Source organism: Streptomyces sp. SID13666, from assembly GCF_010548325.1.
Classification (GTDB): domain Bacteria; phylum Actinomycetota; class Actinomycetes; order Streptomycetales; family Streptomycetaceae; genus Actinacidiphila; species Actinacidiphila fildesensis.
This window is the reverse complement of the sequence record NZ_JAAGLX010000011.1, coordinates 57,672-171,860: the sequence shown is the minus strand read 5'-3', so window position 1 is coordinate 171,860 and position 114,189 is coordinate 57,672. Positions and strand designations below refer to the sequence as shown.

The window sequence follows — 114,189 nt, the reverse complement described above, 5'->3', positions numbered from 1 at the left end:
ACGCTGCTCCCGCCGTGCGCGTTCGCCGACGCCTTCGTCTGCCCGTTCCCGCCGCCCGGCAACACGCTGCCCTTCGCACTCGAAGCGGGCGAGAGCAAGGTGCTCACCAGCTGAGACCCGGCTCGAAACCCGGTTCGAAACCCGGTGGGACCGGCTTCGGTGGCTGGTTCCGGTTCCGGTTCGAGATGCTCCGGCCGAGGTCCGTTCGAGAGACGGCCGCGGCCGGTTGAGATGTCGTCAGCACGGGTGTGCCTCGGTGGTCCTTACGGTCGCCGGGGCGCCGTCGCGTCCGAACGGCGCGGCCGAAAGGCGCCCTTGTGTGTTCCGCGCGGGCTCTGAATACTCCCGTCCAGTGCTTGTCAGGGTCACGTCGAGTTCGTTAATCGGTGCGGCGCTGACAGGCCGAGCTGACCTCCACCCCCCACAGGAGGAATGAATGAAAATCACCCGACGCGCCGGCCTGCTCGCTGTGACGTCCGGCCTGGTGGCCGTCACCGCGCTCACGCTGCCCGCCGCCAACGCCGCCCCCACGGCGACGGCAACCCCGGAGGCCGCCGCAGCGGTCGCCACCTCGCTCGGCACCGCGGCCACCGCGGGCAGCTACTACGACGCGGCGTCGAAGACCACCGTCGTCAACGTCACCTCGGCCAGGGCCGCCGACGCCGTACGGGCGGCCGGAGCGACACCCAGGACCGTCCGGTTCAGCTCGGCAGTACTCGACAAGGCAGGCGAGGCCGCCAGGTCCGCCGACATCGCGGGCTCGGCGTGGTCCGTCGACCCGCTGACCAACAAGCTCGCCGTGAGCGTCGACAGCCGGGTCACCGCCGCCCAGCTGGCCAAGCTCACCAAGGCCACCGCGAGCTACGGCGACGCCGTGAGCATCAACCGCGTGGCCGGGAAGTTCAGCAAGCTGCTCTCCGGCGGGGACGCCATCTACACCAGCCAGTGGCGCTGCTCGGTCGGCTTCAACGTCCGCAGCGGCAACACGTACTACTTCCTCACCGCGGGCCACTGCACCGAGGGCTACCCGGCCTGGACCACGTCCTCCGGCACCTCCATCGGCCCGACCACCGGCAACAGCTTCCCGAACAACGACTACGGGATCGTCCGCTACGACAACTCCTCGATCGCGCACCCCGGCGCCGTCGGCAGCCAGGACATCGCCAGCGCGGGCAACGCCTACGTCGGTGAACCCGTCAAGCGCCGCGGCTCCACCACCGGCATCCACAGCGGCTCGGTGACCGGACTCAACGCCACAGTGAACTACGGCGGCGGCGACATCGTCTACGGCATGATCAAGACCAACGTCTGTGCCGAGCCCGGCGACAGCGGCGGTTCGCTCTACAACGGCTCCATCGCGGTCGGCCTCACCTCGGGCGGCAGCGGCAACTGCTCCTCCGGCGGGACGACGTTCTTCCAGCCGGTCACCGAAGCGCTCAGTGCCTACGGAGTCAGCGTCTACTGACGCACCACCACCGACACCGGCGACGGCCTGCAGCGAACAGGACGGAGCCCCCGCCGACCCTGCCGGCGGGGGCTCTGCCATGTGCCCGTACAGAGGTGCCGTACCCCCGTGGACCCCCGTGGATTTCGGGTGCCGTGCACCCGTGAACCTCCGCCCCATGCGGTCAGTGGCTGTCCGCGACGGCTGGCAGACTGACCGCATGTTGGAGACCTCGGCGCGGCTGCTGCGTCTGCTCTCGCTCCTCCAGTCCCGGCGGGACTGGTCCGGCCCCGACCTCGCGGCGCGCCTGGACGTCACCGCGCGCACGGTGCGCCGCGACGTCGACCGGTTGCGGACCCTCGGCTACCCGGTGCACGCCGCCCCCGGCACGGCCGGCGGCTACCGGCTCGGCGCGGGCGCCGCGCTTCCACCGCTGCTGCTGGACGACGAGGAGGCGGTCGCCGTCGCGCTGTGCCTGCGCACCGGCGTGGGCGGCACCGTCGCCGGGATCGAGGAGGTCTCCGTCCGGGCGCTGTCCAAGCTGGAGCAGGTGCTCCCGTCACGGCTGCGGCACCGGGTCCAGGCCATGCAGGCGATCACCGTCCACGCGCCCCCGCCCGGCCGGGCGACCGTCGGCCAGGACGTGCTGACCGCCATCGGCGCGGCCTGCCGCGACCGCGAACGGCTGCGCTTCGACTACAGCGACCACCGCGGCACCTCCAGCCGCCGCACGGTCGAGCCGTACCGCCTGGTCAACCACGGGCGCCGCTGGTACCTGCTCGCCTGGGACACCGGCCGGGAGGACTGGCGGACCTTCCGCGTCGACCGGATCGACCCCAAGTCACCCACCGGACCGCGCTTCGCACCGCGCGAACCCCCGGAGGACGCGGCGGCGTACGTCGCCAAGGGGGTCACCACCAGGGCCTACCGCTACCAGGCGCGGGTCACCCTGCACATGTCGGCGCAGGCGGTCGCCGACTTCGGCTGGACGGGCTTCGGCACGATCGAGGCGATCGACGACAAGACCTGCGAACTGCGGACGGGCGCCGAGTCACTCGACGGCCTCACCGTCTTCATCGCCCTCCTCGGAGCGGAGTTCGAGGTGCACGAACCGCCCGAGCTCGCCGAGCAGCTGAGAGTGGTGGCCGCCCGGCTGCTGCGCGCGGCGGACCGTACGCCGCCGGACTGACGGGCACGGCTCGGGCGGGCGGTGCGGTGCGGCGGACGGCGTGGTGCGGCGGTGCGGTGCGGCGGCGCGGAGAGGGTCCGTGCGGTGCGGCTGCCCCGTGGGACCCCGGCGCCCCTGCCGTGCGCCGCCCCGCCCGTACGACCGGCGCTCGTCGGGGGTTCCCGCAGTACGCTGGAGACACTGCACGTGTATACGGCAGGGGGCCGAAATGATCGTGGAGCTGGTGTCCGCCGTCCTTGCGGCCGGGGCCGTTTACGGGGTGGCCGCCGCCCGGGTGGTGCGGCAGTACGAGCGGGGTGTCGTGCTGCGGCTGGGCCGGCTCAGGTCGGAGCCCAAGGGTCCCGGATTCACCATGGTCATTCCAGGGGTGGACCGGCTGCGGAAGGTCAATCTGCAGATCGTGACGATGCCCATTCCCGGGCAGGACGGCATCACCCGCGACAACGTCTCGGTCAAGGTGGACGCGGTCGTGTACTTCAAGGTCATCAACGCCGTCGACGCCGTCATCCAGGTCGAGGACTACCGCTTCGCGGTGTCCCAGGTCGCCCAGACCTCGCTGCGTTCGATCATCGGCAAGAGCGATCTGGACGAGCTGCTGTCGAACCGGGAGAAGCTGAACGAAGGCCTGGAAGTGATGATCGACAGCCCGGCGCTGGGCTGGGGTGTGCAGATCGACCGGGTCGAGATCAAGGACGTGTCGCTGCCGGAGGCGATGAAGCGGTCGATGTCCCGGCAGGCCGAGGCGGAGCGTGAACGGCGCGCCCGGATCATCAACGCGGACGCCGAACTGCAGGCGTCGAAGGTGCTCGCCCAGGCCGCCAAGCAGATGGAGGACAACCCCTCCGCCCTCCAACTGCGCCTGCTCCAGACGGTGGTGGCCGTCGCGGCCGAGAAGAACTCGACGCTGGTGCTGCCGTTCCCGGTCGAGCTGCTGCGCTTCCTGGAGCGCGCCGCGCCCACGCCGCCGGCACCGGCCGCCGAGCCCGCCGCCGTACGGCCCGCCGCGGATCCCGAGCCCGCCGCCGCACCCGTACCACCTGCGAACGAGCCCGTACCCGACGTCGTACCCATCCCCCCGGTCCCCCCGATCCCTCCGCTCGCCGCCGTGCCGACCCCCGCTGATCCGACGCCCGCGCTGACGTCGGCGCCGCCAGCGCCGGTCGAGAGCAACTCCCAGGCCAAGAACGAGGAGTAACCACCGCGGTCGAGCGAGCGACCGACGCGACGGAACGGCGACCGATGGACCGAACGGTCCGCCGGCCGCCGCTGTTCGTCGCTCGCTGTCCGCCGACGGCGCCGCTCACCGCACCGGCGTCCCGGCCCCAGCCGTAGACCTTGGTGAGTGCCGCCCGGATGCCGCTTGTTCCGCCCTGTCGGGCCCGTTGCCGTCATGACTCCCAAGCATTAGATTGGGAGTCATGACGGCCTGGGGGGTCCTGCGCGACCGCGACGCGGGAAGGTATCTGGCCGGGGTGCTGGTCTCCGGCTTCGGCAGCTCGGCGATGATGCTGGCCGCCGGTATCTGGGTGAAGTCGCTGACCGGTTCCAGCAGCCTCGCCGCGCTGGTCGGCGTCTGTCTGTGGACCCCGACGCTGGCCGGTCCGCTGCTCGGCACCGTGGTCGACCGGGTGCGCCGCCGCCCGCTCCTGGTGCTGGTCAACGCCGCGATGGCCGCCCTGCTGCCGCTGCTGCTCGTGGTCCGTACGGCGGACCTGGTCTGGATCCTCTTCGCCGTGCTGGTTCTGTACGGGACCGCGTCGGTGCTCTGCGACGCGGCCGAGGCCGCCGTCGTCACCGCCACCGTCCCCGGCGAACTGCGCGGCGACTTCAACGGACTGCGGATGACCGCCAACGAGGCGATGAAACTGCTCGCCCCGCTCGCCGGCGCCGGCCTGTACGTCCGCTACGGCGGCGGTTCCGTCGCCGTGCTCGACGCCGTCACCTTCGGGCTCGCCGCGGCCGTCTTCGCGATGGTCCGGGTGCGGGAGGAACCGCCCGCCCCCGCTACGACGGGCTGGCGCGAACAGACCGCCGAGGGCATCAGGTACCTGCGCCGGCATCCGCTGCTGCGCCGTCTGGTGGCCGTCGGTTCGATCGCCATGCTGCTCTCCGCGCTCGGCAGCTCGGCGATCTACGCGGTGGTCGACGCGGGCCTGCACCGTTCGCCCGCCTTCGTGAGCGTGCTGTACGCGGTGCAAGGCGCGGGCTCGGTCGTCGGGGGAGTGGTCGCGGGGGCGTTGCTGCGGCGGATGCCGGAACGGGTCTTCGCGGCCACCGGCATGCTGCTGTTCGCCCTCGGGGTCGCCGTACGCGCCACTCCGTGGGTCTCCGCCGCCCTGGTCGGCGGCGCGGCGATCGGAGTCGGGCTGCCGTGGGTGCTGATCGCGGCGCTGACCGCCGTCCAGCGGGAGACGCCCGCCGCACTGATCGGCCGGGTCGCGGCCACCGCGAGCACGCTCGTCTTCGCGCCCACCGCGGTGGGCGGACTGGTGGGCGCCGGCCTCGTCGCGGTCGTCGACCACCGCCTGCTGCTCGCCGCCGTCGGTACGGCGGGAGTGCTCGCCGCGGCGTACTGCCTGTTCCAGGTCCCGGCGGCGGAAGCGGACGAGGTGACCTCCGCTGCGGACCGGGGTGGCCAATTCTTTACCGACGCGTAACTAGCCGCCCTTTGCTACTGGCGCGTAAGTTGACGTGAACGTAACAACCTTGTGATCCGGATCACAGCGTGGGTGGAGTCCCAAGACTTCCCTGACCTGCGAGGAGATCACATGAGGCTGCCCTGGAAGCGCATGCTCACCGCGCTGGCTCTGGCATGTGCGGTGACGGCCGCACCGACCGCCGCCACCGCCGCAACCGCACATTCGGCCCCGTCCAGCGGATGGAACAACTTCTCGTGCCGGCCGTCCGCCGAGCACCCCCGGCCGGTCGTGCTCGTGCACGGAACGTTCGGCAACGGGACCGACAACTGGCTCGGGTTCGCCCCCTATCTGGTGGCCCGGGGCTACTGCGTCTTCTCCTTCGACTACGGTCAGCTGCCCGGCATCCCGTTCTTCGACGGGCTCGGTCCGATCGCGGACTCCGCGCAGCAGCTGGCGGACTTCACCGACCAGGTGCTGGCGGCCACCGGGGCGCCGAAGGCGGACCTGGTCGGGCACTCCCAGGGCGGCATGATGCCGCGCTACTACCTGAAGTTCCTCGGTGGCGCGGCGAAGGTGAACGCCCTCGTCGGCCTGGCTCCCGACAACCACGGAACCACCCTCAACGGGCTGGCCAACCTGCTCCCGTACTTCCCCGGAGCGGCCGACGCGATCCACTCGATCGTCCCCGGACTCGCCGACCAGGTGGCCGGATCGGCCTTCATGCAGACCCTCAACGCGGGCGGCGACACCGTCCCCGGAGTGCGCTACACCGTCATCGCGACCCGTTACGACGAGGTCGTCACGCCGTATACGTCGCAGTTCCTGTCCGGGTCGAACGTACGCAATGTGCTGCTGCAGGATCTGTGCTCGGTGGACATCTCCGAGCACGTCGCGATCGGCCTGACCGACCGGATCGCCTTCCATGAGGCGGCGAACGCCCTCGACCCGGCGCACGCCACCCGGACGACCTGCCTTTCCGCGCTCAGCTGACCCATGGCGGTGAGATGCGGGAGCCATCGGCGAGGACGGCCTCCAGGCCCACGCTGGTGGTGACCCACATCGTGGCCGGTTCCTCCGTGGGATTGCTGACGCCCAGGGAGGAGCCGGCGGGCGCGACGGCGGCGTCGCCCGGCGCCAGGGTGGACACCTCGCCGTCGATGCTGAACCGCACCGTGCCGCTCAGGACGAGGAAGACCTCCTCGCGGGTGATGGTGTGGGCGAGCCCCGCGGTGCCGCCGGGTATCTCGCCGCGCCAGGCGCACAGCTCCTCGCTGCCGTGCGCGGGCAGGATGTACGAGACGAAACGGACGCCGTGCATCTCGTGGACGACGGCTTCGGTTGCGGTGACAACAGGCATGGCATACCTCCATATGGTCAACCTGCTTGAGCAAGTTGCTTGACAATATAGTCAAGCAGCTTGCGTAGTGTGTCAAGCTGTTCCCGTGAACAACGCTGACGCCATGAGCCTGACCGCGACCCTGCTCGCCGCGGCCGGCGGTCTCACCGCCGTGATCCACGAAGGTGTTGTCGCCCGCGGCTTCGACGACCTCAGGCCCGCCCACGGGTTCGCCTTCGCCCGGCTGGCACCGGGCGGCGCGACCGCCGCCGACCTGGCGGAACACCTCGGCGTCAGCCGCCAGGCGGCGAGCCAGATGGTCGAGGAACTCGTCGGCAAGGGCTACGTGGAGCGCCGCCCGCACCCGGACGACGCCCGCGCCCGTCTCGTCGTTCTCACCGACCGCGGCTGGGCCTGCACCCGCGCCGCGGAGGCAGCCGCCGCCGACGCCGTACGCCCCTGGGCCGCCCTCCTCGGCGAGCGCCGGCTGCAGGCCCTGCGGGACGACCTGGCCCGGCTGGCGCCGGGCGGCCCGATCCGTCCCAACTGGTAGCCGACCAACCGGTAGCCGACCGCTGCGGGTGCCCATGACACAGCAGTGCCGCTGCCCGTGGGGAGGCAGCGGCACCGGATCAGGGGGAGCGGTCGTCAGGAGCGGCGACGTCCCGCCGCGGTAGCCCTGCGACGGACGGTCGCGAGCAGCACCGTGGCCCCGGCCGCGATCACCGCGGCTCCGCCGATGGCGAGCGGCCCCGTACTGCTGGAGCCGCCGGTCTCGGCGAGATTCGTGCCGGCGGCAGGCGTGGTGGGCGCGGCGGAGCCGTCGGTCTGCGGCGCGTTGCCGCCCGCGGCGGGCGTGGTCGCCGCCGTGTGGTCGAGGTGGACGGTGGACTTCGAGGCGCCCGCGGCTATCTGCGCCTCGGACGGCGCGGACGCGGCCGCCGACGGCGCGATGGTGGCCGGCGCGCTGTGCGTGGCGCTGTGCGAGGGAGTGGCCGGCGCCGGCGCCGAGCCGCCGGAGTCCTTGCCGAAGACTACGTCCGAGCAGGTGTAGAAAGCCTCGGGGCTGTCCGAGCGCTGCCAGACGCTGTAGATCAGATGGCGGCCGGTGCGCTGCGGCACCTTGCCGGAGAACGTGTAACTGCCGTCCTTGAGCGTCGGATCGGTGACGGACGCGAACGGCTTCGCCTCCAGGTCGGACCACTTCAGCGGCTTCGACGGGTCGTAGCCGTCCTTGGTGATGTACAGGTCGAAGGAGCCCTTGTGCGGGGCGGTGGCCCGGTACTTGAAGGTGAAGGAACCACTCTTCATGGCCGTGGCGGGCCAGTCCGCCCGCGCCAGATCGAGCCCCTTGAACTCCGTGTTGCCGGCGCTGCACAGCTTTCCGTCCGGCACCTTGGACCGGCTCCGCCCGCCCGCCTCGCCGTCCCGGATCCCGTTCCAGTCGTAGAGCGCCTGCGTCCCGCCCGCCGCGACAGCGGCCTTGCACGCGGCGGACCGCGGACTCTCCGGACCCTCCGCGTAGCAGGCGGACACCCGGCTGACCGGGTTCGACATCGAGCCGTGCGCGCTCGCGGGAGCGGAGGCCAGGCCGGTCAGCACCAGCGGCCCGAAGCCCATGACAGCGACTGCGGCAGCCTTGCGACGTACGGTCATTCCGGGGGTCTCCTTCGACGGTGGCACGGGCCCAACGAGCAGCACGCTAGCCCCGAAGAACCGTCAGAACCCCGCCGCCAACTGCGAAAACCCGATCTTTATGGGCGCGTTAAGGGGCCCCTGAGAGCTGATTAAGAACGCGCCCCGGTGATCGGCCGTGGCAGGGTGGCGGCATGACTGAACCGAGCCGACGGCCTGCCGCGCTGGAACTGATCGAGGCCGTCGTCGACGCAGGCAGCTGGCGTCGCTGGGACGAGCCCGTCACCGTGCTGCCCGAGGCGGCGGAGTACCGGGCCGATGTGGAGAAGGCGCGGCTGCGGACCGGACTCGATGAATCCGTCGTCACGGGTGAGGGACGGATCCGGGGTCGGCGGGTGGCGCTGATCGCGGGGGAGTTCGGGTTTCTCGGCGGGTCGATCGGGGTGGCGGCCGGGACGCGGCTGGTGACCGCGGTGGAGCGGGCGACGCGGGAGCGGCTGCCGCTGCTCGCGTCCCCGGCCTCCGGCGGCACGCGGATGCAGGAGGGCACCATCGCCTTCCTGCAGATGGTCAAGGTCGCGGCCGCCATCACCGACCACAAGGCGGCCGGGCTGCCCTACCTCGTGTACCTGCGGCATCCGACCACGGGCGGGGTGCTCGCGTCGTGGGGATCGCTGGGCCATGTCACGGCCGCGGAACCGGGAGCACTGATCGGGTTTCTCGGTCCGCGGGTCCATGAGGCGCTGTACGGCGAGCCGTTCCCGGCCGGTGTCCAGGTCGCCGAGAACCTGCTGGCCAACGGCCTGGTCGACGCCGTGCTCCCGGCGGGACAGCTGGCCGGGGTCGCGGCGCGGGCGCTGGACGTGCTGTGCGGTGAGGCGGGTGATGACGTGGAGGCTGTTTCCGGTGCCGACCGGCGGGCGGGCACGGTTGCTGAGGTCTCCACCGCCGACTCGATCCGGCGCTCGCGCCGCCCGGACCGGCCGGGACTGCGGGCGCTGCTCGAAGGAGCCGGGCGGGAGGTCACCCCGCTGAGCGGCACCGGCGCGGGCGAACGTGACCCCGGACTGCTGCTCGCGCTGGCCAGGTTCGGGCCGACGCCGTGTGTCGTGCTCGGCCACGACCGGCGCCCGGACGAGGCGGGGCCCGCCCCGCTGGGTCCGGCCGGGCTGCGGGAGGCGCGGCGCGGTATGCGGATCGCGGCCGAACTCGACCTGCCGCTGCTCACCGTCATCGACACCGCGGGTGCGGCGCTCAGCCGGGAGGCGGAGGAGGGCGGCCTCGCGGGGGAGATCGCCCGCTGCCTCGCCGACCTCGTCACCCTCCGGGCACCGACCCTCTGTCTGCTGCTCGGCCAGGGCGCGGGCGGCGGCGCCCTGGCGCTGCTGCCCGCCGACCGCGTCATCGCCGCCCGGCACGCCTGGCTCTCGCCGCTTCCGCCGGAAGGCGCGTCGGCGATCCTCTACCGCACGACGGACCGGGCGTTCGAGGTCGCGGAGCGGCAGGGCGTGAGTTCCGCCGATCTGCTCGCCAACCGGATCGTCGACACCATCGTCGAGGAGACTCCCGACGCGGCGGACGACCCCGGCGAGTTCCTCACCCGCCTCGGCGCTCTGCTCGGTACCGAGCTGGCCGCTCTGCGGGCCCGTGACCGCGGCGAACGGCTGGCCGCCCGGCGGGCCAGGTACCGCAACCTCGGGCTGCCTTCGTGAGGCTCGCGCCCTAATGAGAGAGCCCTTCTCCCTCATTAGGGGCCGTAGGCTGGGATGAGGTCGTCGAACGGCCGGATCCGCGGTGGAGAGGGGAGATCCATGGCACGTCAGCTGGCGTTGGAGCTGGTGAGCACCGTCCGGCACGACGGGGACGGCGGCGTCGCCGACGACCTCACCACCGTCGAGGAGACGACCCGCTGGATCCAGGAGCGGGCCGGCCTGCTCTCCGTGCACAGCGCAGCCGGCGCGGAATTCGCCGCGGACGAGGAGCTCAGAGACCGTGTCGTCGCCCTCCGACAGGCGGTCCGGGCGCTCTTTGCCCTGGCCGTGAGCCCCGCCCCGCCGAGCCGCGCGGACGCCGACCGCCTCCTGCCCGCCGAGCAGGCACTCGACCGGCTCAACTCCGCGGCCGCGGGTGAACCGGTCGCCCCTCAGCTGGTCTGGCTTCAGGATGAGACTCCGGCCGTCCGGCTGCTGTCCACCGCAGACGACCCGGGGGTGCGGATCGTCGCCGCTCTGGCCCGTGCCGCCATCGAGTTCCTGGCGGGTCCGCAACGGGAACTGCTGCGGGCCTGCACGGCACCGCGCTGCGTGCGCTACTTCGTCAAGGGACACGGCCGGCAGGAATGGTGCAAGCCGGCGTGCGGCAACCGGGCCCGGGTCGCCCGCCACTATCAGCGCACGCGCAGCGGGGCGGACACGGAACCGGACCGGAGCTGACGCGCGCCGACCTGGTCGTGGGTGAACTCGTCGGCCGGGCCCGTTGTGCCAGGATCGCCGCCATGAGCCTGAGGATCACCGTCGCCGCCGACGCGGCCACCGCCCCCTTCGAGCAAGTGCGTGAGCAGATCGCCGATCAGGCGCGCACCGGCCGACTCCCCGTCGGCCACAAGCTCCCGACTGTCCGGGGCCTCGCCGAGGAGCTGGGCCTCGCGGCCAACACGGTCGCCAAGGCCTACCGCGCCCTCGAGGCCGACGGCGTCGTCGAGACCCGCGGCCGGAACGGCACCTTCGTCGCCGCCGCCGGCGACGCCGCCGAGCCCGCCGCCGCTGCCGCCGCCGCGGAGTTCGCGCAGCGCGCCCACCGCCTCGGGCTGGACCGCGCGGCCGCCCTCGCCGCCGTCCAGGAAGCGCTGCGCGCCGCCTACGACAGCTAGGCCCCCTCCGACGGGCACGCCCCCTCCGACGGCCAGGACCCCGCCGTTGGGCAGGTCCTCGCTCCGGGGCGCGCGCCGCACCTGCGACGTCCGCGACACCCGGCCGAAGCCCCACCCGAACCCGGTACCGATCAGAGGTACAGACCGTCCGACGTCGGGGCCGGAGCCGGGATGGTGGAGCCGGCTCCGCGCCGCAGCGCGTACAGTTCGGCGAGGGTGGCGCCCTCGCGCCCGATGCCCTCGGTGGTGCCGAGCCAGGCGGCGGACTCGTCGCGGGTCAGCGGGCCGACCTCGATCCGCGACAGACAGCGGCCCGGCCGGACGACGGCGGGGTGCAGCCGTTCCAGGTCCTCGTTGGTGGTGATGCCGACGAGCACGTTGCGGCCCTGGCCGAGCAGGCCGTCGGTCAGGTTGAGCAGCCGGGAGAGCGCCTGGCCGGTCTGGTGCTTGGCCTGACCGCGGATCAGTTCGTCGCAGTCCTCCAGGAGCAGCAGCCGCCAGCGGCCGCCGGCCGTGCCGTCGTCCTCGCCGATGGCGATGTCCATCAGATAGCCGACGTCGTTGAAGAGCCGCTCGGGGTCCAGGACGCAGTCCACCTGGCACCAGTCGCGCCAGGAGCGGGCCAGGGTGCGCAGCGCCGAGGTCTTGCCGGTGCCGGGCGGGCCGTGCAGGAGCAGCAGCCGGCCGGTGATGTCGTCCTTGGTGAGTTTCATGAGGCCGTCCATGGCCTCGGCCACCGGGGCCGTGTAGTTGCCGCGGAGCTCTTCCCAGGTGGCGGCGGAGATCTGCCGGGTGGTGCGGTGCGGGCCGCGGCGCGGTGAGACGTACCAGAAGCCCATGTTCACGGTCTCGGGCTGGGGTTCGGGCTCGTCCTCGGCGTCCTCGACGGCCCGCGCGAGCACCTGCTCGGCCAGTTCGTCGGTGACGGCGGCGACCGTGACGTCCGCGCCGCGGTTCCAGCGGGAGATCAGGATCGTCCAGCCGTCGCCCTCGGCGAGCGTGGCGCTGCGGTCCTTGTCGCGGGCCTGGCGCAGCACGGCGGCGTCCGACGGGATCAGCGTCAGGCCGGACTTGACGTTCTCCAGGGACGCGCCGCGGGAGTACGGCTGCTCGCCGGAGGTGAAGCGCCCGAGGAAGAGCGCGTCGACGACGTCGGACGGCGAATCGCTGTCGTCCAGGCGCAGATGGACGGGTACCGCGCGGTGCGGCGGGCGCGGGGCGTGCCGGGCGTGTGCGGGGTCGGGCAGGCTCTGCGGCACAGGCCTCCTCGGGTCATGGGGCTTTGCGGACATGCGGCCCATGATCCGGCACGGGGGCCGCATCCGCCCAGTGCTTTTCCGGGCCGGAAACCAACCCCTGAACCGGGCCGGGAACGAGCCGCGGAACGAGGCCGGAACGAGGCCTGGAAGAGGTTTGGACGCGGCCTGGTCGGCGTGGAGTTGAGGCGTTACGGACGTTTCATATGAATGCAATGCACACGACAAAGATTCATGGTCAGGACACTTCCCCCCGTGGGTTACCGGCGGGTACAACAGGTCTCGCAGAGATCCTGCCCAGGGAGGTTCCATGAGACTGTCCCGGTTGGCATCAGCCGTATCCGCGCTGATCCTCACCACTGGCCTCGCGCTCATCGGCGCGGCCCCCGCGCACGCCGCGGCGCCCTCGTACGCAGCCCTCGGAGACTCGTACTCCGCGGGCGTCGGCGCCGGCAGCTACGACAGCTCCAGCGGTGACTGCAAGCGCAGTACCAAGGCCTATCCCGCACTGTGGGCGGCGGCCCACGCCCCGTCCTCGTTCGCCTTCACCGCCTGCTCCGGTGCCCGTACCGGTGACGTCCTCAACAACCAGCTCGGTCCGCTCAACGCGTCCACCGGACTGGTGAGCATCAGCATCGGCGGCAATGACGCGGGCTTCTCCGACGTCATGACCACCTGTGTGCTCAACTCCGAGAGCACCTGTCTGGCCCGGATCGCGCAGGCTCGCACCTACGCGGACAACACCCTCCCCGGTCTCCTCGACAACGTATACGACGCGATCCACGCCAAGGCCCCCAACGCCCATGTGGTCGTGGTGGGCTACCCGCACTTCTACAAGATCAACGGAAATTGCTGGGGCGGGCTCAGTGACACCTCCCGTGCCGCGATCAACGGCGCGGCCGACGAGCTCGACACCGTGACGGCCAAGCGCGCCGCCAACCACGGCTTCAGCTTCGCCGATGTGCGCGGCACCTTCACCGGGCACGAACTCTGCTCGGGATCACCCTGGCTGAACAGCCTGACGTTCCCGATCGACGAGTCCTACCACCCCAAGGCGGCCGGCCAGTCCGGCGGCTACCTGCCCGCGTTCAGCTCCGCCGCCTGATGCGCTGACCGATGCGCTGACCGATCCGTACCGTTCACCCCGGCCGCCGGCGTCGTCGACGCCGGCGGATCCGGTCGGCAGTCCACCGTGAACGACACCGGGTCCGACCGGAACTGCTTCGGGGCCCCGACCTCCACCACGATCCGGTCGGTGCTCTGCTTGCCCGCCTCGAACGACAGCTCGGTGTGCTGGTACGTCCGGGACTTCGGGCCGTCCGCGGCGAACTCGGCGGTCTTCCACCCGGGGTCGGAGTTGCGGCCGCTGTCCGTCGTCCAGCGGAACACCACCGTCGCCGGGGTGCGGTCCACTGTGATCACCGCGGTGAACTCCGGTGCCTGGCCGGACGGCGCCGGGCACGGCCCCGTATAACTGTCCCGCTCGGCGGTCACCTTGATGGTGACCTTGACGACCGGAATGCCGGACGACGAAGGGGACGCCGTGGTCGTCGTGACCGTCGGACCCGCCGTGGTCGTCGGCGGAGTGGTCCGGGTCGTGGACGTTCCCGTGCCGGTGGACGGGGTACTGCTGCTCGAACTCGCTCCGGCCCCGCCGGTGGACGCCTTGTCGTCCTCCGTCCCGTGGTCCAGCAGCGTCCAGGCCACCACGCCCGCCGTCAGGGCGAGCACCAGCGCCCCCGCCGCCAGCACCGTCGCGACCCGCCGGCGCCGCGTCGGATCCGGCTCGGCGCCGTAGGACGAGGGCCCCGGCCCGTACGGGGATCCGTACCCCGGGACGGTCGGCGGTGTCGGGCCGCCGGTCCCGCCGGACGGCACCGGCTGCGGCACCGGTCGCGGCAGCGGTTGCGGTAGCGGCTTCGTCCGGGGCGAGGAGCCGGAAGCGGCCGGGGGATGCCCGGTGGACGGCGGCCCGGTGCGGCCGGCCGCAACAGCGTCCAGCATCTCCTGGGCCTCGCTCCCGCTGATGCGGTCCGCCGGGCGCTTGCGCAGCAGCCCCTCCAGCACCGGACCCAGCGTCCCCGCCCGGCGCGGCTCGGGCAGTTCGTCGTCGACGGCCGCGCGCAGCGTGCTCAACGCCGAATCGCGGCGGAACGGCGACGCCCCCTCCACCGACCGGTAGATCAGCACCCCCAGGGACCACAGGTCCGACTCCGGCCCCGGGGCGTTCCCCATGGCCCGCTCGGGTGCCAGGTATTCCGGCGATCCGATCAGCTCGCCGGTGCGGGTCAGCGCCGCGGTGCCCTCGATCATCGCGATGCCGAAGTCCGTGAGGACGACCCGGCCGTCATTGGCGATCAGGACGTTGCCGGGCTTCACGTCCCGGTGCAGCACCCCCGCGGCGTGCGCCGCGCGCAGACCTGCCAGGACGTGCGCGCCGATGTCCGCCGCCCGCCGCGGGGTCATCCGGCCGTCCGCGTCGAGGACGTCGGCGAGGGTCAGCCCCCGGACGAGCTCCATGACGATCCACGGCGCGCCGCCGGCCACCGCCACGTCGTACACCGTGATCACGTTCGGGTGGATGATCCGGGCCGCGGCCCGGCCCTCCTGCTCCAGGCGGGCGTACAGCTGCCGCACCTCGCGCTCGTCGAGGCCGGCGGGCGCCCGCACCTCCTTGACCGCGACCTCCCGGCCGAGCAGTTCGTCGCGGGCCCGCCACACGACGCCCATGCCGCCGCGGCCGAGTTCGCCGATCAGCCGGTAGCGGTCCGCGAGCACCCGCTCACCGCCCGTGCCTTCGCTCATGTGCGAACCCCCGCCCGTAACCGGAGTGATTCGGAGGAAATCTACCTCAAGCACGCGTGGTTGAAGCCGGTCCCGGCGATGATGGTGGGAGCGGCCGGGGGTAGGCTCCGGCTGTCGGGTGGCCGCCAACTGCCTTGCGTGCGGCGGCAATTCGCTGTTCAGTCGTCAACACCCAGGACCGGAAGGTGAATCCGGGACCTGGGATGCGCAGGTGACGCGTCGGGGCGATAGGGTTACCCTGCCCGGGCCGGGTGCCCTCGTACGGGTGGGGAGTGTCATGGAACAAATAGCTATGCGAAGCAGGCCGAGAGTGCCTGCCATCAACTGCGGAAGCAGCACGACCAGCACACGTCTGGACCGTCATCTCGCGATACTGGGCGGCCCTGCCGTACCGCACCGCGAGAGTGCGGAGGCGACGTTGCTGATGCGGGAGCTGACATCGCGGGATTCGGCGCGCACCAAGGCGAGCCGCAGTGCACGGGTGTCGCTGTTCGCGCCTCTGCGGCGCCTGCGGCGCTCGCTGTTCGGCAGCCGCGGCTGATCCCACCTTCCGGCGGTCACACCGTCCCGGCACAGCGCTGCGGCCAGCGGCGTTGCGGTGTGCTCGCCGTGAACGGCAGGAGCTCTACGCGCGTCCGCGTGCGTTCGGACACCTGTGGCGACCACCCGCGCCGTCCGAACGTGCCACCGTGCGAGCCGACCTGTGCGCCTCGGCCCACGGTTCACAGCAACGCGAACTGACCGTCCGGCCCTTCCTCGTGATGGTCCAGCACCGAGGCGGGGCGCCGTGCTCCCGCGGGAGCGGGCAGCACCCCCGCGAGGCGCAGCGCGTCGGCGGAGATCCCCGCCGCGCGCGCCCGCCGCGACCCCGGTTCCGCCGCCAGCCGCTCCGCCAGCTTCCGCCGCTCCGGACGGAGCGCGGCCAGCAGCGTGAGCACGGTGACGAGTTCGAGCAGCTCCGTGGTCGTCTCCCGGGTCCAGCGCGCGGGGCGGAGCGCCTCCAGCGTCCCCGGGGCCGCGACGGCCGTCCGCCGCTCGTACCAGGCCTCCAGCACCCGCACCCCGCCCGCGTGGAACTCCCAGGCGGCGGCCGGCACCGGTGAGACCAGCCCGTCCCCGATCCGCAGCGCCTCCTCCTCCGGGTCGTACTCCAGCTCCCCGGCCCGTGGCGGGGCGGGCAGCGGCGCGCGCACGTACGGCCGCCGGCCGCCGGGCAGCCGGGGATGGCCGGCGGGCCGGCCCACGGCGGGATCCGCGCAGCGCTCGCCCCGGGTGTGCAGCCAGATCGACGTACGGCCCAGCTCGACGGCCGCGAGCCAGAGTTCCGGGTCGCGGGTGAGCGGCACCACGACACCGTCCCGCTGGTCCCGGGCCGGCAGGCCCGCGACGGTGATCCAGGCGAGGAGGTCCTCGGCGCCCACCGGCAGACCCAGGAGCTCACCGAGCAGTTCGGTCAGGCCGGGCGCGAAGTTCGGGTCCTGCCCGCCGGGCCGCCGGTACAGCGGCCGGATCCGGCCCGGTTTCCCAGCGGGGGACCGGCCGTCGGGCAGCACGGCGCCGAACGCCAGTGCGGGACCGGGGACGTTCGGGAGCCTGGCCTGCTCCACGGCGAAGATCTGCCGCTCGTCGGCGACCCGCCACAGCTCCGGGCGGGCGGCGTCGATGAGCCGGTGGTCGGGGATCAGCCACTGCAGGTCGAAGGCGCCGTGCAGGACGCGGACCGGATCAGGGCACGGCCCGCTCTCGCGGGCGAGCCGGGTGGTGGCCGCAGGCGGCCCGTCCCGTCCCGGGACCGCGAGCTGGGGCGCCGGGGTGTGCAGTCCGCGGGCCCGGCTCGGACGCAGCAACCGCTCACGTTCCGCGTCGTCCGGCGCCGCCAGCAGCGCGTCCCAGCGGGCCCGGAGAGCCTTCGCGTCGGGCGCCACCGCCCAGGACCGCCCGTACAGCAGCGGCGGCACGGACCACGGCATCAGATCGGCGAGCACGGGAGCGCCATGGCCCGCCCCGGAGTCGGAGCCGGCAGCTCGTGGCGGTGTCACGTCACGGGCCTCCCCAGCGCCTGGATTCGCGGATGCGCTTCCCACCGTCGGCATCGTACTGAGCCGCGCTCGCGGCCGCACCGCCACCCGGGAAGCGCGACCTGTGCGGATTGCCACCGACAGCAAAGCGACGGGCGCCCGGTGTCAGCGCGCCTCCATCGTCACGGTGAACGAGAACCGGTCCCCCCGGTAGTGGATCCGCACCACGTCCACCGCGCGGCCCGAATCGTCGTACGTCACCCCGGTGTAGTGCAGGATCGGGCTGAGCAGCGGGACCTGGAGCAGCCGTGCCGTCTCCGGGTCCGCCAGCCGGGCCTCCACCGTGTCGGTGATCCGGCTGATCCGCACGCCGAGCGCGTCCCGCAGGACCTTCGTCATCGGCCACCGTTCGAGATCGGCCAGATCGATGCGCTCGGCGAGTTCCGGACGGACGAAGTTCTCCGCCCAGTTGGTCGGCTCGCCGCTCTCCTCGCAGCGCAGCCGCCGGAAGAAGGCCGCCTCCGCCAGATCGGGGAAGTGCTCGGCGGCCCAGGACGGCACCGGCGCGGTCCCGTGCCCGAGCACCGCGGTGTGCTCACCCGACTGCTGGGCCACGATCGCGTCGACCGAGCCCAGCAGCCGGACCGGCGCGCCGCGCAGCGCGGTCGGCTCGATGAAGGTGCCGCGCCGCCGGTGCCGGCTGATCAGCCCCTCCGTCTCCAGCTCCTTGAGGGCCTGCCGCATCGTCAGCACGCTCACGCCGTAGTGGCCGGCCAGGTCGTCCTCGGTCGGCAGCCGCAGCGGGGCGTCCGGCCGGCGGCCCAGTATCGAGGCGCGCAGCGACTGCGAGACCTGGTACCACAGCGGCAGTTTGCGGTTGAGGACGATCGAGTCCGGGGCGAAGGCGGTCATGAGGTGGGGAAGTGCCGCTCAAGGCCCTGCCACACCTCGTCGTAACCCTCCTGCCGGTGATCGGCGGCGAGCGCGCCGCTGGTCGGTACGACGGGCCAGCGGGTCTCGAACATGAACGCCAGCCCGTCGTCGACCTTCTGCGGCTTCAGCTCGGCGGCGCTGGCCTTGTCGAAGGTGGCGCGGTCCGGGCCGTGCGCCGACATCATGTTGTGCAGCGAGGCGCCGCCCGGGACGAATCCCTCGGCCTTCGCGTCGTACGCGCCCTCGATCAGGCCCATGAACTCGCTCATGACATTGCGGTGGAAGTACGGCGGGCGGAAGGTGTCCTCGCCGACCAGCCAGCGCGGCGCGAAGACCACGAAGTCGGCGTTGGCCAGCCCGGGGGTGTCGGAGGGGGCGGTCAGCACGGTGAAGATCGACGGGTCCGGGTGGTCGTAGCTCAGTGACCCCAGGACGTTGAAGCGCCGCAGGTCGTAGACGTACGGGACCAGGTTGCCGTGCCAGCCGACGACATCGAGCGGCGAGTGGTCATAGGTCGCGGCCCAGAGGTTGCCGCCGAACTTGTTGATCACCTCGACCGGTTCCTCACGGTCCTCGAAGGCGGCCACGGGCGCCAGGAAGTCCCGTGCGTTGGCCAGCCCGTTCGCCCCGATCGGGCCGAGGTCGGGGAGCCGGAACGCCTGCCCGTAGTTCTCACAGACATAGCCGCGGGCCGTCGGGTCCAGCAGTTCCACCCGGAAGCGCATCCCGCGCGGGATCAAGGCCACCTCGCCGGGGCCGGCCTGGAGCAGGCCCAGCTCGGTGCGGAGCAGCAGGGTGCCGTGCTCGGGCACGATCAGGAACTCGCCGTCGGAGGACGAGAAGACCCGGTCCGCCATCGACGTGTTGGCCGCGTACCAGTGGATGCCGATGCCCTCGCGGCGCAGCACGTCACCGTTGCCGCCGACGGAGACCAGGCCCTGGACGAAGTCCGTGGGGACGTCCGGCAGCGCGGGCGCGCTCCAGCGCAGCCGGTTGGGGTCCGGTTCCACGTCGAGGAAGGGCGCGCTGCGCAGCGCGCCGTTGTCGACCCGGCGGAACGGCGGATGCGCGGCCGAGGGGCGGATCCGGTACAGCCAGCTGCGGCGGTTCTGGTGCCGGGGCTCGGTGAACGCGGTGCCGCTGAGCTGCTCCGCGTACAGGCCGAGCGGGGCGCGCTGCGGAGAGTTCCGGCCGATCGGCAGTGCTCCGGGCACCGCCTCGCTGACGTGCTCGTTCCCAAAACCGGGGGAGTACGTGAGGTCCGTGTCGTGCGTGTTGCCCATCGTGCGCTCCCGGTGCCGTTGTCCCATTCCTATGGTCGACCATAGGAATGGGACCGGCGAACCGTCAATGACCTTGGACCCCGCCGCCGCTAGGGTGGCCGGAAAAGGAGGGTGTGCCGTGACCGGCCAAGGGCTCCGCCGAACCCCGGTGCAGCAGCGCAGCACCGAACGCCTCAGCCGCATCCTCGACGCCTGCGCCCAGCTGCTGGACGAGGCCGGGTACGAGAGCCTCAGCACCCGCGCGGTCGCCGTACGCGCCGGCGTCCCCATCGGCTCCGTCTACCGGTTCTTCTCCAACAAGCGCGCGATGGCCGACGCCCTGGCGCAGCGCAACCTCGACCGGTACCTGGACCGCGTCACGGCCCGCCTCGCGGAACCGGGAGGCGGGGCGGCGCCCGGGGCGGGCGCCGGTGCCGGACCGCTGTCGCTCGATGTCGCCGTCGGGGTGGTCGTCGACGAGTACATCGCGATGAAGGGCGTCACCCCCGGCTTCGAGCTCGTCGACTTCGGCATCCCCGGCGAATCCGAGCCCAATCGCCACGTCGCCGACCGGCTGCTGGAACTGCTCGCCGGGCGGCTGGGCCTCGACCCGGCGGACGCGTACGCCCGGCTCACCTTCGTGATCAGCGTGGAGGCCGCCGACGCCCTGCTCCAGCTGGCCTTCCGTACCGATCCGGCGGGGGATCCGGCCGTGATCGCCGAGACGAAACGCATGCTGCGCGCTTATCTCGCACGGTAGGCCGCCTCTCTTGGACGGCAGGCCGGTTCGTCGAGCCCTCGCCCCGATTGGGGCCGTCCTGGGGGTTCCCACATGCATACCGGTCGGTATGCTCGCCTGTACGTGCGCTGCCGTCGTCCCAGGAGAGCCCGATGACCCGTACCGCCCTGCGTATCTGCCCGCTGTGCGAGGCCACCTGCGGTCTGACACTCACCCTTGACGGTGACACGGTCACGAGCGCCCGCGGCGACCGCGACGACGTGTTCAGCGCTGGCTTCATCTGCCCCAAGGGGGCGACCTTCGGCGCACTCGACGCCGACCCCGACCGGCTGAGCCGCCCCCTCGTACGCCGGGACGGCCGGCTCGTCGAGACCGGCTGGGCCGAGGCGTTCGCCGCCGTCGCCGCCGGGCTCGGCGCGGTCACCGCCGCGCACGGGCCCGACGCCGTCGGCGTCGTCCTCGGCAATCCCAACGTCCACACCGTCGCGGGCGGCCTCTACCCCGCGCAGATCGTCGGCGCGCTGCGCAGCCGCAACATCTTCTCCGCCAGCACCCTGGACCAGATGCCCAAGCACGTCGCGTGCGGCTATCTCTTCGGCGACCCGAACGCGATCCCGGTTCCCGACCTGGACCGTACCGACCATCTGCTGATCATCGGTGCGAACCCGCTGGTCTCCAACGGCAGTCTGGCCACCGCCGCCGACTTCCCCGGCAAGCTGAAAGCGCTGTGTCGGCGCGGCGGACGGATCACCGTGATCGACCCCAAGCGCACCCGCACCGCGGAGGTCGCCGACCGGCACGTCTCGCTGCGGCCGGGCACCGACGCCGCGCTGCTCTTCGCCGTCGTGCAGGTGCTGTTCGCCGAGGGCCTCACCGATCTCGGCGCGCTCACGGACCAGGTGACCGGCGTGGAGGAGGTACGCGCGCTCGCCGCCGCCTTCACCCCGGAGGCCGTCGAGGGCGTGTGCGAGGTGCCGGCCGCCGAGATCCGCGCCCTCGCCCGCGAACTGGCCGCCGCGCCCAGCGCCGCCGTCTACGGGCGGCTCGGCAGCACCGCCGTCGAGTTCGGCACCCTGTGCAGTTGGCTCGTGGACGTGCTCAACGTGCTGACCGGCAACCTCGACCGGCCCGGCGGCGCCATGTTCCCGCTCTCCCCGACCGCACGGGCACCCCGGCCCGCCGCGCCCGGCAAGGGCTTCACCGTCGGCCGCTGGCACAGCCGGGTCTCCGGCCACCCCGAGGTGAAGAGCGAACTCCCCAGCACCGCCCTCGCCGAGGAGATCGACACCCCCGGCGAAGGCCGCGTCCGGGCCGTCATCGCCCTCGCCGCCAACCCGGTGCTCTCGGCGCCCGACGGCCACCGTCTCGACCGGGCGCTGGCGGGGCTGGACTTCATGGTCAGCGTCGACCCGTACCTCAACGAGACCTCCCGGCACGCCCACGTCGTCCTGCCGCCGCCGCGGCCGACGCAGAGCGCGCACTACGACTTCGCCTTCTCCACGCTCGCCGTCCGCAACACCGTGCGGTACAGCCGCCCGGTCGTGGAACTGGAGGACGGCCGCCCCGGCGAGCCCGAGATCTACGCCCGGCTGGTCCAGATCCTGTCCGGCGCCGGGCCGGACGCGGACCCCGCCGCCGTGGACGAACAGGCCATCGTCCGGCTGCTCGCCCGCGCGACCGCCGACCCGCTCTCGCCGCTGCACGGCGGCGACCCGGCCGAGCTGGCGGCCCGGCTCGGCGGCCGGACCGGATACGAGCGGCGGCTCGACCTCATGCTCCGCCTCGGCCCGTACGGCCTCACCCTCGACAAGGTCCTCGCCCAGCCGCACGGCATCGACCTCGGTCCGCTCGCCCCCCGCATCCCCGAGGTGCTCCGCACCCCGTCGGGCCGGATCGAACTCGCCCCGGCGCCGATCGCCGCCGACGTGCCGCGGCTGCTGCGCTCGCTGACCGAACGGGCGGCGGGGCCCGTCCTCATCGGCCGCCGCCACCTGCGCTCCAACAACAGCTGGATGCACAACCTGCCGGCGCTCTCCGGCGGCACCAACCTGTGCACCCTGCAGGTCCACCCCGAGGACGCGGCCCGGTTCGGGCTCGCGGACGGGGGGACCGCCCTGGTGAAGGGCGACGGCGGCGAGATCGAGGCACCGGTCGAGGTCACCGACGCCGTACGCCCGGGCGTCGTCAGCCTGCCGCACGGCTGGGGCCACGACCGCGGCGGCACCCGGCTCGCCACGGCAGGGCTGCACCCCGGGGTCAACGTCAACCAACTCCTGGACGGCAGCCGCCTCGACCCGCTCTCCGGCACGGCCGTCCTCAACGGCTTCCCGGTGCAGGTCTCGGCGCTGCCGGGTGTGCCGGGTCTCCCGGGTCTCCCGGGCGGTGACTGATCTCCGTCCGGCGGGCGTGGGCGGTCGCCCGATCCGTCCTGTCAGGGCGGCGCGCGGGCGTGGGTCCGCACGTGAGCCAGAGCACGGAAGGGCCTCTGGCGTGCGAAAACTAACGGCGCTAGTTTGGGTGGGTCAGGCAAACCCGCCCCCTACCGGGAGGACGACGACGTGAAGGCTCACGACGGCATGTACATCGACGGGGCCTGGCGCCCCGCCGCCGGGCACGAGTCGATCGAGGTGGTCAATCCGGCGGACGAGCAGGTCATCGGATCCGTGCCGGCCGGCACCTCGCAGGACGTCGACGCCGCCGTACGGGCCGCGCGCGCCGCGCTCCCCGCGTGGGCCGCGACCGCCCCCGCCGACCGCGCCGCCCTCATCGGCGCGCTGCGCGACCGGCTGGCCGCCCGCCGCGAGGAGATCGCCGGGACGATCAGCGCCGAACTCGGCGCCCCGCTCGGCTTCGCCGCCGCCGTCCACACGGACCTGCCGATCGCCGTCGCCGGCTCGTACGCGCAGCTCGCCGCGTCGTACGCCTTCGAGGAGAAGGTCGGCAACTCCACCGTCCTGCAGGAGCCGGTGGGCGTCGTCGGCGCCATCACGCCCTGGAACTACCCGCTGCACCAGATCGTCGCCAAGGTCGCCCCCGCGCTCGCCGCCGGCTGCACGATCGTCCTCAAGCCCGCCGAGGACACCCCGCTCACCGCGCAGCTCTTCGCCGAGGCCGTCGACGAGGCGGGCATCCCGGCCGGGGTGTTCAACCTGGTCACCGGCCTCGGCCCGGTCGCCGGACAGGCGCTGGCCGCCCACGACGGCGTGGACCTCGTCTCGTTCACCGGCTCCACCGCCGTCGGCAAGCAGATCGGCGCCACCGCGGGCGCCGCCGTCAAGCGCGTCGCCCTCGAACTCGGCGGCAAGTCCGCCAACGTCATCCTGCCGAGCGCCGACCTCGCCAAGGCGGTCAACGTGGGGCTCGGCAATGTCTTCGCCAACTCCGGCCAGACCTGCAGCGCCTGGACGCGCATGCTCGTCGACGCCGACCGCTACGACGAGGCCGTGGAGATCGCCACGGCCGCCGCCGCCAAGTACGTGCCGGGGGACCGGCTCGGGCCGGTCGTCAACGCCAAACAGCGCGACCGGGTCCGCGGCTACATCCGGCGCGGCATCGAGGAGGGCGCCAGGGTCGTCGCGGGCGGGCCCGACGCCCCCGAGGGCTTCGGCGACGGCTACTACATCCGGCCGACCGTCTTCGCCGACGTCACCCCGGACATGACCATCGCCCAGGAGGAGATCTTCGGCCCGGTCGTCGCGATCCTGAAGTACCAGGACGAGGACGACGCCCTGCGCATCGCCAACGGCACCGTCTACGGTCTCGCGGGCGCGGTCTGGGCGGCCGAGGAGTCCGAAGCCGTGGCCTTCGCCCGCCGGATGGACACCGGGCAGGTCGACATCAACGGCGGCCGGTTCAACCCGCTGGCGCCGTTCGGCGGGTACAAGCAGTCGGGTGTCGGCCGGGAGCTCGGTGCCCATGGGCTGGCGGAGTACCTGCAGACGAAGTCGCTGCAGTTCTGAGGTCCGGTTCTCCGGTCCGGTGCTCAGGTCCGGTTCCGAGGGCCGGTTCCGGGTCCGGCCCCCGTCCGGTGTTCCGCGGTGATTGAGTACCGTGCTTCCGGCTGCCCGAACACCGTCAGAGCCGGGTGACCCGAGCAGTCCCAGCAGAGAGTCCGAGAGGAACCCCGTGGTCCGCGCCGCCGTCCTTCCCGCCGTCAGCCAGCCCCTGATCGTCACCGAGATCGAGATCCCGGCACCGGGCCCGGGCCAGGTCCGGGTGCGTCTCGCCGCCGCGGGTGTCTGCCACTCCGACCTGTCGCTGTCCAACGGGACCCTGCGCCAGCCCGTCCCGGCCGTCCTCGGGCACGAGGGCGCTGGGACCGTCATCGAGGTGGGCGAGGGGGTCACGGCGGTCGCTCCTGGCGACCGCGTCGTCCTCAACTGGGCGCCCTCCTGCGGGGCCTGCCACTTCTGCGCCCTGGACGAGCCCTGGCTCTGCGCCAACGCCGGCGCCGCCGCCACCGTCCCGTACGCGAAGCTCTCCGCCGACGGCAGCGAGCTGTACCCGGGCCTGGGCACCGCCGTCTTCGCCGAGGAGACGGTCGTCCCTGAGAACGCGATCCTGCCGCTGCCGGACGGGATCCCGCTCACGGACGCCGCCCTGCTCGGCTGCGCGGTCCTCACCGGTTACGGGGCCGTCCACCACGCCGCGCGGGTCCGCGCCGGTGAGTCGGTCGCGGTCTTCGGGGTCGGGGGCGTCGGGCTGTCCGTGCTGCAGTCCGCCCGCATCGCGGGCGCCGGGCCGGTGATCGCCGTCGACGTCTCGCCGGCGAAGGAGGAACTGGCGAGGGCGGCGGGGGCCACCGAGTTCGTGCTCGCCTCCGACGACTCCTCCGGCACGTCGGACACCGCGAAGCGGATCCGCAAGCTGACGGGCGGGTACGGGACGGACGTCGCGATCGAGTGCGTCGGCCGCGCCGACACCATCCGGACCGCCTGGTCGGCGACCCGCCGCGGCGGGCGGACGACGGTCGTCGGCATCGGCGGCCAGGACCAGCAGGTCACGTTCTCCGCGCTGGAACTGTTCTACTTCGGCCGTACCTTGTCCGGCTGCGTGTACGGGAACAGCGACCCGGCCAGGGACCTGCCGGTGCTCGCGGAACACATTCGGGCGGGGCGTCTCGACCTGGGCGCGATGGTGACGGAACGCATTGGCCTGGACGGCATCCCGGCGGCGTTCGAGGCTATGACGGCTGGGCGGGGTGGCCGGGCCTTGGTGGTTTTCGACTGATGGTGCGTGGTGGGTGCGGTGCCCGGGTCCTGCGGGGCGGCGGTTCGAAATCGACTGCCGCGCCGTCTCTACTCGACCTGGGCGAGCCACCCGCGGTAGGCCGTGGTGAACGGCTCGGCTCCGTCGCCTACTTGCTGCATGAGCCATTGCGCCGCTCCGGCGGCCTGCTCGATGACGTCGGCCGGATATCCGTAGCGCACCTGATGCTCGGCGAACTCGTCCTCGTCCACCAGGAGCGGTGTCGGCTCGCCGCGCTTGCGGATGACGTCGAGATCCAGGTCGATCATGGTGACCTCGGTGGGGGAGAGCCACTGCGGCGGGGTGGTGACGTCGCAGTAGATCTCGGTGCGGCGGGGTGCCGCGTTGAAGGTGCCGGTCCACCACGCTTCGCGGGGGAACAGCAGCACGTACGCGTCGGCGAACACGATCTCCGGGCCGTGGCCCTTCCGCGAGACGCTTCCCTTGGGCGCCCCGAGCCAGACGCCGTGCTCGTCCTCGCCCAGTCGGCGCATGGCCATGTTCCAGTGCAACGATCCGTCGTACTTCCGGTACTCCACCCGCACGTCATCAGACATGCGGGGCATCGTAACCGCCGTCCTTGAACTGGATGGAGAGTCCGTCGACCAGGGCCTGCAAGCCCTGGTCGAAAGCCCCCTCGTCGACCTGCTGCTGATGTTCCGCCAGCAGATGCGCGCTGCCCAGGTGCGGGTAGTCGGCCGGGTCGTACGCTCCCGCGTCGTCGACGAAGCCGCGGGCGAAGGAGCCGAGCGCCGAGCCGGCCACGAAGTACCGCATCAGCGCGCCGATGCGGGTCGCGTGGGCGGGGGGCCAGCCGGCGTCGACCATGCCGCCGAAGACGGCGTCGGCCATGCGGAGGCCGGCCGGCCGGCGGCCGGGGCCCTGGGCGAGGAACGGCACGATGTTGGGGTGGGCGGTGAGGGCCGCGCGGTAGGAGCGGCCCCATTCCAGGAGCGCTGTCCGCCAGTCGGGGCCGCCCTGGAACATCGACAGATCGACCTGGGAGACGACCGTGTCGGCGACCGCGTCCAGGATGTCGTCCTTGACCTTGAAGTGGTTGTAGAGCGACGGCCCGCTGACCCCGAGTACGGCCGCGAGCCGCCGGGTCGAGAGCGCCTGCAGGCCTTCCGTGTCCACGAGCGTGAGCGCCGCGGCGACGATGAGTTCGCGGTTCAGGAGGGGCTTGCGAGGGCGGGCCATGCCACGCATAGTAGGGCCTGCGTACTGAAAACTAGCGGTGCTAATTTATGGGAGGTGCCCCCCGTGGACCTTGCGCTCTCGCAGGAGCAGACCGCCGTCCGGCAGCTCGCCAGGGACTTCACGGAGCGCGAGATCACGCCGCACGTGGTGGCGTGGGACCGCGCCGAGAGCGTGGACCGGGGGATCGTCAAGAAGCTCGGCGCGCTCGGGTTCCTCGGGCTCACCATCGACGAGGAGTACGGCGGCTCGGGCGGTGATCATCTCGCGTACTGCCTCGTCACCGAGGAGCTGGGGCGTGGCGACTCCGCCGTGCGCGGCATCGTCTCGGTGTCGTTGGGGCTGGTCGCCAAGTCGATCGCGTACTGGGGGAGCGAGGAGCAGAAGCGCGCGTGGCTGCCGCGGCTCACGTCCGGTGAGGCGGTCGGCTGCTTCGGGCTGACCGAGCCCGGTACCGGCTCGGACGCCGCGAACCTGACGACGCGGGCGGTGCGCGACGGGGACTCGTACGTCATCACCGGCTCGAAGATGTTCATCACCAACGGCACCTGGGCCGATGTCGTGCTGCTCTTCGCGCGCACCGGCGACCCCGCGACGGCGCCGGGTCACAAGGGCGTCAGTGCCTTCCTGGTGCCCACCGACACCCCTGGGCTGACCCGCACGGAGATCCACGGGAAGCTCGGGCTGCGCGGTCAGGCCACCGCCGAGCTGGTGCTCGACGGTGTCCGCGTACCGGCCTCCGCGATGATCGCGCCCGAGGGCAAGGGCTTCTCGGTCGCGATGTCCGCCCTGGCCAAGGGCCGGATGTCGGTCGCGGCGGGCTGTGTCGGGATCGCCCAGGCGTGCCTGGACGCGGCCGTGGCGTACGCGGGGGAGCGCGAGCAGTTCGGCAAGCCGATCGCTCACCACCAGCTGGTGCAGGAGCTGATATCCGACATCGCCGTGGACGTGGACGCCGCCCGGCTCCTCACCTGGCGGGTCGCCGACCACATCGACCGCGGGCTGCCCTTCGCCACCGAGTCCTCGGTGGCGAAGCTCTACGCGAGCGAGGCCGCGGTGCGCGCCGCCAACAACGCGCTGCAGGTGTTCGGCGGGTACGGGTACATCGACGAGTACCCGGCGGGGAAGCTGCTGCGGGACGCGCGCGTCATGACGTTGTACGAGGGCACCAGTCAGATCCACAAGTTGCTCATCGGGCGCGCCCTGACCGGGGTCTCCGCCTTCTAGCCCGGTCCGATTGACCGACCGGCCGGTATCTAAGCGCTTGCTCACCTTGGCTGTAGGGTGTCGGCCATGGATGTGGAGGCAGGAACGCCCGACGCGTGGAGCGACGTCACCCCCGATGCGGCCCGTCGGCTGGTGATCGCCGCGGTCGAGGCGTTCGCCGAGCGCGGGTATCACGCGACGACGACCCGCGACATCGCCGGGCGCGCCGGGATGAGCCCCGCCGCGCTCTACATCCACTACAAGACCAAAGAAGAGCTGCTCTACCAGATCAGCCGGGTCGGCCATCTGCGCTCGGTCGGGCTGCTCGAAGAGGCCGCCAACGGCGCCGGCGCGCCGGGCGAGCGGCTCGCCGTCGCCGTCCGGGCCTTCGTCAGCTGGCACGCGGAGCGGCACACCACCGCGCGCGTCGTGCAGTACGAGCTGGGCGCCCTCGCCGAGGACCACTACACCGAGATCGTCGCTCTGCGCCGTAAGTCCGAGCGCGCGGTCCGCTCGATCATCGAGGACGGCGTACGGACCGGCGAGTTCGACGTGCCGGACGTCGCCGGTACGGCGCTCGCCATCCTGTCGCTGTGCATCGACGTCGCCCGCTGGTTCAACCCCGACGGACGCCGTACGCCGGACGACGTCGGCGTGCTCTACGCCGATCTCGTCGGGCGCATGGTCGGCCCGCGGCAGCCGTAGGGCTCTCAGAGGTAGAAGCGGGCCACCGTCTCCGCGACGCACACCGGCTTGTCCCCGCCCTCGCGCTCGATCGTCACCTTGGTGACGAGCTGGACGCCCCCGCCGACCTCGGTGACCTCCGCGATCTGCGCGGTCGCCCGCAGCCGGGAACCGACCGGGACGGGCGCCGGGAAGCGGACCTTGTTGACGCCGTAGTTGACGCCCATCTTCACGCCCTCGACCCGGAAGAGGTCGGGCGTGAGCGACGGGATCAGCGACAGCGTCAGATAGCCGTGCGCGATGGTGGTGCCGAACGGTCCCTGCGCGGCCTTCTCCGGGTCGACATGGATCCACTGGTGGTCGCCGGTGGCCTCCGCGAACAGGTCGATCCGCTTCTGGTCGATCTCCAGCCAGCCGGTCGTACCGAGCTGCTCGCCGACCGCCGCCCGGAGATCGTCCAGCGAAGCGAAGATCCTGGCCTGCGACATCTGATGCCTCCTGTGCCCAACTGTCCGACGGGTTACTAAGCGCTTGCTCAGCATGGTTCCGCGCGTCGGCCATGTCAACGCCCGGACGGCGGACACAGGAGGGTTCAGCGTTGCCTGACGGGTCCGCTCACCACATCGAGGGACGCCGGTGCGCCCACGGCCGGGCCGCCTCCAGCTGCGCCGACAGCGCGATGAGGGTGGCCTCGTCCCCGTACCGGCCGCCGAACATCACGCCGATCGGCAGACCGGCCGGCGTCCAGTGCAGCGGCACGCTCACCGCCGGCTGGCCGGTGGCGTTGTAGAGCGGGGTGAACGGCGTGAAGGCCGCCAGGCCGGCGAACTCCGCCTCCGGGTCGGCGTCGTTGCGCAGCCCGCCCACCGGGGCGGGCGGCTGGGCCAGCGTCGGGGTCAGGATGACGTCGTACGAGGACAGCAGCGCGTCCGCGATCAGCTGTCCCAGCGCGCGGAACGCGTACAGCGCCGCCGCGAACTCCGCCCCCGTCACCCGGCCGCCCTGCTCACGCAGATGCCGGGTGAGCGGCATCAGCAGCTCCTCGTGCTCCGGGGCGACCGGGTAGACGGTCGACATCACCCCCCACGCCTTGCTGAACGCGTCGCGGATGCTGTCGTCCACCGGCAGTTCCATCTCGTCCACCTGGTGGCCGAGGCCCCGCAGCAGCTCCGCCGCCGCGTCGTACGCCGCCCGGCAGTCCGGGTGCAGCTCGACGCCCGGCACCGGCGGGGTCGGCAGCGCCACCACCCGCAGCCGCCCGGGCTCGGCCCCGGCGTACGAGGCGAAGCTCGCGCCCGGCGGCAGCGAGGGCGCGGCGTACGGGGCGCCCGGCATCGGGCCGGCCAGGATGTCGAGCAGCGTGGCGGCGTCCGCGACGCTCCGGGCGATCGGCCCCGACGTGCTCAGACCGCTCACGTCGTGCTGCACGGGACCGCCGCTGATCCGTCCCCGGCTCGGCTTGATGCCGAACAGCCCGCAGACCGACGACGGGATGCGGATCGAGCCACCGCCGTCACTGCCCTGCGCGATCGGCGCCAGCCCGGACGCGACCGCCGCCGCGGCGCCACCGCTGGAACCGCCGGCGGACAGCTCCAGGTCCCACGGGGTGCGGGCGGGCGGCGCGAGCTGGTTCTCGGTGTAACAGGGCAGCCCGAACTCGGGGGTGTTGGTCTTGCCGAGCAGGATCGTCCCCGCCTCGCGGAGCTTCGTCACCACGTGGTCGTCGATGTCGGGAACGTGGTCGGCGTACGCCCGCGAGCCGAGCGTGCAGCGCACCCCCGCCACGAAGTTGAGATCCTTCACCGGCACCGGAACCCCGTGCAGCGGCGGCAGCTCCCGCCCCTCGCGACGCGCGGCCACCGCCTCGCTCTCCGCGTCGGCCGCCTGCTTGCGGGCGATCTCGGGGGTCACGGTGATGTACGCACCGACGGTCTCGTTCAGCCGCTCGATGCGGTCGAGATAGTGCTCGGTCAGCTCGACCGGCGAAATGGATCCGCCTCGTACCTGTTCCGCCTGCTCCACCGCGGTCAGATCGTGCAGCTGCGCCATGGCTGTCCCGTCCTCTGCTTGTTCGACGTCACGTCACCGTGCGTCGCGATCCTCGCACTACCCGCCGGTAGCGACCAGACCCCGCCCGAAGCCGCCGCCCGGAACCGGCCGCGCACCGGCCGGTCAGCTCTCGGCGGAACGGCGGGGCGCGGGACGAGCCGGGCGTGAGGATGGCCGGATGAAGGGTGATGCGGCGGTGCGGCGGCTTGATCTCGGTTACTTCGTCCGGCCCGCGGAGGAGGCCGGGGAGGCGTATCCGCGGGTCGAGGCGGTGCTCGGGTATCTGGTGCGCAGGGATGAGGGGCTGATCCTGTTCGACACCGGGATCGGGGACGCCGGTCCGGAGACGGAGGCGCATTACCGGCCCAGGCGGCGTCCGCTGGAGGAGGCGCTCGCGGCGGCCGGGGTCGCGGTGGGGGACATCGCGCTGGTGGTCAACTGCCATCTGCACTTCGACCACATCGGGGGGAATCCGCTGCTGGCGGGCAGGCCGGTCCTGGTGCAGGCACAGGAGCTGGCGGCCGCCCGGCACGGCGGGTACACGGCCGGTCAGCTCGTGGACTTCCCGGGCGCGGTCTACGAGGAGTTGACGGGGGAGGCCGAGATCTGGCCCGGGGTCCTGGTCGTGCCGACGCCCGGGCACACCGACGGGCACCAGTCGTTGGTGGTGCGGCAGGGCGACGGCACGGTCGTGCTCGCGGGGCAGGCGCGCGATGCCGCGTCGCACTTCACGGCGGACCAACTGGCCCGGCGTGCCGCGCTCGACGGCGTGGCGCACCCGCTGCCGCCCTACCCGTCGTGGCTGGACCGGATCTGCGCGTTGGACCCGCGGCGGGTGCTCTTCGCGCACGACGGGTCGGTGTGGGAGCCGGCCGGCGGAGGCGACGTGATTGGGTGAACGGCATGACTGGTACCCCTGCCTTCCGTATCGAGTTCGACGGCCACCCCGCCACCGCCGAGACCCTGGCGCGCTTCGTTATGGTCAGCAGCTACGGCCACTTCACCGCCATGCAGGTCAGAGGGCGCGCGGTGCGCGGTCTCGACTTCCATCTCGACCGGCTGGACCGCGCCACCCAGGAGCTGTTCGGTACCGGCCTGGACGGAGGGCGGGTGCTGGACGCGGTCCGGCACGCGCTGGGTGACGACGTCGACGCGTCGGTGCGCGTCAATGTCTTCCGCCCCGACGAGGCCGGCGACGTCTCCCTCATGGTGACGGTCCGGGGTCCGGGACCCGCGCCGAGCGGTCCGCAGAGCCTGATGTCCGTCGACTACCAGCGGCCTGTGGCCCAGGTGAAGCACGTCGGAGGCTTCGCCCAGGGCTACTTCGGCAACGCCGCGCACGAGGCGGGGTTCGACGAGGCGCTGCTCGTCGGACCCGGCGGCGTGATCGCCGAGGGTTCGATCACCAACGTCGGCTTCGCGGACGGCGACACGGTCGTCTGGCCCGACGCGCCCGCCCTGCACGGCATCACGATGCGGATCATCCAGCGGGAGATGGACGCGGCGGGCCTGCCGTGGCGGCACCGGCGGGTCACGGTGGCGGACGTGGCATCGTTCGACGGCGCCTTCGCCTGCAACTCCCGGGGGATCGCTCCGGTCGGCCGGCTGGACGAGCTGATCCTGCCGACGGATGTGGATCTGGTGAAGCGGGTGATCGGGCTCTTCGACTCCGCCCCGTGGGACGCGCTCTGAGCGGTGGTCCGAAACGTCGGTCCCGACTGCGTACTCAACGGCGGTCCCAACCGCCCTCCCAGCGGCGGACGTCCTCTCCTACCTCCCGGTACGGCTGTTGCTTGTCGGTAAACCCGTTGGCGGCTGGAAAAGCCGAACAAAAAGGTGACGCATGTTCACCTTCCGGCGTGAGCGTACCGGCGGTAACCTCCGGCGCATCGGCCTCCGGGAGGAGCAGGAATGCCACAACGCAACGGCAGACTACGCACCGGCAAGGTAGGCACCCGCAAGGGCGAGGCAGTCACCCGCACGTTCAGAACGGTGACCGCCGCGGCGCTGCTCGCGCTCGGCGTCACCCTCGTCGTACCGCTGCCGCAGGCGGCCCAGGCGGCGGACCCCACCACCGACTACTGCCAGGGCCAGTGCGGCGACATCCTGCCGCCCGGTGAGAACGGCAACGCGACGCTCGCCGACATCCTCGCCCACAAGGTCTTCGGCACCCGGCCGGTGCACGCCGCCGACCAGCTCGGACCGTACGCCAACCTGGCCACGGGCTATCCGTCGCTCACCGATGCCACCATCACCAACTTCTTCAACGACGCCTCCTTCGGCGTCCCGTCCGGCCAGGTCGCGTCGGTGACGACACCGCGCGCCGACGTCACCATCACCCGCGACAAGAAGACCGGCGTCCCGCACATCCAGGGCACCACCCGCGACGGAACGGAGTACGGCGCGGGATACGCGGCAGCGCAGGACCGGCTGTGGCTGATGGACCTGTTCCGGCACGTCGGACGCGGTCAGCTGTCGTCCTTCGCGGGCGGCGCGGCCGCCAACCAGCAGCTGGAGCAGGAGTTCTGGCGGGCCGCCCCGTACACCGAGGCGGACCTCCAGGCGCAGGTCGACCAGATCACGGCGGGCAACGGCGCACGCGGGCAGCAGGCGCTGGCCGACGTGACGGCGTACGTCAACGGCATCAACGCCTACATCACCCAGTCCAAGAACGGCCGTTACTTCCCCGGCGAGTACGTGCTGACCGGCCAGATCGACGCGATCACCAATGCCGGCGAGATCCAGCCATTCAAACTCACCGACCTGATCGCTCTCGGCTCGGTCATCGGCGCGCTGTTCGGCTCCGGCGGTGGCGGTGAGGTGGAGAGCGCGATCTCGCTGCTCGCCGCGCAGCAGAAGTACGGAGTCACCCAGGGCACCACGGTCTGGGAGACGTTCCGCGAGCGCAACGACCCCGAGGCCATGCTCACCGTGCACGACGGATCCAGCTTCCCGTACGCGGGCAAGCCGGCGAACCCGCAGGGCGCGGCGATGCCCGTGCCCGGAACGGTCGTTGCGGAGCCGCTGGTCTACGACCGGACGGGCGGCGCGGCGACCGCCGCCAAGACCCCGGTCAAGGCAGGCCCGCTCAAGGACGCGCAGGGCATCTTCGACAACGGGGCGCTGCCGGCGAACCTGTTCTCCACCAAGAAGGGCATGTCCAACGCGCTGGTGGTCAGCGGCGCGCACACCGCCAGCGGTCATCCGCTCGCCGTGTTCGGCCCGCAGACCGGCTACTTCGCACCTCAGCTGCTGATGCTCCAGGAGCTCCAGGGCCCGGGGATCAGCGCGCGCGGCGCCTCGTTCGCCGGGCTCGGGATGTACGTGGAACTCGGCCGCGGCCAGGACTACGCCTGGAGCGCCACCTCGGCCGGCCAGGACATCACCGACACCTACGCCGTCGAGCTGTGCCAGGACGCCGTGCACTACGTCTACCACGGTGTCTGCACGGCCATGGAGAAGCTGGAGCGCGTCAACTCCTGGAAGCCCACCGTCGCCGACTCGACCGCCGCGGGCTCCTACCGGATGCAGGTCTACCGCACGGCGTACGGGCCGGTGGAGTACCGCGCGACGGTCGGCGGCAAGGCGGTCGCGTACACGACGCTGCGCAGCTCGTACCGGCACGAGGCCGACTCGATCATCGGCTTCCAGATGCTGAACGATCCCGGCTTCGTCCATGACGCGGCCACGTTCCAGCAGGCCACCCAGCACATCAACTACACCTTCAACTGGTTCTACGCGGACTCGCGGCAGACCGCCTACTACAACAGCGGGACGAATCCGGTGCGCGCCGCCGGCGTGGACCCCTCGTTCCCGGTGAAGGCGGAGGCCGCCTACGAGTGGCAGGGCTGGGACCCGGCGTCGAACACCGCCACCTACACCCCGCCCGCGCAGCACCCGCAGTCCGTCGACCAGGACTACTACGTCTCGTGGAACAACAAGCAGGCCAAGGACTTCACCTCGGCCGGCTTCGGCAACGGCCCCGTGCACCGCGGGGACCTGCTGAATGACCGGGTGAAGAAGCTCGTCGCCGCGGGCGGGGTGACCCGGTCCGCGCTCACCAAGGCGATGGCCGACGCCGCGCTGACCGACCTGCGCGGTGAGGACGTCCTGCCGGAGCTGCTGCGCGTGCTGCGCAGCGCACCGGTCACCGACCCGCAACTGGCCACCGCCGTCCAGCAGTTGTCCGACTGGGGCACGGCGGGCAGCAAGCGCAAGGAGACCTCCGCGGGCTCCCACGTGTACGCGAACGCGGACGCGGTCCGCACCATGGACGCGTGGTGGCCGCTGCTGATCGACGGCGCGTTCCGGCCCGGTCTCGGCGACGGCCTGTACACGGCGCTGACCGCGAACCTGTCGATCGACGAGTCACCGTCCGCCGGCCACGGGCCGACCGGAGCGCACGCGGGCAGCGCGTTCCAGTACGGCTGGTGGAGCTACGCGGACAAGGACCTGCGGACGGTCCTCGGCGACCCGGTGCAGGGCTGGACGCCGCAGGCCTTCTGCGGCGGCGGCACCCTCGGCGCCTGCCGTGACGTGCTGCTGGCCACGTTGAAGCAGGCGGTCGCGAAGCCCGCGACCACCGTCTACCCGGCCGACGCCAACTGCTCGGCGGGCGACCAGTGGTGCTCCGACACGATCATCCAGCGGCCGCTGGGCGGGATCACCCAGGACAAGATCAGCTGGCAGAACCGGCCGACGTTCCAGCAGGTCGTGGAGTTCCCCGCGCACCGGTAGCGGTTCCGGTCGCGGTTCAGGAAGCACGTGCACGCCGCGGGACGGGGACTCAGTGCGAGATCCGTCCCGCGGCGAGCACCACCCGCGCCAGTTCCTCATGGCATATGTCACTGTGCGCGCCCGCCGGCGGAGAGCCGCTGCACACCACGGCCGACACGTCCACGCTCACACACCCGGCCGCCGGGAACCGGCCGGCCCGGGCGTCCTCGATCGTCGCCCGCCGGGTGCCGTCGACGGCCTGGATGCCGTCGTGGCCCATCGCGCCCCAGCGGTCGCCGAGCCCGATGAGCGAGGAGTCGTCGCGCGACAGCCGTGACGCGAGCGGGTAGATCACCCCGAGCGCGGTGTCGTGGCTGGAGAAGCAGGACACCACGGGCCCGTCCACCCGGTTCTCCGCGTCGCGCAGCGCCCCCGAGTGCGACGCGTCGCCGGGCAGCCGGCGCGCGTACGCGTAGTGCGAGAACGCGCCCTGGAGCAGCGTCACGGACTTGACGTTGTGCGCCCCGGCGGGCAGTCCGAGCAGCGCGAACGACACCAGGCGGGCGCCGAAACTGTGCCCCACCAGGTGCACCCGTACCGGTCCCGCCGCCTGCGACAGCCGGCCCAGCGCCGGGCCGAGACCGTGCTGCCCGACCGTGCCGGCCCGCCGCTTCATCGCGAAGTACGTGGCCTGCCGCAGCAGTTCGTGAGCGCCGTTCCACAGCTTCTTCCCGAGCCCGCCGAACAGTTGCTGTTCGCCGGGTTCGTCGGGCCCCAGATCGACACCGGTCTCCTGGAGCGCCGCGGTGAGCTCCGCGCAGAGCCCGACCGGGTCGTCCGCGAGGATCGCCGGGTCGGGCTGCGGCCCGCCGTCGCCGGAGTCCGCGGCGAACGCGGCGGCGGGGCTGCCCGCCGGCAGTGCCACGAGGTCGCGGACCAGCCGCGCGAACTCCCCTAACGCCTCGGGGGAGTCGGGACACTCCACCAGTAGCTCCGCCAGTCGCCGCACCGTCGCGTCCTGGCCGGGGAACGTGCCGGTCAGGGCCCGGCAGGTCTCCTCGCTGAGCTCCGTCCGGCCGCCGGGGGCGGCCGGGACGGTCGCGGTGGCTGGGAGGGGGGCGATCAGCGAGGGCGTGAAGTCCGGGATGGGCTCGTCGCTGAACCGCATGGCGGGCCACAGCACGCCGACGTAACCGAGCCGTACCCGCGTGCCGGTGCCGAGCAGCCCGGGGAAGGGCGCGAAGAACCGGTCGTAGAGCCAGGTCGCCATGGACTGGTCGTTGTTCCAGCCGTGCGAGAACATCACCAGATCGGTGACCCCCTCGGCGGCCACTCCCGCCAGTAGTTGATCACGCTGCCGGGTGTCCACGTCCCCGTCCGCGTCGAAGGTCAGTTCCCAGTAGGGCTGCACACTCATCGCTGTCACGGCGGTCCCCCTCGGTCGTATCGCCGAAGTCCCTCTCCCAGCCACCGCTGGGAGGTGCCCCCAGCCGGCGCGGCCTGCCACGCCCGCTCGTGGCCTCGATCCGCGCCATGTGCGCGCATCATCCCGAACAGGGAGGAGACCGGCCATACCCCGCGCAGACGATTTTGCTCTTCCGTCGACCTGACCGACCGCTTAGTATGCGAGAGGAGCCGTAGCCAGTCGAGTCGAAGGAGACACGATCGTGGTCGTGGAAACACTGCGCGATGCCCGAGTGGTCGTCACCGGGGCAGGTGGCGGCATCGGTGCCGCGCTGGCCCGCAGATTCGCCGCCGAGGGCGCGCGGGTCGTGGTCAACGACCTGAACGCCGGAGCCGCGCAGGCCGTCGCCGACGAGATCGGCGGCATCGCCGTACCGGGCGACGCCTCGGGCATCGTCGGCAAGGCGCGCGACGCGCTCGGCGGCACGATCGACGTCTTCTGCGCCAACGCCGGTATCGGCACCGGCGGCCCCGACGCCACCGACGAGGAGTGGGAACGCTCCTGGGACGTCAACGTCATGAGCCACGTCCGGGCCGCCCGCGAGCTGCTGCCCGAATGGCTCGAACGCGGCAGCGGCCGCTTCGTCGCCACCGTCTCCGCCGCCGGGCTGCTCACCATGGTGGGCGCCGCGCCGTACTCGGTCACCAAGCACGGCGCCTACGCCTACGCCGAGTGGCTGTCGCTCACCTACCGGCACCGCGGCATCCGCGTGCACGCGGTCTGCCCGCAGGGCGTGCGGACCGACATGATGCGCGCCGCCGGCACCGCGGGCGAGCTGGTGCTCGCGCCCACCGCGATCGAGCCGGAGGAGCTCGCCGACGCCGTCATGGCGGGCATCGCCGCCGAGCAGTTCCTGATCCTGCCGCACCCCGAGGTCGCCGGGTACTACGCGGCCCGCGCCGCGGACCCGGAGCACTGGATCGACGGAATGAACCGCCTGCAGCAGAAACTGGAGCACATCACGGGCTCAGAGGGCGGGGACCGCACGTGATCTCGTACGCGGCCAAGCCGTGGCTCCAGCACTTCACCGAGGAGCAGCGTGCACTGCCCGACGCCCCGCCGAGCGTGCTGCACGCCTTCCGCGCCTCGGTCGCCCGGGTACCGGACCGCGCCGCCCTCGCCTACTTCGACGGACGGCTGTCCTACCGCGAGGTCGACGAGCTCTCCGACGGCCTGGCGAACCATCTGGCGGAACGCGGCTTCGCACCCGGCGACCGGCTCGCGGTCATGCTGCAGAACATCCCGCAGTTCGTGATCACGCTGCTCGGCGCGTGGAAGGCCGGCGGCACGGTCGTGCCGGTCAATCCGATGTACAAGACGCATGAGCTCGCCCACATCCTCGCCGACGCCGGGGTCCGGGCGATCGTCTGCTCCGACCGCGCCTGGGACGGCTACGTCCGGGAGACCGTGGCCGGCTCGCAGGTCTCGATCGCGCTCGTCACCAGCGAGCTGGACCTGCAGACGCGCGACGACCACCGCGTCCTGCCCGGCGACCGGTTCCCCGCCACGGATGCCGAGGACCTGCTCACCGCGGCCCGCGCCGCCGCGGGACCGCCGCCCACCGCGGCCCCCGAGCGCCACGGCACCGCGCTGATCAGCTACACCTCCGGAACCACCGGCGCCCCCAAGGGCGCGATGAACACCCACGGGAACATCTCCTACAACGCCGACCGGCAGCGCTGCATGCTCGCCCTGCCCGACGGCTCGGTGATCTTCGCGATGGCGCCGCTGTTCCACATCACCGGGATGGTCGCCCAGCTCTCCTCGGCCATCGCCAACGGCGCCACCCTGGCGCTCACCAACCGCTTCGAGGCGGGCGTCGTCCTGGAGGCGTTCCAGGAGTACCGCCCCGCCTACACCGTCGGCCCCGCCACCGCCTTCATGGCGCTGATGGCCCGCCCGGAGGCCACCCGGGACCACTTCGCGTCGTTCCACTACATCTACTCCGGCGGCGCCCCGCTGCCGCCCGCCGTCGTCGAGGGCTTCCGCGAGAAGTTCGGGCCCTACATACGCAACGGCTACGGGCTGACCGAGTGCACCGCGCCCTGCGCGAGCGTCCCGGCCGGCCAGGAGGCACCCGTCGACCCGGAGTCCGGCACGCTGTCCGTCGGCGTCCCGGGTCCCGACACGGTGGTGCGGATCTTCGACGAGCTCGGCGCGGACGTACCGTTCGGCACGCACGGCGAGATCGGCGTCCGCGGCCCGATGGTGGTCCCCGGCTACTGGAACCGCCCCGAGGAGTCGGCGGCGGCCCTGCCCGGCGGCGAACTGCGCACCGGCGACATCGGCTTCATGGACGAGGCCGGCTGGCTGTACGTCGTCGACCGCAAGAAGGACATGATCAACGCGTCCGGCTTCAAGGTCTGGCCGCGCGAGGTCGAGGACGTGCTCTACACCCACCCCGCCGTCCGCGAGGCCGCCGTCGTCGGCATCCCCGACGCCTACCGGGGCGAGAGCGTCAAGGCGTACGTCAGCCTGCGGCCGGACCGGACGGCCGAACCCGCGGATCTCATCGCGTACTGCAAGGAGCGGCTCGCCGCGTACAAGTACCCGCGCGAGGTGGAGATCCTCGAGGAGCTGCCCAAGACCACGAGCGGCAAGATCCTCCGGCGCGAACTGAAGGCCCGCGCCGGATAGGGTCCATACCGGTCGGAATGTTCGGCCGGCGCATCGGTACGGAGAAAGGGCAGGCCATGGCACGCAGCACGACCACCAAGGCAACCGCGGTCCCTGAGCGGCTGCTCGCCGAGGCCACCCGCCTCTTCGCCGAGCGCGGCTACGACCGCACCTCGGTGCAGGAGATCGTCGAGGCGGCCGGGGTGACGAAGGGCGCGCTCTACCACTACTTCGGCTCCAAGGACGATCTTCTGCACGAGATCTACGCCCGCGTGCTGCGGCTGCAGACCGAGCGTCTCGACTCCATCGCCGCCCAGGCCGCCCCCGTACCCACCCGGCTGGCCGAGGCCGCCGCCGACGTCGTCGTCACCAGCATCGAGAACCTGGACGACACCAAGATCTTCTTCCGGTCGATGCACCAGCTGAGCCCGGAGAAGCAGAAGGCGGTACGCGCCGAGCGCCGCCGCTACCACGAGAAGTTCCGGGCCCTGATCGAGGAGGGCCAGCGCGAGGGGATCTTCCGCGTCGAACTGCGGCCCGACCTCGTCGTCGACTACTTCTTCGGCTCGGTGCACCACCTCGGCACCTGGTACCGCGCGGACGGCCCGCTGTCCGCCACCACGGTCGCCGAGGACTTCGCAGACATGCTGCTGCACTCGGTGCGGCAGCCCCGATAACTGGAGGTACCTGGTGAAGGCATGGCGCGTGCACGAGAACGGGGAGCCGCGCGAGGCGATGCGCCTCGACGAGGTACCGGACCCGCAGCCCGGCCCCGGTGAAGTGCTGGTGCGGGTACGCGCCGCGAACATCAACTTCCCCGACGCCCTGCTCTGCCGCGGCCAGTACCAGATCCGCCCGCCGCTGCCGTTCACCCCGGGCGTCGAACTGTGCGGCGAGATCCTCGCCCTCGGCGAGGGCGTGACGGGCCTCGACATCGGCGCCCGCGTCATCTCCCCGGCATCCCTGCCGCACGGTGCCTTCGCGGAACTCGCCGTCATCAGCGCCGCGACCGTACTGCCCGCCCCCGACGCCCTCGACGACGCCGAGGCCGCGGCCCTGCACATCGGCTACCAGACCGGCCTGTTCGGACTCCACCGCCGCGCCGCCCTCCAGCCCGGCGAGACCCTCCTGGTGCACGCCGCCGCCGGCGGCGTCGGCAGTGCCGCCATCCAGCTCGGCAAGGCCGCCGGCGCCACCGTCATCGGCGTCACCGGCGGCCCCGACAAGGCGAAGGTCGCCCGCGACCTGGGGGCCGACCTCGTCGTCGACCGCTACAGCGAGGACTTCGTGGCCGTCGTCAAGGAAGCCACCAACGGCCGCGGCGCGAACGTCGTCTACGACCCGGTCGGCGGCGATGCCTACACCAGGTCGACCAAGTGCATCGCCTTCGAGGGCCGCATCGTCATCGTCGGCTTCACCAGCGGCACGGTCCCGACCCCGGGCCTCAACCACGCCCTCGTTAAGAACTACTCGATCCTCGGCCTGCACTGGGGCCTCTACAACACCAAGGACCCCCAAGCAGTCCTCCAGGCCCACGAAACCCTCACCCGCCTCGCCACCGAGGGCAGCGTCAAGCCCTACATCAGCGAGCGGGTCCCCCTGGCCGGGGCGGCGTCCGCCGTACAGCGAGTAGCAGACGGCAAGACCACCGGCCGCGTGGTCGTCGTCAACGACTGACCCGCCCACGGTCGCGCAGCGGTCCCGCCCACTGAGGGCGGGACCTTCCGCGCCCCCGGCTACCGGGCGCCGTGCCCCGTCGCTGCTGCTTCGATACGCCGGGCGAGCTCGATGTCGTGCTCCGCGACATACCCGCCGATGTCGCTCGAACTAATCGACACATGCACGGTCCTGTAGCCGAGCGTCGCGTCCGAGTGGTGGCCCAGGTCGTCCTGGATGGCGGCGATGTGCACGATGAAGGCGGCACCCTGGATGTGCGGGATCGAGTACGAGCGCTCCACCTTGCGGCCGTCCGTCGACCAGCCCGTCATGCCCTTGATGCGTTCCTCGATCTGCTCCGTCGACAGTGCCTCAGCCACGGTCAAACCCTCTCGCCGATGGGCGCCAGCACCTCCGCCAGGTCCTGGCCGATCGGTTCAGCCTGCCACGGCTGCATCGCCGTCTCTACGGCGGCGAGTACCCGCCGGGTCCGCGCGGAGCCGGTGAGGAGCGCGATGTCCACGGCCTGCCGGGTCAGCTCGACGGCCCGCTCCGGTTCCCCCACGGTCGCGGCGGCTACTGCCTGGCGGGCAGACCACACGCCGACGTCCCTACGCGACGCCGTGGGTGCCTCAGGGATGATCTGCTGCCACACCTGGTCTGCCTCGCGGGCCAGCCCGAGCCGGCCGTAACAGGTCGCGCGCTGCACCTCCACGTAGTGGGTGGTGCGTAGGCATGACGTTCCCCATTCCTCGGTATGCACTCGGTTGACGAGACGGCCGGCCTTGTCGAGGAGCATGTCGACCTGTGAGCGATCGCCCAGGAGGGAGGCGCCGTGGGCGTGCTGCTGCAGCGCGAACACCTTCAACTCGGCGGGGAGATGGCGGGCGTCCATCATGGCGCCCTCGCACAGGTCGATGACGGCCCGGCCGGCGCCCTGGTCGGTGCGTGCCATCGCACGGTCAACGAGAGCGCACGCAACGGCCTGCCGGTCATGGGAGCGGTGCGCGAGCTCCTGCGCGACGTCGTGGCACTGCAGCGATGCCGCGGGATTGCCCGCGTCGAGGTAGAGCCACGCGGCGAACGTGGCGTAGGAGACCCCGACCTTGGCCATCCTCCGGCGCGTGGGACCGTCAGCCCGGTCGATCAACTGCCCGATCAGGTCGCATTGCGCGGTCACCGTGCTGATGAGCGCGCCCGGACCGAGGAGCATGTCCGCCCGGTAATGACCCGCGAGCTGCTGCTCGAAGTACGTCACGAGCGCAGGGTCCACATGCTGCGGGGCGGCAAGACCTGCGAGTGCGCCCGCGGCTGTTCCCGCAACGAATGTGCGCCGGTCCACGGAGACCACCTCTCCCGTCAGCGCTTCGGTCTCCGGTGAGCCGCTACGGCCTTGCCGAGCGACGCTCACGGCCCGGTCCAGCATGCTCAGCGGCACACCGAACACAACGGCCAGGTGCCTGCGCGTGTGCAGCGTCGGAAGGCGTGTGCCGCGCTCCCAGCGGCCCACCTCGCGGGCGTCCTTGGTCATGGTGCCGGACGCATCGCAGTACGCGTCTGCCACCTGCTGTTGCGTCCAGCCACGCTCCCGGCGCAGCCGGACAAGTAGCCGACCGATGGATTCTGCTGCCATGGAACCTCCCCGTCCGGCCCCCATTCTGGCCCCCCGCATGGACGGTGCGCTGGCTCCTCCACACACGGGGACACGGCGCTTTGCTTGATCCATGGACACCGACGCATCGGCGGCGCCTACGACGCCGGCCATGGACCCCGAGCGGCTGACCACCGACCAGCTGCGCGGCCTGAACTGCGCGTACTGCAAGACCCGGCTGTACCGCGCCCGGTCGATCGGTACCGTCCGCGTCGGGCCCGTCGTCATCGCTGAGGACGTAAGGCTGTACGCCTGCGCGCCGGCTTGCAATCCCGCCATCGCCCTGGAGCCACACGGCTGGTGCTTCATCTGCCACGACCCCGTCGACAAGGAGACCGCCATCACCGTCGGGTTCGTCGAGTCCCTGCCCGCGCCCGGCCGGCCCACCTACGCGGATGACAAGTGCTTCGTCGCCTACCGGCTCTACCGGCTCGACGAGCACCCTGCGGGCACCGACGGCAGGCCCCGCTACCGCGACCGGGAGCCCTTCGCTCCGCGTTTCCGCTGATTCCGCGCCGTCCGGCGGCCGACTCCCCGCTGCGGTCCGGCAACCGGGTCGAGCCGGCGGGCCCGAACGCGAGGGGCCGGGATCGCAGCTGGGGGCACCCCCGGCCGGAGGTTGGGGGAGGGTTCGAAATGCTGCCGAGCTGTTTGTGAGCCGCTGGGGGCACCCCCGGCCGAAGGTCGGGGGATCGGAAATAGTCGATTTCGAACCCTCGCGCCGGAGAGCCCGGCCCCGCCCCACGACGGACCGCCAACTACGCGTACTTCCTCAGCTCACGACGCGCCAGCGACCGCTTGTGCACCTCGTCCGGCCCGTCCGCCAACCGCAACGTCCGCGCAGCCGCCCACAGCTCCGCCAGCGGGAAGTCCTGACCCACGCCCCCCGCGCCGTGCACCTGGATCGCCCGGTCGATGATCGCCTGCACCGCGGCCGGAGTAGCGATCTTGATCGACTGGATCTCGGTGTGCGCGCCCCGGTTGCCGACCGTGTCCATCAGCCAGGCCGTCTTCAGCACCAGCAGCCGCAGCAGTTCGATCTCGACCCGCGCCTCCGCGATCCACTCCTGGACCACACCCTGCTCGGCGATCGGCTTGCCGAACGCCACCCGGTCCGTCGCCCGCCGGCACATGAGCTCGAGGGCGCGCTCCGCCATGCCGATCAGGCGCATGCAGTGGTGGATCCGGCCCGGTCCGAGCCGTGCCTGGGCGATGGCGAAGCCGCCGCCCTCCTCGCCGATCAGGTTCTCGGCCGGCACCCGGACGTCGGTGAAGACCACCTCGGCGTGGCCGCCGTGGTCACCGTCGTCGTAGCCGAACACCCGCATGCCGCGGCGTACTTCGACGCCGGGGGTGTCACGCGGCACGAGGATCTGGCTCTGCTGGCGGTGGCGTTCCGCCGACGGGTCGCTCTTGCCCATCACGATCATGATGGCGCACTTGGGGTTCATCGCCCCGGAGATGTACCACTTGCGGCCGTTGATGACGTACGAGTCACCGTCGCGCTCGATCCGCGTCTCGATGTTCGTGGCGTCCGACGAGGCGACGTCCGGTTCCGTCATCGCGAACGCGGATCGGATCTCACCGGCGAGCAGCGGCTCCAGCCACTGCTTGCGCTGCTGCTCGGTGCCGAACTCGCTCAGCACCTCCATGTTCCCGGTGTCGGGCGCGGCGCAGTTCAGCGCGGGCGGCGCCAGGTGCGGGCTGCGGCCGGTGATCTCGGCCAGCGGCGCGTACTGCAGGTTCGTCAACCCCGCCCCGCGCTCGCCGGGCAGGAAGAGGTTCCACAACCCCTGCCGCTTGGCTTCCGCCTTCAGCTCCTCCACGACGGGCGGCGCGGACCAGCGGGCGTCGCCCTCGGCCTGCTCGCGCTGGAGGGCGAAGACCGGCTCCGCCGGGTGGACGTGCTCCTCCATGAACGCGGTCAGTCGCGTCCGCAGTTCCTCGGTACGGGCGTCATAGGCGAAATCCATCAGTCCTCAGTCCTCCTGGGGCTGGAGCCGGAGCTTGAGCAGCCCGCGGTCGATGAACGCGGGGACCAGGGAGCCGATCCGATCGAAACCGGCACCGACGGTCTGGCCCAGCGTGTAGCGGTAGTGGATGCCCTCGAGGATCACGGCGAGCTTGAAGTACGCGAAGGCCGTGTACCAGTCGATGGCGGAGGTGTCGCGGCCGGACCGCTCGGCGTACCGCTCGACCAGTTCCTGGGCACTGGGGTGGCCGGGCGCGTCGCCGGTGGTGGACACGGGCGCGTCCGGGACGGTCTCCTGCTCGCTGTACATCACCAGCAGGCCGAGGTCGGTGAGCGGGTCGCCCAGCGTCGACATCTCCCAGTCCAGGACGGCCCGGACCTGGTCGTCGTCGCCGACGAGCACGTTGTCGAGCCGGTAGTCGCCGTGCACGACGGTGGGCGCGGGCGAGACGGGCAGCGCCTTGCCGAGGGCGGCGTGCAGTTCCGCGATACCGGGCAGCTCCCGGCTGCCGGACGCCTCCAGCTGCTTGCCCCAGCGGCGCAACTGCCGTTCCAGGAAGCCCTCAGGACGTCCGAAGCCGTCGAGACCGGCTGCTGCCGGGTCCACCGCGTGCAGGTCCACCAGGGTGTCGACGAGCCCCAGCACGACGGCGCGGGTGCGCTCCGGGCCGATCCCGGCGAGCTGCGCGGAGGTGCGGTACGGGGTGCCGTCCACGAAGTCCATGACGTAGAACGGCGCGCCGATCACCTCGGGGTCCTCGCACAGCAGCACGGTGCCGGGCACCGGAACCGGGGTGTCGCTCAGCGCGCTGATCACCCGGTGCTCGCGCGTCATGTCGTGCGCGGTGGCCAGGACGTGCCCGAGCGGCGGCCGCCGCACCACCCACCGCGAGACGCCGTCGGTGACGGCGTACGTCAGGTTGGACCGGCCGCCCTCGATCAGCCGGGCGCGCAGGGCGCCGCGCACCAGTCCCGGCCGCTCCCGGTCCAGATGTTCGCGCAGCCGACCGAGGTCGAGCCCCGGTGGATCGGCCGGTGGATTGTCCGGCGAACCGGCCGGGGGATTGCCCGGTGGATTGTCCGTACCGCTCATCGTCTGCTCCTCACCACCCGGCACACCTTGGTCCTGGCGTTCCTGCCATCATGCCGACCAGTCGGTATGTCGTCCAGTAGGGATCCGGAATCCGGTGTTGTGGGCCGGTTCCGGCTGGGAGACTGGCGGCCCGTCCATGCCCTCCGAGGAGCCTAGATGTACATCCCCGCCGCCGCCCTGGACTCGCTCCACGGACTCGCCCACGGGGACGCCTTCGGCGACCGCTGGTTCTCGATGCTCCGGCTCGCGGGCCCCGAGGCGCTGGAGAAACGTGTCCTGCCGCCGCAGGACACCTGGTTGTGGAGCGACGACACCGCGCAGGCGCTCGCGCTCTTCCGGGAGCTGTCGGAGAGCGGCGGCGCGGTCGACCAGGACCGGCTGGCGCGCCGCCTCGCCGACGAGTACGCCGCCGACGACCACCGCGGCTACGGTCCCTCGATGCACGACGTGCTCCGCCGGATCGGTGCGGGGGAGCCGTGGCAGGCCGTGGTGGGCGAGCAGTTCGAGGGCCAGGGCTCCTGGGGGAACGGGGCCGCCATGCGGCTGGCCCCGCTCGGCGCCTGGCACAGCGGCGACCTGGACACGGTCGCCGAACTGGCCGCCCGCCAGGCCGCCGTCTCGCACCACCACCCCGAGGCCGTCGCCGGAGCCGTGGCGGTCGCGGTCGCCGCCGCGCTCACGGCCCGCGGCCGGGGTGGTCCCGCCCCCGCCCGTGCCGAGTTCCTGAGCTCCGTCGCGGACCGGCTCGACGTCTCCGACGTCCGCTCCGGCCTGCGCACCGCCTCCCGGATGTCCGAGTACGCCTCGGTCCGCCATGCCGCCGAAGTGCTCGGCTCCGGATACCGGGTGTCGGCCCCCGACACGGTCCCGTTCGCGCTGTGGTGCGCGGGAAACCACCCCGACGACCTCCAGGAGTGCCTGTGGGCCACCGTCTCCGGCCGCGGCGACATGGACACCACCTGCGCGATCGCGGGCGGTGTGGTCGCCGCCCGCACCGGGGTCGCGGCCCTGCCGGCGGCCTGGCACGCGGCCAGGGAGGCGCTCCCGGCGTGGGTTGACGCGGACTCGGCCCCCGCCTAGCCTCTGGACTTATGGGTGAACGGGATTCACATACGCAGACAGCAGCGGCGAACGCCAGGACACTGAGGGACTCCGGGGCACTGACGGTGACGGAGGTCAGGCTCACCCCGATCCTGATCGCCGATCCGCCGCTGCTCAACACCCAGGGCGTGCACCAGCCCTTCACCCCGCGCCTGATCATCGAGGTGGTCACCGCCGACGGCACGGTCGGCGTCGGCGAGACGTACGGCGACAGCCGGTACCTGGAGCTGGCCGCGCCCCTGGGCAAGGCACTGCCCGGCCATGCGGTCAGCGATCTGAACGGGCTGTTCACGCTCGCCGAGCAGGTCTGCGGCGACCCCGACGACGTCTCCGACTCCGTCGACGTCGGCGGGCTGCGCGGGGTGCAGACGGCCGACAAGCTGCGGCTCTCCGTCATCTCCGGGTTCGAGGTCGCCTGCCTCGACGCGCTCGGCAAGATCCTCGGGCTGCCCGTGCACACCCTGCTCGGCGGCAAGGTCCGCGACACCGTCGAGTACAGCGCGTACCTCTTCTACCGCTGGGCGCACCACCCCGGCGCGGACACACCCCGTGACGACTGGGGCGCCGCGCTCGACCCGGCCGGAGTCGTGGCCCAGGCCCGCCGCTTCGCCGACACGTACGGGTTCGCCTCCTTCAAGCTCAAGGGCGGCGTCTTCCCGCCCGACGAGGAGATCGCCGCCGTCAGGGCGCTGGCCGAGGAGTTCCCCGGTCAGCCGCTGCGGCTGGACCCCAACGGCGCCTGGTCCGTGGAGACGTCGCTGCGGGTCGCCGCCGAACTGGGCGACGTCCTCGAATACCTGGAGGACCCGGCCAGCACCACCGCCCGCATGGCGGAGGTCGCGGCCGGCACCGATGTGCCGCTGGCCACCAACATGTGCGTGACGACCTTCCCGGAGATCCGGGAGGCCTTCGCGACGGGCGCCGTCCAGGTCGTGCTGTCCGACCACCACTACTGGGGCGGGCTGCGCAACACCCGTGAACTGGCCGCGATCTGCCGCACCTTCGGCGTCGGCCTGTCCATGCACTCCAACACCCACCTGGGAATCAGCCTCGCCGCCATGACCCACGTGGCCGCGACCGTCCCCAATCTCGACTACGCCTGCGACTCGCACTACCCCTGGCAGACCGACGACGTCATCACGTCTCGGCATGTCTTCACCGACGGCCGGCTCACCGTCTCCGACGCCCCCGGCCTCGGCGTCGAACTCGACCGGGACGCCCTCAAGGTGCTCCACCAGCGCTGGCTGGACGACGACGGCACGATGCGGGACCGCGACGACGCGGCGGCCATGCGCGAGGCCGACCCGCGGTGGCGCACGCCGTCCGTTCCGCGCTGGTGACATTGCCGCCGGGCGGCACCTTGCGGCCCGATAGACACCGCTGAGGCCCGTCCGGCCGATCACGCGCGGCCCCACCCGGAACGGCGGCTCCCGGTGCCGCCGAGGACCGGTCACCGCCGCGTGAACGGGTGCCGGGGGAGCCGCCCGTTCTGCCGCGACGGGCCACCTGCCGGCCGGAGACCGGCTGGACCGGACAGCCATGATCCGCCGGAAGGGCACTACGCGTGGCAGGCCACCGGCACGCCGCCGTTCATCTCCGTCATGTCGGCGAACGCCGCCGCCACGTCCAGCGGGGCGCCCGGCGCGATGCCGTCGAGTTCGGCGTAGACCCGGTGCAGGTTGGCGACCAGCCGCTCGGACTCACGGAGTTGGGCGAAGGCCCCGAGGTCGGCGGCGCGGGCGGTCTGCAGCGGGGTGTGGCCGGCGGCGCGGCCGGTGTCCGCGAGACAGCCGAGGTTGCGCAGATACCGCTCCATGGTGTCGTAGACGCCGGGGTCGGTGACCGGGCCGTGCCCGGGGACGACGATCTCGGCGTCCAGCGACCGCAGCAGGTCCAGCGCGCGCAGCGACCCGGTCAGGGACCCCATCAGGATGAACGGCGTGCCGCCGTTGAAGACCAGGTCACCGGTGAAGACGATGCGCTGGCGCGGCAGCCACACGATGGTGTCGCCCGGCGTGTGGGCCACCCCGGGGTGGAACAGCCGTATTTCCGAGCCGGCCGTGTGCAGCCGCATCGATTCGGAGTACGTGACGGTGGGCGCGGTGATCTCGATGTCGCCGTAGTCGACGTCGGGCCAGACCCCGTGCAGCTGGCGGCCGGCCGCCAGCAGCTCCCGGCGGCACGCGGTGTGCCCGACGACGGTCGAGCCGCCCGCCGCGAACAGGCCGTTGCCGTAGGTGTGGTCGCCGTGGTGGTGGGTGTTGACCACGTACTCCGGATGCGGCACGCCCGCCGTCGTGATGGCGTCCCGCAGCAGCCGGGCACGGCGCTCGGTGGCGGCGGTGTCCACGAGCAGCGTGCTCGTGCCGTCGCTGACGAAGCCCGCGTTGCTCAGGCACCAGCCGCCGTCGGGCTGGCAGAACGCATGGACGTCCGGAGCCAGTTCCATGAGATACGGCTCCGTGCCCGTTGTATCGACAATCGCCGTCGTGCCCATGCATGCCCTCCCCAGGACTGTCCTCTGACGCCGCCTCGCACTACAGAACGAGCGAGAGCAGCAGGACGAAGCCTAGGGCCACCACCGAGATCACTGTCTCCATCGTCGACCACGACTTGAGGGTCTGCGGGACATCCATCCCGAAGTACTCCTTCACGAGCCAGAACCCGGCGTCGTTGACATGCGAGAAGAACAGCGAGCCGGCTCCGACGGCGAGTACCAGCAGCGCCGCATGAGTTGTCGACATGTCGGCCGCGAGCGGTGCCACGAGGCCGGCCGCGGAGATCGTGGCGACGGTCGCGGAGCCGGTGGCGACCCGGATGAGGACGGCGATCAGCCAGGCGAGCAGCAGCGGTGAGATGTTCCAGCTGTCGGACCAGTTGAGGATCATGTTGCCGACCCCGGCGTCGATCAGCGTCTGCTTGAACCCGCCACCCGCGCCGACGATGAGCAGGATGCCGGCGATCGGGGCGAGCGACTTCTCGACGGTCGAGGAGATCCGTTCCTTGGTGAACCCGGCCGCGCGGCCCATGGTGAACATGGCCAGGACGACGGCGGCGAGCAGCGCGATCAGCGGCGTGCCGAGCACGTCGAAGGTCCGGTAGACCAGGCTCTGCTGGTCGTCGACCATGACGTCCACCAGCGCCTTGGCGAGCATCAGCGCCACCGGCAGCAGCATTGTGCACACCGTCGCGGTGAAGCTGGGACGCCGCTCGAGGTCGTCCGAGGCGCGGGCCGGGGTGAGGTTCTCCGGCGGGTCGACCTTCACCCAGCGGTCGGCCACCCGGCCGAAGAGCGGCCCCGCGATGGCGAGAGTGGGCAGCGCGACGAGGACACCGAGCGCCAGGGTGGTGCCGAGGTCGGCGTGGATGGCGTCGATGGCGGCGAGCGGCCCGGGGTGCGGCGGCACCAGGCCGTGCATGACGGAGAGCCCGGCCAGCGCCGGGATGCCGACCCGCATCAGCGAGTAGTTGCCGCGCCGGGCGACCAGCAGGACTACGGGTATCAGCAGCACGATGCCGACCTCGAAGAAGAGCGGCAGCCCGATCAGGCCCGCGATCCCCGCCATGGCCCATGGCATCCGGCGTTCGCTGGTGCGGGCCAGGATGGTGTCGACGATCTGGTCGGCTCCGCCCGAGTCCGCCAGCAGTTTGCCGAGGACGGCACCGAGCGCGATGAGCACGCCGACCCCCGCGACCGTCGAGCCGAGACCCGTCGTGAAGCTCGTGACGGCCTTCGCCAGCGGTGCGCCCGCCACCGCGCCGAGCACGAGCGAGCCGATGGTGAGGGCGAGGAAGGCGTGCACCTTCCAGCGGGTGATCAGCACGATGATGACGGCGATGCCGACGAGTGCGGCGATGCCGAGCCGGGTGTCACCGGCGGAGGTGATGGGCGGCGCGGTCGTCGCGGCCAGCAGCTCGACGCTGAGTGCAGACACGTTCGTACTCCAGGGGGACGGCGGCGGATGTGGGGGTCAGCGGGGGAGCGCGGCGTACGCGCGCTCGGCGATCTGCTGCGGGCCGCCGTCGATCGTGACGACGGCACCCGCCTCGTCGGCGTCCAGCGGCTCGAGGGCTTCGAGCTGCGAGCGCAGCAGGCCGGGCGGCATGAAGTGCTGCATGCGGGCCGCGAGCCGCGCGGCGATCAGCTCGGGCGGGCCGTCCAGGTGCAGGAAGAACAACCGGGGGGCGGCGGCGCGGAGCCGGTCGCGGTAGCGGCGCCGCAGGGCGGAGCAGCTGACCACACCGCCCAGCCCGTCGCGTTCGGTGACCCAGGCGGCGATGGCGTCCAGCCACGGCTCGCGGTCGGTGTCGTCCAGCGGATGGCCGGCTGACATCTTGGCGATGTTCGCCGGCGGGTGGAAGTCGTCCGCCTCGGCGTAGGGGACGCCCAGCCGTTCGGCGAGCAGGCCGCCGACCGTGGACTTGCCCGATCCGGACACGCCCATGACGACGACGACCGGGGGGCTCGGCTGGTGCTGCGGCTGGTGCTGCGCGGGTTCGGCAGTCATGCGCTCGTACCTCCTTGTGCAAGCGGCTGGCACCAATAAACGCCATAGGTACTACTTATTCAAGAGCTCGATATGAAAACGTCATACCAAGGTGGTGGCACATAGGCTGTCACCCATGCCTCAGCAGGGAGAGAGCGGCGGCCTGCACGCCCGCGTACTGGCCGAACTCGGGCCCGCCATCGCCTCGGGCGGCTACCCGCCCGGCACGGTGCTGCGCATCGACGAACTCGAAGTGCGGTACGGGGTGTCACGCACCGTCGTCCGTGAGGCCGTCCGCGTCCTGGAGGCCATGCACCTGGTCGAGACCCGCCGCCGGGTCGGCGTCACGGTGCGGCGCACCGAGGAGTGGAACGTCTTCGACCCTGCGGTCATCCGCTGGCGGCTGGCCGGCGCCGACCGCCCCCGCCAGCTGCGTTCGCTGACGATGCTGCGCACAGCCGTCGAGCCGGTGGCCGCCGGGCTCGCCGCGCTGGCCGCCACCCCGGGCCAGTGCAGGGAACTGACGGTGCTCGCGTCCGACATGGCCGCGGCCGGCCGGGCCGCGGATCTGGGCGAGTACCTGGTGCACGATGTCGCGTTCCACCGCGTCATGCTCCAGGCCTCGGGCAACGAGATGTTCGCCCGGCTCGGCGATGTCGTGGCCGAGGTGCTGACCGGCCGTACCGAACACCACGTGATGTTCACCGCTCCCGACCCCGAGGCGGTCACGCTGCACGTACGGGTCGCCGAGGCGGTCCGGGCGCGGGACGCGGCCGGCGCGGAGAGCCTGATGCGGGAGATCTGCCTGGGCGCGCTGCGTGAACTGGACATCCTCGCGCCGTAGCCGGCCCTCGCCGGCCGTGGCCGGAAAACCGGATGACCCGGTCGGCCGGTGGTGATCCACTGGGGCGTATGCCCGCTCGACCGACCGCGTCCCCCGCCGCCCCGCCGCAGCCGTTCCGCTGGAACCTCGCCACGTCCGCGGGTGCCGGCCCGGACCGGCTCGGCACGCTCACCGAGGGCGCGCCGCCGGTCCGGCTCCGCTATCTGCCGTCGCTCACCGAATGCGCCGCGAAGGTGCTGGCCCGCTCCGACGGCGCCGACCTGTGCTTCGTCGGACGGTCGCTGGACAGCATGTACGACCTGCTGACCGGCGCGTTCGAGGGCTCGTCGTGGGAGGGCCGGCTGCTGCGGCTGCCGGTGTCGTGCACCAGTGACCAGGGCTGGACGCCACCGATGCGGGCACGTTTCCGCGAGCACCTCGCCGCGGCGGGGCTCGACCCGTACGCGCTGGCCCGCCGGAAGCGGCCGGTCGCCCTCGTGGACGTCGTGTTCCGGGGCAACACCTTCGACACCCTGCACCGCGCGCTCGCCGGCTGGATCGAGGAGAGCCGCGAGCCGTGGCCGGTGATCCGCCGCAAGCTGCGCTACGTCGGTGTCACCCAGCGGGGCAGGACCAGCCCGGGCCACTGGCGCTGGCAGCAGGACGCGTCACGCCCGTGGGTGCGTACGCTGCCCGCCGGCCATGTGGTCAATGTGTCGCTCGACCCCGGGACCTGGTCGTGGTTCGGCGACCACCAGCCCAAGGTGCACAGCTCGTTCCCGGCCGTCCGCTGGTTCGACGAGGACGCCGCGGACCCCTGGTACCACCCGTCGCTCCCGGCCGCGCTCACCGAATCGCTGGCGCTGGTCGCGGCGGGACGCACCCGCGTGGTGCGAGACGACCTGGTCCGCGCGCTGGGGCGGGAGCCCGGTTTCGCGGGTCGTGAGGTGCGCGCGCTCGCGGCGGCGCTGCGCCGCCGCTGACCCGGACGGGTCTCAGGCGCTTTACCCGAACGGGTCAGGCGTTGTTCTCCATCGCCGGGCGGAGCCGTCCCAGCAGGGCGTAGAGCGTCGCGCTCTCGTCCTCGTCCAGGGCATCGAGCGCGCCGTGCGTCGCCTGCATCTCCTCGCGCACGCGCCGGATGGTGTCGCGGCCCTCGTCGGTCGCCACGACGTTCTTGACCCGGCGGTCGGCGGGGTCCGCCTCGCGGCGGACGAGCGACCGCGCCTCCAGTCGGTCCACGATCCCGGTGACGTTCGACGCGTCGCACACCAGCAGCGCCGCGAGACCGCGCATCGGCAGCGGGCCGTCGAGCTGGGCGAGGACCTTGGCCTGGGTGGAGGTGAGGCCGTGGTGGGCGGCGGCGGCCGCGAAATCCCGCCACTGGGCGGTGCCGATGGCGGCCAGCAGCTCCAGGAGCTCGAGCTTGGTCGGGACGTTCGGGGTGGTGGCGCTCATGGGTCGAGTGTACTCAAAATGCTTGACGACATCAATCATTAACTTGACGTCCTTAACTATTGAGGTCTACCGTCTGTCGAGTTGCTTGACGACATCAAGCATCCAAGTTGTGAAGCAATGGTGTGAAGCAATGAGAAGGACCCGCCAGCCATGAGCCAAGCCACCACCGCACCCGCCGAAGCCGGGCACCGGAACGAGACGGTCATCGTCTTCGCCCTGAGCCTCGCCGCCATGGTCGTGTCGATGATGCAGACCCTGCCCGTCCCGATCCTGGGCCTGATCCGCAACGACCTCGGCACCTCGACCGCCAACGTCAGCTGGGTGACCACCGCGACCCTGCTGTCCGCCGCGGTCTTCACCCCGCTGCTGGGCCGCTTCGGCGACCAGCACGGCAAGAAGCCGACCCTGGTGGCCGTACTCGGCGTCATGGTCGCGGGTTCCGTCATCGCCGCCCTCGCGACCTCCCTGCCGCTGCTGATCCTCGGCCGGGTGCTCCAGGGCGCCGCCACCGCGATCTTCCCGCTGGCGCTGTCGGTGCTGCGCGAAGAGGTCCGCCCGCAGAAGCTTCCCGGTGCGATGGCACTGGTCAGCGGCACCCTCGCCTTCGGCAGCGGTCTCGCGCTGGTCGCCACGGGCCTGCTCACCTCCGGCCCCGACGCCGACTACCGCAACGCGTTCTGGATGGCGACCGGCTTCGCCGTCCTCGCCCTGGTCGCGGTCGTCACCATGGTCCCCGCGACCCGGCACAAGACCGGCGGCCGCACCGACATCCTCGGCGCGCTCACCCTCGGCATCGCCCTCCTGCTGCTCCTGCTGCCGATCTCGCAGGGCCACGAATGGGGCTGGGCCTCCGGCCGCACGCTGGGCAGCTTCGCCGGCGCCGTCGTCATGGGCGCCGTCTGGGTGCTGACCGAGCTCAAGGTCCGCGAGCCGCTGGTCGACATGCGGATGTTCGTCCACCGCCCGGTGCTGATGGCCAACCTCGCCGGGATCCTCGTCGGCTTCGGCATGTTCGCGAACTTCCTGGGCGTCTCCTACCTCGTCCAGATGCCCAAGGCGCTCACGGGCTACGGTTTCGACGCGTCCATCCTCCGGGCCTCCGTCGAGTTCCTGCTCCCCGGCGCGATCGTCTCGCTGCTCGCCTCGCCCATCGGCGGCCGTCTCGTCCGGCACCGCGGCCCGCGGGTCGTGCTCGGCCTGGCCGCAGTGCTCGGCGCCGCCGGCTTCGGCTGGCTGGCCCTCGACCACAGCCACACCGCCTCGGTGATCGGCGCCGGCCTCATCGTCGGTGCGGCCGTCAGCTTCGGCTACGCGGCCATGCCCGCCGTCATCATGGCGAGCGTCCCGCACCACCAGAGCGGTATCGCCAACGGCATCAACTCGATCTCCCGCTCCACCGGCAGCGCGATCGGCAGCGCCGTGGTCACCACCATCCTGGCGTCGAAGACGATCGAGCACCTGCCCGCCGGAGCACCGCCGCTGCCCGCCGAATCCGGCTTCAGCCTCACCTTCGGTATCGCGGCCGTCTCCTTCGCACTGGTCGGGCTGGTCAGCTGGCTCGGCTTGCGGACCAACCACGGACCCCGGACCGTCGAGGTGACGGCTTCCGCCGCCGGTACCGTCCCGTCCCCCCTCAAGGCGGCCGAGCAGTCCGACGCGACCGACAAGGCCGGCGTCGTCTGATCCCCGCCCGATCCCCCCACGGCGTACAGGAGCCATCACCATGAAGGCCGTCAGTTACCGCAGCTACGGAGGGCCCGAGGCCCTGGAGTACGGCGAGCGCCCCGACCCCAAGGTCGGACCGGACACCGTCCTGGTGAAGGTCAGGGCCGCGGCGGTCAACCCCGTCGACTGGAAGGCGCAGGCCGGCTACCTGGACTCGATGCTCGACGCGGTCTACCCCGTCATTCCCGGCTGGGACGTCTCCGGCGTCGTCGTCAGGACCGGTCCCGACGTCCCGGAGTTCGAGGAGGGCGACGAGGTCATCGGCTATGTGCGCGAGGACTTCCTGTCCCGCGGCACGTTCGCCGAGTACGTCGGCGCCCCGGTCCGCACGCTGGCCCGCAAGCCGTCCAACCTCAGCTTCGAGCAGGCCGCCGGCCTTCCGCTGGCGGGCCTGACCGCCTACCAGGCGCTCCTCGGCGAGCTGAACGTCGGCAAGGGCGACACGGTCCTCATCCACGCCGCGGCGGGCGGCGTGGGCTCCATGGCCGTCCAGATCGCCAAGCACCTCGGCGCCCGGGTGATCGGCACCGCGGGCGAGCGCAACCATGAGTACCTGCGCGGGCTGGGCGCGGAACCGGTGACCTACGGGGACGGCCTCGCCGACCGCGTACGGGCGCTGGCCCCCGACGGCGTGCACGCCGTACTGGACCTGGTCGGCGGCGACGCCCTGACCGTCTCCCCGGGCCTGCTCGTCGACAGCGGCCGGCTGGTCTCCATCGCCGACCCGGCGGTGCTGGGCATGGGCGGCCGGTTCCAGTGGGTGCGCCCGGACGCCACGGACCTCTCGGCCCTCAGCGACCTCGCCGAAGCCGGTGTGATCACCGTGGAGGTCGCCGCCACCTTCCCGCTGGAGCGGGCGGCGGACGCGCAGCGGCTCAGCGCCGAGGGCCACACCCGCGGCAAGATCGTCGTCACCATGTGACCCGTCCGGTCCCCGGTCCGGGCGTCACCACAGCACGGCCGCCCCGAAGACGGCCAGCGCCACCGTGCACCCCACCACCGCCGCGGCCGCCCGTGATGTCATCACGGGCGGCCGCGGCGCGTCCAAGAGGCGGATCCTGCGCTGGGCGACGAGCAGGAAGGCGAGCCAGACCAGGGCGCCGAGCGCCACTCCCACGATCCCCACGCCCGACAGCCCCCGGTGGACCGCCTGCCGGCCCGCGAGCACCGCGGCGACCGCGCACGACAGGGTCGTCCGCCGCCAGGCCAGCCGGGTCCGCTCCGGCTGCAGACCGGGATCGCGGTCCCGCACTCCCGCGGGCCCTTCCGGCACGGCCTAGCCCGCCCGGCCGAGCAGCACGATCGCCACCATCACCACCGCGATGCCCGCCACGAGCACGGCCAGCAGCGTCGGGAAGCGGGAGAGCGGCAGGTCCTCGTTCCGGCGCATGGCCCGCTCGCAGCGCACCCAGTAGTTGACGGCCCGCACCGCGCACATCGCGCCGCCCACCAGCAGCGCCAGCGCCAGGACGACCCGGACGGTCCGCGGCAGGTCCGGCAGGAACTGGTCCACCGCGAAGCCGCCGCCGATCAGCGCCAGCGCGGTCCGGATCCAGGCCAGGAACGTGCGCTCGTTGGCCAGCGAGAACCGGTAGTCGGGCGTCTCGCCCTCCGCCTGCACCCGGGCCGGCGAGAACCACAGCCCGACCGCCGACACCCCGGCCCGCAGCCTGCCGGGCAGCGCCCGTACGAAGACGATCACCCGGTCACTGTACGTCCGGACCCGGTGCCGGACCCGGACGCCGGGTGTCCGGCCGGTGTCCGGCGGGTGAGCGCCCACCGTTACGGGGCCGGAGCGGCCCCGGCCCCGTCGGTCGATGGGTCAGCGGGCGAGCGGCGCGATCACCCAGCGGCGGGTCACGAAGCCGCCCTCCGGGCCGGTCCGTGCGCACCGGGCTCCGGTTGTGGGCTTTCACCAGCACGTTCTTCAGCCAGGACGGCTACGCCACAGGAGGCCGCCCCCGCCACTCACGCAGCCTGTGGAACGCGTCGAGGCCGTCCGGGACCCACTCCCATTCGGACAGCCGCCGCTCCAGTTCGCCATCGGTCAGGAAGGTGTGCCAGGCGACCTCCTCGACCTGCGGGGAGACCGGGAGTTCGCACCGCACCTCGTACACCTGGGACCACCAGGAGTGCCCGTCCCGCTCGTAGAGGAACTTGAACAGCGGTACGGGCCGCGCCAGTCCCGACACCCCCAGCTCCTCCTCGGCCTCCCGCAGCGCGGCCTCGTCATACGTCTCGCCCGCTCCGACGACCCCGCCCACGAACATGTCGTACAGCGAGGGGAAGACCAGCTTCACCGCGGTGCGGCGGTGCACGAACGTCCGTCCCTCGCCGTCCTTCACCAGCACGAACGCGCAGCGGTGCCGCAGCCCGCGGGCGTACGCCTCGGCCCGCCGCTCCTGCCCGACGACCTCGTCGTTCTCGTCGACGATGTCCAGCAGCTCGTCCGCGGAACGCGGTCGGGCGGGGGCGCCGGTCACCGGGTCGAGGCGTTCCACGACGCGGAACCGCTGGGCGACGACCAGGGTCTCGTCGGTGACGGTGAACTCCGGGTCGCCGATCGCCTCGCGCATCTCCTGGCTGTGCCAGAACCCCTCATGGTTCGCCCGCCACTGCGCGACGGTCCGGTCGCCCTCGCCCTCGTCCACCGCGTGCGCCAGATCCACCTCGGCGAGCGGCAGGACGCGGACCTCCGTGGTCTCCAGCACGGCCACCGGCCGGTCCGCCGAATCGATCAGGGCGGACCGTTCGCCGACGACGGGCAGCGCGTCGCCGCAGTACTCGTAGTCCTCGACGAGCCCGGTCGTGGAGATCTTCTCCCCGGACAGGACCGCGGCGACCAGCCGGTCGCGCAGCGGACCGGGGAAGCCGAGTTCGAACGGCGGGAGATCATCGTAGGAGCCCATGGAGCCAGCCTAGGTCGTGGCGTCAAAGGCCGGGCAATGGCGTCAAAGGCGTTTCCTGGGACGGCTCCTGGCCCGTGGCGGCGGCGCGCGTGGCGCGCAGTTCGCGGATCAGGACGCGCACGGCGAGCGACCGTGCCATCTCCGGGGTGGTGACATGGCCGACGTGCCGGGTCGGGCGGCCCCAGGGACTCCCCACTGCCGGGAACTTCGCCTTCGTCGAGGAGGCCGTCCCCGTACCGGGCCCCGGTACCGCCCTGGTCGAGAACATCTACCTGTCCGTCGATCCCTACCTGCGCGAGTTGATGGACGAGGGCGGCTGGGATCTCCACGCGTCGCTGGACGGCCGCGCGATCGGCCGCGTCGTCGAGTCCCACGACCCGGCGCCGGCCGTCGGCGGCCTCGTCCGGCACCGGGTCGCATGGCGCACCCACGCGCTGGTGACGGCCGCCGGCGCCCGGGTGCTGCCGGATCTGCCGGGAGTGCCGCTGTGCGCCCACCTCAGCGTGCTCGGCGGCACCGGCCTCAGTGCGTACGTCGGCCTGGCGAAGGTCGCCCGCGTCCAGCCGGGGGAAACGGTGTTCATCTCGGCCGCCGCCGGCGGCGTCGGCACCGCGGCCGGTCAGATCGCCCGGCTGCTCGGCGCCGGGCGCGTCATCGGCAGCGCCGGATCCGCCGCCAAGGTCAAACACCTCACCGAGGACGAACACCGGCAAGGCGATCGTCCAGGTCAGCCCGGTGTGACCGCACCGGTCACGTCAGCCGGGTGTGATCGCACCGGTCAGGCCAGCAAGGTGTGACCGCACCGGTCACGTCAGCCAGGTGTGACCGCACCGGTCAGGCCAGCAAGGTCTGACCGCACCGGTCACGTCAGCCCGGTGTGACCGCTCCGGTGACGGGATCCGCGGCACCGGCGGTACCGGCGCCCGCCCGGCGGTCGCGCACCACGACGGTGGCCATCGCGACGACGACACCGGCGACCGCGTACGCCGCCAGCACCCACAGCGGGCCGGCCGTCGCGCTCCCGCCGAAGTACACGGTGTTGCGGACCGCCGTGGTGCCCGCGCCCGGCGGCAGGGACTGCCCGATCGCGCTCCAGAAGCGCGGCAGCAGCGACGCCGGATAGACGCCGCCCGCGCTCGGATTGCCCATCACGACGAAGAGCAGGATCGACAGCCCGATGCCGATGATCCCGAAGAGCGTCTGCAGAGCCGTGGTGACGGCGGCGGCCGCGAAGACCACCAGCGCGCCGATCGCCCACAGCGCCACGAAGTGGCCTGTCAGCGCTGAGAACACCGGATCCACGATGATCGCCCCGCCGAGCCCGGAGACCACCGAGAAGAGCGCGAGGGTGCCGAGCCGGATCGCCGTACGGTGCCGGTTGACCGGCCGGGCGCCGCCCGCCACACCCAGGATCGAGGCGGTCAGATAGCCGCCCACCACCCAGCCGATGACCAGGTAGAACGAGCTCAGGCCGCGGCCGTCCTCCTTGTTGGGGGCCTTGATGTCGGTGACCGTCACCTGCCGGTGCTGGGTCTTCTCGACGCTCTGCGCGATCTGCGCGGCGGTCTGCGACACCGAGGGGCCGCCCGCGGACGCCACCAGCAGCGAATCGGTCTTCCCCGCCGGGTTGATGAGGATCGCGGCGTCCACCGTACGGTTCATGATCTGCCGTCGCGCCTCGGCCTCGTCGGCCACCACGACCGCCTTCACCGGCTCGCCCGGCAGCCCGTTGAGCTGTGCGGCCACCTTGCCCGCCACCTGCGCGGGCGCCACGACGGCGGCCGGGATCCGGTGCGGGGTGGGGGAGTGGAACGCGCCCAGGTACGACACGATGAAGGCCAGTTGGATCAGCAGACCTCCGACGACCAGCAGGAAAGCCCGGAAGCTGATCGCGTCCCGCAGCTCGGCCGCGAACCCGCCCGATCCGTCCGGCAGCGCCGGAACACCCCGTGAGGCGCCGGAATCCGGGGTGGTGGAACCGGAATCCTGGGCGGTGGAAGGTGTTTCGTCCGGCGGCGGAGGGGTCGTCCCAGCAGAGCTCATGCACGAACGTTAGGCGGCCTACGCTTCCGACGCGAGAGGGGGTGCTCCGTACGGGCCCCTTGCCGGGTGGCCACTACACGCGAAATGCTGCGCGCGGCCACCACTGCCCAGCACCGACCAGGAGTGACCGTCATGCCGGCACCGTTCGACGTCCTGCGTATCGCCAACTGCTCGGGCTTCTACGGCGACCGGCTGTCCGCCGCCCGCGAGATGGTCGAAGGCGGTCCGATCGACGTATTGACCGGTGACTACCTCGCCGAACTGACCATGCTGATCCTGTGGAAGGCACGGCAGCGAGACCCCGACGCCGGCTACGCCGTCTCCTTCCTCGCCCAGATGCACGAGGTGCTCGGCAGCTGTCTGGAACGCGGCATCAAGGTCGTCGTCAACGCGGGCGGCCTCAACCCGGCCGGACTCGCCGCCAAACTCGGCGAACTGGCCGCGCTCGGCGGCCTCCACCCCACCATCGCCCACCTGGAGGGCGACGACCTCCTCGACCGTCTCCCCGAGCTGCGCGAGAAGGGTCACGGGTTCGCCAACCTGTCCACCGGCCGGCTCCTCGCCGACTCCGGCATCGAGCCCGTCACCGCCAACGCGTACCTCGGCGGCTGGGGCATCGCCCGCGCGCTGCGCGCCGGCGCCGACGTGGTCATCTGCGGCCGGGTCACCGACGCCGCGCTCGTCACCGGACCGGCCGCCTGGGCCTTCGACTGGGCGCTCGACGACTGGGACCGGCTCGCCGGGGCGGTCGCCGCGGGCCACATCATCGAATGCGGCGCCCAGGCCACCGGCGGCAACTTCTCCTTCTTCACCGAGATCGAGTACCCGGTGCACCCCGGCTTCCCCATCGCCGAGATGCACCCCGACGGCTCCTGCGTCATCACCAAGCACGAGGGGACCGGCGGCGCGGTCACCGTCGACACTGTCACGGCGCAACTGCTCTACGAGATCGAGCGGCCCGAATACCTCAACGCCGACGTCGTCGCCCGCTTCGACACCCTGCGCCTGGAGCAGGAGGGCCCCGACCGGGTCCGGGTCACCGGCACCCGCGGCGAGCCCGCGCCCGACACCCTCAAGGTCTGCCTCAACTACCTCGGCGGCTTCCGCAACAGCGCCACCTTCGTGCTGACCGGCCTCGACATCGAGGCCAAGGCGCGGTTCGCGGAGGCGTCCCTGCTCGACGCGACGGGCGGCAGCGACCGGTTCGACGAGTTCGACCTGCGGATGGAACGGCCCGCGGCCGACACCGCCCGGCTGACGCTGACCCTCAAGGACCCCGACCGCGACAAGGTCGGCCGCGCGCTGTTCACCGCGGTCGCCGGCACGGCGCTGGCGAGCTACCCCGGCTTCTATCTGGAACAGGCGTCCCCCCGGCCCACCGAGTACGGGGTGTACTGGCCCGCGCTGGTCGCCGCCGACGAGGTGCCGGCCCAGGTCGTGCTGGCCGACGGCACCAGACTGGACGTGCCGAGGCCGCCGACGGTGGCGCGGGTGCGTCAGGAGCGGCCGGCCGCCGGCTCCGAGCCACGCCCGGCCGTGCCGTCCGGCCCCACTGTCCGGGCACCGCTCGGCCGGCTGGTCGGTGCCCGCTCCGGCGACAAGGGCGGCGACGCCAACATCGGCCTGTGGGCCCGCACCGACGAGGCCTACGCGTGGCTCAGCGCCCACCTCGGCGTCGACGAGCTGCGGCTGCTGCTCCCGGAGGCCGCCGAGCTGGAGGTCGTCCGCTACGAACTGCCCAACCTGCGCGCCCTCAACTTCGTCCTGCACGGCCTGCTCGGCGAGGGCGTCGCCGCCTCCACCCGGCCCGACCCGCAGGCCAAGAGCCTGGGCGAGTATCTGCGGGCCCGCCCGGTCGACATTCCCATGGATCTTTTGCCTGGAGCGTGAATCTCTTTGCCCGGCGTGTAGATCTCTTTGCCCAAGTGCTGACGGTCGTCTGCGTACCGTAGGAAGCGGCCCACCGCAAGAGGCGGGTGGGCATTCCGAGGGGGGCATTTCGATGGACCAGTCGATTCTGCACAAGGCGATCTTCCTGCTGCGCGACTGCCACGAGTCCGAGCAGCAGGTGGTCACCCGGCTCAAGGACTACTTCCCCGACCTGGACCTCAGCGCCCGCGAGCGCTACACCAGCGAGGCGATGGACCTGGTCCACGGAGTGCACCCGGGCATCTGACAGGCGTACGGCATCAGGGACCCGTCGGCACGGACCCGTCGGCAGGGACCCGTCGGCACGGAACCGACGTTCAGGCGGGCCGGTGCGCAATGATCGGGGTATGAGCAACCTCGATGTGAAGCCCGCACCGACCGTGTGCGGCGGCCGCGAAGACGTCTCGGCCGAGCCCGTCCACGAGCTCCTCACCGCGCGCACCGTCACGCTCGGCGAGAGCACCCAGGTACGGCGCCTCCTGCCGAACCTGGGCCGCCGGATGGTCGGCGCCTGGTGCTTCGTCGACCACTACGGCCCCGACGACATCGCGCGCGAGTCCGGGATGCAGGTCCCGCCGCATCCGCACATGGGCCTGCAGACGGTGAGCTGGCTGCACGACGGCGAGGTGCTGCACCGCGACAGCCTCGGCAGTCTGCAGACCGTACGCCCCCGCGAGCTGGGACTGATGACCTCCGGCCGGGCCATCTCGCACTCCGAGGAATCGCCGCGCGACCACCCCCGGCTCCTGCACGGCGCCCAGCTCTGGGTCGCCCTCCCGGAGGCCCACCGGAACACCGCGCCGGCCTTCGAGCACCACGCCGACCTGCCGGTCGTCACCGGAGGCGGCGGTCTGCACGCCACCGTCATCATGGGCGAACTGGACGGCGCCGTCTCACCCGGCACCACCCACACCCCCCTCGTCGGCGCCGACCTCGCCCTGGCAGCGGGCACCGACACCCGCCTGCCGCTCCGCCCCGACTTCGAGTACGCGGCCCTGACGATGTCCGGCGAGGCCGAGGTCGACGGCGTACGCCTCGCCCCAGGCTCGATGCTCTACCTGGGCTGCGGCCGCCGCGAACTCGCGCTCCGCGCCGACGTGGACAGCGGCCTGATGCTGCTCGGCGGCGAGCCCTTCGACGAGAAGATCGTCATGTGGTGGAACTTCGTCGGTCGGTCGAACGAGGACATCGCACAGGCCCGTTCGGACTGGATGACCGGCTCCCGCTTCGGAGATGTAAGGGGCTACGACGGCGCCCCGCTACCCGCTCCCGAACTCCCGCCAGTACCCCTCAAACCGCGCGGACGCGTGCGCTGAACTGGGCTTCGATCCGGGGGACGGATCGCCCGGAGGTGTCGTCGCCACAGTCGGGAGCATGAGACAGGGGCGAGCGAACGAGCCTCCTGGCGACAGTCCCGGGGGCGAACCGTGAGTCGCGGGTTTGGTCGTCTGTAATCGTCTCTGGTCAGCCTTATGCTGACCCAATGCTGACTTACCTGATGGTTAGTCAGCTCGGTGCTCGAAGCACTTCGCCTCGTCGCCAAGCGCCACATCAACAAGCCGAGGCTCTTGATGACCGGCCCGAGGGCAGTGACTTGTCTCCGCCCGGCGTAGCCGCGGGTCCGTGTGGAGAGAGCCGACAAGAGCGCGTTCAGGGATGCATGTGGCGGCCATTGACGTCGACCGCGCGTCATCGCGTCGGTGTGTGGCCACGGCAGAGGTCGCTCAAGAATGATGGAGCGCTTCGACCCGCTCGGGACATTGCGACCGGCCATTCCCGCGGTTGCGTGGACAGTGGTTGCCAGGATGCGTCGGGGAAGAGCAGCGACGTCACTGGGCCCGCAGCGCAGGCTGCGGGCCCAGTGGACGGTGTGATCGGTGGGTCAGGAGGTGCTGTAGAGGTTGGCGGCTTGTTCGGTGGTGAAGGCGTAGGGGTAGATGCGGGTGTCGCTGATGGTGGCGTTGGCGGGGTTGTAGAGGGTGGCACTGCTGGTGAGTTGGATGGCGCCGATGGTGAGGTGGCCGGGGGAGTGCCAGGGGGTGGGGTTGGTGGCGGCGCCGGCGTAGTGGCCGTTGACGTAGAGGGTTGAGCTGTGGGTGGTGGCGTCGTAGACGCCGGTGAGGTGGGTCCAGGTGCCGGTGGTCGCGGCACCTGGTGCGGCGTCGGCTGAGGGTGCGGTGTTGGCCATGGTGTCGCCGGTGGGGGTCATGAAGGTCCAGGTTTTGGTGTCCGGCCGGTAGCCGAGGTCGAAGGCCTGGCGGGTGGTGCCGCCCTGGGCGACGAAGTACTGGTCGCCGGTGAGGGTGTTGAGCTTGACCCAGGCGGAGATTGTGTAGCTTCCCGCGGTGTCCACGGCGCCGAACGCGGAGACGAGCGCGGAGGTGCCGGTGAAGGCGGCGGCGCCGGGGGTGGTGGCGGCGTGGTTGGCGGCCCAGGTGACAGTGCCGACGGGGGCGGCGTTGTTGCCGCCGGAGGCGTCGTTGGGGGTGCCGTTCAGGAACCACTGGTTGCTGCGGCCGGTGAAGTACTTGACCGCACTCTTGGCGGTGCCGTCGGAGCTGACGCCGTCCCAGGTGACGATCTTTCCGTTGCCGGAGGAGGCCCAGAGGTCGGGGATGCCGTCGCCGTTGAGGTCGCCGTCCGAGCCGATCAGCGGGAACGCCGTGGTGGTGATGCCCCCGCCGATCGCGGTGGCGGGGGATGCGGTGACGCCGGTGACGGTGGTGTAGGCGGTGCCACTGTCGTCGGTGGCGGCGGCAGTGGTCAGGGCGTACTGGAGGATGTCGCCGGCGGTGTGGCCGCCCGCGGTGGTGCGGGCCCGGGCCCACAGGGCGGGCTTTCCGGTGGCGAGGGCGTCGCCAGGGATCATGAGGTCGTAGTTGTCCCAGCCGCCCTTGGCCACCAGCGTCGGGGCACCGAAAGGTGAGTGTTTGCCGTTGGCGTCATAAGCGCCGGAGCTGGTCTTGGGGTAGAACCACAGGTTGCCAGCTTCGACGGTGAGGATTCCAGTGGCGTCGGTGGTTTTCAGATCCGGGGTGAGGGTGGTGCTCGCGGAGCCGATCGGGGTGATCTGGTTGGCGTAGGCCCAGGTGGCACCCGGGGCCCAGGTGGATCCGGCAGTGAGGCCGGGGCACTGGGTGGTGTCGCCGACGCAGTCCGGGCGTGGCAGTTGGAGGCTGGCGGCGTTGAACTTGCCGAAGTCAGTGCTGTTGTTGGGGTAGTAGTAGAGCTTTGTCCCGCCGGTCTTGGTGGGGTCGGAGTCGGGTTTGGTGGGGTTGCCGTCCTGGTGGACGAAGAGGTCGTCGACGGGGGTCCCGGCTGCTGTTGTGCCGCGGTGGGTGATGCGGAAGTTCTTCCAGGTGGTGGCGTCGGGCGCCTGGGCGGCGGTGGCTGCCTGGAGGGTGGGGGTGGAGTTGAAGGTCAGGCCCTGGCTGTAGTTGAGCAGCGCGCCGGTGGTCGGATCGGGGGCGAGGACGTCGGCGCGACCGTCGGTGGTGACGTCGCCGTAGGCGAGCGGGGTCGGGACCCAAGGGACGTAGAACGGGTAGGACGTGCTCTGGGTGTTGCCGGCGTTGTCCTGGGCCTCAAGGTAGGCGATGTTGGTGCCCCAGTGCGTTGGGCGCACCTGGACGGTCCCGGTGGGCAGGGCGCTGCCGCAGTGCCAGGTGGCGTCGGCGAAGGCGGGGTCGAGGCTCCAGCGCATGCAGGCCAGACCGGAGCCGACTCCTTCTGCCGGAGCGGGATCGACGGCAGTGAAGGGGATTTTGCCCGAGTCACCGACATGCATCGTGGTGGTCTGGCCGTTCCCCGAGGGCGGGAAGGTGTCTCCTGGGTCGTCGACCTGCTGGTCCGAGGTGGGCACGGTGACGGTGGGCAGGGTTTTGTCTATGCGGAAGTGGCAGATGGTGGATGCCGCGGAGGCCAGGATGCCGTCGCTGGTGGAGGCTCCCCAGGCGTAGGAATGGCCGTCTTTGAAGGCGGTGGCGGGCACGGTGAAGGTGACGGTGTTTGGTTTGGCGATGTTGGAGTCGACGTAGCCGGTGTAACCCTCGCCGACATGGGTGTTGCCGGGGGTGGCGTCTTCCCAGACGGTGAAGTAGGCGCGTACCGACTGGCCGACAGGGCTGGTCACGGTCACCGGCAGTTGAACGCTCTGCCCGTCGTGGGTGCCAAGGAAGGCGCGGTTGGTGGGTGCGGTGGCCGTCTCGCAAGGCTGGGTCGTGTTGTTGGAGGCGGTACGCGGGGTCGGGATGGGCGTCTTGACGGTGGGCGGGTTGGGGGCTTTGTCGTACTGGATGTACAAGACGGGGTTGTAAGTCAGGTGTTTGAAGCCGTTCGCGTTGGACTCATCGCCGTGCAGGCCGAAGGCGAGGGCGCCGTTGTTGACGTATTTCTGCACGTGGGCGGTGATGACGTAGCCGAAGGGCACGTTGCCGGTGCAGCCGGAGTTGCCGGTTCCGCCGACTTGGTCGGTCAGGCCGAAAGGGGTGTCGCCGCTGTTGTGGTTCGCCCAGGTGTAGTCGGCGATGGGGCCGGTGGCGTAGAGGGAGACCGGGTAGGTGTCGGTGCAGGACCACGAGGCGCTCTTGGTCTGGGAGAAGGTCAGCGTGGCGTAGTGGATCGTGGAGTTGGCGATGGCACCGAGGTTGTTGAACTGGTAGTAGGGGCGCTCGGTGTCGTGCGGGCTGCAGCTGCCGCCACCTGAGTACGTGCCGCACAGGCCCAGGGCGGGAGAGCTTCCCGTGTTGTGAATTCCCGCGTGGGCGGATTGGATCCAGGTCCATTCGGGATTGATGCCGCTGAAGGCGATCCATTCCGGGTCGATGTAGACCGGGTAGTGGGTGCCGGGGCCGCCCAGCACGCCGGGTACCGGAGTGATGGTGACGGAGTCGCCATCGGCGGTGGTGGGCATCGTGGCGCTCTGCGCGCCCGGTCCGGGGCCGTCCGACGTACTGACCTCCGCAGGGGTCCCGCTCTCGGTGTCCTGTTGAGCAGCAGCCGTGGAGCTCTTCGCGGTGGCCGGGGCGCTCGCGGTGGTGCTGGAGTCCCACATCTGCGGTGCGGAAGCGGTGAACTCTTTGGCTCCGCTGGCGGTATCAGTGGCGGTGAGGTTCCCGGCGCTGTCCGCAGCGATGTTGATCCCGACGCCGGTGGTGGCCAGGTCCAGGGTCTTGAGCGCCGGGTTAGCCGCGGCAGCTGCGGACTTGACGATGACGACGTGCTTGACGCTGCCCCGCACAGTGGCGGTCACCTTCAGGTCCACGTCGGGCAGGACGTTGGCGTACAGCGCGCTGTCGCCTGACATGGTGGGGGCGGGCAGAGTGAACGGCACGCTGAGGGAGAGTGTCTTGCCGGCGGCGTTGGTCACGGCGGCCAGCGGGCCGGTGCCGCCGTGCGATAGGCGTACGGGGGTGATGGCGGCCTTGGGCGACAGGCTTCCGTCGGCGTTGGGGTGCAGGGTGGCGTCCACCGGCACCCATCCTCCGGCGATTTTGGCCCGAGTGGGCTGGACGCTGGCGCTGGTGCTGTAGCTGCCGTCCGGCTGGACGGATGTCTGCTCGAACTCAGAAGTCAGCGCGTCAATGACGACCGGTTGCCCGGTTTCCCTGGCCTTCGCCTGCGCGGCGGCAGCAGCGGCTTCATCAGGTCCGATGATCGCTGGTTGCTGGTTCCCGGCCGGATCGGCCGGGGTGTCCGCCGAGGCGGCAGGTGCGAGCGAGAGCAGTCCGGCCGCTAGGGCGATGACGAGCGCGGCGACCCCCGTGCGGCGGAGAGGTCTGCCGCGGCGCCAGGGTCTGGGAAGGCCAAGAAGGGCAGAAGGCATGAAGATCCCCGTTCCGGGTCGTACCGGTGGCGCAATGACCGTGCGCACGATGGGCCACACCCGTCACAGCGGTCAAGGCCGCCCCCAACTGGAGCCGAACACTCCTCCAGCGATGTCCCGGTCTGATGCCCCTGTGACATGGGTCACTGGGTAAACGGCGGGTCAAGTGCCCGTCACTTGTGTCACACAAGGCCCTACGGTCCGTGTCATTCGCGCGCAACTCTGTGCGGACGGGCAAGACCCGAGGGGGAGTTGTGCAGGGTTCGAGCACCGGTGCGCGCACCAGATGGAAGCTGCGCGGCAGGCATGCACTGCTGGGTTCGGCCAGCGTGCTGGCGGTTTTCGCCGCCCTGCTGACGCCGCTGTCGGCCGAGGCCATCGCGGCGGCGCAGGCACCCGATCCGGGGAAGATCTGGTCCCCGCCCAACACCGCGCTCCCGCAGACGCCCTCGGTTCCCGGGCATACCGCTCCGGCGCCCGCGGTGGCCAAACTGCCTTATGCCGTGCCGGGGACGAGGGCGCCCAGCAAGGTCGCGCCCGTCCCCTTTGGGAGCATGGCCACAGCCGCTGTTCCCGCTGCCAAGGCCACTGCCGGTGCTGTCCGAGCAGGGAATCTGCCCGTCTGGATAGCCCCCTCCAGCACCACCAGGCCGACTGCTAGCAGCACTGGAGCGTCGGTTCGTGTCTCGGTGGCCGATCAGAAGGCGATAGCGGCAGCGGGTCTCCCGGGCCTTGCCGTAACGCTCGCCCGCACCGACGCAGCCCCCGCCGGGCGAGTCCAGGTCGGCATCGACATCAGCTCCGTTGACGCCGCATGGGGAGGTGGGTTTGCCCAGCGCTCCCGGTTGGTCAGCCTCCCGGCCTGCGCGCTGACCACCCCCACCGTGCCGGCCTGTCGTACACAGACACCGGTGTCGTCCCACTACGACGCCGCCACTCACCGCCTGGTCGCGGACGTCACCCTGCCCACTGCCGCACCGAGCCCGGCCCTGTCCACCACACCGAAGTCGCCCTCCATCGGTGCCACCGCCATCACACAGCAGATCGTGCTTGCACCGATGAGCAGTCCGGCCGGGTCAGCGGGCACCTTCGCGGCGACCGACCTGGCTCCCAGCGCGAAGTGGACCGCCGGATCGTCGAATGGCGGCTTCGGCTACTCCTACCCGATCCAGGTTCCCCCGGCCTTGGGCGGGTCGGCACCGCAACTGGCGTTGTCCTACGACTCCTCGTCAGTCGACGGCCGGACTTCGTCGACTAACGCTCAGGCGTCCTGGATCGGCGACGGCTGGGACTACAAACCGGGCTTCATCGAGCGCTCCTACAAGTCCTGTGACAAGGACGGCCTGCAGTACTCGGGCGATGAGTGCTGGGGCGGCTACAACGCAACCCTGTCCCTGGACGGGCACTCCAGCGAACTGGTGCGCGACGACGACAACGGCACCTGGCGGCTGAAGGACGACAACGGATCGAAGGTCGACTTCCTCACCGGAGCGAGCAACGACGATTCGCGCGGCGAGTACGTCCGCGTTACCACTACGGCCGGCACGGTCTACTACTTCGGCCTGAACCACCTGCCCGGCGGCGACAAGACCGACCCGGCCAGCCACTCCGCATGGGCAGTACCGGTCTACTCACCCAACAGCGGCGACCCTTGCTACGACGCGGCGAAGGGCAAAGGCTCGTGGTGCCAGATGGCCTGGCGCTGGAACCTCGACTACTCCGTCGACGTCCACGGCAACCTCACCACCTACACCTACACCGCCGAGGGCGACAGCTACTCCCGCGGCGGCGGTCAGAACAACGGCACCGGAACCCTCACCCCCTACACCCGCAGCGGCGCGCTGCGCTCCATCAACTACGGCCAGACGCTGTCCGGGCAGGTCGCCGCCAAGGGTGCGGCCAAGGCCGCCGCCACGATTTCCTTCAACCCGGTACCCGAGGGCCGCTGTGACACAACCGGCGGCTTCACCTGCACCGGCGCAACCTTGTCGAAGACGAACGCCGCCCACTGGCCGGACGTGCCCTACGACCAGCACTGCGACGCAAATCCGTGCACCAACTACGGCCCCAGCTTCTGGTCCAACCAGCGCCTGGCCTCCATCACCACCCAGGTGATGTCCAACGGCACGTCCAAGCCCGTCGACTCCTACACGCTGACCCAGTCCTTCCCCGATCCGAGCGACGGCACCAGCAAGGGCCTATGGCTGGACAAGATCCAGCGGACCGGGCTGGACGGACCCAGTACCCCGCCGCTGCCGCCCGTCATCTTCACCTGGGCGATGAAGCCCAACCGGGTCAACGGTATGGACCTGGTCCCCGCACCGGCCATCTTCAACCGGCCCCGGATCAAGAGCATCACCACTGAGACCGGCGAAAACATCGTCATCGACTACAGCCTGCCGGTTTGCTCCCGGGTAAACCATGTGATGCCTCCCTCCGCGGACGACAACAAGATGAAGTGCTACAACGTCAAGTGGTATCCACCGGGCTCCATCTACGGCGAACCGCCGGCATCGGACTGGTTCAACCGCTACACCGTCGATCAGATCACCGAGAACGACCTCGTCGCCGGATCCCCCGCAAAGATCACCCACTACGGCTACGGCGACGCGGCCTGGCACCGCAACGACTCGGAGCTGACCGAGAGCACCGACCGCACCTGGGACCAATTCCGCGGCTACGCGACCGTGACCACCACCACCGGCAGCGGCCAGGACGGCCCCATCACCCAGTCCGTCACTAAATACCTGCAGGGCATGGACGGCGACGCCCTCGCCGCAGGCGGCACCAAAACCGTCACCGTCGACGACTCCCTGGGCGAGCACGTCACCGATGACGACTGGCTGTCCGGGCAGGCTCTGGAAACCGACAGCTACGACAAGGCAGGCGCAGGCGGGAAGGTCACCGCCTACACCGTGCACCGGGCCACGGCCCCCTTCCCCACCGCCACCCACAAACGAACCGGCCTGACCGGCTTCAACCTGGTCGCACGGTACGTCTCCACCAGCGTGGTCGAGACGAAGAGGGGTTTGAAGGCCGACGACACCTGGCGCACCACAGCTACCACCTCCACCACGGACCCCGGCCATGGAAACCGCACGGACAGCGTGCGCACGACAGCCGACGGGCTCCCCGAACAGTGCGCCCTCACCAAGTACGCCGTCGGCACCAGCGCACAGATGATTGGCCTGGTCGCCGAGACCAGGACCATCTCGGGCAGCGGATCGTGCACCGCGACTCCGACGGCGGCCAATACCGTCTCGGACTCGCGCGTCCTGTACGACAGCCTGGCCTTCCAGAAGGCCGGAGCTCTCGGGGATGCGACGTCCGGCCAGACCCTGGACCGTTACGACGCCTCAGGCGCTCCGGTGTTCGTCACCACGGGCCTGACCGGCTACGACTCCTACGGACGAACGACCTCGGCAACCGACCCCAACACCACGGACGCCCAGCACCTCAGCGGCGCGACAACCACCACGGTCTACACCTCCGCAAAGAGCGGCGAACTCCCGAACACCATCACGGTCACCACCCCCGCGCCCGGCAGTACCACCGACTGGAAGACAACCACCACCCAGGACATCGCCCGCGGCCTTCCCCTGAGCGTGGTGGACGCGAACGGTAAGACGACCGTCGAGGCATACGACGCGCTCGGACGCTTGAGCAGCGTGTGGCTACCCGGTCGCACGACCAGTGACAGCGCGAACACGACCTTCGCCTACGCGATCAACGGGACCACCGGACCATCGTCGACGACTACCTCCACGCTCAAGGAGGACGAGACCTACGGCCGCTCGGTACAGATCCTCGACGGGCTCGGTCGCCCGCGGCAGACCCAGACCATTCCGGCACTGTCATCGCTCCCCGGGCGCCTGCTCACGGATGTTCTCTACGACTCCCACGGCTGGACCATTCAGACCCGGGCGCCGTACTACGACGATTCCAGCGCTCCCAACGGCAACCGGTTCATTCCCGATGATGAGGTCAACTCCGAGACCAGCACCGTTTTTGACGGGCAAGGACAGGTCACCGCCTCGATCTTCAGCGCGAAGGGCGTTGAGCAGTGGCGCACCACCACGGCCCGCCCGGGTGTGGACGAGACCGACGTGACACCGCCCAGCGGCGGCACACCCACCACCACGTTCACTGATGCCCGCGGCTTGACCAGCCAGCTGTGGCATTACCGCACCGCTGGCGTCACCAGGCACGCCAGCGACGCCGATGTCACCAGTTACACCTACACCCCGGCCGGCAAGTCGGCGACGCGCACCGACGCCACGGCAAAGAACACCTGGAGCTACGGCTACGACCTTCGCGGCCGGCAGATCACCGTCACTGACCCCGACACCGGCACCACTGCCCAGACCTACGACGGCGACGGCCGACTGGTCACGAGCAAGGACGCCCGCCAGCAGACTCTGGTCTACAGCTATGACCTGAACGGCCGCAAGACCGGCCTGTACACGGGCAGCATTGCGCCTGCCAACCAACTGTCGGCCTGGACGTACGACACCGCCGCCAACGGTAAGGGCCAGCCTGCTGGTTCCACCCGCTACGTCGGCGGCATCACCGGCACGTCCTACAGGACCTCGATCCTCGGATACGACAACGGCTACCGCTCCACGGGCGCCACGCTGACCGTCCCCGGGTCCGAAGTCGGTCAGACCACACCGTTCACGTACACCACCAAGAGCCACTACGATCCGATCACCGGGAAGATCAGCGCCGTTGATGTCCCCGCCCTCGGTGGTTCCAGTGCTGAGACACTGGCGAGCTACTACGACGTCAACGGCCCGCTCATTCTGACCACCGGGCAGATCACCTACGACCTGCAGACCAACTACGACGTCTTCGGACGACCGATCCGCACCACGCTGAACCCGTGGGGTACCCAGGTCGTCGCCACCACCAACTACGACCCAGCCACTGGGCGGGCGGTGTCGGACCTCATCGACAAGCAGACCTCCACCAACGGAGCGGTCGACCAGTACACCTACACCTACAACCAGGCCGGCCGAACCACGTCCGTCAGCGACATCCAGAACAACACCCCGGCCAAGACCGACCTGCAGTGCTTCACCTACGACAGTCTCGGCCGCCTCACGACGGCCTGGAGCGACACCGGCAGCACCACCACCCAGCCTCAGCCGTCCGTACCCGGCATCGGCGGCTGTACCCACACCGCCCCCACCAGCAGCGGCACCACCACCGTCGGCGGCCCCGCCCCGTACTGGACCAGCTACGGCTACGACCCCACTGGCAACCGAACCACCCTCACCCAGCACAACACCGCCGGCATCACCGCCAATGACGTCACCACCACCCAGACCTTCGCCCCAGCCGGCCAGACGAACCAGCCCACCACCGCAGTCGGCACCGGAGGCGGCACCGGTGGCCCACACAGCCTCGCCGCGACAACGAGCACTGGCCCCAACAACCCGGGCACTTCGGCCTATCAGTACGACGCGGTGGGCAACACCACCAAGGTCACCACGGCCGGAGCCAGCACTACCCTGACCTGGAACGGCGAGGACAAACTCGACTCCCTCGTCAACAGCACGGGCACTACCACCTATCTGTACGACGCCGACGGCAACCAGCTCATTCGCCGCGACCCAGGCAAGACCACGCTGAACCTCGGTGGCGACGAACTCACCTACAACACAGCGACCAAAACGCTGGTCAACACCCGGTACTACCCCCAACCCAACGGACTGACTATCGTCCGCCAGGGCACGACCCGCACCATCCAATTCAGTGACGGTCACGGCACCGCCGCCCTCGCCCTAGACGCCACCACCCTGGCCGAATCCCGCCGCCCCCTAGACCCCTTCGGCAACCCCCGCGGCACACAGCCCGTCACTTGGACCGGTGACAAGGGTTTCGTCGGAGGCACCCAAGACCCCGCCACCGGCCTGACCAACCTCGGCGCCCGCGAATACCAACCCACCACCGGCCGCTTCCTCAACCCCGACCCACTCCTTGACGCCACCAACCCGCAGCAATGGAACGGCTACGCCTACGCCAACAACAACCCTGTCAACCTCTCCGACCCCACGGGCCTGTGCCCCGTGGACCTCTGTGGCGGTGGCGAAGGAAAGGGCGGTACCAACGACGGCTCTGTTACCCCCGTTGACCCCTCCAGTTCGGTGTACTGGCCCGTCGCTCCCGGCACATCCAAGGACGACAAGAGCGGAAGCAGCGACGAGAAGGAGAAGCAGAGGTACGAGAGGGATAACCTCCCCGGCAATCTGAGCCCTCTTTATGCGAAAATTCTATATTATATGTACTCTGAAATGCACACCAATGTCCATAGCGACTCCGTGCTTGATATGGCCTGCAATAACAATCTAAAGATATGCGCAGCCAAGGAGTTCCTTTTTGATGGAGATCTGACTCGAATGCTTGAGCCCGATTCAGTCGGGGCCATCATCGCAATGAAGGAATTCTACGACAAAGTGGCGCCGGGGCACGTGTGGGATCATAAAGACAAGCTATTGAACGGTTTTGGACTGCAGGCGAGTGGGAATCGCTACATTCCTATGCTTTCGGGTGATCCAACATGGAAGGTGCTGTTCGATACTTGGTCGAATATTCACTTCGGCTACGTGGGGCGCGCTGCAGGTTTTTCGCGCACGATGTTGATGCTTGCCCAGGGTGGACCAAGCTTTCTTGTGGGAAAATCGGACCCTGGGGGAGGTGACGGGATATCCGTCAAACTTGGAATGGATCTCTACGATAGGTACGGCAAGGGAATGACGATTTCGCAGCTGCATGAGGGGATCGTCGACACCTTGAAGACATGGAATTCCGTCCACGATGTAGGTGAAGGGGTCAAGGCAAAATGATTGGTTCATCGCGCATGTGGCGCCAGTGGGGCTGCTTCGCGCTCCTGGGTGCGGTGATGGCTGGATGTGCCCAGCCTAATGGCAAAGAATCAGATTCACGTAATCCGGCGCCCATTCCGAAAGCCGTGATTGCTAAGCCGTCATCGATGCCGAGGGTATGCGGAAATATCAAAAGCATTCGAGCTTTTGATGGTAGCCCCGATGAGCACAAGCGGGATACCTCGGTCTGGTCTCTGCGAGAATGGTCGACCGATAAGAGCTGTGCGGTGGGAGTGGTCGTCTACTCCTACTTGCCGGCGGGCACGGCTGGTGATGCGTTCAAAAAATACAATCTAGAGACAGATTATGGGGATGACTGGTATGCCTCCCCGGATCGTTTGAGTGTTCCCGCCGCAATGTCACCCGATAGCGCAGAGTATCTCTGCTTGAATCGTGTGGATGCTCAGCATTGCGGGCAATGGATCTACTGGGCTCGCTATGGTGGGTATTTGATCGAGTTGAATCTGCTCTCCGATGGCCTGAAGTCGAATTATGTAAGCGAGGGAGAATTCAGAGGACTCTTGCTGGAGTTGGACTCAAGAATGCGTTCCATTGCGGTAGCTGCTCCCGTGAAGTCGACATGAAAGATCGACGTACCCAGTCGGTTAAGTTGGGAAGCGGGACAGTGCCAGATTTCCTGCCATTCTTGTCGTTCTGGTGAGAGGGCGCCGCTGAGTACCGGAACTCGCGATAGCGCTATTGTCCATGGGTATAACGTCGCAATGGCGGCAAGGGCAACCAATTGTGCCGACGGGTGATGCTGACATTTGCTGACTTCAGCCAGGTGTGAGGTCTCTGACCTGCGGAAATACATCGGAATGAACTTGTGGTGGAACTTCGTCGGTCGGTCCAACGAGGATATCGCGCAGGCCCGTTCGGACTGGATGAGCGGCTCTCGCTTTGGGGATGTGAGGGGCTACGACGGAGCTCCGCTGCCCGCCCCGGAACTGCCTCCCGTGCCCCTGAAGCCGCGGGGACGGGTGCGCTGAGCCGGGCTTTCGATCCGGGGACGGATCTTTCTTCGGGTGACGGTCGCTCAGGCCGTTCCCGGCTCACCCGTGTTGCCGAGCAGCCGGTCCACGAGGAGTTCCGGGTAGCCCGTCGCAGGGGGGTCGATGCCGAAGATCGCTCGTAGGTAGAGCGGTGCGATGAGCTGGTCGAGGATCTCTTCGAGGGGCGGGGGGATCTCGCCGCGGGCCGCGGCCCGCTCACGGATGCGTTCGATGGACTGGATCCGGCGTTCGAAGTGCTGGGCGCGTTCCCCCTGCGCCGGGGCGCTGCCCGGCATCGACAGGGCGACGGCCCGCACGAGGAGCCGGCCTTCGGGTTTGCGGATGCTCGCGACCCCCGCTTCCGCCCAGGCGATGAGGTCGCCGCGCAGGGTGCCGGTGTCCGCCAGCGGCCAGTCGCGCTCGAGCCGGGCGACGACCACGTCGGCCAGGAGCGCCTCACGGCTGCCCCAGCGCCGGTAGACGCTGGTGTGGTTCACCCCGGCACGCTGCGCGATCGCGGGAATGGTCAGGTCCGCGCCCCCGGGGTCGGACAGCAGGTCGATGACCGCCTGATGGACGGCCGAGCGGACCTGCTCGGGGCTCTTGCGGATGCGGGGAGTCGACGGTTTCGGGGTCACCCCCACATCGTAAGCACAAATATTTGCTTCGCTGCGCCCGGAGGGTCTACAGTTCTGGTGTACGCACAGATCTGTGCTTAAGGAGAGCGTGATGAAGCAGCTGCTGTTCCCGGACAACACCCAGTTCTGGTACGAGACCCTGCGGTCGATGAGTCACATCGCTTATGGCGGCGCTGATTTCGGTGAGGTGGTCTCGACGTGTGAGCGCATCGTTGAGGGTGATTACGACAGTTGGCACACGGAGTGGCTCGCGACGGCGGACCGGGTGGCCGGCGAGGCGCGGATGGCGCTGGAGGCCGGTCACCCGGTCAGTGCGCGGGACGGGTTCTTGCGGGCGTCGAACTATTACCGGTCGGCTGAGTTCTTCCTGCACGGTCACCCGTGCGACCCGCGCCATGACCATGCCTACGACCGCAGCGTGGCCTGTTTCCAGGCGGCCGCCGCGCTCTGCACTCCGCGGATCGAGCCGGTCCGTATCCCGTACGAGGGCACCACGCTGCCCGGCTACCTCTACCGGGCCGACACCACCGGCGCACCCCGCCCGACGCTGATCATGCACTCCGGTTTCGACGGCACCGCCGAGGAGCTCCACTTCAGCGGTGCGCTGGCGGCCGTGGAGCGCGGCTATACGGTGCTGACCTTCGACGGCCCAGGACAGCCCGGACCGCGCCACCGCGAGGGGCTGGTCTTCCGCCCCGACTGGGAGAACGTCATCACCCCCGTGATCGACTTCGCCGAGACCCTTCCCGAGGTCGACACCAGCCGTATCGCGCTGCTGGGCTCCAGCATGGGCGGTGTGCTCGCCCCCCGGGCGGCGGCCTTCGAGCACCGCCTGGCCGCGCTGATAGCCGTCGACGGTGTCTATGACCTCGGCCAGATCTCCGTCCGCAACATCCCCGGCGACCGCGCCGCGGCCGAACGTCTCCTGCGCGCGGACTCGGCCCCTGAACTCGACGCGGGCTTCGAGCAGCTCATGGCCCAGGACGCCACCGCCCGCTGGGCGATCAACCACGGCATGTACGTCATGGGCGTCGACACCCCCCGCGCCTTCAGCGCCTCCTACCTCGACTACACCCTTCACCACGGCATCGCCGAACAGATCCGGTGCCCCACCCTGGTCTGCGACGCCGCCGACGACGAATTCTTCAAGGGCCAGCCCGAGCAGCTCTACCACCACCTGACCTGCCCCAAAACCCTCATGGTCTTCACCGCCGAAGAAGGCGCCGGCGCGCACTGCCACCCCGGCGCCATGCGCCTGTCCCTCGCCCGCATCTACGACTGGCTCGACGACACCCTCGCCAGCAGCACCGCCACCACCGTCTGAACGAGCCGGACAGCACCGGCAGACGAAGGCAGCGCCCGCTAAAGGACCACGCGGCGCAGACGGCACACGCCCGGCAGCGGACAAGCGCCCGCTGGACATCGTCGCAACGACGTCCAGCGGGCGCTTGTGTGCGGTCGGACGGCCCTGCGGCCGTGACCGTCAGGCGGAGACTGTCAGGCGGAGACCGTCAGGCCGTGACCGTCAGGCGGTGGGGCGGGGCACGATGTGTCCCGCCACCTCGCCGAAGCCGATGCGGGTTCCGTTCGGGCCCGGTGCGGTCGCGGTGATGACGACCTCGTCGCCGTCGTCGAGGAACGTGCGCTCGCTGCCGTCCGCCAGTTTCAGCGGCTCCTGGCCGTTCCACGTCAGCTCGATGAGCGCGCCGCGTGTCTCGCGCTCGGGACCGCTGATGGTGCCGGAGGCGAAGAGGTCGCCGGTCCGCAGGGAAGCGCCGTTGGCGGTCATGTGCGCGAGCATCTGCGCATACGTCCAGTACATGGCGGCGAACGGCGGGCGCGAGACGACATGGCCGTTCAGCCGGACCTCGAAGGCGATGTCGAAGCCGGACGGCTCGGCCGCGGCGTCCCGGTCGTCGAGGTACGGGAGCGGCTCGACGTCGCGCTCCGGCGGGGCGGTGCGGGCCTGCGCGAGGGCGTCCAGCGGGACGATCCATGGCGACACCGACGTGGCGAAGGACTTGCCGAGGAACGGGCCCAGCGGCACGTACTCCCATGCCTGGAGGTCACGGGCGGACCAGTCGTTGACGAGGCAGACGCCGAAGACGTGCTCGGCGGCGTCGGCGAGCGCGACCGGGCTGCCCAGCTCGGTCGGCGTGCCGACGACGAAGCCCAGTTCCGCCTCGATGTCCAGGCGGCGGGACGGGCCGAAGTCCGGAACCGGGTCGGCCGGGGCCTTGCGCTGCCCGGACGGGCGGGTGATCGGCGTGCCGGAGACGACGATCGTGCCGGAGCGGCCGTGGTAGCCGATCGGCAGGTGCTTCCAGTTGGGCGTCAGCGGCTCGGAGCCGGGCCGGAAGATCCGGCCAAGGTTCGTCGCGTGGTGCTCGGACGCGTAGAAGTCGACGTAGTCGGCCACCTCGAACGGCAGGTGGAGGGTGACGTCGGCGCGCGGCACGAGGCACGGTTCGACGGCCGTACGAAGGGCCTCGTCCGTCAGCCACCGGGTGACCGCGGCGCGCACCGCGGTCCAGACCGGCCGGCCGGCGGCCAGCAGCGGGTTCAGCGAGGGGGCGTCGAGCGCGGCGAATCCGGGTTCGGCGAGCGCACCGACCGCGCGGGCCGCCGCGCCCGCATCGAGAACGTGGTCACCGATGGCGACACCGATCCGGCGCTGTTCCGGCCGGTCGGCGGTGGTGAAGACGCCGTACGGCAGGTTGTGTACGCCGAACGGAGAGTCGTCAGGGACGGTGAGCGGGCTGCTGGCGCTCAACTGGCCTCCAGGGAGAGAACGAACGTCCCGAGACTATCTCCCGCCTCCGGGGCTCCCGTCTCAAGGGCCGGACGTGGCCGGAGGCGGGCCGCACGCGGGGCCGGGCGCGGGGGCCATGCACCTGCACCGCACCTGCGCCGCGGCAACGGTAAGTGCCGGTCCGGACACCGACGGTAGATCCAGGGGGCGCCGACGGCCTCGAGTTTGGTGGTGCTACACGTGCGTACGTAGAGTTCCGCCTGACTCGGGTGGACTCGGGGCGGAACAGACAATCCAGAAGGCAGTAACGGCATGACAGCGAGTGAGCAGACGGAAACCCGGCGCGATGATTCGACGGGCATCGACCCGGCGCGCCTGGAGCTCTGCCTGAGCGTCCTCGCGGAGCTCGACGAGCTGGACGTCGACCACCCCGACGCCATCGCCGTCCGGCGCGCCACCGCCGGCATCTACCGCACGGTGAAGCAGCGCCGCCGCCAGGAGCGCCGCGCCTCGAAGACGGCGAACGACAAGGCCGTCACCGAGGCCACGGCCACCGGCGCGGCCGACCGCATCGACGACGAGACGCTGGGCAACATGCTCACGACGTCCGTGACGCAGGAGATCGCCGGCATCCTGGAGCGCCCCCGCTCCTGCTACGTCTGCAAGACCCGCTACGTCGAGGTCGACGCGTTCTACCACCAGCTCTGCCCGCCCTGCGCGAAGGAGAACCGCAGCCGCCGCGACGCGCGCACGGACCTCACGGGACGCCGCGCCCTGCTCACCGGCGGCCGCGCCAAGATCGGCATGTACATCGCGCTGCGCCTGCTGCGCGACGGCGCGCACACCACCATCACCACCCGCTTCCCGAACGACGCGATCCGCCGCTTCAAGGCGATGCCCGACAGCCCGGAGTGGCTGCACCGGCTGAAGATCGTCGGCATCGACCTGCGCGACCCCGCCCAGGTGATCGCGCTCGCCGACGAGGTCGCCGCCGAGGGCCCGCTCGACATCCTGATCAACAACGCCGCGCAGACCGTCCGCCGCAGCCCCCGCGCCTACGCGGAGCTCGTCGCCGCGGAACTCGCCCCGCTGCCGGCCGGCGAGCTGCCCTCGCGCACCGTCCTGGGCCACTTCGGCAGCGGCGCGCAGATCGCGCTGCCCGGCCCGTCGTCGGCCGGCCACGACGCCCTGACGCCCGAGTCGATCACCGCCCTGGCCCTGACCACCGGCTCCGCGACCCCGGCCCGTATCGAGGCCGGCACCGCCATCGACGCCGGCGGCCTCGTACCGGACCTGGACGCCACCAACACCTGGATCCAGCGCGTCGAGGAGGTCGACCCGCTCGAGCTCCTCGAGGTCCAGCTCTGCAACGTCACCGCGCCGTTCGTCCTCGTCAGCCGGCTGCGCCCGGCGATGGCCGCGGCCACCGCGCGCCGCAAGTACGTCGTCAACGTCTCGGCGATGGAAGGCCAGTTCAGCCGCGGCTACAAGGGCCCGGGCCACCCGCACACCAACATGGCCAAGGCCGCCCTGAACATGCTCACCCGCACCAGCGCCCAGGAGATGCTGGAGACGGACGGCATCCTCATGACCGCCGTCGACACCGGCTGGATCACCGACGAGCGCCCGCACCCCGACAAGATGCGCCTGGCCGAAGAGGGCTTCCACGCCCCCCTCGACCTGGTCGACGGCGCCGCCCGCGTCTACGACCCCATCGTCCGCGGCGAACTCGGCGAAGACCTCTACGGCTGCTTCCTCAAGGACTACGCCCCGGCCGCCTGGTAACCCCGCAGGTCACGCCCCACCGCGCTACGGGCGGCGGGCCGCCGGGCGTTCCAGTTGGGTGACGACGGTGGAGTGGAACCGGTCCACCGCGGCGTCGACGCTGCGGATGAAGCCGGATTCGGCACTGCCGCGGGAACTGCCCATGCCCTTGAAGAGGGAGAGGCGGAAGCCGCTGATCTGGGCGCCGTCCTTGGGGAGGAGGTCGCCGGGCTCGGGGCGCAGTTTCTCCAGGGTGCCGCGGGGGCCGCTGCCGTGGCCCTCGACCAGGGTCTCGATATGGAGGTCGGCCGGGGCGTCGGCGAGCTGGCGGACCAGGCGTTTGGTCCACGAGAGCGGGTAGCCCTGCTCGGAGCGCGGGATCTCCAGGGAGATCCGCAGTTTGCCGGTGCGCAGGTCGGCGGTGATCGCCAGGATCCCGACGCTGCCGTCGATACGGATCTCCGCGTGCAGCCGGCCGTTCTCGCAGAGCTTGTCGGCGAGGGCCGCACGCCGTGACTGCGGATCGGAACCGCGCTTCGCGCGCTGGACGGGCAGGACCTTCTGGCCGAGTTCACCGCCGAGCCGCAGACAGACCTGCCGGATCAGCCGCTCCCAGCTCTCGACGACCTGCACCGCGCGCTGGTCGCCCTGGCAGAGGGTCTCCTCGTCGATGCCGTTGCGCACCGGCACCCACGCGGGGCCCATGTTCTGGAAGCCGTGGCAGCCGGAGTTCTCGTGCTGGAGGTAGTGCAGGAACTCCTCGAGGAGCGAGGCGTGTGCTGCGGTGCCGACGCCCTCGTGGCGGATCAGCATCTGAGCCTGCTGGGTGACCTCGGCCCAGGACAGGTGCCACAGGGCGACCTTGTGCTTGCGCCGCCCGTCGATCTTCACGTCCACGAGCGGGCTGCCTTCCAGGGCCACGTCGTTGGACACGGTGATCACCGCCTCGTAGCCCCGGCGGGCGGCGATGTCCATGTAGTCCTGGACCTGTTCACCCTTGAGCGGATTGCCGTTGGTCTTCGTCTCGACCAGGGCGGTCCAGAGCCGGCCGGCGCGTTCCACCCGGATGACGCCGTCGGGGCGCTTCGGGGTCTCCCCGTGCGGCAGCGAGACCTCGGTGAACGTCTCCATCCGGCCGGCGGGAGCCCCGAACGCGGCGGTGAGCCGCCGCCCGAACTCCGGGACCTGGGCCATCACCGACAGCAGGATGGACGTCGCGCGCGTCTCCCGCTCGTGGTCGCTCTTGAGGGACGAGGCCGGGAAGAGCCGGGACGGCCGCCAGGATTCGTTCTCGGCGAGCGACTTCCTGGTCGCCTTGGGCAGCGTCACCTTCTTCTTGGCGGTACGCGGGCGCTTCGGCGGTAAGGAGACTTCGGGGACGCCCTCGGGGGCGGCGGCTCCGGCGGGGAGCACCGGGACCTCGCCGACCTCGGAGACCTCGGGGACCGGGACCTGTTCGAGGCCGGGCGCGGATCCCGTGGGCACATCCGCAACGGCCGCCGCACCTTCCTCCTCCACCTCGTCGGCATCATCGACGTCGATGCCGTAGTCCGTGGCCAGTCCGCCGAGCCCGGTCTCGTACCCCTGCCCGACGGCCCGGAACTTCCACTCCTCGCCCCGCCGGTACAGCTCACCGAAGATGAAGGCGCTCTCGACGCCCGCGTCGGTGATCGGGAACGCGAGGAGGTTCTCACCGGACCCGTCGGCCAGCGTCAGCCGCAGGTCCTCCAGGGTGCCGAACCGGTCGTCGCCGTACCGGCTGGCCGCGACGACGACCTGCTGGACGTCCGCGGGCATCGCCGTCAGATCGAGGCTGATCCGGTCCTCGTTGCCGTTCGCGGTGGGCGTCTTGCCCAGCAGCTGAACGCTGCCGTCCGGGGCGGCCGGATGGTTGTAGAAGAAGAAGTCCGCGTCGCTGCGGGCCTTGCCGTCCGCGTTGAGCAGGAGCACGGAGACATCCGCGTCCCCGTCCCCGGTCGCGCTGCTCCAGCCCAGACTCACGATCACGGAGCCGGTGTCCTCGCTCAACGTCGCCAGGCCGACATTGGCGCCCTTGGTCATTTCCCGCATGAGGCCCCCCTCGGTGCATGGCCGCGCGGGCGAACCCGGGCAACCGGTCGCGCTGTCAACGGAGTTGGGACGTGTCCCAACTGCGTTCGCTGAACCCTAGCGCCCGAAGCGACACCTTTGCCCTGGGAAGTCCGGACATGAAAAAAGACCCTGTCTCCAGGGTCTTTCACAAGTGTCCGAGGGGGGACTTGAACCCCCACGCCCGATAAAGGGCACTAGCACCTCAAGCTAGCGCGTCTGCCATTCCGCCACCCGGACCGGGTGTACCGCAGGCCTCTCGGCCGCGGCGACGAGGTAAACCATAGCAAAGATCCCAGGGGCCCGATCACGGGTGCCGGTGTGAAGGGATCATGACGTGGGGCGGGTGGCTCTTGGGTGCGGGGGGCGGGCGGGGGAGTATGGGGAGCGGAATCCGCCGCGGTCGCCGGATGCGGGCGCGGGAGTGCGTGAGGGACGAGGAGACAGCGTGAGCGAGTCGATTTCGGGCGCGAGGAGCGACAGGAAGATCACCGGTGAGGACGAGGTCGTCGACCTGTGCCGGGATCTGATCCGGATCGACACCAGCAACTACGGGGATCACTCGGGGCCCGGCGAGCGCGCCGCGGCCGAGTACGTCGCCGAGAAGCTGGCCGAGGTCGGTCTCGAACCGCAGATCTTCGAGTCGCACAAGGGACGGGCGTCCACCGTCGCCCGGATCGCGGGGGAGGACCCCTCCCGGCCCGCGCTGCTGATCCACGGGCACACCGACGTGGTGCCGGCCAACGCCGACGACTGGACGCACCACCCGTTCTCCGGCGAGATCGCCGACGGGTGCGTGTGGGGGCGCGGCGCCGTCGACATGAAGGACATGGACGCGATGACGCTGGCGGTGGTGCGCGACCGGCTGCGCAGCGGCCGCAAGCCTCCGCGTGACATCGTGCTGGCGTTCCTGGCGGACGAGGAGGCGGGCGGCGTCTACGGCGCTCGGCACCTCGTCAACAAGCACCCGGACCTCTTCGAAGGGGTCACGGAGGCGATCGGCGAGGTCGGCGGCTTCTCCTTCACCGTCAACGAGAACCTGCGGCTCTACCTGGTGGAGACGGCGCAGAAGGGCATGCACTGGATGCGGCTCACCGTCGACGGCACGGCCGGGCACGGCTCCATGACCAACAACGACAACGCGATCACCGAGCTGTGCGAGGCCGTCGGGCGGCTGGGGCGGCACAAGTTCCCGGTGCGGATGACCAAGTCGGTGCGCGGTTTCCTCGACGAGCTGTCGGACGCCCTGGGCACCGAGCTGGACCCGGAGGACATGGACGCGACGCTGGCGAAGCTCGGCGGCATCGCCAAGATGATCGGCACCACGCTGCGCAACACCGCCGCCCCGACGATGCTCGGCGCGGGCTACAAGGTGAACGTGATCCCCGGCCAGGCCACAGCGCACGTCGACGGCCGCTTCCTGCCCGGTTACGAGGAGGAGTTCCTCACCGACCTGGACCGGATCCTCGGCCCGCGGGTGAAGCGCGAGTCGGTGCACTCGGACAAGGCGCTGGAGACGGACTTCGACGGTGCGCTGGTGGACGCCATGCAGACCGCGCTGAAGGCCGAGGACCCGATCGCGCGGGCGGTGCCGTACTGCCTGTCGGGCGGGACGGACGCGAAGTCCTTCGACGACCTCGGAATCCGCTGCTTCGGATTCGCGCCGCTGAAGCTTCCGCCGGAGCTGGACTTCGCGGGCATGTTCCACGGTGTGGACGAGAGGGTTCCGGTGGACGGGCTGAAGTTCGGCGTTCGAGTGCTGGACCGTTTCATCGAAAATTGCTGATGATTCGACTACCTGTGTCAGTCGAACTGAGACGGGTGAAAGCTCCCGCAGTTTCGTAGCTCGTTTCCTTCGGGGTCGTTACGACTTGTGCGGTCCGCGGCTGGGACCGCATTTCGAACTAGGAGGAAACCATGATCAAGAAGATCGTCGCTGCTGCTGCTGTCTCTGGTGGTCTCGTACTCGCCGGTGCGGGCCTGGCCGTTGCCGATGCCGGCGCGCAGGGTGCTGCCGTGCAGTCCCCGGGCGTGCTCTCGGGCAACCTGATCCAGATCCCCGTCCACGTCCCGGTCAACGCCTGTGGCAACACGGTCTCCGTGATCGGTCTGCTGAACCCCGCCTTCGGCAACAGCTGCGTCAACAAGTGACGTCATGTTCGACCCCTTGAGGGTCTGAACCGGGCCGGCCCCGGAGTGCTTATTTCCGCGCTCCGGGGCCCCTCGGTCTTTATGGGGGAATCGGACAAGGATTTCACAGCCGTCCGTTCCCTTCCCGGGGCCGCGACCCCGGGGCCTCACTGAGAGCGAAGGTAGGGAAGGCTATGCGACAGGTCGCGAAAAAGGGCCTGATCACCGTGGTCGCGACGGGCGGCGTTCTCGCTGCCGGCAGCGGCTTCGCGTTTGCGGACTCGGGTGCGGTCGGCACCACGTCCGACTCGCCGGGCGTCGGGTCGGGCAACAACGTGCAGGTGCCGGTGCATGTACCGGTGAACCTGTGCGGGAACACGGCGAACGTCATCGGGTTGCTGAACCCGGCGATGGGCAACAGCTGCGCGAACGTCTCGGGCCATGGAGGACGGGGCGGAGCAGGCGGTTCCGGGGCGGTGGCGCACGGCGGTGCCTCGCACTCGCCCGGCGTTCTCTCCGGCAACTCGGCGCAGGTTCCGGTCGACGTCCCGGTCAACGCGTGCGGCAACAGCATCACCGTGATCGGCGGGCTCAACCCCGCGATGGGCAACGGCTGCGGGAACACGGAGTGGCACGCGCCGCACGGCGACGACTGCTCGGGCCAGCCGGGCCACCCGGGCACTCCGGGGCACCCCGGAAACCCGGGTACTCCGGGCCACCCGGGCCACCCGGGTCAGCCTGGACATCCGGGCCAGCCCGGTCACCCGGGGAATCCGGGGCACCCCGGTCACCCCGGCCAGCCTGGCAACCCCGGCACTCCGGGCAACCCGGGGACTCCGGGCAACCCGGACCAGCCCGGTAACCCGGGAACGCCCGGTAACCCCGGCACTCCGGGTCAGCCCGGTAACCCGGGAACGCCCGGTAACCCCGGCACTCCGGGTCAGCCCGGTAACCCCGGTAACCCCGGCACCGGTCACTCCAACCCGGGTGGGCCCTCGTCGCCCTACGCTCCGGCCGCGCACCACCCGACCGCTCAGCTGGCCGCCACCGGTGGCGGCTCGATCGGGATGGCGCTGCCGACCAGTGCCGCGCTGCTGCTCGGCGGCGGGATGCTCTACCGCCGTAACCGCGCCGCCCGTCGCTGACGGCAGGAGAGCCGCAGGGTGGCCGGAAGGCCGCCGCGCGGCTCGGCGCACGGCTCGATGGGACCCCGCGGTGGCGGGGTCCCATTTATACGTTATGGGTGGATATCAGCTCACCAGGTTGCTCTGACCTGACGGATGATCCGGCGGCGCAGCCGCACCCGGCGGCTCCCGTCGGGGTAGAGGCGCAGCCGGTCCAACTCCCAGTGGCCGTACTCCGCGTGATCGGTCAGCAGTCGCGTCGCGTCCTTCCGGGACACACCCCGGGGGACGTACATCTCTGTGAATTCGTATTCCGGCATCGCATCTATTGTGCGGGCAACGCCCTGGTGCGGATAGCGTCTGCACCATGTCTGATGACGTGCAGCCCACCGTTGCCGAGGTACGTGCCGCCGCTGAGGCGGTCAAAGCCGCGCTGGACCGCCACCTTGAGGCGATCGAGAACCGGACGGGGGAGGACGACCCCGCCGTCTACACCGCTTTTGACGACCTCGCCACGGCCGCCGAGGCCTATGACGAGCTGCTTTACGACGCCTATGACGAGGTCACGCCGTTCGAGGTGCCGTCCGGTGACACGCTGCCCGAGTACGCGGGCTCCGATGAACCTGCCGCGATCAGCGTGCTGATCCGCCGCGATTACAGCATCGTGGAGCCGCAGCGGCTGCTGCTGCAGGCCCGGCGGGTCGCCGACGCCGACTCCGGACCGGACACCGGGGTGAACGCGGCCGTCGGCATTCTCTTCGGTGAGTACGAGCCCGACGAGATCGCCCAGCGGCACAAGGAGTTCGGGCTCGAGGAGGGCGACTCGACCCTCTGGGTCTCCGCCGCGGAGCCCACCGATCCGGGGGACTGGCTGGCCGCCCCGTTCGACCAGGCCGACCCCCAGCTGATCATCTGCCGGTTCGACGTCAGCTCGGTCTTCGACGACGAGCTGAGCGCCCTCGACCCGGACAACTAAACCCGGACAACAAGACCCGGACTCCGCAGCAAGAGCATGCGCCGGGGCGGACGGGTTTCCGTCCGCCCCGGCGCGGCTCACTCCGCCGCCTGCTCGCGCGCCTGCTCGCGCAGCACCGAACGCAACCGGGTCGTGCGGTCCTTCGCCGGAATGCCGGCCACCGCCTGGGCCAGGCCCTGATCGGCGCCCTGCACCACCGAAAGGTGGCGCTCGCCCCGGCCGAAGGCCGTGTAGACCCACGCACGGGTCAGCGCCTGCACCGCGTCGCCCGGCAGCACCACGACCACGGCGGGCCAGCGGAGCCCGGCGGATTGCTGTGCCGTCATCGCCCACCCGTGCCGCAGCGCCGCCACCTGGTCGCGCGGTACGAGGACCCGGGTGCCCGCGCAGTCCAGGTTCAGACCCTCGGGATCGGCGGACAGCACCGTGCCGGGCAGCGTCAGGCCAGGCTCCGGCGCGTACACCACCCGGTCGCCCGGGTCGAAGCCGCCGAACCGGCCCGGGCCGGGGTTGAGCCGTTCCTTGAGCGCCGCGTTCAGCACCTGGGTGCCGACCGCGCCGCCGTGGCCCGGCGTGATGACCTGGGTCTCCGTGGCGGGCACTCCGATGACGCGCGGCACCGAGTCGGCGACCAGTTGCACCGTGCGGTGCACCGCCTCGCGGGGGTCGCGCACCGGGACGATGACGACCTCCTTACCGGGAGCCTCCACCGCCGTCAGCTCCCCGATGCCGATCCCCGACACCAGCTCGCCGATCGGCCCCGGGTCCGGGGTCCGGGACGCCACCTGCGGACAGGTCTTCGCCGCCAGCAGATCCGCGAAGGCCCGGCCGGGCCCGGCCGACCACAGCACCCCGGGGTCGCCGCTGAGGACCAGCCGTGCACCGTCAGGAACGGCCTCGACGAGCGTCGCCGAGAGCTCCACGTCGAGCTGTGGGGCGTCCAGTACGGCCAGCACGTCCAGAGCCAGGCTCCCGTCGGCCTCCCGGCCCGGACCCTCCTGCCCGGACAGCAGCCCGGCGACGGTGACGGCGGTGTCCTCGCCGAGGTGTGCGGCGAGCCGTCGCCGGCCCTCAGCGGTGTACGCGGCGGCGTACGCGCGCAGCCCCAGCTCCCGCGCCGCGGCGACCAGCGCGGCCGGCTCGGCGCGGGCCGCCTCTCCGCCGGTGTGCGTGACGAGACCGCTGACGGCGGCGGCGCGGACCAGCGCGGCGGCGGACGGCGACGACGTGGCGGCCGCGGCGGACTCCCAGTCGAGATCGTCGCCTTCGAAGGTCTTGAGCAGCCGGTCCAGGCCGTCCGCGAGGCTCTCCTCGGCGAGCGCGTAGCGGTCGAGGCCGAGCAGCAGCCGGACCGGCGGCCCTTCGTCCCCCTCGTCCGCCGCGGCGGGCTTCGCCCCGGGGACGTCCTCGGTGTCCTGGAACACCAGCACGCGGCCCTCGGCGATGGCGGCGCTCAGTCCTTCCTCGGCGCCGGAGACCGACTGCTTCTCCAGCGCGGTGCGCAGCACGGACGATTCGAGGGCCGTGTGCCCCTGCTCGGCGGCCCGCTCCAACAGCCATACGACCAGGGCCCGTACGCGGCGCTCGTCGTCGGGCCCGCAGTCGGCGCCGAGCAGCGCCCGCGCGAAGCCGTCCGCGTGCTCGACCCGCACGCCGGCCAGCGACAGCACCTGCCACGGATCCTCGCGCAGCGCCTGCGCCGCCCGTTCGCCGAGCGCGGCCACCGCGGGCTCGGCCAGCTCAGCCGGCGCCCCGCCCTCGGCCAGCACGGCCCGCACCGCCTCGACGGCGGCGGGGTCGTACACCACCGGCACCCGCGCGAGACGGATCGGTTCCTGTTCCGCCCGCTCCCGGACAGGCCGTTCAGCGGGGACGGCCGGAGCCGGGGCCGCGACGGGTTCAGCCGCGACGGGTTCGGCGTCGACGACCTCGTCGGGCTCGTCCTCCTCGGCGTCGTCGGTGCTCTCGGCCTCCGCCTCCGAAGGCTCCGAAGGCTCCGAAGGCGTGGGCGGCTCAGAGGACTCGGCGGACTCGGCAGGCGCGGATTCCGCGGCGTCCTGACCTTCCGGAGCAGCGGCCTCCGGACCATCGACGACAGCCGCCCCGTCCGCCCCCTCGGAACCCTCCGCCCCCTCCGCGGCTTCGGCCCCCTCGGCAGCTTCCGCCCCCGGCACGGGAACGCCCGCCGCGGCCGCCGCCTCGGCGGCCTGGAGCTTCTCCGCCTCCGCGGCCATCGCGTCGCGGCGCTTGCGGCGGGCGGCCGCGGCATCGCCCTTGGGGGCGGGGGCCGAGGGGTTGTCGCCGCGTTCGATGGAGCGCATGGCGGCGGCGAGGTCCGCGAGGTCGACCGCGGGCTTGGCCCGGGCGCCGGCCCGCGCGGCCGGGGCGGGGACGAGCGGCGCGGCGGCATCGTCTATGACCCGCTCCTGGGCCCGCTCCGTCTCGGCGAGGCGGGCGGGGGCCGTGGGCGGTTGCCCGTCGGCGCCGGGCGTCGCGACGTCCTGGTCGGTGCGGTCCTCGGTCACGTGGGCCTCCGTGGTGCGGCGTGGTGCGGCGGATCCCCGGCCGGGCTCGCTCAGAGCGTGCTCCAGTCGTGATCCGGGTAACGGTGCAGCGGCGCCGACACATCGTCCAGCGCCTGGCAGATCTCACCCGGAAGACTAAGGGCCTCCACTGACAATGCCTGCGCCAGCTGCTGCGCGTTGCGCGCGCCGACGATGGGCGCGGTCACTCCCGGCCGGTCCCTGACCCAGGCCAGCGCGACGTCTATCGGCCGGACGGCGAGCCCGTCGGCCGCGGTGGTGACGGCGTCGACGATGAGCCGGGCGGTGTCGTCGAGGTACGGGTCGACGAAGGCCGCCATCTCCTCCGAGCCGCCGCGCGACTCGACGGGGGTGCCGCTGCGGTACTTGCCCGTGAGCACGCCCCGGCCCAGCGGCGAGGACGGCAGCAGCCCGATGCCCAGGTCGAGTGCGGCCGGCAGCACCTCGCGCTCGATGCCGCGCTGCAGCAGCGAGTACTCCATCTGCGTGCTCGCCAGCGGGGTGCGGCCGGGCACCGCGCGCTGCCAGGTCGCGGCCTTGGCGAGCTGCCAGCCGCAGTAGTTGGACACCCCTACGTACCGGGCCCGGCCGGACGTGACGGCGATGTCGAGGGCCTGCAGCGTCTCGTCGAGCGGGGTGGCCGGATCGAAGGCGTGCACCTGCCACAGGTCGACGTAGTCGGTGCCGAGCCGCTGCAGGGAGGCGTCGAGGGCCGAGAGCAGATGGCCGCGGGAACAGTCGAAGCGCCGGTCGGGATCGGGCACGCTGCCCGCCTTGGTGGCGATCACCAGATCCGCGCGCGGGACGAACTCCTCGATGAGCCGCCCGAGCAGGTACTCCGCGCCGCCGTCCGCGTAGACGTCGGCGGTGTCCACCAGCGTGCCGCCCGCCTCCCAGAACGTCTTCAGCTGGTCGGCCGCGTCGCGTTCCCCGGTGTAGCGCCCCCAAGTGAGCGTGCCCAGGCCAAGCCGCGACACGCGCAACCCGGTGCGGCCGAGGTGCCTCTGTTCCATGACCGCTGAGATTACTGGTGAAGTGGCTGATTGGGCAGCAGTGACGAACCCGACAGGCGCGCGAAGCACGCCATGGCGCTAAAGTCCGGAGTGACAGAGACGTTACTCATCAGTAAGGGGAGCGGCATGCGGCTCGGAATCAACCTCGGCTACTGGGGCGCCGGGATGGATGCGGACAACCTGGCCGTCGCCCAGGAGGCGGACCGGCTCGGCTACGCGGTCTGCTGGGCCGCGGAGGCGTACGGTTCCGACGCCGCGACCGTGCTCTCCTGGGTGGCCGCGCAGACCGAGCGCATCGACATCGGCTCGGCGATCTTCCAGATCCCGGCCCGTACCCCCGCGATGACCGCGATGACCGCCGCCACCCTCGACTCGCTGTCCGGCGGCCGCTTCCGGCTGGGCCTCGGCGTCTCGGGACCGCAGGTCTCCGAGGGCTGGTACGGCACGCGCTTCGACAAGCCGCTGTCCCGCACCCGGGAGTACGTCGAGATCGTCCGCAAGGCGATGGCCCGCGAGCGGCTCTCGCACGAGGGCGAGCACTGGACGCTGCCGCTGCCCGACGGCCCCGGCAAGGCGCTCAAGCTCACCGTGCACCCGGTGCGCGAGCACATCCCGCTGTACATCGCCGCGATCGGCCCCAAGAACCTGGAGCAGACCGGCGAGATCGCCGACGGCGCGCTGACGCTCTTCTGCGCCGCCGAGAACATGGAGGACACCTCGCTGGCCCCGCTGCGCGCGGGCCGCGCCAAGGTCGGCAAGACCCTCGAGGGCTTCGACGTCTGTCCGACGCTGCCGCTCGCGCTGGGTGACGACGTGGACGCGCTCGCCGACATCTTCCGCCCCTACACCGCCCTGTACGTCGGCGGCATGGGCAGCAGGAAGCAGAACTTCTACAACCGGCTCGCGCAGCGCATGGGGTACGAGAAGGAAGCCGCCGAGATCCAGGACAAGTACCTGGCGGGCGACAAGGACGGCGCCGCGGCCGCCGTCCCGCGCGAGCTGATCGACCGCACCAGCCTGCTCGGCCCGGTTGAGCGGATCGCGGACCGTATGCAGGAGTACGCGGCCGCCGGCGTCACCACCCTGACCGTCACCCCGGCCGGCTGGACGCTCGACGAGCGGGTCGCCGCGCTGCGCGCGGGAGTCGAGGCCATGGAGCGCGCGGGCCTCGCGTAGCCGGCAGAGGACCGGCCCCGGTCCCGCGGAGGGCCGGGGCCGGTATGCAGGTCCCGGCGGCGGACCGGCGTCCGGCCTGAGGGCCGTCGGGTTCTAGGGCGGGTGCCAGGCGTCGTGGGCCAGGCGGGACTTTCGCAACACGCCCTAGCTGGGCACCAGCCGCCCCAGCAGCCGTCCGAACGCGACGAGCCGGGCTATCTGGCCCGGTCCGCCGTCGTCGAGCGACTTGCTGAACCGGAACGCCTCCGGACGGAAGCGGGCGGCGGCGACCGGCGAGTCCGGATCGCCCTGCACGGCGCTCAACTCGTGCGGCATCGACGTTGCGAGCACCAGGTACACCCCGCGGTCGACGCGCACTCCCTGCTCGTTCCTGCCGACGAGCGTCCGCATCCCGACATGGCCGATGGAGTTCAGCGGGAGCACCTGCACCGACGAGTCCAGTACGGTCCCGCCGGGTGCGCTGTCGTCGGCCAACTCCTCGCTGTGCCACAGGATCAGCCGCCGGCCGTCGCAGACCGCCGCCTCCTGCCAGACGGACGTGCCGGCCTCCGTCAGATCCACCACCCGCTCCAGGGTGAAACCGAGGACCTTGCGGCGTCCTAGCACCCCCCTGATCGCGTCCAACGCGACGTCCGCGTGCAGGAAGTAGGCGTCGGAAGCGTCCTCGAGCCGCTCGTACGGCGACCAGTCCGACCCCGCCGGACCCGACCGGCGCGTGGTCGGGCGGCTCCTCGTCGCCTTGCTGAACATGTCCACCTGCTTCGCGATTCACGGCCTCGTTGGCCCCTCAGCCCCCGTTGCACCTTACCCAGGAGGTAGGACAGTGCGGGATGAGGAGGCTCGACCGGATCGCTGGGATCTGCGGCCGTGGTGGGGGCTCGGGGGTCTTCCCCGCCACGGCCGTCAGCAAACACAACGCCTCAGCGGGCCAGGAGTTACGCCTCGCGGGGCACCCGCCCCATACGGTCACGGCGACCCGCCGCGCACAGTCTGCCCGCCACCCCACACGGTCACCGCCACCCGCACCGCCCGGCCGCAACCACCCGCCCCACCCCGCTACAGCCACCCGCGCCGTTTGAAGAACCCGTACAGGAGGGCGACGATGCCCGCCATCAGCGTCATGACGGCCGGATAACCCCACGTCTGGTGGAGTTCCGGCATGTGGTCGAAGTTCATGCCGTAGATGCCGGCGATCATCGTCGGCGCCGCGGCCATCGCCGCCCACGCCGAGATCTTGCGCATGTCGTCGTTCTGCCGCACCCCCACCTGCGTCAGATGCGCGGCGAGGATGTCGGACAGCAGCCGGTCCAGGCTCTCGCCCTGCTCGTTCGCCCGGGTCAGGTGGTCGGCGACATCGCGGAAGAACGGCCGGCTGGCCGCCGAGACGAACGGCACCCCGCCGCCCGCGAGCCGGGCCATCGGGTCCATCAGCGGACCGGTGGCACGGCGGAACTCCAGTGCCTGGCGCTTGAAGGTGTAGATCGTGCTCGCGGTGTTGGCCGTGTCCCCGGCATTCGGGGTGAACACGCTCGACTCCAACTCCTCGAGGTCCACCTGCAGTTCGTAGGCGATCTCCACGTAGTGGTCCACCACTGTGTCGCTGATCACATAGAGCACCGAGGGCGGTCCGTGCTTCAGCAGCTCGGGATCCTTCTCCAGCCGCCGCCGCACCTCGGCCAGCGCGCTGCCCTCGCCGTGCCTCACCGTCACCACGAAGGCGTCACCGATGAACACCATCAGCTCACCGGCGGTGACCGTCGCCGCCGCGTCGTCGTACTCCAGCGGTTTGAGGACCACGAACAGCGAATCGTCGTAGACCTCCAGCTTGGGGCGCTGGTGTGCGGTCAGGGCGTCCTCGACGGCCAGCGGATGCAGGCCGAACTCGGAGGTCACCAGGTCGAACTCGTCCTCCGTCGGCTCGTGCAGTCCGATCCAGAGGAAGGCGTCGCCGGACGCCCGCGCCTGGTCCAGGGCATCGGAGAGGTCGTCGGGCCCCTCGGTCCGGTGCCCGTCCTTGTAGATGGCGCAGTCCACGATCACGAGGGCTATTCTTCCGCGATCCGGCGAAGTCACACCACCGACGTAGGCTGGCCCGCATGCCCACCGTGATCCTTGTCCGCCACGGGCGGTCGACCGCCAACGCCGACGGAGTGCTGGCCGGCTGGAGCCAGGGCGTCGCCCTGGACGCCAGCGGCCGCGCCCAGGCCACCGAGCTCGCCGCCCGGCTGTCCGTGGTGCCGCTGGCCGCCGTCGTCACCAGCCCGCTGCAGCGCTGCCGGGAGACCGTCCAGCCGATGCTGGACACCCGCCCCGAGCTGCCCGTTCACACCGAGGACCGGATCGGCGAATGCCGCTACGGCGACTGGACGGGCCGCAAGCTCGCCGAGCTCGCCGACGAACCGCTGTGGGCCACCGTGCAGCGCCACCCGTCCGCCGCGGTCTTCCCCGGACCGGACGGCGAGTCGCTGCGGGCCATGCAGGCGCGCGCGGTCGACGCGGTACGGGACTGGAACGCGCGGATCGAGGAGAGCCACGGCCCCGACGCGGTCTACGCCATCTGCTCGCACGGCGACATCATCAAGGCCATCGCCGCCGACGCCCTGGGCATGCACCTCGACCTCTTCCAGCGGATCGCCGTCGACCCCTGCTCGGTGACCGCGATCCGCTACACCGCCTACCGGCCGTTCCTGCTGCGGCTCGGCGACACCGGCGACCTCACCGGGCTCGCGCCCGCGCCGTCCGCGGCGGCCACCGAAGCGTCGGAAACAGGCGGAAACGCCGCCGGGGACACGACGGGGGACGCGGTGGTCGGTGGTGGCACCGGCACACCGTGATCGGCTTCCGCAGTAGGGTGGTGGACCGGCAGTGTTCCGCCGCCCCGGACCGTGTCCGGCGGTACGGAACGGCCGGTCACACCCATAACTGAGCCCAAACAATTGAGCACAGCCGCAACTGAGCACCGCCACAGCTGAGCAGTCCCACAGTCGAGCAGCCGCACAGTCGAGCAAACGGAGCAGGACGTGCCCCGTCAGGTCTTCTTCTACGAACAACCGGACCGGTTCGTCGCCGGCACGGTCGGTGAGCCGGGCCAGCGCATCTTCTTCCTGCAGGCGACCGGCGCAGGCCGCACCACCAGCGTCGCCCTGGAGAAGACGCAGGTCGCGGCGCTGGCCGAACGGATCGACGAGCTGCTGGACGAGGTCGTTCGGCGGACCGGCGGAAGCACCGTCGTGCCCGCGGTCGCGCCGGGCGAACTGGCCGACACCGCGCCGCTCGACAGTCCCGTCGAGGAGGAGTTCCGGGTCGGCACCATGGCGCTGGCCTGGGACAGCACCCAGGAGCGCATGGTCCTGGAGGCCCAGGCGCTCGTCGAGGTCGAGCCCGACGCCGACGACGCCACCCTCGAAGCGGCCGAGGAGCTGCGCGAGGACGACGAGAACGGCCCGCCGCTGCTGCGGGTCCACCTGACCGGCGCGCAGGCCCGGTCCTTCGCCAAGCGGGCCCTGGACGTGGTCTCGGCGGGCCGTCCGCCGTGCCCGCTGTGCAGCCTGCCCCTGGACCCGGAAGGACACGTATGCCCGCGCCAGAACGGGTACCGGCGGGGGGCCTGACCGGCGACGCCGGTACGTCCGGCGATCCGGGTGACACCACCGGCCCGCCCGGCGGCCCGTCCGGCGCTGCCGGGGACGCCATGGAGCTGCTCACCCGCGGCGAGCTGACCGTGCGCGGGCGGCTGCGCGACGCCTCCAACGCCGTCCTGTACTGCGAGGTCGCCCTCGACGGCCGGACCGCCGAGTGCGTGTACAAGCCGGTCGCCGGGGAGCGCCCGCTGTGGGACTTCCCCGACGGCACCCTCGCCGAGCGCGAGGTGGCCGCGTACCTGGTCTCGGAGGCCACCGGCTGGAGCCTCGTACCACCGACGGTGCTGCGCGACGGCCCGTACGGCGAGGGCATGTGCCAGTTGTGGATCGGCGAGGCCGACGAGGAGTCCGGCCAGGCGCCGGAGCTGCTGGCCCTGGTCGAGGAGGACGAGCCGGGCGAGGGCTGGAAGGCGGTCGTCCGGGCCGAGGTGGGCGGCGGCCGCACCGCGCTGCTGGTGCACGCCGACGACCCGCGGCTGCGCCGGATCGCCCTGCTGGACGCCGTGATCAACAACGCCGACCGCAAGGGCGGCCATCTGCTGCCCGCACCGGACGGCCGGCTCTACGGCATCGACCACGGCATCGCCTTCCACACCGAGGACAAGCTGCGCACCCTCCTGTGGGGCTGGGCGGACGAACCGCTGCCCGAGGACGCCGTCGAGGTGCTCCGGCGCCTCACCGACGCCCTGAAGGGCGGGCTGGGCGCCCGGCTCGCGGAGCTGCTCACCGACGCCGAGGTGGCAGCGGTCGGCACCCGAGTGGCGGATCTGCTGCGCACCGGTCGCTACCCGCGGCCGAGCGGCCAGTGGCCGGCCATTCCCTGGCCGCCCGTCTAGGAGTCTCCAGCCCCAGGTCTGCCCTGCCGGCACAGCCGTCGGGCCGAGGACCCGGAGCCGACCCTCCCGGGCGGCGGCGCGCGGAAAAGTCAAGACGGCCAATCCGGCCCATCCGCACTCGTGCCTGCCGCCGGTTCGTTTCCGGAACCCACGTCCGGTTACGCTCATCTCATGTATGCCTGGCCCGCTTCCGACGTCCCTGCCCTTCCCGGCAGTGGCCGCGACCTCCGCCTCCACGACACCGCGACCGGTGGCCCGGTAACCCTGGACCCCGGTCCGGTCGCCCGCATCTATGTCTGCGGGATCACTCCCTATGACGCCACCCACATGGGGCACGCGGCCACCTACAACGCGTTCGACCTCGTGCAGCGCGTGTGGCTCGATACGAAGCGTCAGGTGCAGTACGTCCAAAACGTCACGGACGTCGACGATCCGCTCCTGGAGCGGGCCATCGCCAACGGAGACGACTGGACCGCGCTCGCCGAGCGTGAGACCGCCCTGTTCCGGGAGGACATGACCGCGCTGCGGATGCTCCCCCCGGCCCACTACATCGGCGCTGTCGAGGCCATACCCGGGATCGTCCCGCTGGTCGAACGGCTGCTGGAACTGGGTGCCGCCTACGAACTCGGTGGCGACACCTACTTCTCCGTCGACTCCGACCCGCACTTCGGCCAGGTCTCCCGGCTGGACGCGACCGCGATGCGGATCCTGTCCGCGGAGCGCGGCGGCGACCCGGACCGTCCCGGCAAGAAGAACCCGCTGGACCCGATGCTCTGGATGGCCGCCCGTGAGGGCGAGCCGAGCTGGGACGGCGCCTCCCTCGGCCGCGGCCGGCCCGGCTGGCACATCGAGTGTGTGGCCATCGCGCTGGACCACCTCGGGATGGGCTTCGACGTCCAGGGCGGCGGCTCCGACCTCGCCTTCCCGCACCACGAGATGGGCGCCTCGCACGCCCAGGTGCTCACCGGCGAGTTCCCGATGGCCAAGGCGTACGTGCACGCCGGCATGGTCGCCCTCAACGGCGAGAAGATGTCGAAGTCCAAGGGCAACCTGGTCTTCGTCTCCCAGCTGCGCCGTGACGGGGTCGACCCCGCCGCGATCCGGCTCTCGCTCCTCGCCCACCACTACCGCGCCGACTGGGAGTGGACGGACGGCGTGCTCGCCGACGCCGTCGAACGCCTCGCCCGCTGGCGCGCGGCGGTGTCCCGTCCCGACGGGCCGCCGGCCGAGGCGCTCGTCGAGGAGATCCGCGAGGCGCTCGCGAACGACCTGGACGCACCGGCCGCGCTCGCCGCGGTGGACCGCTGGGCCGCCTCGCAGGCCCTGTCCGGCGGCACGGACGAGGGAGCGCCCGGTGTGGTCTCCCGCGCGGTCGACGCACTCCTGGGCGTCGCCCTCTAACGACAGCCCGTACGACACTCGTAGCGCAACCGAACGGCCCCGGCGGATCACCGCCGGGGCCGTTTCGTTGCGCCCGGCGGACAGCGGAACGGGGCCCGCCGCGCCGGAAACGGTGACCCGGCACCCGACGGCCCTCTGGTCAGGAGCACGGCATCTGCGCTATACACGCTCGCAGTTGCTCATTTCTTGCTTCCAACTGCGCGCAGATGCAGCCGGAGAGGTGTTCATGCACAGGAATGCTCAAGAACATCGCAGAATGTCTGCGATGCCGCTGATGGTGATGCTGGGCCTGCTCGTGGCCCTCCTCGTCCCGGTACCGGGTACGGCGCACGCCGCCGCGCCCGCCGATACCACCGTCGGGAATCTGACCGGATTCTCCGCCGCCGGGCCCGTCTACCACCTGACGGCCGGCCAGGCCGAGGTCCGGGTCACCTTCGTGTCCGGGCAGACGTTCCGTGTGGAGCTCGCGCCCGACGGGAAGTTCAGCGACCCCACCGGCACCGACATCGTGCTGCCGCAGGGCGCCCCGCCGGCCACCCGGTGGCGGGACGCGGGTGACCGGTACGAGCTGAGTACCTCCCAGGTCACCCTGCGCGCGTACAAGTCCCCGCTGCGCTTCGCCCTCTACCGCGCCGACGGCACCAAGGTCTGGGCCGAGTCCAAGGGCCTGACGTGGAACGGCACCAGGACCACCCAGACCCTGGAGCGCGGCGCCACCGAGCAGTTCTACGGCGCCGGGATGCAGAACGGCCGCGGCAACACCTCGCACCGCGGCCAGACCGTCGAGGTCGGCGTCGACGACAACTGGAACGACGGCGGGCACCCCAACTCCGTCCCGTTCTACCTGTCCACGGCCGGCTACGGCGCCTTCCGCAACACCTATGCGCCCGGCACGTACGCCTTCACCGATCCGGTGGCGACGACCGAGCAGGAGAACCGCTTCGACGCGTACTACTTCGCCGGCCCGTCGGCCAAGGACGTCATCGGCCAGTACACCCAGCTGACCGGCCGCCCCTTCCTGCCGCCCGTGTACGGGCTCGAGGTCGGCGACTCCGACTGCTATCTGCACAACGCCAACCGGGGCGAGCGGCACACCCTGGACTCCCTCAAGGTCGCCGACGACTACGTCAAGAACGACATGCCGAACGGCTGGATGCTCGTCAACGACGGCTACGGCTGCGGCTACGAGAACCTCCCGCAGACCTCCGCCGGTCTCCAGGACCGCAAGATGAAGACCGGCCTGTGGACCGAGGACGGCATCGGCAAACTCGCCGACCAGGTCAAGGCCGGCCAGCGGATCGCCAAGCTCGACGTGGCCTGGGTCGGCGGCGGCTACAAGTTCGCCCTCGACGGCTGCAAGGACGCCTACCAGGGCATCGAGGACAACAGCGACGCCCGCGGCTTCACCTGGGCACCCGAGAGCTGGTCGGGCGCGCAGCGCTGCGGCGTGCAGTGGTCGGGCGACCAGTCCGGCAGCTGGGAGTACATCCGCTGGCAGATCCCGACGTACGCGGGCGCCACGATGTCCGGGCTCGCCTACACCTCGGGTGACATCGACGGCATCTTCGGCGGCAGCCCCAAGACCTACACCCGCGACCTGGAGTGGAAGTCCTTCCTGCCTGCCGTGATGACGATGGACGGCTGGGCCGCGAACGACAAGCAGCCCTACCGCTACGGGGAGCCGTACACCTCCATCAACCGCCAGTACCTCAAGCTCAAGGAGTCGCTGCTGCCGTACACGTACTCCTACGCGGCCGAGGCGAACCGCACCGGGGTCGGCCAGGTGCGGCCGCTCGCGCTCGAGTACCCGGACGACCCGAAGGCGGCGTCCGACGCGGCGAAGTACGAGTTCCTGTCCGGCGAGGACTTCCTCGTGGCGCCGGTCTACCAGGACACCGCGGTGCGCGACGGCATCTATCTGCCGAAGGGCACCTGGAGCGACTACTGGACCGGCCGCGTCTACCAGGGCCCGACCACGGTCAACGGCTACAGCGCGCCGCTGGGCACGCTGCCGCTGTTCGTCAAGGCCGGTGCCGCCGTGCCGATGTGGCCCGGCATCAGGTCCTACCAGGACCGCACCCCGGCCTCGCCGGTCGCCTGGGACGTCTACCCGCAGGGCACGTCGTCCTTCACGCTCTACGAGGACGACGGCGTCACCCGGCAGAGCCGGGCCGGGAAGTACGCGCAGCAGAAGGTCACCGTCAAGGCCCCGTCGTCCGGCGCGGGCGACGTGACCGTCGACGTCGGAGCCAGCAACGGAACCTTCCAGGGCAAGCAGACCGCCCGCCCGTACCAGTTCACCGTGCACACCGGTGACGCGCCGGCCGGTCTGCTGCTGGACGGGTCCGCGCTGCCGAAGTACACCTCCAAGGCCGCCTTCGACGCGGCCTCGCGCGGCTGGTGGTTCGACACGGCCGACCGGGGCGGCGTGGTGCAGGTCAAGACCCCGTCGCTGAGCACCGCGAAGGCGTTCTCCCTCCGGCTGCTGGGCGCGAGCGCGCTCGGCGGCAAGGCGCCGGGCAGCGCTGCCGTGGTGTCGTCGCCGCCGGCGCAGGAGGTCGGCGCGGGTGTGCCGGCCACCGTGCCGGTGGACGTGACGGCGGGCAGCAGGGACGCCACCGGAGTCCAGGTGACGCTGAAGGCGCCGGCCGGCTGGTCGGTGACCGCCCCCGCGCCGGTGGGCCGCATTCCCGCCGGGACGACCCGGCGGGTCCAGGTCACCGTCACCCCGCCGCAGAACGCGGCACCGGGGGAGGCGGTGCTGACGGCCTCCGCCGCCTACCGGACGGCCGGGCAGGCCCGGGTGACGGCGCAGCCGTTCGCGGTCTCCGCGATGCCGCCGCCTCCGGTGGCCGACACCTGGGCGAGCGACATGGTGTGGCTGAGCGAGGGGAACGGCTACGGGCCGCCCGAACGCGACCGCAGCAACGGGGAGTCGGGCGCCGAGGACGGTCATCCGATCACCCTGGCGGGCACGGTCTACCCCAAGGGGATCGGCGCCCACGCCGACTCCGACATCGAGCTCTACACCGGCGGCCGCTGCACCCGCTTCACCGCGGACGCCGGGATCGACGACGAGATCAACGGCTATGGGGAGGTGGCCTTCTCGGTCGAGGCCGACGGCAAGGTGCTGTGGACCTCGCCCAAGGTGACGGGCGCCTCCGCGACCGTGCCGGTGGACGTCCCGCTCGGCGGGGCGCGCCACGTCCGTCTGAAGATCACCGACACCAACGGTTCCAAGAGCGGTGACCACGGGGACTGGGCCGCGGCGAAGTTCAGCTGCGCTTGACCCGTCGACCCCGTAACGGACCACCGCCGGCCGGATGCGCAGCGCGCACCCGGCCGGCGGCCGGTCGTCCCGCGTACCGGGCTACTCGTCGTCGGAGTCGTCCGGTTCGGGCTCCTCCTTGGCGGCGCCCCGGGCGGGGTGCGGTCCCGATGAGGTGTCCCTGAGGTAGGGATGGGCCTCGCCGGTGTCGGGGTCGCGGCGCCGCAGATAGCGCTCGAACTCCTTGGCGATGGCCTCGCCCGACGCCTCCGGCAGTTCGACGGTGTCGCGGGCCTCCTCCAACGTCTGTACGTACTCGGCGACTTCGCTGTCCTCGGCCGCGAGCTGGTCCACCCCGACCTGCCAGGCGCGCGCGTCCTCCGGCAGTTCGCCGAGCGGGATCCGCACATCGAGCAGATCCTCCAGGCGGTTGAGGAGGGCGAGCGTCGCCTTGGGGTTCGGCGGCTGCGACACGTAGTGCGGGACGGCGGCCCACAGGCTGACCGCCGGGATGCCGGCGTGCGTGCACGCCTCCTGCAGGATGCCGACGATGCCGGTCGGGCCCTCGTAGCGGGACTCCTCCAGGTTCAGGGCGACGGCCAGGTCCGCGTCGGAGGTCACTCCGGTGACGGGGACCGGGCGGGTGTGCGGGGTGTCGCCCAGCAGCGCGCCCAGCACGACGACCATCTCCACGCCGAGTTCATGGGCGAAGCCCAGGATCTCGTTGCAGAACGAGCGCCAGCGCATGCTCGGCTCGATGCCGCGGACCAGGACGAGGTCACGGGGCCGGGGGTTCTGGACGCGGACCACCGACAGCCGCGTGGTCGGCCAGGTGATCTTGCGTACCCCGGCGTCCAGCCAGACGGTCGGCCGGTTGACCTGGAAGTCGTAGTAGTCCTCGGCGTCCAGTGCCGCGAAGACTTCCCCCTTGAATTCCCGGTCCATGTGGCCGACCGCGGTGGAGGCTGCGTCGCCGGCGTCGTTCCAGCCCTCGAACGCGGCCACCATGACCGGGTCGATCAGCTCGGGTACTCCCTCGAGCTCGATCACCCAGCGCCTCCTTCCGGCCGGAGGGGGCGAGGCCGTCCCCTGCCGGCTGCTGTTCGTGTCAGTGCGGGACCAGCCTACGGCTTACGGAGGCCCTCTCCGCAGCCCTCGTACCAGGATGATCCCCACGGTCATCGCACGTACGCGTCCGGTCACGATCCGCTCCCGCGGCGGTCAGCGCCCGCCCCATCCGGACCGGTACGCGGCCCAGTCGCCGGGGGTCGCGGCGTAGTCCACGTAGAGCGCCATGCCGAAGGCCTCGCGGTCCTTTCCGTGCCTGGCCAGACCCAGTCGCGCGCCGCGCACGGCGGCGGTGACGGTCTCGGCGGAGGGATGGTGTCCGCTCGTGCTGGTGTGGTAGCCGGGCAGCCCCATGATCAGGTCGGTGCCGGCCGGGGTGGCCTCCAGGGCGAGGGCGGTCTGCTGGGCGAGGTAACCCCCGAACAGGCTTTCCAGTGGCATCGCCGAGTCGTACGCCATCACCGCGACCTGGTCGACGCGGCGGGCGACCTCGGCGAAGTACTTCTGCGACCACCACTTGGGATGGTCGAACATCGACAGCGCGATGGTGTGCAGTCCCGGCAGCGGATCGATCTGGTGGGTGGCCACCGACAGCGCGGCGCCGTGCGCCGAAGTCGTGGCGCGCAACCGGTCCAGGATGTCCAGGAAGTCCTTGTCACCGGAGTAGTTGGGCTCCAGATCGAGGTGGACGCCGTCGAATCCGGCGGCCAGCACCTGCTGACCACTGGCCTGGATGCGGGCGCGGGTGGCCTCGTCGGGCAGGTGCAGCCCGTCGTCCCCGTTGTGGTGCGCGATGACGTTGCCGAGCCAGGCCTGCACCCGGACGCCGGGCAGGATCCGGTGGACCTCGCCGATCAGCCAGGCCGCGCCCGGGTAGAGCTTCGGATCGAGACTGCCGTTCTGCTCCAGCGGTCCGGTGTGCACATAGAGGTCCCGGATCCCGGTGCCCTGGACCTGGACGCGCAGGGCTTCGAGGTCGGCCGCGGTGTGCCGGCCGTCGACCCAGGCGTGCCCGAGCCAGACCGCGTCATGCCCCCGGGTGCGGCCCGCCGCGCCGGGATCCCCGGCGTATTCGAGCCGCAGCGCGATGGCCACGGCCACCACGGGGACCAGGACCACCACAGCGGTCACCAGCGCCCCACGACGCAGCCATTTCAGGAGTCTCTCGCGAGACATCCGATCTGTCTTCCACAAAGTTGGCTCTACCCCCTGGACTTCGCGAGGTTTTCGGCGCTATACATCGGTTGTTCGAAAAAAGATCCGATGTCTCACGACGGGGGTGTACATGAGTCCGACCATTACCGAGGTCGACGTCTACGACATACGCTTCCCGACCTCGGAGCAGCTCGACGGCTCGGACGCCATGAACCCCGACCCCGACTACTCCGCCGCCTACGTAGTTCTGCGCACCGATGACCCCGACGGCCTGGAGGGGCACGGCTTCTGCTTCACGATCGGCCGCGGCAACGATGTCACCGCCGCCGCGATCCGCTCCCTGCGACCCTATGTACTGGGACGCGGCGTGGACAGTATTACCGGTGATCTTGGCGGACTCCACCGGGAACTGACCCATGACTCGCAGCTGCGCTGGCTGGGCCCGGAGAAGGGCGTCATGCACATGGCGGCCGGCGCCGTCATCAACGCGGCCTGGGACCTGGCCGCCAAGCGGGCCGGCCAGCCGGTCTGGGAGTTCCTCGCCTCGATGAGCCCGGAACAGATCGTGGACATGGTCGACTTCCGCTATCTGACCGACGCGCTCACCCGCGAGGAGGCGCTGGACATCCTGCGCGCCGCGGAACCCGGCCGGGCCGCACGGGCCGCGCTGCTGCGCGACCGCGGCTACCCCGCGTACACCACCTCACCGGGATGGCTCGGCTACTCCGACGAGAAGCTCGCCCGGCTGTCCAAGGAAGCCGTCGCCGACGGCTTCCACCAGATCAAGCTCAAGGTCGGCGCCGATCTCGGCGACGACCTGCGCCGGATGCGGATCGCCCGCGAGGCCGTCGGCCCGGACATCCGGATCGCCGTCGACGCCAACCAGCGCTGGGACGTCTCCGCCGCGCTGGAGTGGATGAAGGCCCTGGCCGCCTACGACCCGTACTGGATCGAGGAACCCACCAGCCCGGACGACATCCTCGCGCACGCCGCGGTACGCGCCGGGCAGCCCGTCAAGGTTGCCACCGGTGAACACGCCGCCAACCGCGTCATGTTCAAGCAGCTGCTGCAAGCCGGCGCCGTGGACTTCGTCCAGATCGACGCGGCCCGCGTCGCCGGGGTCAACGAGAACATCGCGATCCTGCTGCTGGCCGCCAAGTTCGGGGTGCCGGTCTGCCCGCACGCGGGCGGTGTCGGCCTGTGCGAGCTCGTGCAGCACCTGGCGATGTTCGACTACGTCGCCGTCTCCGGGAGCTGGGACGACCGGGTCATCGAATACGTGGAGCACCTCCACGAGCACTTCGAGGACCCCGTCGTCATCGACCACGGCCGCTACCGCGCCCCCGCCCGTCCCGGCTTCTCCGCCCGGATGAAACCCCGATCCATCGCCGACCACCGCTACCCGGAAGGCCCGGTCTGGCAGGCCCGGCAGGAGGACCGCACTGTTTCGCAGGCCCGCCAGGAAGGATCCGCATGAACAACATCCAAGACCGTGAGTTGCGGGGGCTCACCGCCCTCGTGACCGGCGGCGCCTCCGGCATCGGCGCCGCCACCGCCGCCCTGCTCACCGCGCGCGGCGCGCGCGTCGCCGTCCTGGACCGCGACCCCGCGGGAGCGCCGCCCGGCACCCTGGCCGTCACGGCGGACGTCGCCGACGGCCCCGCGGTACGGGCCGCGGTCGCCGAGGCCGTCGGACTCCTCGGCGGCCTGCACATCCTCGTCAACAACGCGGGGATCGGCGCGATCGGCACCGTCGAGGAGAACGACGACGACGAATGGCTCCGCGTCCTGGACATCAACGTCCTCGGCATGGTGCGCACCGCGCGGGCCGCGCTGCCGCACCTGCGGGCCGCCGCCGCGGACCGCCCCGGCTGTGTGTCCATCACCAACACCTGCTCCATCGCGGCGACCGCGGGACTTCCGCAGCGCGCCCTGTACAGCGCCAGCAAGGGCGCGGTGCTCTCGCTGACGCTCGCGATGGCCGCCGACCACGTCCGCGAGGGCGTACGCGTGAACTGCGTGAATCCCGGTACCGCCGACACCCCCTGGATCGGCAGACTGCTCGACCGTGCCGATGATCCGGCCGCCGAGCGCGCCGCACTGAACGCCCGGCAACCGCTGGGCCGCCTCGTCGCCGCCGACGAGGTCGCCGCGGCCATCGCCTACCTGGCGAGCCCCGCCGCCGGGAGCGTCACCGGGACGGCACTGGCCGTCGACGGTGGCATGCAAGGACTGAGACTCCGCCCCACCCCCCAACGCCCTGGGGGGCAATAGGGAGCGGGCTCCCGGTGTCCTGCGACTCCGGCTCCGGCGTTGTCGTCGGTCGACGACGCTCCGCGTCGCCTCCCTCCTCCGCCTTGGATCCGAAGCCACAGGACACCGCTCGCTGATCCACTCCCCATCGCCTCCCAGGGCGTAAGCATTCCGAGCCGCTACACACCAAGAAGGGCAGGACTCGACGATGAGACTGCGGCAGCGTTCCCTCACGAGCACCATGGTCACGGCGTGCGCGGCACTCCTCGCGGTCACCGCCGTCGCCGGCTGCAATCGCGGCAGCGACGACAAGGCGGGCACCTCGGGCAAGGTCGGTATCGACCTGCCGCGTGCCGACAGCGATTTCTGGAACTCGTACCAGCAGTACATCGAGAAGGGCGTGAAGGACGGGGTCGTCTCCGCACTGCCGCGCAGCAACTCGCAGAACGACATCACCAAGCTCGTCGCGAACACCCAGACCTTCACCGACCAGGGCGCCAAGGCGGTGGTGATGGCCCCGCAGGACACCGGCGCCATCGCCTCCACCCTGGAACGCCTGGCGGACAAGAAGATCCCGGTCATCAGCGTCGACACCCGCCCCGACAAGGGCGACGTCTACATGGTGGTGCGCGCCGACAACAAGGCGTACGGGCAGAAGGCGTGCGAATACCTCGGCCAGCAGCTCGCCGGCAAGGGCAAGGTCGTCGAGTTCCAGGGCGCGCTCGACTCCATCAACGGGCGGGACCGCTCGGAGGCGTTCGCGTCCTGCATGAAGGAGAAGTTCCCGAACATCAAGGTCATCGAGCTGGCCACCGACTGGAAGGGCGACGTCGCCTCCTCCAAGCTGCAGGCCACCCTCGCCTCCGACCCGGACATCAACGGCATCTACATGCAGGCCGGCGGCGTCTTCCTGCAGCCCACTCTCGCCCTGCTGGAGCAGAAGCACCTGCTCAAGCCGCCGGGCACGGCAGGCCACATCACCATCATCTCCAACGACGGGATCCCCGAGGAGCTGAAGGCGATCCGCGAGGGCAAGATCGACGCGACGGTCTCGCAGCCCGCCGACCTCTACGCCAAGTACGCGCTCTTCTACGCGAAGGCCGCGCTGGACGGCAAGACGTTCCAGCCCGGTCCGACCGACCACGGCTCCAACATCATCAAGATCCCGAACGGTCTGGAGGACCAGCTGCCCGCCCCGCTCGTCACCAAGAGCAACGTGGACGATGCCGCGCTGTGGGCCAACCAGCTCGGAAAGAGCTGACCATGTCCCAGGCACCAGCCAAGGAACTCCCCGGCCAGGAGCCGGCGGCCGGGGCACCGCCGCCGGCCGTGCACGCCGAGGGCGTCGTCAAGCGCTTCGGGCCGACCGTCGCGCTCGACCGGGTGCGGCTGACGGTGCAGGCCGGCGAGTCCCACGCGCTCGTCGGCCGCAACGGGGCCGGCAAGTCCACCCTCGTCTCCGTACTGACCGGGCTGCACGCCCCGGACGCGGGCTCCGTCGCCTTCCAGGGCGAGGCGGCGCCCGCGTTCGGGGACACCACCGCCTGGCAGTCGAAGGTCGCCTGCGTCTACCAGAAGTCCATGGTCGTCCCGGATCTGACCGTCGCGGAGAACCTCTTCCTGAACCGGTACGGCCTCGCGGCCGGCCGGTTCGGGGAGGGCCGGATCCGCTGGCCGAAGCTGCGCCAGCGGGCCCGTGACCTGCTCGCCGAGTACGGCGTCGAGGTCGATCCGGCGGCGCGCGCCAAGGATCTGACCGTCGAGCAGCGGCAGTTCGTGGAAATCGCGCGAGCACTCTCCTTCGGCGCCCGCTTCATCATCCTCGACGAGCCGACCGCCCAGCTCGACGCGGCGGGTATCGAGCGGCTCTTCGCCCGGCTGCGCGAACTGCAGCGGCAGGGCGTCGCCTTCCTGTTCATCTCCCACCACCTCCAGGAGGTGTACGACCTGTGCACCACCGTCACCGTCTACCGTGACGCCCGGCATGTGCTCACCGCGCCCGTCGCGGAGCTGGGCAAGGCCGACCTGGTGCAGGCGATGACCGGGGACGCGGCGCAGTCCGCCACCGCCTGGCAGGCGGGCGCCACGGTGCGGCGGGAGGACGAACCCGTGCTGCGCGCCGAGGGGCTGGCGCTCGACGGCGCCTATCGGGCCATCGACTTCACCGTGCGCCCCGGCGAGGTGCTCGGCCTGGCCGGGGCGACCGCCAGCGGCAACACGGCGCTGGGGGAGACCCTGGTGGGGCTCCGCAAGCCCACCGCCGGCCGGACCGTCGTCGCGGGCCGGACCGTACGGCCGGGGAGCGTGCCGCACGCGCTCGGCGCCGGGATCGGCTACGTGCCGGAGGACCGGCACCGGCAGGGGCTGGTGCTGGGCCGCAGCGTCGCGGAGAACGCGACGCTCACCGTCACGGACCAGCTCGGCCCGTACGGCACCGTGCTGCCCTCCCGCACCCGGGAGTTCGCGCAGTCGATGATCGACTCGCTGGACATCAAGACCTCGGGACCCGGCCAGTCGGTCTCCGACCTGTCCGGCGGCAACCAGCAGAAGGTCGTCATCGCGCGGGCACTGGCCCGCAAACCGCGGGTGCTGGTGGCGATCAGGCCGACCGCGGGCGTCGACGTCAAGTCCAAGGACTCCCTGCTCGGTGTGGTGCGGGAGGTGGCGGACAGCGGGAACGCCGCGGTCATCGTCTCCGACGAGCTGGACGACCTGCGGGTCTGCGACCGCGTCCTGGCCCTGTTCCACGGGCAGGTGATCGCCGAGTTCGACAGCGGATGGACCGACAGGGACGTGGTCTCCGCGATGGAAGGACTGCCCGTGACCCCGGGCGGCCGTAAGGGAGACGACGAAGATGAGTGACACCACCCAGCTGACCGTGGAGCCGGTCGGCACCTCCAAGACGCGCCGGCCGGGAGGTCTGAGCTTCCAGCTGGCCCGCTACCGGGACCTGTCGCTGATCCCGGTGCTGCTGGTGCTGTGCGTGATCGGCTTCATCGTCTCGCCGGCCTTCCTGACCTCCGACAACCTGATCGGTGTCGCCCAGCAGTCCACCGAACTGAGCCTGCTGGTGCTGGCCGAGGCGCTCATCCTCATCAGCGGCCGGATGGACCTGTCGCTGGAATCCACCATCGGCGTGGCCCCGGTCATCGCCATGTGGCTGGTGCTGCCCTCGTCGGGCCCCGCGACCTTCCACGGTCTGGGCGTACTGCCGTCCTGGACCGCGATCCCGGTCTGCCTGGCGGTCGGCGTGGTGATCGGCGGCATCAACGGCTTCCTCATCCTCAAGCTGCGTGTCAACGGCTTCATCGCCACGCTCGGGATGCTCACCATGCTGCGCGGCCTCCAGATCGGGGTGGCTGAGGGCAAGTCGATCGTCAACGTGCCGGAGTCCTTCGCCTACCTCGGCAAGGCCTCCTGGTTCGGCGCGCCCGCCGCCATCTGGATCTGCCTGGTGCTCTTCGCGGTCGGCGGCCTGGCCCTCGGCTATCTGCGGCACGGCCGGGCGCTCTACGCGATCGGCGGGAACACCGAGGCGGCGCGCGCCGCCGGTATCCGCGTGGACCGCATCACCTGGATCGTGCTCGGGCTCGGCGGGCTGCTCGCCGCGTTCGCCGGGATCCTGTACACCGGCCACTACGGATCGGTCTCGGCCAGCCAGGGCAACGGCTGGATCTTCCAGGTGTTCGCCGCCACCGTCATCGGGGGCGTCAGCCTCAACGGCGGGCGGGGCACCCTCTTCGGGGCGCTGACCGGGGTGCTCACCCTGCAGCTGGTCGTCAATGTGATGACGCTGGGCGGTGTGCCCCCGCTGTGGAACCAGTTCCTCAACGGCGCGATCATCATCGTGGCGCTGATCATCTCCCGCTTCGCGAGCGGCGAGAAACAGGACTGACCCACTGACCGACTGACCGACCGGCCGGCCGACGCGACGACAAGGACCGACACATGCCCGTACCGCCTCTGCCCCGCCTGGGCCTCGGCTGCGCGCCGCTGGGCAATCTGTACCGGGCCATGCCGGACGCGACCGCGGCCGCCGTCACGGCGGCCGCCCTCGACCTCGGCTGCGGCTACCTCGACACCGCCCCGCACTACGGCCTCGGCCTGTCGGAGGAGCGCCTCGGCTGGGCGCTCGCCGGCCGGCCGCGCTCCTCGTACGTGCTGTCCACCAAGGTCGGCCGCCGGCTGCGGCCGCTGGCCCCGGGGGAGCGGACCGACGGCCAGGGCTTCGTCGACACACCGGCCCGCGCCCGTGAGTGGGACTTCACCGCCGACGGGATCCGGGCCACGCTGGAGGGTTCCCTGGAGCGGCTCGGCACCGACCATGTCGACATCGTCTATCTGCACGATGTCGAGGACCACCTGCCGGAGGTCTACGCGACCGGCTTCCCCGCGCTCGCCGCGCTGCGCGACGAGGGCCTGGTGGGAGCCATCGGCTTCGGCATGAACGACAGCGGGGTGCTCGCGCGGCTCGTCGCCGACCTCGACGTCGACGTGGTGCTCTGCGCCGGCCGCTGGACCCTGCTGGAGCGCACCGCCTACGACGACCTGCTGCCGGTGTGCGCCGAGCGCTCCACCGCCGTGGTCGTCGGCGGCGTCTACAACTCCGGGCTGCTCGCCGACCCCCGGCCCGGCGCCCCGTACAACTACGCGGCGGCGCCGCCCGAGCTGGTGCGCCGGGCCCTCGACATCGCGGCCGTCTGCGCGGAGTTCGGTGTCCCGCTGCGGGCGGCCGCGCTGCGCTTCCCGTTCGGGCACCCGTCGGTGGTCTCCGCGGTCGTCGGCGCGGCGAGCCCGGAGGAGGTCCGGGACAACGCCGCGCTCTTCACGTACGAGATCCCCGACGGGCTGTGGAGCGCCCTCGTGGAGCGCGGACTGCTCGACGAGGACATCCCGCTGCCCGCGCCCGTCTGACGCGTCCTACAGCGTGGAGCGCAGCCACTGCTCGACGCTCGCGATGTGCACGGTCGCCCAGGAGCGGGCGGCCTCCGCGTCACGGTCGCGCAGCGCGGACAGGATCGCCTGGTGCTCGTGCAGGGTGCGGCTCACCGCGTCCTGCTGGGTGAGGCCGCGCCAGACGCGGGCCCGGGTGGTCGGCCCGGACAGCCCGTCGAGCAGCGAGCAGAGCACCGAGTTCCCCGACGCCTGCACGATGCCGCGGTGGAACTCCAGGTCGGAGGCGACCAGTTCCTCGACGGAGGGCTCGGGGCCGAGCGCGTCCAGCTTCCCCTGGAGCACGTCGAGTTCCGGCCCCGGGATGCGCAGCGCCGCCATCGCGGTCGCGGCCGGCTCCAGGATCCGCCGGACGGCCAGGAACTCCAGCACGGTGTCGTCGCGGTGGAAGTCCACCACGAAGCTCATCGCCTCCAGCAGCAGCTGTGGATCCAGGCTCGTCACATAGGTGCCGTCGCCCTGCCGCACATCCAGGATCCGGATCAGCGACAGCGCCCGCACCGCCTCGCGCAGCGAATTGCGCGAAAGCCCCAGCTCAGCCGCGAGCTCGCTCTCCTTCGGCAGCCGGTCGCCGGGCCGCAGCGCCCCTGAGACGATCATTTCCTTGATCTTCTCGATCGCCTCGTCGGTGACCGCCATCGCGACCTCCCCCTGTCCTGGTCCCGCTACCCGCCGCCAGACCTCCGATGTATCCGGCCATTATGCCCCCGGACGGGCCGCTGCGCGGACTCCCTGCCGGTTCATTCGCCAACCGGAAGGCGGGCGCCGGGTCATTGCCTGCGCGTCAGGCCCAGGACGGCCAGCACGCCGGTCAGGAGGGTGCCGAGGGAACCCGCCGTGGTTCCGGCATCCTGGTGTCCCACCACGACAAGGACCACGTAGGACCCGAGCGTGATGGCTATCAGTAACACCAAGGCCCACCAGGGGACCGGCGTTCCGTCGGAATGTGGCCGCTGCCGGGTCGGGCGTGGCTCGCGCGTAGACGACATCCCTGAAGCCTCCGGTTCAGCAGGGGCCGCACACAGCGCGGCGCTGCCAGTCATCTTTCCCGGCATAGTCATAAATAACTAGTCCTAAATGACTACGAGTTGGGGGCGGGAGGGCCGGCGGAGGCTCCGGCCTACTCGCCCGCGTAACGGGCCGGGGAGGCGCCCACCGTGGCGGTGAAGTCCCGGGTCAGGTGGGACTGGTCGCTGTAGCCGAGGTCGGCGGCGAGGGCCGCCCAGTCGATGCCCACGCCCTGGTCGGCACGGGCGGCGGCCTCGTGCAGCCGGGCCCGGCGCAGCACCCACTTGGGGCTGGCGCCGACATGTTCGGCGAAGAGCCGCTGGAGTCTGCGGACGGAGACTCCGAGGTCGTCCGCGACCTCGTCGACGCGGAACAGGGAGGGGGAGGCGGTGATCCGCTCCACCATGGCGGCGACCTCCGCCGTGACCGGGTCAGGGGCCGCGTCCGGGCCGGGGAGCAGGCTCAGGAGGAGCGATTCCGCGGTGGCGGTCATGGTGGATACGTCGGACGCCCCGAGGATCGTCCGCTCCGCGGTGGTGACGGCGGGCCCGAACAGCTCCGCGGCGGGCACCGACCGGTCGGTGAGGTCCGCGACCGGCGACCCCAGCAGCGGGCGGAAACCGCCGGGCCGGAACTTGATGCCCAGCACCTGGCCGCGGTCGCGCAACACCCGGGTGAAGACCCCGCGCTGCACCCCGTAGACCGCGGTCTCGGGCTTCTCGAAGACCAGATGCACATTGGGGTGCGAGAGGACCTTCTGCTCGTGCGGCGGCCGGTCGCGCAGATCCCAGCGCACGATCCAGTAGAACTCCACGTACGGGGCGACGGCCTCGGCCGGCTCCTCCCGCAGCAGTTCGAACTGGGTGGCCGCCACGGCGGGACGCAGCACTCCCCGCCCCATCTCCGGGGTCGTCATCCGGCCAGCCTAGGACCTCTGAGCTGTCGCGTTTGTTCAATACGGGCCCCGGCCGCGGATCTACCGTGGGATTCATGAACCTTCATCCGCAGCTGGTCCGCAGCGCCGCAGAAGCCGCCCGTATCGCCCGCACCATCACGCCGGAACACCTCACCGCGCCGACCCCGTGCCCGGAGTTCGACGCCCGCACGCTGATCAACCACTGGGTGCTCTACACCTCCCACGGCCTGGAGCACCGCGCCCTGCGCACCACCCTCCCCGAGGAGCTCACCGAGCACGACTTCACCGCGGACCCGGAGTGGGCCGAGGCGTACGCGGTGCAGCTCGACCGCGCGCTCGCCGCCTGGGCCCGGCCCGAGGCGTGGGAGGGCGGTATCGACATGGGCGGGGCCGAGATGCCCGCCGCCGACATCGCCGCGATGCTCCTGCTCGAGCTGGTGCTGCACGGCTGGGACGTCGCGAAGACCGTCGGCCAGGAGTTCCGCACCGACGAGGAGACCGCCGCCGTGGTGCTCGCCGCCGTCGAGCAGCAGGCCGAGATGTACCGCCAGTACAAGGGCTTCGCCGAACCCGTCGAACTCACCGGCCCGGCCACCGATCTCGAACGCGCCCTCGCGCTCTCCGGCCGCGACCCGCATTGGAGCGCATGATCCGCGGACCGGGCGGCGCGACGCGCGAACGGCCGGGCGAACGGGGAATCCCCGCTCACCCGGCCGTTCCGCTGCCGTGTGCCGTGTACCGCCGGACGGATCAGGCCCTTCGGGCCAGCATGTCCTCGACCCGGGTCCTGACGGCCTCGGTGTCCAGACCGCGCACCGTCAGCGTGGTGCGGCGGCGCAGCACGTCGTCGGCCGTCTGGGCCCACTCGTGGTCGCGGGCGTACACGACCTGCGCCCAGATCTCCGGGCCGTCCTCGTGGATCCGCTCACCGAGCGTCGGGTCCTCGTTGACGAGCCGGGCGATGTCGAACGACAGCGACCCGTAGTGGCTCGCGAGGTGACGCGCCGTCAGCGGGTCCATCCGCGTGCCCGGGTCGCGGTCCACCAGCAGCCGGTGGGCGACCGCGTTCGGGTTGGCGAGGCCCGGCAGCGGCATCCGCCGGGGGAGCAGCTTCTGCGGTTCCATGTCCTCGCCGAGCGGCCCGCCGGGCAGCTTCGCGAGCTTGTTCATCACCGTGCGGCCGATGTGCCGGTACGTGGTCCACTTGCCGCCCGCCACCGACAGCATCCCGCCGCGGCCCTCGGAGACGACCGTCTCCCGCTTGGCGGACTCGACGCCGCCGGGCCCGCCCGGCAGCACCCGCAGCCCGGCGAAGGCGTAGGTGATGAGGTCCCGGTCCAGGTGCTCGTCCTTCACGGAGAACGCGGCCTCGTCCAGGATCTGCTGGATGTCGGCCTCGGTCGCCCGGACGTCCGCCGGGTCGCCGGTGTACTCCTCGTCCGTGGTGCCCAGCAGCAGCTGGTCCTCCCACGGCAGGGCGAAGGTGATGCGGTACTTGTCGATCGGGGTGGCCATGGCGGCCTTCCACGGCACCTTCCGCTTCATCACCACATGCGCGCCCTTGGACAGCCGGATGCTGGGCGAGGAGCCCTTGTCCTCCATCGTCCGCAGGTGGTCGACCCACGGCCCGG

General features: G+C 71.2%; 95 protein-coding genes, 1 tRNA gene and 3 pseudogenes (2 of these 99 running past the window's edge). 58 read left to right on the top strand and 41 right to left on the bottom strand.

Annotation, left to right across the window (positions count from 1 at the left end; translation table 11 throughout):
* The 6 genes from G3I60_RS17430 to G3I60_RS17405 all read left to right on the top strand — a co-directional run.
* Nucleotides 1-114, top strand: partial view of a DUF1684 domain-containing protein gene (locus G3I60_RS17430; RefSeq protein WP_138353328.1) — the final stretch only. Its footprint begins 624 nt before the window's first position; the window shows 114 of its 738 coding nt (coding positions 625-738); the start codon falls outside the window, past its left edge; the stop codon is at nt 112-114.
* A gap of 322 nt (nt 115-436) precedes the next feature.
* Entirely contained in the window at nt 437-1,465 is a 1,029-nt protein-coding gene (locus G3I60_RS17425; RefSeq protein WP_138353327.1) for a S1 family peptidase, read from the top strand.
* Between the two features lie 199 nt (nt 1,466-1,664).
* Nucleotides 1,665-2,633 (top strand): YafY family protein, encoded by a 969-nt coding sequence (locus G3I60_RS17420; protein ID WP_138353326.1) that lies wholly within the window; start codon nt 1,665-1,667, stop codon nt 2,631-2,633.
* Between the two features lie 208 nt (nt 2,634-2,841).
* On the top strand, nt 2,842-3,828 hold the full coding sequence (locus G3I60_RS17415) for a slipin family protein (protein ID WP_138353325.1): 987 nt from the start codon (nt 2,842-2,844) through the stop codon (nt 3,826-3,828).
* A gap of 223 nt (nt 3,829-4,051) precedes the next feature.
* Entirely contained in the window at nt 4,052-5,290 is a 1,239-nt protein-coding gene (locus tag G3I60_RS17410; protein WP_164293790.1) for an MFS transporter, read from the top strand.
* Between the two features lie 111 nt (nt 5,291-5,401).
* Nucleotides 5,402-6,262, top strand: coding sequence for a triacylglycerol lipase (locus G3I60_RS17405; protein ID WP_164293789.1), 861 nt, complete (start codon nt 5,402-5,404; stop codon nt 6,260-6,262).
* On the opposite strand, the gene G3I60_RS17400 is transcribed toward G3I60_RS17405, so the two are convergent.
* Entirely contained in the window at nt 6,255-6,629 is a 375-nt protein-coding gene (locus G3I60_RS17400) for a cupin domain-containing protein (RefSeq protein ID WP_164293788.1), read from the bottom strand. The genes G3I60_RS17405 and G3I60_RS17400 overlap by 8 nt on opposite strands.
* An 85-nt stretch (nt 6,630-6,714) precedes the next feature.
* Here G3I60_RS17400 and G3I60_RS17395 point away from each other — a divergent pair, with 85 nt between their 5' ends.
* On the top strand, nt 6,715-7,161 hold the full coding sequence (locus G3I60_RS17395) for a MarR family winged helix-turn-helix transcriptional regulator (RefSeq protein WP_138353321.1): 447 nt from the start codon (nt 6,715-6,717) through the stop codon (nt 7,159-7,161).
* A 95-nt stretch (nt 7,162-7,256) separates the two neighbouring features.
* On the opposite strand, the gene G3I60_RS17390 is transcribed toward G3I60_RS17395, so the two are convergent.
* Nucleotides 7,257-8,264 carry a lytic polysaccharide monooxygenase gene (locus G3I60_RS17390; RefSeq protein WP_164293787.1) on the bottom strand — a complete coding sequence of 336 codons (1,008 nt, stop codon included), beginning with the start codon at nt 8,262-8,264 and terminating at the stop codon, nt 7,257-7,259.
* A gap of 173 nt (nt 8,265-8,437) precedes the next feature.
* Here G3I60_RS17390 and G3I60_RS17385 point away from each other — a divergent pair, with 173 nt between their 5' ends.
* The 3 genes from G3I60_RS17385 to G3I60_RS17375 all read left to right on the top strand — a co-directional run bounded on the left by G3I60_RS17385 (nt 8,438) and on the right by G3I60_RS17375 (nt 11,112).
* Nucleotides 8,438-9,955 carry a carboxyl transferase domain-containing protein gene (locus tag G3I60_RS17385; protein ID WP_164293786.1) on the top strand — a complete coding sequence of 506 codons (1,518 nt, stop codon included), beginning with the start codon at nt 8,438-8,440 and terminating at the stop codon, nt 9,953-9,955.
* Nucleotides 9,956-10,054: 99 nt separating this feature from the next.
* Nucleotides 10,055-10,675, top strand: a complete 621-nt coding sequence (locus G3I60_RS17380) for an ABATE domain-containing protein (protein WP_164293785.1) — start codon at nt 10,055-10,057, stop codon at nt 10,673-10,675.
* Nucleotides 10,676-10,737: 62 nt separating this feature from the next.
* Complete coding sequence (locus G3I60_RS17375; protein WP_164607408.1) at nt 10,738-11,112, top strand: GntR family transcriptional regulator; 375 nt, start codon at nt 10,738-10,740, stop codon at nt 11,110-11,112.
* A gap of 131 nt (nt 11,113-11,243) precedes the next feature.
* Here the strand turns inward: G3I60_RS17375 and G3I60_RS17370 are convergent, their stop codons facing one another.
* Nucleotides 11,244-12,371 (bottom strand): DUF5925 domain-containing protein, encoded by a 1,128-nt coding sequence (locus G3I60_RS17370; protein ID WP_244809110.1) that lies wholly within the window; start codon nt 12,369-12,371, stop codon nt 11,244-11,246.
* A 307-nt stretch (nt 12,372-12,678) separates the two neighbouring features.
* Between G3I60_RS17370 and G3I60_RS17365 the strand changes: the two genes are divergently transcribed.
* Complete coding sequence (locus G3I60_RS17365; protein ID WP_164293784.1) at nt 12,679-13,473, top strand: SGNH/GDSL hydrolase family protein; 795 nt, start codon at nt 12,679-12,681, stop codon at nt 13,471-13,473.
* Here G3I60_RS17365 and G3I60_RS17360 read toward each other — a convergent pair.
* Nucleotides 13,443-15,173 (bottom strand): serine/threonine-protein kinase, encoded by a 1,731-nt coding sequence (locus G3I60_RS17360; protein WP_164293783.1) that lies wholly within the window; start codon nt 15,171-15,173, stop codon nt 13,443-13,445. The two genes, G3I60_RS17365 and G3I60_RS17360, sit on opposite strands and share 31 nt — an antisense overlap.
* A 277-nt stretch (nt 15,174-15,450) precedes the next feature.
* Between G3I60_RS17360 and G3I60_RS17355 the strand changes: the two genes are divergently transcribed.
* Entirely contained in the window at nt 15,451-15,714 is a 264-nt protein-coding gene (locus tag G3I60_RS17355; RefSeq protein ID WP_138353313.1) for a hypothetical protein, read from the top strand.
* A 181-nt stretch (nt 15,715-15,895) separates the two neighbouring features.
* Here G3I60_RS17355 and G3I60_RS17350 read toward each other — a convergent pair whose 3' ends face one another.
* From G3I60_RS17350 to hmgA, 3 genes are all read right to left on the bottom strand, one after another.
* Nucleotides 15,896-17,143, bottom strand: coding sequence for a type ISP restriction/modification enzyme (locus tag G3I60_RS17350; RefSeq protein WP_239069946.1), 1,248 nt, complete (start codon nt 17,141-17,143; stop codon nt 15,896-15,898).
* 213 nt (nt 17,144-17,356) lie between these two features.
* Nucleotides 17,357-18,103 carry a GntR family transcriptional regulator gene (locus G3I60_RS17345; protein ID WP_164293781.1) on the bottom strand — a complete coding sequence of 249 codons (747 nt, stop codon included), beginning with the start codon at nt 18,101-18,103 and terminating at the stop codon, nt 17,357-17,359.
* Nucleotides 18,100-19,407, bottom strand: coding sequence for a homogentisate 1,2-dioxygenase (gene hmgA / locus G3I60_RS17340; RefSeq protein WP_138353310.1), 1,308 nt, complete (start codon nt 19,405-19,407; stop codon nt 18,100-18,102). The genes G3I60_RS17345 and hmgA overlap by 4 nt, the downstream gene beginning before the upstream one ends.
* Nucleotides 19,408-19,525: 118 nt before the next feature.
* Here hmgA and G3I60_RS17335 point away from each other — a divergent pair, with 118 nt between their 5' ends.
* The 4 genes from G3I60_RS17335 (at nt 19,526) to G3I60_RS17320 (ending at nt 25,354) form a co-directional block, all read left to right on the top strand.
* Nucleotides 19,526-20,146, top strand: a complete 621-nt coding sequence (locus G3I60_RS17335) for a TetR/AcrR family transcriptional regulator (RefSeq protein WP_244809108.1) — start codon at nt 19,526-19,528, stop codon at nt 20,144-20,146.
* Between the two features lie 131 nt (nt 20,147-20,277).
* Nucleotides 20,278-22,515 (top strand): molybdopterin-dependent oxidoreductase, encoded by a 2,238-nt coding sequence (locus tag G3I60_RS17330; RefSeq protein WP_164607404.1) that lies wholly within the window; start codon nt 20,278-20,280, stop codon nt 22,513-22,515.
* 168 nt (nt 22,516-22,683) lie between these two features.
* On the top strand, nt 22,684-24,084 hold the full coding sequence (locus G3I60_RS17325) for an aldehyde dehydrogenase family protein (protein WP_138353307.1): 1,401 nt from the start codon (nt 22,684-22,686) through the stop codon (nt 24,082-24,084).
* 166 nt (nt 24,085-24,250) lie between these two features.
* Nucleotides 24,251-25,354 (top strand): Zn-dependent alcohol dehydrogenase, encoded by a 1,104-nt coding sequence (locus G3I60_RS17320; RefSeq protein ID WP_164293779.1) that lies wholly within the window; start codon nt 24,251-24,253, stop codon nt 25,352-25,354.
* A 68-nt stretch (nt 25,355-25,422) separates the two neighbouring features.
* Here G3I60_RS17320 and G3I60_RS17315 read toward each other — a convergent pair whose 3' ends face one another.
* The gene (locus tag G3I60_RS17315) at nt 25,423-25,929 is read right to left on the bottom strand and encodes a DUF402 domain-containing protein (RefSeq protein ID WP_203673148.1); all 507 of its coding nucleotides are present in this window, start codon (nt 25,927-25,929) and stop codon (nt 25,423-25,425) included.
* Nucleotides 25,922-26,572: a TetR/AcrR family transcriptional regulator gene (locus tag G3I60_RS17310; protein WP_138353304.1), complete on the bottom strand. Its 651-nt coding sequence runs from the start codon at nt 26,570-26,572 to the stop codon at nt 25,922-25,924. The genes G3I60_RS17315 and G3I60_RS17310 overlap by 8 nt, the downstream gene beginning before the upstream one ends.
* Nucleotides 26,573-26,635: 63 nt before the next feature.
* Between G3I60_RS17310 and G3I60_RS17305 the strand changes: the two genes are divergently transcribed.
* Both G3I60_RS17305 and G3I60_RS17300 read left to right on the top strand, forming a co-directional pair.
* Nucleotides 26,636-27,796 carry an acyl-CoA dehydrogenase family protein gene (locus G3I60_RS17305; RefSeq protein WP_164293777.1) on the top strand — a complete coding sequence of 387 codons (1,161 nt, stop codon included), beginning with the start codon at nt 26,636-26,638 and terminating at the stop codon, nt 27,794-27,796.
* A 66-nt stretch (nt 27,797-27,862) separates the two neighbouring features.
* Entirely contained in the window at nt 27,863-28,480 is a 618-nt protein-coding gene (locus G3I60_RS17300; protein ID WP_138353302.1) for a TetR/AcrR family transcriptional regulator, read from the top strand.
* A 5-nt stretch (nt 28,481-28,485) separates the two neighbouring features.
* Here G3I60_RS17300 and G3I60_RS17295 read toward each other — a convergent pair whose 3' ends face one another.
* A complete protein-coding gene (locus G3I60_RS17295; protein ID WP_138353301.1) occupies nt 28,486-28,947 on the bottom strand; it encodes a MaoC family dehydratase in 462 nt (153 codons plus the stop codon).
* A 127-nt stretch (nt 28,948-29,074) separates the two neighbouring features.
* On the bottom strand, nt 29,075-30,508 hold the full coding sequence (locus tag G3I60_RS17290; protein ID WP_164293776.1) for an amidase: 1,434 nt from the start codon (nt 30,506-30,508) through the stop codon (nt 29,075-29,077).
* Nucleotides 30,509-30,686: 178 nt separating this feature from the next.
* Here G3I60_RS17290 and G3I60_RS17285 point away from each other — a divergent pair, with 178 nt between their 5' ends.
* The 3 genes from G3I60_RS17285 to G3I60_RS17275 all read left to right on the top strand — a co-directional run bounded on the left by G3I60_RS17285 (nt 30,687) and on the right by G3I60_RS17275 (nt 35,245).
* Nucleotides 30,687-31,406 (top strand): MBL fold metallo-hydrolase, encoded by a 720-nt coding sequence (locus tag G3I60_RS17285; RefSeq protein ID WP_164293775.1) that lies wholly within the window; start codon nt 30,687-30,689, stop codon nt 31,404-31,406.
* Between the two features lie 5 nt (nt 31,407-31,411).
* Nucleotides 31,412-32,200 (top strand): aminotransferase class IV, encoded by a 789-nt coding sequence (locus G3I60_RS17280; RefSeq protein ID WP_164293774.1) that lies wholly within the window; start codon nt 31,412-31,414, stop codon nt 32,198-32,200.
* Between the two features lie 219 nt (nt 32,201-32,419).
* Nucleotides 32,420-35,245, top strand: coding sequence for a penicillin acylase family protein (locus tag G3I60_RS17275; RefSeq protein WP_164293773.1), 2,826 nt, complete (start codon nt 32,420-32,422; stop codon nt 35,243-35,245).
* A gap of 49 nt (nt 35,246-35,294) precedes the next feature.
* Here the strand turns inward: G3I60_RS17275 and G3I60_RS17270 are convergent, their stop codons facing one another.
* Nucleotides 35,295-36,641 carry an alpha/beta hydrolase gene (locus tag G3I60_RS17270; RefSeq protein WP_164293823.1) on the bottom strand — a complete coding sequence of 449 codons (1,347 nt, stop codon included), beginning with the start codon at nt 36,639-36,641 and terminating at the stop codon, nt 35,295-35,297.
* A gap of 256 nt (nt 36,642-36,897) precedes the next feature.
* Between G3I60_RS17270 and G3I60_RS17265 the strand changes: the two genes are divergently transcribed.
* The 4 genes from G3I60_RS17265 to G3I60_RS17250 are packed head-to-tail and all read left to right on the top strand — an operon-like array spanning nt 36,898 to nt 40,982.
* Complete coding sequence (locus G3I60_RS17265; RefSeq protein ID WP_138353375.1) at nt 36,898-37,680, top strand: SDR family oxidoreductase; 783 nt, start codon at nt 36,898-36,900, stop codon at nt 37,678-37,680.
* A complete protein-coding gene (locus G3I60_RS17260; RefSeq protein ID WP_164293772.1) occupies nt 37,677-39,326 on the top strand; it encodes an AMP-binding protein in 1,650 nt (549 codons plus the stop codon). The genes G3I60_RS17265 and G3I60_RS17260 overlap by 4 nt, the downstream gene beginning before the upstream one ends.
* 56 nt (nt 39,327-39,382) lie before the next feature.
* A complete protein-coding gene (locus G3I60_RS17255; RefSeq protein WP_138353295.1) occupies nt 39,383-39,982 on the top strand; it encodes a TetR/AcrR family transcriptional regulator in 600 nt (199 codons plus the stop codon).
* 13 nt (nt 39,983-39,995) lie between these two features.
* On the top strand, nt 39,996-40,982 hold the full coding sequence (locus G3I60_RS17250; RefSeq protein WP_164293771.1) for an NADPH:quinone oxidoreductase family protein: 987 nt from the start codon (nt 39,996-39,998) through the stop codon (nt 40,980-40,982).
* Nucleotides 40,983-41,041: 59 nt separating this feature from the next.
* On the opposite strand, the gene G3I60_RS17245 is transcribed toward G3I60_RS17250, so the two are convergent.
* Nucleotides 41,042-41,341, bottom strand: a complete 300-nt coding sequence (locus G3I60_RS17245) for a 4a-hydroxytetrahydrobiopterin dehydratase (protein WP_164293770.1) — start codon at nt 41,339-41,341, stop codon at nt 41,042-41,044.
* Between the two features lie 2 nt (nt 41,342-41,343).
* Nucleotides 41,344-42,594, bottom strand: a complete 1,251-nt coding sequence (locus G3I60_RS17240; RefSeq protein ID WP_164293769.1) for a helix-turn-helix transcriptional regulator — start codon at nt 42,592-42,594, stop codon at nt 41,344-41,346.
* 91 nt (nt 42,595-42,685) lie between these two features.
* Between G3I60_RS17240 and G3I60_RS17235 the strand changes: the two genes are divergently transcribed.
* The gene (locus tag G3I60_RS17235; protein WP_164293768.1) at nt 42,686-43,120 is read left to right on the top strand and encodes a hypothetical protein; all 435 of its coding nucleotides are present in this window, start codon (nt 42,686-42,688) and stop codon (nt 43,118-43,120) included.
* Nucleotides 43,121-43,370: 250 nt separating this feature from the next.
* Here the strand turns inward: G3I60_RS17235 and G3I60_RS17230 are convergent, their stop codons facing one another.
* Both G3I60_RS17230 and G3I60_RS17225 read right to left on the bottom strand, forming a co-directional pair.
* Nucleotides 43,371-44,585 carry an acyl-CoA dehydrogenase family protein gene (locus G3I60_RS17230; protein WP_164293767.1) on the bottom strand — a complete coding sequence of 405 codons (1,215 nt, stop codon included), beginning with the start codon at nt 44,583-44,585 and terminating at the stop codon, nt 43,371-43,373.
* Nucleotides 44,586-44,591: 6 nt separating this feature from the next.
* A complete protein-coding gene (locus tag G3I60_RS17225) occupies nt 44,592-45,677 on the bottom strand; it encodes a phosphotransferase family protein (protein ID WP_164293766.1) in 1,086 nt (361 codons plus the stop codon).
* A gap of 156 nt (nt 45,678-45,833) precedes the next feature.
* On the opposite strand from G3I60_RS17225, the gene G3I60_RS17220 reads away from it, so the two are divergent.
* Both G3I60_RS17220 and G3I60_RS17215 read left to right on the top strand, forming a co-directional pair.
* Complete coding sequence (locus G3I60_RS17220) at nt 45,834-46,757, top strand: ADP-ribosylglycohydrolase family protein (protein ID WP_164293765.1); 924 nt, start codon at nt 45,834-45,836, stop codon at nt 46,755-46,757.
* Between the two features lie 80 nt (nt 46,758-46,837).
* Complete coding sequence (locus tag G3I60_RS17215) at nt 46,838-48,118, top strand: glucarate dehydratase family protein (RefSeq protein WP_239069942.1); 1,281 nt, start codon at nt 46,838-46,840, stop codon at nt 48,116-48,118.
* A 218-nt stretch (nt 48,119-48,336) separates the two neighbouring features.
* Here G3I60_RS17215 and G3I60_RS17210 read toward each other — a convergent pair whose 3' ends face one another.
* From G3I60_RS17210 to G3I60_RS17200, 3 genes are read right to left on the bottom strand one after another with little or no spacing between them, the layout of a single operon-like run.
* Nucleotides 48,337-49,275: an MBL fold metallo-hydrolase gene (locus G3I60_RS17210; protein ID WP_138353286.1), complete on the bottom strand. Its 939-nt coding sequence runs from the start codon at nt 49,273-49,275 to the stop codon at nt 48,337-48,339.
* Nucleotides 49,276-49,315: 40 nt separating this feature from the next.
* The gene (locus G3I60_RS17205) at nt 49,316-50,713 is read right to left on the bottom strand and encodes a gluconate:H+ symporter (RefSeq protein WP_164293763.1); all 1,398 of its coding nucleotides are present in this window, start codon (nt 50,711-50,713) and stop codon (nt 49,316-49,318) included.
* Nucleotides 50,714-50,749: 36 nt separating this feature from the next.
* Nucleotides 50,750-51,286 (bottom strand): gluconokinase, encoded by a 537-nt coding sequence (locus G3I60_RS17200; protein WP_164293762.1) that lies wholly within the window; start codon nt 51,284-51,286, stop codon nt 50,750-50,752.
* A 115-nt stretch (nt 51,287-51,401) separates the two neighbouring features.
* Between G3I60_RS17200 and G3I60_RS17195 the strand changes: the two genes are divergently transcribed.
* Entirely contained in the window at nt 51,402-52,109 is a 708-nt protein-coding gene (locus G3I60_RS17195; RefSeq protein WP_138353283.1) for a FadR/GntR family transcriptional regulator, read from the top strand.
* A 68-nt stretch (nt 52,110-52,177) separates the two neighbouring features.
* Nucleotides 52,178-53,071, top strand: a complete 894-nt coding sequence (locus G3I60_RS17190) for a hypothetical protein (protein ID WP_164293761.1) — start codon at nt 52,178-52,180, stop codon at nt 53,069-53,071.
* A gap of 34 nt (nt 53,072-53,105) precedes the next feature.
* Here G3I60_RS17190 and G3I60_RS17185 read toward each other — a convergent pair whose 3' ends face one another.
* Nucleotides 53,106-53,546 carry a MarR family winged helix-turn-helix transcriptional regulator gene (locus G3I60_RS17185; protein ID WP_138353281.1) on the bottom strand — a complete coding sequence of 147 codons (441 nt, stop codon included), beginning with the start codon at nt 53,544-53,546 and terminating at the stop codon, nt 53,106-53,108.
* A 150-nt stretch (nt 53,547-53,696) separates the two neighbouring features.
* Between G3I60_RS17185 and G3I60_RS17180 the strand changes: the two genes are divergently transcribed.
* Nucleotides 53,697-55,229, top strand: a complete 1,533-nt coding sequence (locus G3I60_RS17180) for an MFS transporter (protein ID WP_138353280.1) — start codon at nt 53,697-53,699, stop codon at nt 55,227-55,229.
* Between the two features lie 40 nt (nt 55,230-55,269).
* Nucleotides 55,270-56,193: an NADP-dependent oxidoreductase gene (locus G3I60_RS17175; protein ID WP_164293760.1), complete on the top strand. Its 924-nt coding sequence runs from the start codon at nt 55,270-55,272 to the stop codon at nt 56,191-56,193.
* Between the two features lie 24 nt (nt 56,194-56,217).
* Here G3I60_RS17175 and G3I60_RS17170 read toward each other — a convergent pair whose 3' ends face one another.
* The 4 genes and pseudogenes from G3I60_RS17170 to G3I60_RS45480 form a co-directional block, all read right to left on the bottom strand.
* Nucleotides 56,218-56,544 (bottom strand): DUF202 domain-containing protein, encoded by a 327-nt coding sequence (locus tag G3I60_RS17170; protein WP_343240991.1) that lies wholly within the window; start codon nt 56,542-56,544, stop codon nt 56,218-56,220.
* A 3-nt stretch (nt 56,545-56,547) separates the two neighbouring features.
* On the bottom strand, nt 56,548-56,973 hold the full coding sequence (locus G3I60_RS17165; RefSeq protein WP_244809106.1) for a YidH family protein: 426 nt from the start codon (nt 56,971-56,973) through the stop codon (nt 56,548-56,550).
* A gap of 238 nt (nt 56,974-57,211) precedes the next feature.
* Nucleotides 57,212-57,754: an NUDIX domain-containing protein gene (locus G3I60_RS17160; RefSeq protein WP_307811541.1), complete on the bottom strand. Its 543-nt coding sequence runs from the start codon at nt 57,752-57,754 to the stop codon at nt 57,212-57,214.
* A 24-nt stretch (nt 57,755-57,778) separates the two neighbouring features.
* Nucleotides 57,779-58,180: pseudogene (locus G3I60_RS45480) on the bottom strand (ASCH domain-containing protein); the annotation flags it as partial.
* Nucleotides 58,181-58,317: 137 nt separating this feature from the next.
* Here G3I60_RS45480 and G3I60_RS17155 point away from each other — a divergent pair.
* Nucleotides 58,318-58,860 (top strand): annotated as a pseudogene (locus G3I60_RS17155) (NADP-dependent oxidoreductase); the annotation flags it as partial.
* Between the two features lie 187 nt (nt 58,861-59,047).
* On the opposite strand, the gene G3I60_RS17150 reads toward G3I60_RS17155, so the two are convergent.
* Nucleotides 59,048-60,223, bottom strand: coding sequence for a DUF3533 domain-containing protein (locus G3I60_RS17150; RefSeq protein WP_164293758.1), 1,176 nt, complete (start codon nt 60,221-60,223; stop codon nt 59,048-59,050).
* Nucleotides 60,224-60,355: 132 nt separating this feature from the next.
* Between G3I60_RS17150 and G3I60_RS17145 the strand changes: the two genes are divergently transcribed.
* The 3 genes from G3I60_RS17145 (at nt 60,356) to G3I60_RS17140 (ending at nt 63,468) form a co-directional block, all read left to right on the top strand.
* Entirely contained in the window at nt 60,356-62,113 is a 1,758-nt protein-coding gene (locus tag G3I60_RS17145; RefSeq protein WP_164293757.1) for an acyclic terpene utilization AtuA family protein, read from the top strand.
* A gap of 112 nt (nt 62,114-62,225) precedes the next feature.
* Complete coding sequence (locus G3I60_RS44615; RefSeq protein WP_187144815.1) at nt 62,226-62,399, top strand: hypothetical protein; 174 nt, start codon at nt 62,226-62,228, stop codon at nt 62,397-62,399.
* A gap of 100 nt (nt 62,400-62,499) precedes the next feature.
* Nucleotides 62,500-63,468 (top strand): pirin family protein, encoded by a 969-nt coding sequence (locus G3I60_RS17140; RefSeq protein ID WP_164293756.1) that lies wholly within the window; start codon nt 62,500-62,502, stop codon nt 63,466-63,468.
* Between the two features lie 566 nt (nt 63,469-64,034).
* Here G3I60_RS17140 and G3I60_RS17135 read toward each other — a convergent pair.
* Nucleotides 64,035-67,976: a LamG domain-containing protein gene (locus tag G3I60_RS17135; RefSeq protein ID WP_164293755.1), complete on the bottom strand. Its 3,942-nt coding sequence runs from the start codon at nt 67,974-67,976 to the stop codon at nt 64,035-64,037.
* 1,046 nt (nt 67,977-69,022) lie between these two features.
* On the opposite strand from G3I60_RS17135, the gene G3I60_RS46805 reads away from it, so the two are divergent.
* The 3 genes and pseudogenes from G3I60_RS46805 to G3I60_RS45475 form a co-directional block, all read left to right on the top strand.
* Entirely contained in the window at nt 69,023-74,824 is a 5,802-nt protein-coding gene (locus tag G3I60_RS46805; RefSeq protein WP_164607402.1) for an RHS repeat-associated core domain-containing protein, read from the top strand.
* A complete protein-coding gene (locus G3I60_RS17125) occupies nt 74,821-75,447 on the top strand; it encodes a hypothetical protein (RefSeq protein ID WP_164293753.1) in 627 nt (208 codons plus the stop codon). The genes G3I60_RS46805 and G3I60_RS17125 overlap by 4 nt, the downstream gene beginning before the upstream one ends.
* A 240-nt stretch (nt 75,448-75,687) precedes the next feature.
* Nucleotides 75,688-75,852 (top strand): annotated as a pseudogene (locus G3I60_RS45475) (pirin family protein); the annotation flags it as partial.
* 47 nt (nt 75,853-75,899) lie between these two features.
* Here the strand turns inward: G3I60_RS45475 and G3I60_RS17115 are convergent.
* A complete protein-coding gene (locus tag G3I60_RS17115; protein WP_343240988.1) occupies nt 75,900-76,493 on the bottom strand; it encodes a TetR/AcrR family transcriptional regulator in 594 nt (197 codons plus the stop codon).
* A 91-nt stretch (nt 76,494-76,584) separates the two neighbouring features.
* Here G3I60_RS17115 and G3I60_RS17110 point away from each other — a divergent pair, with 91 nt between their 5' ends.
* Complete coding sequence (locus G3I60_RS17110) at nt 76,585-77,817, top strand: alpha/beta fold hydrolase (protein ID WP_164293751.1); 1,233 nt, start codon at nt 76,585-76,587, stop codon at nt 77,815-77,817.
* A 201-nt stretch (nt 77,818-78,018) separates the two neighbouring features.
* On the opposite strand, the gene fahA is transcribed toward G3I60_RS17110, so the two are convergent.
* Nucleotides 78,019-79,266 carry a fumarylacetoacetase gene (gene fahA / locus G3I60_RS17105; protein ID WP_164293750.1) on the bottom strand — a complete coding sequence of 416 codons (1,248 nt, stop codon included), beginning with the start codon at nt 79,264-79,266 and terminating at the stop codon, nt 78,019-78,021.
* Nucleotides 79,267-79,557: 291 nt separating this feature from the next.
* Between fahA and G3I60_RS17100 the strand changes: the two genes are divergently transcribed.
* Nucleotides 79,558-81,030, top strand: a complete 1,473-nt coding sequence (locus G3I60_RS17100; RefSeq protein WP_164293749.1) for an SDR family oxidoreductase — start codon at nt 79,558-79,560, stop codon at nt 81,028-81,030.
* A 24-nt stretch (nt 81,031-81,054) separates the two neighbouring features.
* Here the strand turns inward: G3I60_RS17100 and G3I60_RS17095 are convergent, their stop codons facing one another.
* Nucleotides 81,055-83,079, bottom strand: a complete 2,025-nt coding sequence (locus G3I60_RS17095; RefSeq protein WP_239069929.1) for a TerD family protein — start codon at nt 83,077-83,079, stop codon at nt 81,055-81,057.
* 173 nt (nt 83,080-83,252) lie between these two features.
* Nucleotides 83,253-83,337 (bottom strand) — tRNA-Leu (locus G3I60_RS17090).
* A 220-nt stretch (nt 83,338-83,557) separates the two neighbouring features.
* On the opposite strand from G3I60_RS17090, the gene G3I60_RS17085 reads away from it, so the two are divergent.
* From G3I60_RS17085 to G3I60_RS44610, 3 genes are all read left to right on the top strand, one after another.
* A complete protein-coding gene (locus tag G3I60_RS17085) occupies nt 83,558-84,883 on the top strand; it encodes a M20/M25/M40 family metallo-hydrolase (RefSeq protein WP_164293819.1) in 1,326 nt (441 codons plus the stop codon).
* A 131-nt stretch (nt 84,884-85,014) separates the two neighbouring features.
* The gene (locus G3I60_RS17080) at nt 85,015-85,248 is read left to right on the top strand and encodes a chaplin (protein ID WP_138353266.1); all 234 of its coding nucleotides are present in this window, start codon (nt 85,015-85,017) and stop codon (nt 85,246-85,248) included.
* A gap of 173 nt (nt 85,249-85,421) precedes the next feature.
* On the top strand, nt 85,422-86,372 hold the full coding sequence (locus G3I60_RS44610; RefSeq protein WP_203673144.1) for a chaplin family protein: 951 nt from the start codon (nt 85,422-85,424) through the stop codon (nt 86,370-86,372).
* Between the two features lie 110 nt (nt 86,373-86,482).
* Here G3I60_RS44610 and G3I60_RS17060 read toward each other — a convergent pair whose 3' ends face one another.
* The gene (locus G3I60_RS17060; protein WP_138353264.1) at nt 86,483-86,671 is read right to left on the bottom strand and encodes a DUF5703 family protein; all 189 of its coding nucleotides are present in this window, start codon (nt 86,669-86,671) and stop codon (nt 86,483-86,485) included.
* A gap of 47 nt (nt 86,672-86,718) precedes the next feature.
* On the opposite strand from G3I60_RS17060, the gene G3I60_RS17055 reads away from it, so the two are divergent.
* Nucleotides 86,719-87,327, top strand: coding sequence for a hypothetical protein (locus G3I60_RS17055; RefSeq protein WP_164293748.1), 609 nt, complete (start codon nt 86,719-86,721; stop codon nt 87,325-87,327).
* Between the two features lie 77 nt (nt 87,328-87,404).
* Here G3I60_RS17055 and G3I60_RS17050 read toward each other — a convergent pair whose 3' ends face one another.
* Together G3I60_RS17050 and G3I60_RS17045 are read right to left on the bottom strand one after the other, a co-directional pair.
* Nucleotides 87,405-89,561, bottom strand: coding sequence for an ATP-dependent RecD-like DNA helicase (locus G3I60_RS17050; protein ID WP_239069940.1), 2,157 nt, complete (start codon nt 89,559-89,561; stop codon nt 87,405-87,407).
* Between the two features lie 341 nt (nt 89,562-89,902).
* Nucleotides 89,903-90,883, bottom strand: coding sequence for an aldo/keto reductase (locus tag G3I60_RS17045; RefSeq protein ID WP_138354774.1), 981 nt, complete (start codon nt 90,881-90,883; stop codon nt 89,903-89,905).
* A gap of 126 nt (nt 90,884-91,009) precedes the next feature.
* On the opposite strand from G3I60_RS17045, the gene G3I60_RS17040 reads away from it, so the two are divergent.
* On the top strand, nt 91,010-92,059 hold the full coding sequence (locus tag G3I60_RS17040; protein WP_138354775.1) for an LLM class F420-dependent oxidoreductase: 1,050 nt from the start codon (nt 91,010-91,012) through the stop codon (nt 92,057-92,059).
* Nucleotides 92,060-92,203: 144 nt separating this feature from the next.
* Here the strand turns inward: G3I60_RS17040 and G3I60_RS17035 are convergent, their stop codons facing one another.
* The gene (locus G3I60_RS17035) at nt 92,204-92,809 is read right to left on the bottom strand and encodes a hypothetical protein (RefSeq protein ID WP_138354776.1); all 606 of its coding nucleotides are present in this window, start codon (nt 92,807-92,809) and stop codon (nt 92,204-92,206) included.
* 306 nt (nt 92,810-93,115) lie between these two features.
* Nucleotides 93,116-94,108, bottom strand: a complete 993-nt coding sequence (gene corA / locus G3I60_RS17030) for a magnesium/cobalt transporter CorA (protein WP_138354864.1) — start codon at nt 94,106-94,108, stop codon at nt 93,116-93,118.
* Between the two features lie 47 nt (nt 94,109-94,155).
* Between corA and G3I60_RS17025 the strand changes: the two genes are divergently transcribed.
* From G3I60_RS17025 to G3I60_RS17005, 5 genes are all read left to right on the top strand, one after another.
* A complete protein-coding gene (locus G3I60_RS17025; protein WP_164607400.1) occupies nt 94,156-94,893 on the top strand; it encodes a histidine phosphatase family protein in 738 nt (245 codons plus the stop codon).
* 186 nt (nt 94,894-95,079) lie between these two features.
* A complete protein-coding gene (locus G3I60_RS17020; RefSeq protein ID WP_138354778.1) occupies nt 95,080-95,670 on the top strand; it encodes a DUF3090 domain-containing protein in 591 nt (196 codons plus the stop codon).
* A complete protein-coding gene (locus G3I60_RS17015; protein WP_164293746.1) occupies nt 95,634-96,536 on the top strand; it encodes an SCO1664 family protein in 903 nt (300 codons plus the stop codon). The genes G3I60_RS17020 and G3I60_RS17015 overlap by 37 nt, the downstream gene beginning before the upstream one ends.
* A gap of 171 nt (nt 96,537-96,707) precedes the next feature.
* The gene (mshC, locus tag G3I60_RS17010) at nt 96,708-97,937 is read left to right on the top strand and encodes a cysteine--1-D-myo-inosityl 2-amino-2-deoxy-alpha-D-glucopyranoside ligase (RefSeq protein WP_138354780.1); all 1,230 of its coding nucleotides are present in this window, start codon (nt 96,708-96,710) and stop codon (nt 97,935-97,937) included.
* Nucleotides 97,938-98,217: 280 nt separating this feature from the next.
* Nucleotides 98,218-101,226 (top strand): NPCBM/NEW2 domain-containing protein, encoded by a 3,009-nt coding sequence (locus G3I60_RS17005; RefSeq protein ID WP_239069939.1) that lies wholly within the window; start codon nt 98,218-98,220, stop codon nt 101,224-101,226.
* A gap of 81 nt (nt 101,227-101,307) precedes the next feature.
* Here the strand turns inward: G3I60_RS17005 and G3I60_RS17000 are convergent, their stop codons facing one another.
* Nucleotides 101,308-102,255, bottom strand: coding sequence for a PAC2 family protein (locus tag G3I60_RS17000; protein ID WP_138354782.1), 948 nt, complete (start codon nt 102,253-102,255; stop codon nt 101,308-101,310).
* 171 nt (nt 102,256-102,426) lie between these two features.
* Nucleotides 102,427-103,449, bottom strand: a complete 1,023-nt coding sequence (locus tag G3I60_RS16995) for a hypothetical protein (RefSeq protein ID WP_164293744.1) — start codon at nt 103,447-103,449, stop codon at nt 102,427-102,429.
* Between the two features lie 109 nt (nt 103,450-103,558).
* Between G3I60_RS16995 and G3I60_RS16990 the strand changes: the two genes are divergently transcribed.
* The 6 genes from G3I60_RS16990 (at nt 103,559) to G3I60_RS16965 (ending at nt 110,595) form a co-directional block, all read left to right on the top strand.
* Nucleotides 103,559-104,905 carry an L-fuconate dehydratase gene (locus tag G3I60_RS16990; protein ID WP_164293743.1) on the top strand — a complete coding sequence of 449 codons (1,347 nt, stop codon included), beginning with the start codon at nt 103,559-103,561 and terminating at the stop codon, nt 104,903-104,905.
* The gene (locus tag G3I60_RS16985; protein ID WP_138354785.1) at nt 104,902-105,702 is read left to right on the top strand and encodes an SDR family NAD(P)-dependent oxidoreductase; all 801 of its coding nucleotides are present in this window, start codon (nt 104,902-104,904) and stop codon (nt 105,700-105,702) included. The genes G3I60_RS16990 and G3I60_RS16985 overlap by 4 nt, the downstream gene beginning before the upstream one ends.
* A gap of 187 nt (nt 105,703-105,889) precedes the next feature.
* Nucleotides 105,890-106,942 (top strand): sugar ABC transporter substrate-binding protein, encoded by a 1,053-nt coding sequence (locus tag G3I60_RS16980; RefSeq protein ID WP_138354786.1) that lies wholly within the window; start codon nt 105,890-105,892, stop codon nt 106,940-106,942.
* Nucleotides 106,943-106,944: 2 nt separating this feature from the next.
* Nucleotides 106,945-108,543: a sugar ABC transporter ATP-binding protein gene (locus tag G3I60_RS16975; protein ID WP_164293742.1), complete on the top strand. Its 1,599-nt coding sequence runs from the start codon at nt 106,945-106,947 to the stop codon at nt 108,541-108,543.
* Nucleotides 108,536-109,576, top strand: coding sequence for an ABC transporter permease (locus G3I60_RS16970; protein ID WP_138354788.1), 1,041 nt, complete (start codon nt 108,536-108,538; stop codon nt 109,574-109,576). The genes G3I60_RS16975 and G3I60_RS16970 overlap by 8 nt, the downstream gene beginning before the upstream one ends.
* A 53-nt stretch (nt 109,577-109,629) precedes the next feature.
* Nucleotides 109,630-110,595: an aldo/keto reductase gene (locus tag G3I60_RS16965; RefSeq protein ID WP_164293741.1), complete on the top strand. Its 966-nt coding sequence runs from the start codon at nt 109,630-109,632 to the stop codon at nt 110,593-110,595.
* Nucleotides 110,596-110,601: 6 nt separating this feature from the next.
* On the opposite strand, the gene G3I60_RS16960 is transcribed toward G3I60_RS16965, so the two are convergent.
* From G3I60_RS16960 to G3I60_RS16950, 3 genes are all read right to left on the bottom strand, one after another.
* Nucleotides 110,602-111,273, bottom strand: coding sequence for a FadR/GntR family transcriptional regulator (locus G3I60_RS16960; protein ID WP_138354790.1), 672 nt, complete (start codon nt 111,271-111,273; stop codon nt 110,602-110,604).
* 131 nt (nt 111,274-111,404) lie between these two features.
* Nucleotides 111,405-111,545: a hypothetical protein gene (locus G3I60_RS16955; RefSeq protein ID WP_164293740.1), complete on the bottom strand. Its 141-nt coding sequence runs from the start codon at nt 111,543-111,545 to the stop codon at nt 111,405-111,407.
* A gap of 209 nt (nt 111,546-111,754) precedes the next feature.
* Complete coding sequence (locus tag G3I60_RS16950; protein WP_203673138.1) at nt 111,755-112,558, bottom strand: helix-turn-helix domain-containing protein; 804 nt, start codon at nt 112,556-112,558, stop codon at nt 111,755-111,757.
* Between the two features lie 74 nt (nt 112,559-112,632).
* Between G3I60_RS16950 and G3I60_RS16945 the strand changes: the two genes are divergently transcribed.
* On the top strand, nt 112,633-113,208 hold the full coding sequence (locus G3I60_RS16945; protein WP_164293739.1) for a TIGR03086 family metal-binding protein: 576 nt from the start codon (nt 112,633-112,635) through the stop codon (nt 113,206-113,208).
* Between the two features lie 100 nt (nt 113,209-113,308).
* On the opposite strand, the gene G3I60_RS16940 is transcribed toward G3I60_RS16945, so the two are convergent.
* On the bottom strand, nt 113,309-114,189 hold the 3' portion of the coding sequence (locus G3I60_RS16940) for a glycerol-3-phosphate dehydrogenase/oxidase (protein ID WP_164293738.1). It continues 730 nt past the right edge of the window; the window shows 881 of its 1,611 coding nt (coding positions 731-1,611); the start codon falls outside the window, past its right edge; it ends in the stop codon at nt 113,309-113,311.

What these genes read in the sequence shown, in the direction of transcription:
- G3I60_RS17425 (WP_138353327.1), top strand. Translation starts at nt 437, where the DNA reads ATGAAAATCACCCGACGCGCCGGCCTGCTCGCTGTGACGTCCGGCCTG.
- G3I60_RS17420 (WP_138353326.1), top strand. Translation starts at nt 1,665, where the DNA reads ATGTTGGAGACCTCGGCGCGGCTGCTGCGTCTGCTCTCGCTCCTCCAG.
- G3I60_RS17415 (WP_138353325.1), top strand. Translation starts at nt 2,842, where the DNA reads ATGATCGTGGAGCTGGTGTCCGCCGTCCTTGCGGCCGGGGCCGTTTAC.
- G3I60_RS17410 (WP_164293790.1), top strand. Translation starts at nt 4,052, where the DNA reads ATGACGGCCTGGGGGGTCCTGCGCGACCGCGACGCGGGAAGGTATCTG.
- G3I60_RS17405 (WP_164293789.1), top strand. Translation starts at nt 5,402, where the DNA reads ATGAGGCTGCCCTGGAAGCGCATGCTCACCGCGCTGGCTCTGGCATGT.
- G3I60_RS17400 (WP_164293788.1), bottom strand. Translation starts at nt 6,629, where the DNA reads ATGCCTGTTGTCACCGCAACCGAAGCCGTCGTCCACGAGATGCACGGC.
- G3I60_RS17390 (WP_164293787.1), bottom strand. Translation starts at nt 8,264, where the DNA reads ATGACCGTACGTCGCAAGGCTGCCGCAGTCGCTGTCATGGGCTTCGGG.
- G3I60_RS17385 (WP_164293786.1), top strand. Translation starts at nt 8,438, where the DNA reads ATGACTGAACCGAGCCGACGGCCTGCCGCGCTGGAACTGATCGAGGCC.
- G3I60_RS17380 (WP_164293785.1), top strand. Translation starts at nt 10,055, where the DNA reads ATGGCACGTCAGCTGGCGTTGGAGCTGGTGAGCACCGTCCGGCACGAC.
- G3I60_RS17375 (WP_164607408.1), top strand. Translation starts at nt 10,738, where the DNA reads ATGAGCCTGAGGATCACCGTCGCCGCCGACGCGGCCACCGCCCCCTTC.
- G3I60_RS17365 (WP_164293784.1), top strand. Translation starts at nt 12,679, where the DNA reads ATGAGACTGTCCCGGTTGGCATCAGCCGTATCCGCGCTGATCCTCACC.
- G3I60_RS17360 (WP_164293783.1), bottom strand. Translation starts at nt 15,173, where the DNA reads ATGAGCGAAGGCACGGGCGGTGAGCGGGTGCTCGCGGACCGCTACCGG.
- G3I60_RS17355 (WP_138353313.1), top strand. Translation starts at nt 15,451, where the DNA reads ATGGAACAAATAGCTATGCGAAGCAGGCCGAGAGTGCCTGCCATCAAC.
- G3I60_RS17350 (WP_239069946.1), bottom strand. Translation starts at nt 17,143, where the DNA reads ATGCCGTGGTCCGTGCCGCCGCTGCTGTACGGGCGGTCCTGGGCGGTG.
- G3I60_RS17345 (WP_164293781.1), bottom strand. Translation starts at nt 18,103, where the DNA reads ATGACCGCCTTCGCCCCGGACTCGATCGTCCTCAACCGCAAACTGCCG.
- hmgA (WP_138353310.1), bottom strand. Translation starts at nt 19,407, where the DNA reads ATGGGCAACACGCACGACACGGACCTCACGTACTCCCCCGGTTTTGGG.
- G3I60_RS17330 (WP_164607404.1), top strand. Translation starts at nt 20,278, where the DNA reads ATGACCCGTACCGCCCTGCGTATCTGCCCGCTGTGCGAGGCCACCTGC.
- G3I60_RS17315 (WP_203673148.1), bottom strand. Translation starts at nt 25,929, where the DNA reads ATGTCTGATGACGTGCGGGTGGAGTACCGGAAGTACGACGGATCGTTG.
- G3I60_RS17310 (WP_138353304.1), bottom strand. Translation starts at nt 26,572, where the DNA reads ATGGCCCGCCCTCGCAAGCCCCTCCTGAACCGCGAACTCATCGTCGCC.
- G3I60_RS17300 (WP_138353302.1), top strand. Translation starts at nt 27,863, where the DNA reads ATGGATGTGGAGGCAGGAACGCCCGACGCGTGGAGCGACGTCACCCCC.
- G3I60_RS17295 (WP_138353301.1), bottom strand. Translation starts at nt 28,947, where the DNA reads ATGTCGCAGGCCAGGATCTTCGCTTCGCTGGACGATCTCCGGGCGGCG.
- G3I60_RS17290 (WP_164293776.1), bottom strand. Translation starts at nt 30,508, where the DNA reads ATGGCGCAGCTGCACGATCTGACCGCGGTGGAGCAGGCGGAACAGGTA.
- G3I60_RS17285 (WP_164293775.1), top strand. Translation starts at nt 30,687, where the DNA reads ATGAAGGGTGATGCGGCGGTGCGGCGGCTTGATCTCGGTTACTTCGTC.
- G3I60_RS17280 (WP_164293774.1), top strand. Translation starts at nt 31,412, where the DNA reads ATGACTGGTACCCCTGCCTTCCGTATCGAGTTCGACGGCCACCCCGCC.
- G3I60_RS17275 (WP_164293773.1), top strand. Translation starts at nt 32,420, where the DNA reads ATGCCACAACGCAACGGCAGACTACGCACCGGCAAGGTAGGCACCCGC.
- G3I60_RS17270 (WP_164293823.1), bottom strand. Translation starts at nt 36,641, where the DNA reads ATGAGTGTGCAGCCCTACTGGGAACTGACCTTCGACGCGGACGGGGAC.
- G3I60_RS17255 (WP_138353295.1), top strand. Translation starts at nt 39,383, where the DNA reads ATGGCACGCAGCACGACCACCAAGGCAACCGCGGTCCCTGAGCGGCTG.
- G3I60_RS17240 (WP_164293769.1), bottom strand. Translation starts at nt 42,594, where the DNA reads ATGGCAGCAGAATCCATCGGTCGGCTACTTGTCCGGCTGCGCCGGGAG.
- G3I60_RS17235 (WP_164293768.1), top strand. Translation starts at nt 42,686, where the DNA reads ATGGACACCGACGCATCGGCGGCGCCTACGACGCCGGCCATGGACCCC.
- G3I60_RS17230 (WP_164293767.1), bottom strand. Translation starts at nt 44,585, where the DNA reads ATGGATTTCGCCTATGACGCCCGTACCGAGGAACTGCGGACGCGACTG.
- G3I60_RS17225 (WP_164293766.1), bottom strand. Translation starts at nt 45,677, where the DNA reads ATGAGCGGTACGGACAATCCACCGGGCAATCCCCCGGCCGGTTCGCCG.
- G3I60_RS17220 (WP_164293765.1), top strand. Translation starts at nt 45,834, where the DNA reads ATGTACATCCCCGCCGCCGCCCTGGACTCGCTCCACGGACTCGCCCAC.
- G3I60_RS17210 (WP_138353286.1), bottom strand. Translation starts at nt 49,275, where the DNA reads ATGGGCACGACGGCGATTGTCGATACAACGGGCACGGAGCCGTATCTC.
- G3I60_RS17200 (WP_164293762.1), bottom strand. Translation starts at nt 51,286, where the DNA reads ATGACTGCCGAACCCGCGCAGCACCAGCCGCAGCACCAGCCGAGCCCC.
- G3I60_RS17195 (WP_138353283.1), top strand. Translation starts at nt 51,402, where the DNA reads ATGCCTCAGCAGGGAGAGAGCGGCGGCCTGCACGCCCGCGTACTGGCC.
- G3I60_RS17190 (WP_164293761.1), top strand. Translation starts at nt 52,178, where the DNA reads ATGCCCGCTCGACCGACCGCGTCCCCCGCCGCCCCGCCGCAGCCGTTC.
- G3I60_RS17185 (WP_138353281.1), bottom strand. Translation starts at nt 53,546, where the DNA reads ATGAGCGCCACCACCCCGAACGTCCCGACCAAGCTCGAGCTCCTGGAG.
- G3I60_RS17180 (WP_138353280.1), top strand. Translation starts at nt 53,697, where the DNA reads ATGAGCCAAGCCACCACCGCACCCGCCGAAGCCGGGCACCGGAACGAG.
- G3I60_RS17175 (WP_164293760.1), top strand. Translation starts at nt 55,270, where the DNA reads ATGAAGGCCGTCAGTTACCGCAGCTACGGAGGGCCCGAGGCCCTGGAG.
- G3I60_RS17150 (WP_164293758.1), bottom strand. Translation starts at nt 60,223, where the DNA reads ATGAGCTCTGCTGGGACGACCCCTCCGCCGCCGGACGAAACACCTTCC.
- G3I60_RS17145 (WP_164293757.1), top strand. Translation starts at nt 60,356, where the DNA reads ATGCCGGCACCGTTCGACGTCCTGCGTATCGCCAACTGCTCGGGCTTC.
- G3I60_RS44615 (WP_187144815.1), top strand. Translation starts at nt 62,226, where the DNA reads ATGGACCAGTCGATTCTGCACAAGGCGATCTTCCTGCTGCGCGACTGC.
- G3I60_RS17140 (WP_164293756.1), top strand. Translation starts at nt 62,500, where the DNA reads ATGAGCAACCTCGATGTGAAGCCCGCACCGACCGTGTGCGGCGGCCGC.
- G3I60_RS17135 (WP_164293755.1), bottom strand. Translation starts at nt 67,976, where the DNA reads ATGCCTTCTGCCCTTCTTGGCCTTCCCAGACCCTGGCGCCGCGGCAGA.
- G3I60_RS17125 (WP_164293753.1), top strand. Translation starts at nt 74,821, where the DNA reads ATGATTGGTTCATCGCGCATGTGGCGCCAGTGGGGCTGCTTCGCGCTC.
- G3I60_RS17110 (WP_164293751.1), top strand. Translation starts at nt 76,585, where the DNA reads ATGAAGCAGCTGCTGTTCCCGGACAACACCCAGTTCTGGTACGAGACC.
- G3I60_RS17100 (WP_164293749.1), top strand. Translation starts at nt 79,558, where the DNA reads ATGACAGCGAGTGAGCAGACGGAAACCCGGCGCGATGATTCGACGGGC.
- G3I60_RS17095 (WP_239069929.1), bottom strand. Translation starts at nt 83,079, where the DNA reads ATGCGGGAAATGACCAAGGGCGCCAATGTCGGCCTGGCGACGTTGAGC.
- G3I60_RS17080 (WP_138353266.1), top strand. Translation starts at nt 85,015, where the DNA reads ATGATCAAGAAGATCGTCGCTGCTGCTGCTGTCTCTGGTGGTCTCGTA.
- G3I60_RS44610 (WP_203673144.1), top strand. Translation starts at nt 85,422, where the DNA reads ATGCGACAGGTCGCGAAAAAGGGCCTGATCACCGTGGTCGCGACGGGC.
- G3I60_RS17060 (WP_138353264.1), bottom strand. Translation starts at nt 86,671, where the DNA reads ATGCCGGAATACGAATTCACAGAGATGTACGTCCCCCGGGGTGTGTCC.
- G3I60_RS17055 (WP_164293748.1), top strand. Translation starts at nt 86,719, where the DNA reads ATGTCTGATGACGTGCAGCCCACCGTTGCCGAGGTACGTGCCGCCGCT.
- G3I60_RS17050 (WP_239069940.1), bottom strand. Translation starts at nt 89,561, where the DNA reads ATGGCCGCGGAGGCGGAGAAGCTCCAGGCCGCCGAGGCGGCGGCCGCG.
- G3I60_RS17045 (WP_138354774.1), bottom strand. Translation starts at nt 90,883, where the DNA reads ATGGAACAGAGGCACCTCGGCCGCACCGGGTTGCGCGTGTCGCGGCTT.
- G3I60_RS17040 (WP_138354775.1), top strand. Translation starts at nt 91,010, where the DNA reads ATGCGGCTCGGAATCAACCTCGGCTACTGGGGCGCCGGGATGGATGCG.
- G3I60_RS17035 (WP_138354776.1), bottom strand. Translation starts at nt 92,809, where the DNA reads ATGTTCAGCAAGGCGACGAGGAGCCGCCCGACCACGCGCCGGTCGGGT.
- G3I60_RS17025 (WP_164607400.1), top strand. Translation starts at nt 94,156, where the DNA reads ATGCCCACCGTGATCCTTGTCCGCCACGGGCGGTCGACCGCCAACGCC.
- G3I60_RS17015 (WP_164293746.1), top strand. Translation starts at nt 95,634, where the DNA reads ATGCCCGCGCCAGAACGGGTACCGGCGGGGGGCCTGACCGGCGACGCC.
- mshC (WP_138354780.1), top strand. Translation starts at nt 96,708, where the DNA reads ATGTATGCCTGGCCCGCTTCCGACGTCCCTGCCCTTCCCGGCAGTGGC.
- G3I60_RS17005 (WP_239069939.1), top strand. Translation starts at nt 98,218, where the DNA reads ATGCTGGGCCTGCTCGTGGCCCTCCTCGTCCCGGTACCGGGTACGGCG.
- G3I60_RS16995 (WP_164293744.1), bottom strand. Translation starts at nt 103,449, where the DNA reads ATGTCTCGCGAGAGACTCCTGAAATGGCTGCGTCGTGGGGCGCTGGTG.
- G3I60_RS16990 (WP_164293743.1), top strand. Translation starts at nt 103,559, where the DNA reads ATGAGTCCGACCATTACCGAGGTCGACGTCTACGACATACGCTTCCCG.
- G3I60_RS16985 (WP_138354785.1), top strand. Translation starts at nt 104,902, where the DNA reads ATGAACAACATCCAAGACCGTGAGTTGCGGGGGCTCACCGCCCTCGTG.
- G3I60_RS16980 (WP_138354786.1), top strand. Translation starts at nt 105,890, where the DNA reads ATGAGACTGCGGCAGCGTTCCCTCACGAGCACCATGGTCACGGCGTGC.
- G3I60_RS16975 (WP_164293742.1), top strand. Translation starts at nt 106,945, where the DNA reads ATGTCCCAGGCACCAGCCAAGGAACTCCCCGGCCAGGAGCCGGCGGCC.
- G3I60_RS16970 (WP_138354788.1), top strand. Translation starts at nt 108,536, where the DNA reads ATGAGTGACACCACCCAGCTGACCGTGGAGCCGGTCGGCACCTCCAAG.
- G3I60_RS16965 (WP_164293741.1), top strand. Translation starts at nt 109,630, where the DNA reads ATGCCCGTACCGCCTCTGCCCCGCCTGGGCCTCGGCTGCGCGCCGCTG.
- G3I60_RS16960 (WP_138354790.1), bottom strand. Translation starts at nt 111,273, where the DNA reads ATGGCGGTCACCGACGAGGCGATCGAGAAGATCAAGGAAATGATCGTC.
- G3I60_RS16950 (WP_203673138.1), bottom strand. Translation starts at nt 112,558, where the DNA reads ATGACGACCCCGGAGATGGGGCGGGGAGTGCTGCGTCCCGCCGTGGCG.
- G3I60_RS16945 (WP_164293739.1), top strand. Translation starts at nt 112,633, where the DNA reads ATGAACCTTCATCCGCAGCTGGTCCGCAGCGCCGCAGAAGCCGCCCGT.